Genomic DNA, 113,481 nt, shown 5'->3' with positions numbered 1-113,481 from the left:
CGCTTGCCGCCGATGGCCTCAGCGCCAATCTCAAACTTACGCCCGAGGAGCAGGAATTCAAATGCCTGGTGGCCCCGGAGCTGTTTCAGCGCATCGATAATGGCTGGGGGCGGCAGGGCTGGACGACAATGGTTCTGGCAAGGGCGACGGAAGAGGATATCGCGGCGGCGCTGGCAATGGCGCATGTGCATGCGGTAGCGAAGAAGCGCTAGGGGGATTTGGCCAATCGTGCCGAAGCCCTCCCACACCCGGCCCTGCGGTCCGACCTAGGGTCAATTCCGGGGCAGCGCTTTCCCCATAGGGACAGGTAAGGATCAGCGGTTCCAGTAGGCCTGCAGGGTCTGGTTGCCAAGACCCCAGAGCAGCAGTGCGGTGAGTGCAGCGGCAAGCGCAGTGGTGACCAGCGCCTTGGTAATCAGGCGTGGCGCAATGGGAGCACCCGGGTCAGAGCCGGCGACGATTTCGGCGCCGGTTTCGTGGTGGCTGTGGCTGCCGATGGGCAGCACGGCCACGAAGGTGAGCCACCAGACCACGAAATAGACGGCAATGATTGAACCGATCTGCATGGGGTATCTCTAGCTTGTGCGCGACACTGGGGGAAGGGTCGGGATTGTCGCGGCTGTTTCCCATTCCCACCGGATGTCACCCCGGGCTTGACCTGGGGCCCATCCTGAAATCTCGAGATGGGTTCGGCCCTCGCCGGGGTGACAGCTGGTGGGTGGAAAGAATTTCAGTCCCGCATCACACCCGATGCACGAACACGCTGACATTGGGCTTGCGGCCCCAGAAGGCGTTGACCTCGTTGCGGATGGCCTTAAACAGGGCAGAGTTCAGCACTTCGGTATCGCTGCGGCGCTTGGCCGGCATGGACTTGATGACGCCGGTGATGGTGTCCTCGATCAGGTCGGTGACCGATTCATCGTCAGTCTCGGGCAGTCCCTCGATCACCAGGTCCGGCCCGGACACCACCTGGCCGCCGCCATTGACGCAGAGGCTGACAATGACCATGCCGCCGAAGGAGAGACGACGGCGTCCCTTGACACCGCTTTCCTCAGGCGTGCAGAGCACCAGCCCGTCGAGATAGAGCTCGCCGGTGCGCACTTCAGCCGGGAAGGTCATGGGCTCGGGGATGAGGCGCACCATGTCGCCATTGCGGGCCTCGCAGACATTGGGAATGCCTTCTTCGCGGCCGAGCTTGGCATGGGCCGTCAGATGCACGGCCTCGCCGTGTACGGGCACCAGGACATTCGGCTTGACCCAGGAATAAAGTTTCCTCAGTTCGCCACGGCGCGGGTGGCCAGTGACATGGACCATGGCATCGGCGGCGGTGATGACTTCGACGCCCTTGTCGATGAGGAGGTTCTGGATGTCGATGACTTCACGTTCATTGCCGGGGATAGCCCAGGACGAGAAGATCATGCGGTCGCCGGCATTGAGATCGATAACGGGGTGATCGCCCCGCGCGATGCGGGCAATGGCGGCACGCGCCTCGCCCTGGCTGCCGGTGCAGATCAGCACGCATTTGCTGCGGGCGATGGAGCGGTAGCCGTCCTGATCGTGCCAGGCCGGGATGCCTTCAAGCATGCCCAATTCCTTGGCGATGCCCATGATGCGGTGCAGCGAGCGACCGGAAAGGACAACTTCGCGGCCCGCCTTGTGGGCAGCGCGGACGATCGAGACCACGCGCCCCACATTGGAGGCAAAGGTGGTGACCGCAACGCGGTGCGGCGCGTCGGCAATGAGCTTTGCGAGATTGTCGCCGACTTCCTGCTCGCTCGGGCTCTCGCCTTCCTTCGTGGCATTGGTCGAGTCACAGATCAGGGCCATGGGCGTGGATGTGTCCTCGCCAATCTCCTGGAGACGCGCAAAATCAGTCGGCGCGTTGACGACCGGAGTGGGGTCGAGCTTCCAGTCGCCGGTGTGCAGGGCCCGCCCAATAGGGGTTGTGATCAGCAGCCCGTTCGATTCCGGGATCGAGTGGGCGACATTGATGGGCTCGATGGTGAAGGGCCCGACAGTGAAGGCCTTGCCCGGGCGCATGATCTTGATGTCGACATTTTCGACAATGCCGTCCCCTGCCCGCTTGGCCGCCAGCATGGCAGCGGTAAATGGGGTGGCATAGACGGGCTTGTCGAAAACCGGCCAGAGGTCGAGCACGGCGCCGTAATGGTCTTCGTGAGAATGGGTGAGGATCAGCGCCAGCACATCGTCGGCATTTTCCTCGAGAAATTCGGGATTGGCCATGATCAGCTCGATCCCCGGCAGGTCGGGCCCGCCGAAACTGACGCCGCAATCGACCACGATCCACTTGCGCTTGTTGGCCGGGCCGAAGCCATAGGCCGCCATATTCATGCCGATTTCGCCAACGCCGCCAAGCGGCAGAAAGACGAGTTCATCCCTTTGGTTCTTAGCCATGGGCATTCTATTCCTTTGTCTGGGCGGACGCCGGGCGATCTCTTGGTCGCCGGTCACCCTGCCCTTTTGTTGTGGTCAGCTTCGGGCGCTGGCCGTTGCCCCAAAATGCACGTCGCCGGCCGTAATCGGGATCCTGGTCCCATCGTCATCACGAATGATCAGCCGGCCGGCAGCATCTATCGTTTCGAAAATTCCGCGGCGCACGATGCCGTCTTGAGAGACGGCAACCGGCGCGCCGATGCCGGCGGCAGAGCCGCGCCAGCGATCGAGCACGGCGCTGATGCCACGTCCATCATCCCAGAGGCCGAAGGCATCGACCCATGCGTCGCTGAGCGCCTCGAATACATCCTCGGCGCTCCGCTCGATGCCCAGAGCCTTGAGCGAGGTTGCCGGATAGGGCACGCCCTCGGGCGCCGCAATGACATTGACGCCAATGCCGACAATGATGGCCGTGCGGCCATCGGGCGTCTTGCTGGTCTCGAGCAGTATGCCCGCGAGCTTGGCTCCATCCGCCAATACGTCATTGGGCCATTTGAGCGCAATGCGCGAGCGCCCATCGGCGCCGTCGGCCCCATCGATACCAATGCGGACCATGCCGCCGGGCAGGATGGCGGATAGACCGGAATTGAGGGCAACACCAGCCACAAAACCGAGAGTAGCGATGATGTCGGGCTTCGCATCAGGCACAACGAGCAAGCTGGCGGCCAGATTGCCCGGTGGGCTGTGCCACTCCCTGCCCCGCCGCCCACGGCCGGAGGTCTGTTGCAGCGCCGCAAACCAGATGCCGCCCGGATCACCGGCAGATGCTGCCGCGAGCGCCTCGCTATTGGTCGAACCGACGGTCTCGAACCCCGCCACCCGGTAGCCAGCTGACAGGGCCTTTGGACCAAGCAGAAAACTGGCCACCTAGAACAGGCTTCCGGCGGCGGTATGCGCCAGATTAGCGAGCGGGTTGCCGACAGTGAAGTAGTAGGTCACCACCAGGAATCCGGAAACGCCCATGATGATATTGAGTTCGCCGGGAACGGCGACAAACTGCTTGATCGGCGCATCGAAGAACATGACCTTGACCACGCGCAGATAATAGAAAGCGCTGACGGCCGAGGCGAGCACACCGATTACCGAGAGCACGTAGAGATTGGCCTCGATTGCAGCCAGGAATACATGCCACTTGGCAAAGAATCCGGCGAGCGGCGGAAGGCCGATCAGCGAGAACATGATGATCGCCATGATCGCGGCCACGAGGGGCCGGGTCTGGGCCGCACCAGCCAGTTCGTCGATGGTCTCGACATAACCGGTATCGGTGCGCAGCGACAACACGCAGGCAAACAAGCCGGCGGTCATGGCAACATAGATAGCCATGTAGATGGCGACGCCTTCGACCCCGACCTGCGTGCCCGAGGACAGGCCGACAAGGGCAAAGCCCACATGGCCGATGGAGGAATAGGCGATCAGGCGCTTGATCGAGCGCTGGCCGATGGCGGCAAAGGCTGCCAGCACCATCGAGGCGATGGAGAGGAAGATGACGATCTGCTGCCAATCCTGGGTGATGGGCGCGAACGTGTCCATGACCAGGCGGATCATTAGCGACATGGCCGCGACCTTGGGGGCCATGGCGAAGAAAGCGGTGACCGGGGTCGGCGCGCCCTCATAGACGTCGGGTGTCCACATGTGGAACGGCACGGCGGAAATCTTGAAGGCAACGCCGGCCAGCAGGAAAACGAGGCCGAAGATCAGGCCGATGGAGCGGCCTTCATTGGAAATGGCGACGACGATCTCTGCCAGATTGGTTTGGCCGGTGAAGCCATAGATCAGCGAGGCGCCATAGAGCAGCATGCCCGATGAGAGGGCGCCGAGGACGAAATATTTGAGACCCGCCTCAGCGGCGCGGGAGTCATCACGCTTGATGGCGGCCATGACATAGAGCGAGAGCGACTGCAGTTCGAGCCCGATATAGAGGCTCATCAGGTCATTGGCGGAGACCATGACCATCATGCCCAGGGTCGCTAGCAGCGCGAGCACCGAATACTCGTATTTGTGGACGCCGTTTTCCTCGGCATTGGACATGGCGAGGATCATTGCGAGGCCCGCGCCGCCGATGACCAGCACCTTCATGAAGCGGCCAAAGCTGTCGGCGATGAAGAGGCCATTGAAGACCACGCCGTCGACCGGCTGCAGCATTACGAGGAGGCCTGTGGCCACAAGCAGGCCAACGGACAACCAGGCCACCAGGGCGGAGCGTTCCTTGTTGATCACCACCCCGACCAGGAGCAGGATCAGAATGCCCAATGCCATGAGCATTTCGGGATAAGCGGGAGCCAGGCTCGCGAAATCGGTAACGTCAGAGTTCACGTCAGTCTCCTAATGCGCAGCAGGCTCGGCCGCATGGTCATCGGCCGGCTGGGCCGCGCCTTCGGCAGGCGCGACATATTCAAGGGGAGCGCGGGCATCGGCCTGTGCAATGGCGGGATCGAGGCCGTTTGCAGCCGCATATTGCGCCACCAGATTGTCGACCGCAGCGGCGGTCGTGTCGAGGATGGGGGCCGGATAGAAGCCGAACACCACGGTCAGCACGATCAGGGGATAGAGCACCACCTTCTCGCGCAGGTTAAGATCGAGAATGCCCTTGAGGCTATCCTTGGTGAGCGCACCAAAGACCACCCGGCGGTAAAGCCACAGCGCGTAGCCGGCCGAAAAGATCACGCCGAAGGCCGCGCCGAACGCCACCCAGGTATTAACCTGGAACACGCCGAGCATGGTCAGGAACTCACCCACAAAGCCCGAGGTGCCCGGCAGGCCGACATTGGCCATGGTGAAGATCATGAAGGCGAAGGCATATTGCGGCATGCGCTCGACCAGGCCGCCATAGGCAGAGATCTCGCGGGTGTGCATGCGGTCATAAATGACGCCGACGCAGAGGAAGAGCGCGCCAGAGACCAAGCCATGGCTGAGCATCTGGAACATGGCGCCCTGGATGCCCAGCGCATTGCCCGCAAAGATGCCCATGGTCACGAAACCCATATGGGCGACGGAAGAATAGGCGATCAGCTTCTTGATATCGGTCTGCACCAAAGCGACCAGCGAGGTCAAGATGATGGCCGCAACCGAAAGCAGGAAGACGAAATTGGCAAACTGGGCCGAAGCTTCGGGGAACATCGGCAGGCTGAAGCGCAGAAAGCCGTAACCGCCAAGCTTGAGGAGGATCGCCGCCAGAATCACCGAGCCGGCCGTCGGGGCCTGAACGTGGGCTTCGGGCAGCCAGCGGTGGAAGGGCCACATGGGCATTTTCACGGCCAGCGAGGCGAAGAAGGCCAGCCAGAGCCAGGTCTGCATGCCAAGGGGGAAGTCATGAGAGAGCAGGCGCGTGATGTCGGTGGTGCCGGCATCCCAATACATGCCCATCATGGCCAGCAGCATCAGCACCGAGCCGATGAAGGTGTAGAAAAAGAACTTGTAGGCCGCCTGGATGCGGGCCGAGCCGCCCCAGATACCGATGATGAGGAACATCGGCAGCAAGGTGCCTTCGAAGAAGACATAAAACATGGCCAGATCGAGCGTGGTAAAGACGCCGATCATCAACGTTTCAAGCACCAGGAACACGATCATGTATTCCTTGACGCGTGTTTCCACATCCCAGCTGGCCAGAACGGCGGCGGGCATGAGCAGCGCAGTCAGCACTACAAAGAGCACGGAAATGCCGTCGACGCCGACGCGGTAGCCGATGGAGTCGCCGATCCAAGGCATGTTCACGACGAACTGGAAGCCTGGATTGGACGGATCAAACGTCTGCCAGAGAGCGAGAGAGAGGACGAAGACGATAAGGGTGACGATCAGCGACATCCAGCGGATGGCTTTGACCGAGCCCTTGGGCGTCAGCATGAGGATGGCAGCGCCGAAGGCTGGCAGCCAGGTGAGGATCGTGAGGATCGTATTGTCGAAGGTCATCAGATCAGTCCCCCGGCCGCAATGGCCCAGGTGAGCAGCGCCGCGATGCCGATGAGCATGGCGAAGGCATAGTGGTAGAGATAGCCGGACTGGAGCTTGACGACCCAGCTGGTGACGTTCTGCACGCGACGGCCGAGACCCTCGGTGATCCTGCCGTCGACCAGCCAGTCATCGAAGCCCTTCCAAACGGCATTGCCGATCCAGAGCGCGGGCTTGACGAAGATGAAATTGTAGAGCTCGTCGAAGTACCACTTGTTGAGCAGGAATTTGTAGAGCCCCGGATTGGTGGCTGCGAGGCGGCCGGGCATTTCCGGGCGGCGGATATACATGAGCCAGGCGGCGACGAAGCCGATGATCATCGCCGCGGTGGCGCTCCACTTCACCCAGGTCGGCACATGATGCGCGTCCTCGATGATCTGATGGTCGACATAGATCGAGCCGGCGAAGAAGTGCTCGATATGCTCCACATCGTGGAAGAACATGCCGTAGAACACCACGCCCGCGAGGACCGCGCCAACGGCCAGCACATAAAGCGGCACCAGCATGACATTGGGCGATTCATGGGCATGGTCGTAGGCGGAGCCGTGATGGCCATGGTCGCCATGATCATCAGCATTGCTGTCATCGATCGGTTCGTCATGGCTTTCCAGCGCTGAATGGGCCGGATCAGGGTGCGGCCCCTCGCCAGCATGCTGTGCATCACGCGGCGAGCCGTGGAAGGTCAGGTGAACCAGGCGCCAGGAATAGAAGCTGGTGAAGAGCGCCGCGATAACCAGCAGCCAGAAGGCCAGCGAGCCGACATTGCCGCCATAGGCATAAGCGCTTTCGATGATGGCATCCTTGGAGAAGAAGCCTGCGAATCCGAAATTGGTACCCGGGATGCCGACACCGGTCAGCGCCAGCGTGCCGATCATCATCATGGCATAGGTGATGGGGATCTTCTTGCGCAGGCCGCCCATGTTCCGCATGTCCTGCTCATGGTGCATGGCATGGATCACCGCGCCGGCGCCGAGAAACAGCAGGGCCTTGAAGAAGGCGTGAGTGAACAGGTGGAAGACGCCGGCCGAATAGGCACCAACGCCGAGCGCCACGAACATGTAACCGAGCTGGGAACAGGTCGAATAGGCGATGACGCGCTTGATGTCGTTCTGAACGAGGCCAACGGTCGCCGCAAAGAAGGCGGTGATGGCGCCGATGACGATGACGACGGTGAGCGCGAAGGGCGACGTTTCAAACAGCGGCGAGAGGCGGGCGACCATGAAGACGCCGGCCGTCACCATCGTGGCGGCATGGATCAGCGCCGACACCGGGGTCGGGCCCTCCATGGCGTCCGGCAGCCAGGTGTGGAGCAGGAACTGCGCCGACTTGCCCATGGCACCCATGAACAGCAGCAGGCAGATGACGGTCATCGCGTCGAGTTCCCATGACAGGAACTGGATGACCGGCAGGCCGGTGGCAGCGAACTCGTCTGCGGCATGGAAGGCGCCGTCGAAGTCGATATGGCCCAGCACCAGGAAGGCACCGAAAATACCCAGGGCAAAACCGAAGTCACCGACGCGGTTGACGATGAAGGCTTTCATTGCGGCCGCGGTGGCCGAGGGCTTGGTGTACCAGAAACCGATCAGGAGGTACGAGGCCAGACCCACACCTTCCCAACCGAAGAACATCTGCAGGAAGTTGTCGGCTGTCACCAGCATGAGCATGGCGAAGGTGAAGAGCGAGAGATAGGCGAAGAATCGCGAGCGGTGCGGATCCTCTTCCATGTAGCCGATGGAATAGAGGTGCACGAGCGCCGACACGGTGTTGACCACGACCAGCATGATCGCAGTCAGCGTATCGACGCGCAGAATCCAGCGCAGGTCCATGTCGCCGACCTGGATCCAGCGCATGATTTCGACCTTGACCACGGCCGCATGGCCATCGCCCACGGCGCCGACCAGACCATCGCCAAAGGCCACGGGGATGAACACAACCCAGCTCAGCACTGCCGCGATCAGCAGGAGGCCCGTGGTGATGAACTCGGATGGCCTATGGCCAATGGAGCGGCCGAGCAGCCCGGCCACAAGCGCCCCGATCAGGGGCAGGAAAACAATCGCCTGAATGATCATAGCGGTGCTCTTAGCCCTTCATCATATTGACGTCTTCAACCGCGATTGAGCCGCGGTTGCGGTAGAAGATAACGAGTATGGCGAGGCCAATGGCGGCCTCGGCGGCAGCCACGGTGAGGATCATCAGCGCGAAAACCTGACCCTGAAGGTCATTGAGATGGGCGCTGAACGCCACAAGATTGAGGTTCACCGCCAGCAGGATCAGTTCCACCGACATGAGGATGACGATGACATTCTTGCGGTTGATGAAAATGCCGAACACGCCGAGCGTGAACAGAATTGCCGCTACGGTCAGGTAATGACCGAGCCCGATTTCCAGACCCATGATAACCCCCTATAGCCCCTGACCGCTCTTGACCTTGACGTTCCTGACCGTCTCGCTGGGTTTGCGACCCAGCTGTGCCGCCGTGCTCTGCCGCTTGATGCCCGGCCGGTGCCGCAGCGTCAGCACGATGGCGCCAATCATGGCCACCAGCAGTACAGCCGCTGCGCCCTGGAACAGGAAAACGTAGCGCGTGTAGAGCACCAGTCCCAGTGCCCGCGTATTGTCCACGGCCGCGTCAATGGGCAGGCCACCTGCGCTGACGACATCTGGCGCGACGACGAAGCTTCCCGCCACGAGCAGCAGCTCGAGGAAAAGAATTGCACCAACCAGTATGCCTACAGGCGCATATTGCAGCAGCCCGGATTTGAGCTCGGCAAAATCAACGTCGATCATCATGACGACGAAGAGGAACAGCACCGCGACGGCGCCGACATAGACCACGATGAGGATCAGCGCGAGGAACTCGGCCCCGGCGAGCATGAACAGACCCGCCGCATTGACGAAGGCCAGGATCAGGAACAACACCGCATGCACGGGATTGCGCGCGGAAATGACCATGAAGGCCGACGCCACGGTGATGGCGGCAAAGACGTAGAAGAAGAACAGCGGAAGGGTCATGCTCTTCCCTCTCAGCGATATGGCGCGTCGGCAGCCAGGTTGGCGGCGATTTCACGCTCCCACCTGTCGCCATTGCTGAGGAGCTTCTCTTTAGAGAAATAGAGCTCCTCGCGCGTTTCCGTTGCGAATTCGAAGTTCGGGCCTTCGACGATGGCATCGACCGGACAGGCTTCCTGGCAGAAGCCGCAATAGATGCACTTCACCATGTCGATGTCATACCGCACGGTACGGCGGGTGCCGTCATTCTGGCGCGGACCAGCTTCGATGGTGATGGCCTGGGCCGGGCAGATGGCTTCGCACAACTTACAGGCAATGCAGCGCTCTTCGCCGTTGGGATAGCGGCGCAGCGCATGCTCACCACGGAAGCGCGGCGACACCGGGCCTTTTTCGAAGGGATAGTTCACTGTCGGCTTGGGCGAGAAGAAGTAGCGCATGGCCAGGAAGAAGGCCGAAACGAACTCGCGCAGCAGCAGCGTATTGACGATCTGTCCGACGCGCATCAGGCAATACCCCCGTGCCAGCCCCAGCCCGTGAGCTGGAGAACAAAAGCGACGATCACGACCATAATCAGCGAAAGCGGCAGGAACAGCTTCCAGCCGATCCGCATGAGCTGGTCGTAGCGATAGCGGGGCACGATGGCCTTTGCCATGGCGAACATGAAGAAGACGAGACTTACCTTGATGAAGAACCAGACCAGGCCGGGGATCCAGGTAAAGGGCGGCAGGTCGATCGGCGCGGCCCAGCCTCCCAGGAACAAGACGGTGGTCATGGCGCACATGAGCAGGATGGCGATGTATTCACCCAGCATGAACAGCAGATAGGGTGTGGACGAGTATTCGGTCATGAAGCCGGCAACCAGCTCGGATTCGCCTTCCACCATATCGAAGGGCGGACGGTTGGTTTCGGCCAGAGCCGAAATATAGAAGACCACGAACATCGGGAAGAGCGGCAGCCAGAACCAGTTGAGGAAGCTCAGCCACGGTACGCCCAGGGCATGGGCGAGTCCCATTTCGCTCTGGGCTATGACAATATCGTTGAGGTTCAGCGAGCCGACGCAGAGCAGCACGGTGATGATGACCAGGCCGATCGAGACTTCATAGCTGACCATCTGCGCGGCAGCGCGAAGGGCGCCGAAAAAGGGGTATTTCGAATTGGAGGCCCAGCCGCCGATGATGACGCCATAGACGCCCAGCGAGGAAATGCCGAGCAGGTAGAGAATGCCGACATTGATATTGGCCATGGCCCAGCCATCGGACACTGGCACCACCACCCAGCCGGCCAGGGCCAGCGTGGCGGTGATCAGCGGCGCAAGAAGGAACAGCACCTTGTCGGCGCCGGCGGGAATAACTGCTTCCTTGACGCCGAATTTGATCAGATCGGCGAAAGACTGCAGCAGACCGAAGGGGCCGACAACGTTGGGACCGCGACGCATCTGAACAGCCGCCCAGACCTTGCGGTCACCCAGGAGGATGAAGGCGGTGAAGATCAGGAGACCGACAAGCAAAGCTAGGGCCTTGTAAACAAAGCCAATATGCTCGCCCCATCCCAATGCAGGGATACCGAGTAGATAGTCGAGGGCGGAGAGAGTAAAGTCCATAATGCTCCCCTACTCCGCAGCCTGCCGCAAGCCTGCGGCCATGGCGGCGCATTCGGCCATGGTGGCCGAGGCGCGCGCTATCGGATTGCTGAGATAGAAATCGGTCACCAATGACGCATAGGGCGCCGACTTGGTCTTGATGGCGGCCTTGCCCAGCTTGGCCACGTCAGAGGCCGAACCTGGGGCGATCTGGTCGATGCGGGCCAGATGCGGGAATTCGGCATAGAGCGTTGCGCGCAGCTGGGTCAGGGAATTATAGGGCAAGGGCTTGCCGATAACGCCGGACAGGGCACGGATGATGGCCCAGTCTTCCTTCGCATCCCCGGGCGGGAACACAGCGCGGGTGGTGACCTGCACGCGACCCTCGGTGTTCACATAAGTGCCCGACTTTTCGGTATAAGTCGCGCCGGGCAGGATGACATCGGCGCGGTTTGCGCCCTTGTCACCATGGCTGCCGATATAGACCACGAAAGCCTTGCCCATGGCGGTCGTGTCGTATTCGTCGGCCCCGAGCAGGAAGAGAACATCCAGCTCACCCTTGCCGGCGAGCGCAATCTGGTCAGCCGAGCAGACGCCGCCGTCATGCGGCACGAAGCCAATGTCGAGGCCGCCGACGCGGCTGGCGGCGTTGTGCAGCAGCGCAAAGCCGTTCCAACCTTCAGCAACATTGGCGCCGGTGGCGAGCTTTGCTGCCAGGGCGATGGTGTCACGTCCGGCCTGCTTGCCGAGTGAAGCGTGCGAAACAGCACCCTCGCCCACGATGATCAGTGGACGCTGCGCGTTCTTGAGGGTTTCGACAAAGGCACCCTTGCCGGCGGCCAGGTTGGCCAGCGTCTCAAAGCCATTGCCCAGATGCTCATAGCCGTAGGTGAGTTCTGCCTGCTCGCCGATGACGGCGATAGGCAGGTTGGTAGCGCGCCAGGTCTTGCGGATGCGAGCGTTGATCAACGCCGCTTCCTTGCGCGGATTGGTGCCGATGATGAGAATTGCATCGGCCTGCTCTATCCCGGCAATGGTCGGGTTGAAGAGATAAGCGGAGCGCGGCATGGAGGGGTCGATGCCCGACATGGCGGGGCGCACGTCGGTCATGCCCGAGCCGAGTGATGCGAGAAGCCCCTTGAGGGCATACATTTCCTCGACGGCGGCGAGATCACCGGCAATTGCGCCAACCTTGCTGCCGGCCTTCTTGATGCGGGCGGAAACGGCGGCCAAGGCCTCGTCCCAGCTGGCGGCCTGCAGCTTTCCTGACTTGCGGACATAGGGGCGATCCAGGCGCTGGCTCTTGAGGCCGTCCCAGATGAAGCGGGTCTTGTCGGAAATCCACTCTTCATTGATCGCCTCGTTGATCCGCGGCAGGACGCGCATGACTTCGCGGCCACGCGCATCTACGCGGATGGCCGAACCAACGGCGTCCATTACGTCGATGGACTCGGTCTTGCTCAGCTCCCAGGGTCGTGCATGGAAGGCATAGGGCTTGGAGGTCAACGCACCGACCGGGCAAAGGTCGATGACATTGCCCTGCAATTCGCTGGTCAGAGCGCGTTCGAGATAGGGGGTGATCTCGGCATCTTCACCGCGACCCAGCAGGCCGAGTTCGGAGATGCCGGCAACTTCGGTGGTGAAGCGGACGCAGCGCGTGCAGTGAATGCAGCGGTTCATCGCGGTCTTGATCAGCGGGCCCATATATTTGTCTTCGACGGCGCGCTTGTTTTCGGCAAAGCGGTTCTTGTCGACGCCATAGGCCATGGCCTGGTCCTGCAGGTCGCACTCGCCGCCCTGATCGCAGATCGGGCAATCGAGCGGATGGTTGATCAGCAGGAATTCCATCACGCCTTCGCGGGCCTTCTTGACCATCGGCGTGTTGGTGAACATTTCGGGCGCTTCACCGTTCGGGCCGGGACGTAAATCCTTCACCGACATGGCGCAGCTGGCCTGGGGCTTTGGCGGACCGCCCTTCACCTCGACCAGGCACATGCGGCAATTGCCAGCGACCGAAAGTCGCTCATGATAGCAGAAGCGCGGGATTTCCGCGCCGGCAGCCTCGGCAGCCTGCATCAGGGTGTAGTGATCGGGGACTTCGACGAGCTGGCCGTCGACTTTCAATTGAGCCATCGGCTTACTCCGCAGCGATGGACGGAACGGCGCCGTCGCTGGTGGATGAATAGGTATATTGCTCGATCCGCGCCTCGATGGTGGGGCGGAAATTGCGGATCAGGCCCTGTATCGGCCAGGCGGCCGCGTCGCCCAGGGCGCAGATGGTGTGGCCTTCGATCTGCTTGGTCACTTCGAACAGCATGTCGATCTCGCGCTTCTGGGCACGACCTTCGACCATGCGCGCCATCACGCGCATCATCCAGCCGGTGCCTTCGCGGCAAGGCGTGCACTGGCCACAGCTCTCATGCTTGAAGAAGGCCGAGATGCGCCAGATGGCCTTGATGATATCGGTGGACTTGTCCATGACGATCATGCCGCCGGTGCCGAAAGACGATTTCTTTTCGCGCATGCCGTCAAAGTCCATGATGGCATCCATCATGTCCTCACCACGCACGACTGGGCAGGATGCGCCGCCGGGGATGACAGCCAGCAAATTGTCCCAACCGCCGCGAATGCCGCCGCAATGCTTTTCGATAATGTCCTTAAAGCTTTCGCCCAGGGCTTCCTCGAAAGTCGCCGGCTTATTCACATGGCCCGAGACCATGAACAGCTTGGTACCAACATTGTTGGGGCGACCGACGGAGGAGAACCAGGCGCCGGAGCGGCGCAGAATCTCCGGTACAACGGCGATAGATTCGACATTGTTGACGGTCGTCGGGTTTCCGTAGACACCCATGCCGGCCGGAAATGGTGGCTTGAGGCGCGGCTGGCCCTTCTTGCCTTCAAGCGATTCCATCAGCGCGGTTTCTTCGCCGCAGATATAGGCGCCAGCACCGTGGTGGACTATGATGTCCAGGTCCCAGCCATGGACATTGTCCTTACCGATCAGCTTGGCGTCATAGGCTTCCTGAACCGCCTGTTCCAGGTTCTGGCGCTCGCGGACGAACTCGCCGCGCACATAGATGAAGGCCAGATGCGCATCCATGGCGCGACAAGCCAGGAGGCACCCTTCGATCAGGTGGTGCGGATCATGACGCAGGATCTCGCGGTCTTTGCAGGTGCCCGGCTCGGATTCGTCGGCATTGACCAGGAGATAGTGTGGACGACCGTCGCTCTGCTTGGGCATGAACGACCATTTGAGGCCCGTCGGGAAGCCGGCGCCGCCGCGGCCACGCAATCCGGAACCCTTGACCTCATTGGTGATCCAGTCGCGACCGGAGTCGATGAATTCCTTGGTTCCAACCCAGGAGCCGCGCTCGCGCGCGCCCTCCAGCCGCCAGTCATGTTGGCCATAGAGATTGGTGAAAATGCGATCCTTGTCAGCGAGCATGATCAGCTTTTCCGCTTCAACAAAAAGGTAAACCAGGCAGCAATTCCGATTGCCGCCCCGACTGCCGCAGCCACGAAACCGGGCAGCGAAATATTGAGGGCCATTTCAAAGCCGGTGACGATAAAGGTGCCGAGCACCGCATAGACCACGCCAACGGCGTAGTCCGCGAGGGTCAGGCTCCGAAAATCGATCCGTCCAATGGCCATTTAGCGCGGGTCCTTCCCGAAGACCTTGCGATATTCCTCGGCCCCGCCCCTGGCGAGCGCCTCGGCCTGCTTCTGCCAGTCGTCGCGCGCGATGCGACCCTTGAAGTTCAACGCTGCATCGACACGGTCGATATCAGCCTTTTCGAACCGGGCGATCTGGTCATAACGGGTAATCCCCAGCGCATTGAGCTTGCGCTCGATGACCGGGCCGACGCCGGAGATCATTTTGAGATTGTCCGCTGCACCGTCAGGGCGCTCAAACAGCGGCTGCAAATCGCCGCCTTTTTCGGCCGTCGGGACAACTTCATTGGGATTGGCGGCCGGTGCGTTGATAACGGGCTTGTCTTCAACAATCTGTGCCGACGTGCCCCCGATCCCCGGCGGAGTGACGTGGACTTTGCCGACAGCCTTGCCATCGTCGATGCCTTCGGCGTGCGATTCCGCGCCAGTGGCCGTTTCGCGCATGGCCTTGTTGGGTTCGCCCGTTGCCTTGGCCGCGGCATCAGCTGCCATGCGCTCGCCTTCGGCCTTGGCTTGGCTGACCTTGGCTCTCTTGGGCGTACCCTTGATGGCCGGCGCGTTCTCCACCGTGACATCCTTGGGACGGGCGGCGGTGTCAGGTTCAGTCTTGGCAGCCGGGGCTGAGGCCGGAGCCGCCGGCTTCTGCTCCGCCGGTGCTTCAGCTGCCGGAGGTGGTACGAATTTTTCGCGCTTGGCGGTCGGCTTTTCGAGCAATGTGGTCTGGCCGCCAATGGCAGCCGCGTTCAGGCGCTCGATCTGCGGGCCGGGCTTGATAGCGTCGCCATTGCCCGCAGCAAAGGCATCGACGATCTCTTCCATGCGCTCAGGCGTAAGGTCCTCATAGACGTCATGGTAAATCATGACCATAGGTGCGTTGACGCAGGCGCCAAGGCACTCGACCTCTTCCCAGCTCATGGTGCCATCGGCGTTGAGGTGGTGCGGCTCGGGGTGGATCTTCGTCTTGCAGACCTCGATCAGCCCTTCGGCGCCGCGCAGCATGCAGGGCGTGGTGCCGCAGACCTGGATATGGGCATTGGCGCCCACCGGCTGAAGCTGGAACTGGGTGTAGAACGTCGCCACTTCGAGGACGCGAATATAGGGCATATCCAGCATCTCGGCGACCTTTTCGATGGTCGCGCGGGTGACCCAGCCGTCCTGATCCTGCGCCCGCATGAGCAGGGGAATGACGGCTGACTGCTGACGGCCAGCGGGGTAAAGCGCGATGCGCTTTTCGGCCCAGGCCTGGTTGTCATTGTTGAAAGCGAAACTTGCCGGCTGCACCGACTCGTCTGCAAGGCGTCGCGTAGACATCAGCGATCAACCTCTCCGAACACAATATCAATCGAACCCAGGATCGCCGTCACGTCTGCCAGCATGTGGCCGCGGCAGAGGTGGTCCATGGCGCTCAGATGGGCAAAGCCCGGCGCCCGGATATGACAGCGATAGGGCTTGTTGGTGCCATCGGACACCAAATAGACGCCGAACTCGCCCTTGGGGGCTTCAACGGCAGCGTAAATCTCGCCTGCGGGGACCTTGTAGCCCTCGGTATAGAGCTTGAAGTGGTGGATGAGCGCCTCCATGGACTGCTTCATCTCGCCACGCGACGGCGGCACGACCTTGCCGTCGGTCGAGGACACCGGGCCCTTGCCATCCGGCGCATTGAGCTTGGCCACGCACTGCTTCATGATCTCGTTGGCCTGGCGCATTTCTTCCATGCGGATCAGGTAGCGATCGTAGCAGTCGCCATTGGAGCCGACTGGAATATCGAATTCCATTTCGGCATAGGCGTCATAGGGCTGGCTCTTGCGCAGATCCCAGGCCGCGCCGGAGGCGCGCACCATGACACCGGAAAAGCCGCGGCCCCAGACTTCTTCGAGCGGCACGATGCCGATATCGACATTGCGCTGCTTAAAGATGCGGTTGCCCGTGAGCAGCGTATCGATGTCCTTGAGCGCCGCAGGAAATTCGTCGCAGAACACGGCGATATCGTCGATCAGCGCCTGCGGCAGGTCCTGGTGGACGCCGCCGGGACGGAAATAGGCGGCATGCATGCGGGCGCCCGAAGCACGCTCGTAAAAGACCATCAGCTTTTCGCGCTGCTCAAAGCCCCAAAGCGGCGGGGTCAGGGCGCCGATGTCCATGGCCTGGGTGGTCACGTTCATCAGGTGGGCCAGTAGGCGACCGATCTCGGCATAAAGCACACGGATCAGCTGGCCACGGCGCGGCACCTCGATTTCGAGCATGCGCTCCACGGCCAGGGCAAAGGCGTGCTCCTGATTCATCGGGGCCACATAGTCGAGGCGGTCGAAATAGGGCACGGCCTGGAGATAGGTCTTGTACTCGATCAGCTTTTCGGTGCCGCGATGCAGCAAACCGATATGCGGATCGACGCGCTCGACCAGTTCGCCGTCAAGTTCGAGAATCATGCGGAGCACACCATGCGCCGAGGGGTGCACGGGGCCGAAATTCAGGGTGAAATTGCGGACGTCGACTTCTGACATCAGTTCTTCGCCTTCTCGTCACCGGGCAGCACGTAGTCGGTCCCTTCCCAGGGTGACAGGTAATCGAACGAGCGGAATTCCTGGGCCAGGGTCACCGGCTCATAGACCACGCGCTTGCGCTCTTCGTCGTAGCGAACCTCGACAAAGCCGGTCAGCGGGAAGTCCTTGCGCAGGGGATGACCATCAAAGCCGTAATCGGTGAGGATGCGGCGCAGGTCCGGATGGCCAGAGAACAGCACGCCATAAAGGTCATAAACCTCGCGCTCGAACCAGTTGGCGCCGACAAAGACGTCGCAGATGGACGGCACCGGCGTGACGTCGTCGGCTTCGAGCTTGATGCGGATGCGCTGGTTCAGATGCGGGCTGAGGAAGTGATAGACCACGTCGAAGCGGAATTCGCGGGCCGGATAATCGGCGCCACAAACGTCAACAAAGGCAATGAACCGGCATTTCGGATCATCGCGCAGGAAGGTCACCACGGAGACGATGGAATCGCGCGCAACCGTGACCGAGAGATCGCCGAACGCCACCTCGAAGCCCAGCACGGCATCGCCCAGGGACGCAGCGACATGCTCGCCAAGCGCTACCAGCGGGTCGACGGTGATCGGCTCGACAACAACAGTTTCGTCCATGCCCATGCCCTATCGTTCGATCGTGCCGTCGCGACGGATCTTCTTCTGCAGCAACAGGATGCCATAGAGAAGCGCCTCGGCGGTCGGAGGGCAGCCGGGAACATAGACGTCCACCGGCAGCACCCGGTCACAGCCGCGCACCACGGAATAGGAATAGTGATAGTAGCCGCCGCCATTGGCGCACGACCCCATTGAGATGACGTAGCGTGGCTCCGGCATCTGGTCATAGACCTTGCGCAGGGCCGGAGCCATCTTGTTGGTCAGCGTGCCGGCAACGATGAGCACGTCGGACTGCCGCGGCGAGGCGCGCGGGGCGGTGCCGAAGCGCTCGATGTCGTAGCGCGGCATCGACATCTGCATCATTTCCACGGCGCAGCAGGCCAGGCCCGTCTGCATCCACATCAATGAGCCGGTGCGGGCCCAGGTGATGAGTTGCGACACCGTCGTGACCAGAAAGCCCTTGTCGGCCAACTCATTGTTGACGCCGGCAAAGAATGGATCATCGGCGCCATAGGGCTTGCCGGTTGCCGGATCAATCGCGCCCGTGGGCTGCGGGGTAACCAGTGTCGAAATGGACGGGCTCAATCCCATTCCAGGGCTCCCTTACGCCATTCATAAATAAAGCCGATGGTCAGCACGCCGAGGAAGATCATCATCGACCAGAAGCCGAACCAACCCACGTCCCTAAACGCCACGGCCCAGGGAAAGAGGAACGCCACTTCAAGGTCGAAAATGATGAACAGAATCGCCACCAGGTAAAAGCGGACATCCACCTTCATGCGGGCATCGCTGAAGGCGTCGAAACCAGCCTCGAATGCCGAAACCTTTTCCGGATCCGGACGCTTCACCGCCACCAGGAACGGCGCCACAAGGAGCGCGACCCCAATCAGGGCAGACAATGCAATGAAGATGACGATGGGCAGATAATTGCTGAGCAATTCAGTCATGCGGCAGCCTAGTCTCTTGCCGGCCAGGGCGGCCGAGAAGCGCATGGGCCGCGATGCAATTGGGGCAGCCGGGCCGATGCGCCAGTGATGCGGAACGGCTTAGACGTTCCCCCCCAACGTTTCAAGGGAAAGAAAATATGACCTGCATCATCATATAAAAGAAACGATACTCCATCGGCAGACCGGGCAGCGGAATGCTCTAACGTCAGGAAGGAAGCCGGATTTCAGCGGCGTCCATGCACATCCAACTGCCTAATACTAGGGCAAACGGATAACGCGCTGGAATAAGCAGCAGTCCGTCATGCGGACTTCACCCCATGAATCCAAAACGGCGGACCGATAGAATCGGTCCGCCGAGATGGGTTGCAAGATTGCCGTCAACGAGGCAGAGACCGCCCCGCCGCTTAACAAACTTAGAAGTGGTAGAATACGCCGACGGTGGCCTTGGTCGATTCGAAGAACGAGTCAGCGCCAACAGCCGAAAAGTCACCCTGGCCGACAACTTCACCGCGAACGGTGATGGCATCGGTCACGGCGAATTCAACACCGCCACCGATCTGGTAAACGGCTTCCGAACCACCAGCGTTAGTATTGCTGAAGCCAACACCGCCGAGTGCGTAGATCATGGCGTTGTCGGTGACGATGGCACCGGCGCGCAGGTTGGCGAAGAATTCGCCCGAAGCAGTCACGGCAGCGGCGGAGTTCCACATGTAGTCAGCGGTGACTTCGACGCCGAGCAGGATCGGGTCCATCGGGATGAAGTTCACGCCGACAGCGGCACCGATCACACCATAGGTGGTGCTGGGCGTGACGCCAGCATATGCGTTAGCGCCGACGAACTGGCCGCCGAGACGGGCACCAACGTAGAGGCCTTCCCAGTCAAAACCGGCAGGAGCGTAGATCGGCTCCGGCGTGGTCGGGATGATGAGGTCAGCGGCCTGAGCACCACCAACCATGAGAGCCGCGGCAGAAACGCCAATGGCCAGAGAACGTACAAACATGTCTTGCACTCCCAATAGAGTTAACCGTAGTCGGCCGATAGATGCCTCACAGGCGCGAAAGTGGCAAGGGCGCGCAGAGCCAAATTTGGCAGTGCAGATAAGATTTGGTGACCATTTCCGGGCAGGTGTTGCAGGAACACCGCGCAATTGGTTCAATTTGATACAATTGCCACCAAAAAGCCCGCAAGCTTGCGTTTTCGTGTCGAAATTGTGGCGGGAGAATGCCCTGTCGCTTCTGATTGCCACAATTCGGGCAAACGCGAAATCGCCCTCACGTCTTGGAACGCGAGGGCGAGAGAATCGGTATCGGGCGAACCGCAATCAATCGGCGGCCGGTTAGAAGTGGTAGCTGGCGCCCACTGTAAACTGGTCCTTGGCATTGCCTCCCTGGACGGGGAAGCCGTGCAGGTACTGAGCTCGAACAGAGATATCATCGGTAACGGCGAGTTCGACGCCACCGCCAGCGAGCACATCTTCTTCGGCAGGGACGCCCAGGTCGATTCCGTAACCGCCAGCGGCATAGACCATGACATTGTCGGATACGACGAGACCGGCCCGGCCCAGGATCTGGCCATAGGTAGTTTCGCCCACCGTGCCATTCTCGGTCAGGCCGGTCACCGCCACTTCGGCGCCCAGCAGGTAGAAGTCAAATTGGGCATTCACGCCAACCTGTGCGCCTAGACCATATTGCAGGCCACTGACGGAGCCGTTTTGTGCGCCACCATGAACGCCGGCATAAAAGCCGCTCCAGTCGAAGCCTACATTTTCCACAATGGGTAATTCGGCCTCGGTGGAAGTCGGGACGGTGATGAGGTCGGCGGCCATTGCGGCGCCAATCGGCGCCGTGCTGACCAGGGTGGCAAAAGCGATAGTTTGTGCAATGCGCATCGCTGTTTTCCTTGTTCTGAACCATCGATGAAATGGAAACGTCGCCTTCAGGGTGCGGTTCCGGGACGGTCTTCGGCGGCGGAGGGCATCAATCCGGTCAGAATTTCGACTCGGAGCCGGACCGCCGCTGGCCCGGTTTTGCTGGGTCTAGCGGGCGAAAACCCGACCCCGAGACGGCCGCAATGAGGCGCGTCCGGAGTGTGGCGCGAGGGCCACACTCTGGCACTAGCTGACCGGCAACATGCCAACCAGGACCGGTTCAGCACGGAAGTGGTCCGGGAAAATCGTCTCCAACGCCGCGATCTTGGGCAGGTCATGTACCACGATATAAGGCCAATCCGGATTGAGCGTCAGGAAATCCTGATGATACTGCTCCGCCGGATAGAAGGCTTCGAAGGACTCAAGTGTGGTGACAACAGGACCTTCGAAAAGGCCAGTAGCGTCGAGCTGGGCGATATAGGCCTGGGCGACCGATTCCTCCTCGCGCGTACGAACGAAGATCGTGGACCGGTATTGCGTGCCCCTGTCCGGTCCCTGGTAATTGAGCTGGGTCGGGTTGTGCGCAACCGAGAAATAGATGTGCAGCAATTCGCCGTAGCTGACCTGGGACGGATCATAGGTAATCTCGACCGCCTCGGCGTGGCCGGTATCGCCCCGCGTGGTCAGATCATAGGTTGCAGTCTCGGCGGCGCCGCCGGAATAGCCAGATACGGCATTGCTGACCCCTTTCACGCGCTGGAACACGCCCTGCACGCCCCAGAAACAACCCCCGGCAAAAATGGCTGTAGCAGTTGTGCCGGTCTCTTTCAGATCGATCGCGGGAGATGGAATGACCACAGGGGCTTCCTGGGCTGCGGCCGGGCGTGGCAGGAAAGGCAGCGACAGGATCGGCAAGGCGGCGAGGCCCAAGAGGAGGCTGCGGCGATGAAGCGTTGCTGGGGCGGCGGGTCGCGTGGTGGGCATCTGAGAACCTCATGCTGATCAACTGATAGCATATACGGTCATGATCCGCCGGAAGTTACGCAGGGCCGCCTCGCTCACGGTGATATGAATAGTCGCTGTCACCCGGCAGGACCGCGCCTACCCTTTCACAGAACAGCAATGGGTGAAAAGGTGGCGCGAGAGACGGGGCTCGAACCCGCGACCTCCGGCGTGACAGGCCGGCGCTCTAACCAACTGAGCTACTCCCGCAGCGCTTGCGAACATGTCGTTCGCGCAACGTGGCGTCCATGTACTGGGCGCCTATAGTGAAGTCAAGCGCCCTGCCCGCATTCTGTCGCAGAATTTGAGAATTTCGCGCCGACGACTGTGGAAAACTTTTCTAGCTCAATGAGAAGGCCGGACAAGCTCATGCGACTGATCAAGCAATCGAGCTGCATGGACTGCTGGTCGTCGCGGACGGAGGCCGGATTGTCCGCGTTAAGGCAGGAAATACAGAGCAGATGGAGACGGGAGAGGAAAATGGTGGGCGATGACGGACTCGAACCGCCGACATCCTCGGTGTAAACGAGGCGCTCTACCAACTGAGCTAATCGCCCCGGGGCCGAAGCCACGAGTGAACGGCGCCCTGATTAGGGTGCCCGCCCCTGCCCGTCAACTGACAATTGCAGATACAGAAACGGCCCCGGCGAAAACGCGCGGGGCCGATTGCCGATCCAGGCAGGAGGCGATCTTAGTTGATCGCGTCCTTGAGGCCCTTGCCGGGCTTGAACTTTGCCTGGTTCGAAGCCGGAATCTGAATTTCGGCGCCGGTGGCCGGATTGCGGCCGGTCGAAGCCTTGCGCTGGGAAACGGCAAAAGTGCCGAAACCAACCAGACGAACCTCGTCGCCGCCCTTGAGAGCAGCAGTAATGGCTTCGAACACTGCGTCAACCGCTTCGGCGGCCTGTGCCTTGGTGATCGTAGCCTTGTCGGCAACGACGCCAACCAGATCGTTTTTGTTCATAGCGTTTCCTCACAGTGAATGCCCGCCGTCTCTGGCGAACGAAAACGCCGACAACCTTTTGCGATTCTGCGTTGAACGCAAGGAATTCCGGGGTTTTTCGGCGGCCCGACGGTGCAAAGTTGTTAATGGACTGGAAATTTCGCCCCTGCAAGCCCGGATAAGCGCAAAAGCCCGGCTTTTGGGGACTTTTCTCCGCCTCGCCTACACGGTCCCCGCAGTGTGGGCCCGAGGCCCCCGTCCAAGTCGGCCATATGCGGTAAGGCCAGAAGATAAATGCCCATGGCGACTAGCCAGATTGCCCCCGGCCAGCTTCTTGGTCGCAGGTCGTGATAGACAAAACTGAAGAACAGCGGGCCAAACAACGATACCAGGCTCACAAGGCTCGCCAGAACGCACTGTAGCGGCCCCTGCCGGTCCGGACCGACTTGCCTTGTGATGAGCGATTGCAATGCCGGCATGCCGATGCCGCCCAGGGCGAAGACCGGGGCCATGAGAAATAACATCCAGCCCTGATAGCAAAGACCAATGTCAACACTGCGCCGGTCTCGAAGGCCATGCCGACGATGAGCGCCTAGCGTTGTCCGACTCGCGCAACGGCCCGCCCGGTGAGTAAGGCCTGCGCCCGGGTATGGTCGTATGACCAACCTCGCGCAACAAGGCGGGCAATATCGGGAAATCACGCCGATGCCAACGGCATCGAGCATCACGGCGGCGAGGATGACGACCAACGCCTTGTTTATGTTCAGGATCCGTAAGGGGCGCTGGTGCAGAACAGGCTTGCGCCCCTTCCGCCTCCGGGGCGCGGGACCAGACCAGTCAAGGACCTGGACATCAGCCGAATGGCAGTGACCGTTCCAGGATGCCGCGCCGGATACGACCTCAACCGCAGTTGAGAGCAAGTCCCTCGAAGGCAGTGTAATGTAGGATGGGAATTTCTATCGGCACGCGTCGTTCCGGCTTTTCCGCCATGGCTGCGTCATCCGGTGGCAGGATGCTGACCTGCCGGTTCCATAAGCTGGGCCAGCACGCCGGGAATGAGGCCGGGGAGGTCCTCACTGAGCATCCCGGGACCGCCGAACCGGTTTGCTGCCTCGGAATGCAGCCAGACGGCGGCGCAGACGGCTTCGAAACCGGGCATGCCTTGCCCCAAGAGACCAGCAGTGATTCCGGCCAGAACATCGCCGGCGCCCGCCGTGCCCAGCCAGGTTGGCGCATTGTCATTGATGGCGGCCCGCCCGTTCGGCGAGGCTATGACAGTGTCGCTGCCCTTGAGCACGATGAGGGCGCCTGATCGGGCGGCAGCGGCACGGGCGCGCGCCACCCTGTCCCCTTCAAGGTCGGCAAACAGGCGCGCAAACTCACCTTCATGCGGCGTCAGCACGGCCGGAGCCTTCCGATCCCTTATGGCGGACCACAAGACTTCGGGGTGATCGGCAAAGCTGGTGAGGGCATCGGCGTCGAGCACCAGGGAGGCGGATGACCCCAGCAATGACAGGACATTGTCGCGAGTGTCTTCGCCGATGCCGGCGGCCGGGCCGATGATAGCGGCATTGATTCTGGTGTCCGAGAGCATTTCCCTCAGGTCCGCGGTCGAAGAAGCGGGCCGCAGCATGATGGCTGTCACATGAGCAGCGTGCACGTTGAGAGCGGCTTCTGACCCGACAAGGCTGACAAGCCCTGCCCCGGCGCGAAAGGCACCCAATGCCGCCAGCCGCGCCGCGCCTGTCTGCAGAGGCCCGCCGGAGACCACCACGACATGACCGCGATCAAATTTGTGCTGGTTGGCGCCAGGGTTGGGGATTTCCCAGAGGCCCGGTCGGTTGCGCCATGTGCGGATGGGCATCGCGTCGAGGACTGCCGGTGGAATGCCGATATCGGCAATGGATAGGTCGCCGCAATGAGTGCGCCCGGGCAAAAGGAAATGCCCGGGCTTGAACCGGAAGAATGTGACGGTGTAGCGCGCTGTAACCGCCACGCCTCGTATTGCGCCGCTGGTGCCGTCAATGCCGCTGGGAATGTCGATGCTGACCACTGGGATGCGGGAGGCGTTTACCGCCTCGATCAGAGCTGCCAATGCGCCTGTTACATCCCGATCCAGACCGGCACCGAGAAGTGCGTCGACAATCAATCGCACCCCCTCAATGGACGGTAGTGGATGACCTTCCATCTCACCGGTCCACCGGGCCGCCATGGATGCCGCGTCGCCCTTGAGAGTGCCCCTGTCGGTCGAAAGCCACAAGCGAACGGGCCATCCCGCCTCGCGCAGATGACGCGCCACCACGAAGCCGTCACCGCCATTATTGCCCGGCCCGCACAGGACCAGCACAGGACCGAGCCGGTAATCGCGCAATATCCTGTCGGCAACGGCACGTCCGGCCGCCGCCATCAGGGTCAGCGACGACATGCCAGAGGCAGCCGCCAGGCGGTCTGCTTCTGCCATCTCAGCGGGGGTCAGAATGGCGAAATCGGCGATATTGGCCATGGAAATTCGATTCAAATGCGAGGTGCGTGGGTTTCTATAGTTCGGATTAGGAACAAATTTACGTCGGAAGGTCCAGTTGAACATCCCTTGGGAAAATTCCTTAAGGACTCACCCATAGAATTTTCTTCGGTAATGGCAATTGGGAGGGAAGCCCCACATGTCGTTGACCGCCGCATACGACGACGAGAGTCTGCGCGCGTCCACAAAATGGAATGATGTTCGTTTTATCGGTGCGTTGGCCGGGCGCTATGCGCTGCCTGATCGCCGCCGCACGCCCGAAGACAAAATTCCCGTTTACGCCTGCCGCCTCTGTTCCATTTCCACTCGCATGCTGGTTGCGGTGGGGCCCGTGGTGGGCAAGGAAGGCGAAGTCGTCTCGTCGCATTTCAACGAGTTCGGCATCCTGCGCGGGCGCATCACCCGACGCCTGGCTTCGGGCTTCGTAACGGACTTGCAACTCACTGACACCGAACGCGACAAGCTGGGGGCCAAGATCGACTGGCACAAGAAGCATGTTCACGCCCAGGTGCCCGACAAGCGCGAGCATCGGCGTATCCTGCCGCGTGACCCGCGCAGCACCATCGTGCTGGCCGACGGCCAGAAAGTATCGTGTTTCGTGATCGACGTGTCGCGGTCGGGCGCCGCGATATCCGCACATTACTGGCCTGATCTGGGCACACCGATGGCGCTGGGTCGCGTGGTGGCCCGCGTGGTGCGGCACCTTGAAGTCGGATTTGCAGTGCAATTCATCCAGCCCCAGGAGTTCGATGAGTTGGAAGTGCTGATCAAGCCGCCAGTCGAGTGAGGCTTTTCCGGTCACTATTCCATATGCCGCGCTACTCTTCGGAATGCGGCCAAGGTAGGCGTTTGTCCTGTGGCAGGGCGGCGGCGGGCACGCCCCACAACTCAATCTCTAAATTGCAATCGAATGGCGCAAGGGCGCCTTGACGCGGCATTGGCATCCTCTTCTTATCAGAGAGGGAGGTCGGCGGTGTCCGAAGGTCTGGAACGTCCTACAATCGCGCTGCACGGCATCGCCACGGTAGCTGGCCGTTATGTCATCGGTGCACAACCGACCCATCCAGGCATCAACCTGTTTGCCTGCCGGCTCCGCATGATCGGGAGCGACGGGCTGCGCATGATAGCGCCGGTCATCCCGCAGGTCGGGGAAACCGTGTCGGCCAGTTTCACGTCATTCGGCACGCTGACGGGCCATGTCACGCGCCAGCATGACGACGGCTTCGAGATGACGTTCGTTCAAAGCGAGGCGGAGCGCGAGGCCCTCAATGGCCGGATCACCAGTTTCAGCGAAAAGCTCTGGACGACCAATATTGACCGGCGCGTGGCCCAGCGCACCATGCCCAGCAATCCGCGCACGGTGATCGCACGCCCCGATAACTGGTCGCAGCCCTGCCTGATCGTGGACTACTCGATTTCCGGCGCGGCCGTGTCAGCGGCATTCCAGCCTGCGGTGGGCGAGATCGTCACGGTCGGGCGGGTGACCGGAGAAGTGGTGCGCCTGTTCGATTTCGGCTTCGCCGTGCGCTTCTTCGAGCCGCAGAGCGCCGACAATATCGAAGGTCTGCTTGAAGCACCCGAGGAATGGCGCGACGTGATGCGCAGGACCTTCCGAGCGGTCTGACATGGAGCCAGGAGGCGCTTCATGAACGAGAACAGCGACAAAAAAGGGGCCCCGAAAGGCCCCTTTTCCATGCAGCGCAGATCCGCTCAGGCGGAGTAGTACATTTCGTACTCGACCGGGTGCGGGGTGTGCTCGAACTTGACCACTTCCTGCATCTTGAGGTCGATATAGCTGTCGATGAAATCGTCATCCATCACGCCACCAACCTTGAGGAAGTCACGGTCAGCCGCGAGGCAATCCAGAGCTTCACGCAGCGAGGCCGCAACGGTCGGGATTTCCTTGAGCTCTTCCTTGGGCAGCTCGTAGAGATCCTTGTCCATCGGGTCGCCGGGGTGGATCTTGTTCTTGATACCGTCGAGGCCGGCCATCAGCAGCGCGGTAAACGCGAGGTATGGGTTGGCCAGCGGATCGGGGAAACGGACTTCAACACGCTTGGACTTCGGCGACTGGCCGAAGGGGATGCGGCAGGACGCCGAACGGTTGCGGGCCGAATAGGCCAGCAGCACGGGGGCTTCGAAGCCCGGCACCAGACGCTTGTACGAATTGGTGGTCGGGTTGGTGAAGGCGTTGATGGCCTTGGCATGCTTGATGACGCCGCCGATGTAGTAGAGGCACTCCATCGAGAGACCGGCATACTGGTCACCGGCAAAGAGCGGCTTGCCGTCCTTCCAGATCGACTGGTGGCAATGCATGCCCGAGCCGTTATCCCCATAGACGGGCTTGGGCATGAAGGTCGCGGTCTTGCCATAGGCATTGGCGACCTGCTGGACGGCGTATTTGTAGATCAGCACGTCGTCGGCCGACTGGATCATCGGCTTGAACTTGAGGCCAAGCTCATGCTGGGCCGAGGCCACTTCGTGGTGGTGCTTTTCGATGATGACGCCCATCGAGCCCATGGCTTCGAGCATTTCACCACGGATGTCCTGAGCGCTGTCCAGCGGCGGAACCGGGAAATAGCCCTTCTTGAGGCCGATGTGATGGCCGTTGTTGCCGCCCTCGTACTCAGCGTTGTTGTTGGTGGGCAGTTCGCTCGAGTCGATCTTGAAACCAACATCATAGGTCGTGTTGGAGTACTTCACGTCGTCAAAGAGGAAGAATTCGGGCTCGGGGCCGAACACTACCGAGTCGCCAACACCGCTGGACTTGACCAGGGCTTCGGCCTTCTTGGCGATGGAGCGCGGATCGCGATTGTACGGCTGGTAGGTCGCCGGCTCGAGAATGTCGCAGTTGATGGCGAGGGTCGAGGCCGCGAAGAACGGGTCCATATAGGCCGAATCCGGATCGGGCATCAGCACCATGTCGGATTCATTGATTGCCTTCCAGCCGGCAATCGAGGAACCGTCAAACATGACGCCCTCCTCGAACATGTCGGCATCAACCACGGAGGCGTCCATGGTGACATGCTGCAGCTTGCCGCGCAGGTCGGTAAAGCGCACGTCGAGATACTTGATGTTCTCGTCCTTGATACGCTGAACGATATCGCTTCCGGTCGTCATTAGGTCTTCCCCTGTCAAATGCGGAATGCTTGTTGCTGTTGGTGGCGCGATGCGTCTGAGAGGGAGGGTCTCAGAGAGCGTCGTCGCCGAATTCGCCGGTACGGATACGGATGGCCTGCTCGATCGAGTAGACGAAAATCTTCCCGTCACCAATGCGACCCGTCTGCGCCGCAACGCGGATCGCTTCGATGGCCTTTTCGGCGAGATCGTCGGGGCAAACCACTTCGACCTTCACCTTGGGCAGGAAATCCACCACATATTCTGCGCCACGATAGAGCTCGGTATGGCCCTTCTGGCGGCCGAAACCCTTGGCCTCGGTCACGGTGATGCCCTGCAGGCCAACTTCCTGCAGCGCTTCTTTGACTTCGTCGAGCTTGAACGGCTTTACGATAGCCTCGATTTTTTTCACTGGAGCCTCCACTGGCCGATTTCGGCAGATACCGCGTGTCGGTATGCATGGGGTGTGCCAGCTCTCTTCGGGAGCAAAAAGACGTGATAGTACAGCGACTTGTGATATATCGAGCCGCTCTATGGAGAGCCCTGTGATTACCCACTTGGCGTAGAAATAGGCATTTCGCCTATTTGATGGGCAAATTCCCCCGCAATTGACGGCGCCACAATTCGGTAATGACCAAAATTACGCCACTCGCCAGCGTTCAAGCGCGGGTAGCAGGCTGTTCGTCTGCATGATTTGGCGCTCCTGCCCGATAGCAAGACCGCGCTTGGTGAATGTGACGCACCATCGTCGAGCATGGAAGGTTGCACTTATGGCGTCGGGCTGGCCAATCGAAGTCGCGGCCATCTTTGAAGTCGCGGGCGACCTTAGAGGAAAGGTCTCCTTCATTCATGCCAAATCGCCAAGCTAGGCTTTGACTGGCTCCCGCACTTCATATAGATGCAACGCCAACCCGGCCGACGGGGACCCTTGCGGGTGTGGCGGAATTGGTAGACGCACTGGATTTAGGTTCCAGCGCCGCAAGGCGTGGAGGTTCGAGTCCTCTCACCCGCACCATAGCGGCCTCGGCCGAACGTGAATGAATCAAAACGGGATCAACCCCAATGCAGGTAACCGAAACCCTCAATGAAGGCCTGAAGCGCAAGCTCAGCGTCACCATTCCGGCAGCGGATCTCAATTCGCGCCTTGACGCAAAGCTCCAGGAGCTCAAGGGCCAGGCCAATATCAAGGGCTTTCGCCCTGGCAAGGTGCCGACAGCGCATCTGAAAAAGGTCTATGGCCGCTCGGCGATGTCCGAAGTGATGACCGACGCCATCAACGCGACCGTCTCGGACACGCTGGACAAGCGCGAAGAGCGCGCCGCCGCCCAGCCCAAGGTCGACCTGCCGCAGGACCAGACCGTGATCAACGAAGTACTGGACGGCAAGGCCGATCTGGCCTTCGACGTCGAGTACGAAATCCTGCCGGCCGTCGCGCTGATGGACATCAAGGGCATCAAGCTCAACAAGCCGGTGGTCGAGGTTTCCGATGAGGAAGTCGAGACCGAGGTGAAGCGCGTGTTCGCGCAGAACCGTGGTTATACCGACAAGGGTGACGACGGTGTTGTCGAAGACGGCGACCGCCTGGGTCTGTCGTTTGTCGGCAAGATCGACGGCAAGGAATTCGAGGGCGGCTCATCTGAACATGCCCACCTGACCGTTGGGTCGGGCGAGTTCATCCCGGGCTTCGAAGAGCAACTGGTCGGCGTCAAGAAGGGCGGAACCAAAGAGGTCAAGGTGACCTTCCCCGAGGATTATCAGAACGCAGACCTGGCCGGCAAGAAGGCGGTTTTTGACGTCACTGTCCTGCATGTCGACGGCCCCAATGCCGGCGAAATGGATGACGAGTTCGCCAAGAAGCTCGGCCTCGAAGACGTTGCGGCCCTCCGCAAGGCCGTTCGCGAGCAGATGGAGAACGCCCTCGCCTCGATGGGTCGCCAGCACATGAAGCGCCAGGTTCTGGACGCGCTGGACGACGGCCACAAGTTCGACGTCCCCGCGCAGTTGGTTGAAGCCGAATTCAACACCATCTGGCAGCGCGTCGTGCACGAGATCGAGCATCATGGCCGGTCCTTCGAAGACGAAGGCACGACCGAGGACGCCGCCAAGGAACAGTATCAGCGCATTGCCGAACGCCGCGTGCGCCTCGGTCTGGTCGTTGCTGAAATCGGCAACAAGAGCGAAGTCCAGGTGACCGACGAGGAGCACCAGCAGGCGCTCATCGCCGAAGTTCGCCGCTTCCCCGGCCAGGAGCAGCAGGTTTACGACTATTACCGCAAGAACCCTCAGGCCCTTGCCAGCCTCCGCGCCCCGATTTTCGAGAACAAGGTCGTCGACCACATCATCGAACAGGGTGAGGTCAGCGACAAGACGATGACCCGCCAGGAACTCGCCAAGCTGATCGAAGCCGACGAGGACGAGGTTCCCGAAGAGCACCACCACTAAGGTGCCCTGAACCAGACAATGAAAAGGCCGCCTTCGGGCGGTCTTTTTGTTGGTGCGCCGTCGAATTGATCAGCGCGGTTCCAATGACGATGAACCAATCGGCAGCCAAGTCCCTTCTTGTCCCAGAAGGAGACTTGCCATGACCCAATACACATCGGATGCGCAGCACCAGCCCAAGGGCGCCCATAACAGGCGACTGTCGCTTGGGTTCGACCCCGACAGGTTTGCTGCCGAAGCCGGTATCACTACCGAGCAATTGCGCGACTATGAGCGCACCAGTCCAGACCATGACTTCGACGCGGATGTTGCCCAACGTGTCGCCGCCACGCTGGATCGGCTGGAACGCCACAACCCCAACCTGCAGACCGGTCGAAGCGATGAACCCGGCCACAATGCACCGGTGCTCGAGCATTCCGGATCAATGGACCATTCGCAGCATCCGCGCCTGATGGAGCACGAACTGGTCCCGGAAGTGCTGGAGGGCGCAACGATCTACGGCGCGGAAGACCATAGCATAGGCAAGGTGTCGCACCTGCATGGCACTGGGCCCAGCGCGCAGGTCATCATAGATGTCGGCGGCTTTCTGGGCCTGGGGGCGAAGCCCGTTTCAGTCAATATGGCCGAGCTCGATTTCATGCGGGACGAAAACGGCCATGTCCACGCGGTGACGGCCTGGACCAAGCACGACCTGGAGCACATGCCGGAGCATCACCACAATCATTGACCCGTATTGGGGCGCCTAAGGCGCCCCAAACGTTTGTCACCCAGCCATCTCCGCCAGGAAGCCCTCTGGCCCATCCACTTCCACCAGTCTCCCGCGCTCGATCAGCAGGAACCGCGTGCCAACAGCCTTGAGAAAGGCGCGGTCGTGAGTGACGAGGATGGTGGTAGCGCCCTGCTCTCTAATGTCGGCTTCAAGCTGCTCCTGGCCCGGTATATCGAGATGATTGGTGGGCTCATCGAGCAGGTAGAAGTTAGGCTGTTCCAGCCGCAGCGCCAGGAGGGCCAGGCGTGCCCGCTGCCCCAGCGACATGGCACGGATAGGCTTGCCCTGCCGGTCTGGTGGGAAACCTGCCCCGGCCAGGAGCGCCATGGTGCGGCGGTCGCCTTCATCGAAGCGATGCAAAAGGTAATCGAGCGGTGACGGATCCAGCGGCAGCCAAGCCAGGGCCTGGTCGAGATAGCCCGGCGCCAGTTGCGGGCTGATCCGCAGGCCTGAGGGAACCGAACCGGCAAGCGCTTCGGTGACGACACGCATGAATTGCGACTTGCCGGTGCCATTGCGCCCCAGCATCACGATGCGGTCGCCCTGGAAGATGTGGAGCTTGTCGATGGTAAAGAGCGGCGTACCGTCCGGGCTGGCGATGGGCACATTCTCGAAGGCCATCATCACCCTGGCGTCGGCGCCGCTGTTGCCCAGCTTAACGAGCCCGGTGCGCTCCTTGTGGGCCTCGTGCACCTGGGTCTCGATCTTTTCGGCGCGGTTCCGCAATTGCTTGGATTTGACCACCAGAAGGTCGCTGCCCGAATTGATGCCGATATTGGTGAGCTTGGCAGCCTGTTTGCGCAATTGCGATGCCTGCTTGAGGTCGCGCTCGCGCCGGGCCGCGATGGCGGCGTCAATCTGGTCGAGTTCGGCCCGTGCCGCGGAATAAGCCAAGGGCAGATAGACCTGTTCGCTGGGCCTGAGGAACAGGGTGCGATTGGTGGTGGCATCGAGAAAGGCGCGGTCATGGCTGGCGATCACCACCGGCAACGACTTGGCAGCGTAGGACAACCATTCCTCGAGCATCAGGATGCGCCCGAGATCGAGATGGTTGGTCGGCTCGTCCATCAGCAGCGCATCGGGCTGGGTCACCCAGCAGCGGGCGAGCAGCGCCATGCGCTGCCAACCGCCGCTGAGTTCGCCCAGCGGCCGGTCGCGGAACTCGGGTGGGATGGACATTTCATCGAGCACCACATCGACACGCCAGCTCTCGGTGTCCAGCGTTGCAGCATCAAGCGCCGAAGCGACGAAACTGGTCAATGTCTGCGGAAGTGCCGCCAAGGGCACTTCCTGGGGCACAAAGCCGATGGAGAGACCGCGTGAGCGCGTGATCTCTCCTTCGCTGAGGTCTGCCTGCCCCGCCATGGCGCGCAACAGGGTGGTCTTGCCCCGGCCGTTGGGGGCCACGAGACCGACACGGTCGTCATCGGCAATGACGAGATTAAGATTGGAGAACAGGGGGTCGCCCGCGCGGTGGCCGGCATTTCGGAGGCTGATCGTGCCCATGATATTCACTCACTGGATCGGCGCCGTCTGGTGCGAGGCGCCATTGCCATCAAGAAGGCGCCTGGTCTGTGCCAGGTCGCCATGAAGGGCAAACCAGAGGATGGAGAACGGGAAAGAGCGTCCGGACCAGCCTGGTCAGCCCTGCAGCTCGTGCCGCAGGGCGTAAACGGGGCCACGCGTGCGATGCGTCTGATATGAAGTCATGCAGCCCTCCCCGTTTGATGTGAAAGTCGTTTGCCGCGCGTATGGACATGCGCAACAGCAGAACCCATACCCGCGCTGCCTAAACAGAGCAAGCAAGGTTTACGCAATGTAGAAGAAAAGGCTGGCGCCCAACAGGGCACCAAGGCGCGACACGCGGAAACTGGCCAGCCGGTACGCAATACCAACAAGTCCGGCTATTGGCCAATATCCGAGAGACGCAGGACCGATCTTGACCGATTGATACGCAATACCCGGTGTTTCGGTTCGCATACGGCAACTCCAGACAAAAACCGTATGTCCATCTGTCTATCAGGACGCACTTAAAAAAGTGCTCCCAAGAAGGAAACGAGGGGTAAATCCGGCGGCCTATCTTGGGACGAAACTGTCTCTTCATGGGCGGCGACGGGACAGGCGATAATTGCGCTGCCAATCCGCTTGACGCCCATCTCACGACCTTCCTTGTGGGAATTGGCCAGAGGGCGAGTCCCGCGGAAATGCTTGCTGTATGTTACCTGTTGGACCTGCCCGATTCGGGCCGAACCCATGGAAAGTGCATGTCAGATCTCTTCGAAAGCGCCGCCCCGGACCCCAAAAAGCCGGCAAAGGCAGAGCCGGTTGTGGCCAAGAGCGCCGCAGGCGTGCCCACGGCACAGGCTTATGGTGCGGCGGAAATCGAGATCCTGGAAGGGCTGGAACCGGTCCGGCGCCGTCCCGGCATGTATATCGGTGGCACCGACATCAATGCCTATCACCACCTGTTTGCCGAGGTGATCGACAATTCAATGGATGAGGCCATTGCCGGCCACGCCACGCGCATCGAAGTGCATCTGGGCGCTGACGGATACATAACGGTTACCGATAATGGCCGCGGCATTCCCGTCGAAAAGCACCCGAAATTTCCCACGCGCTCGACGCTGGAGATCGTTCATACGGTACTTCATGCTGGTGGCAAATTCGATAGCAAGGCCTATGAGACCTCCGGCGGGTTGCATGGCGTGGGCGTCTCGGTGGTCAATGCCCTGTCCGACGACCTGGTCGTCGAGGTGGCCCGCGACCAGCAGCTCTATCGCATTCAGTTCTCACGCGGCCTGGTGGTCGAGGACGTGGTCAATGTAGGCCGGGTGCAGAACCGGCGCGGCACCACCACGCGTTTCCACCCCGATCCGCAGATCTTTGGCGCGGCTGCGCATTTCTCGCCAGGGCGCATCTTCCGCATGACGCGGGCCAAAGCCTATCTCTTTGGGGGCGTGGAACTACGCTGGAGTTGCGACGAGGGCCTCGCCAGCGACGAAGTCCCGGCCAAGGCGGTGTTCCATTATCCCAACGGGTTGAAGGACTACATGACCGCCCGGATCGAGGGCGAGGCTCGGATCACTGACGACATCTTTGCGGGCAGAAGCGGGCGTCCCGGCAGCCATGGCTCAGTGGAATGGGCCATTGCCTGGACGCTGGGCGATGGCGGCGTGCAATCCTACTGCAATACCGTACCGACGCCCGATGGCGGCACGCATGAGGCCGGATTGCGCATGGCGCTGCTGCGGGGCCTCAAGAATTATGCCGAGCTGACCAAGAACAAGGGTGCCGCGAACCTGACGGCCGAGGACGTACTCACCTCCTGCGCAGCCATGCTGTCAGTGTTCGTGCGCGAACCTGAATTTGTCGGCCAGACCAAGGACAAGCTGGCTTCGGGCGAAGCCACCCGCATTGTCGATACTGCACTGCGCGACGCGTTCGATCATTGGTTGGCCGCCTCGCCACAGCAGGCTGGCAAGTTGCTGGACTGGGCGGTGGACCGCGCCGAGGAACGGCTGCGCCGGCGCAAGGAGAAGGAAATCGACCGGGCCAGCGCCACGCGCAGGCTACGCCTGCCGGGCAAGCTGGCCGATTGTACTCAGAACGCCGCACAGGGTGCCGAGCTGTTCATTGTCGAAGGCGATTCGGCAGGCGGTTCGGCCAAGCAGGCCCGCAGCCGCGCCAACCAGGCGGTATTGCCGCTGCGTGGGAAGATTCTCAACGTGGCCGGCGCCAGCCGCGACAAGCTAGCGGCCAACCAGTTGATCGCCGATCTGGTCCAGGCGCTCGGATGCGGCACGCGGGATCGCTATACCGAAGACGATCTGCGCTATGACAAGATCATCATCATGACTGATGCTGACGTGGACGGCGCCCATATTGCTTCGCTCTTGATCACCTTCTTCTACCAGGAGATGCCGCGGCTGATCGAGAATGGCCACCTCTATCTGGCCCTGCCCCCGCTCTATCGCATCAGCCAGGGTGGCAAAACCTTCTATGCCCGCGATGAAGCGCACAAGACCGAGCTGATGCAGACCGAGTTCACCGGCAAGGGCAAGGTCGACATCACCCGTTTCAAGGGTCTAGGCGAAATGCCTTTTGCGCACCTTCGCGAAACCACCATGTCCCCGAAGTCGCGGACCCTGTTGCAGGTGAAAATTCTCGATGATCGCGACGCCACGCGACACACGGTGGACCGCCTGATGGGCAACAAGCCGGAAGCGCGCTTCGAGTTCATTCAGGAGAATGCGGCCTTCGTGACCGATCTAGACGTCTGAGCGTCCTTAACCGCGTTGAGCGTGCAAATGCCCAACATTGTTGACAGTCAAGGGGTTTGCGCTATGGTCCGCGCCGCTGGACCTTTCCCGGCGGCGGGCGAACATAAATTTGCCCATGCCGTTTTCGGGGCCCAGCGGGGCATTGGCACAAGGCCAGTTTTTGGCAGGTGTTCCGGTGTCCATCTGCGGATGCTTGCAGTATCTCCTTTTCCATCCGCAGCCAGGCAAGGGCCGCGCGCCCCATAGGCGGAACTTGCACAACTCCAATGACCGGCGCACCGGCCCGAGTTCTTCGGCCCGGCCAGGCATCGGCCAGCACTGTTGAGTGGAACAACCGACTTGACCGACGACTTTTCCGGACTGGGACTCTCCACCAAAGTTACCGAAGCGGTGACCTCGGCGGGCTACACCAAGCCAACTGAAATCCAGGCCCAGGCCATTCCGCACCTTCTGCAAAAGAAGGATCTGATTGGTATCGCGCAGACGGGCACCGGCAAGACGGCCTCGTTCGTGCTGCCTATGCTGACGCTGCTTGAAAATGGCCGCGCCCGTGCCCGCATGCCGCGCACCCTTATTCTGGAACCGACGCGCGAACTGGCGGCGCAGGTTTCTGAAAATTTCGAAAAGTATGGCAAGAACCACAAGTTGACGATGGCACTGATCATCGGCGGCGTGTCGTTCGAGGACCAGAACAAGAAGCTGGACCGCGGTGTCGACGTATTGATCGCCACGCCGGGCCGCCTGCTCGACCAGATTGAGCGCGGCAAGATCATGCTCAATGGCGTGGAAATCCTCGTGATCGACGAGGCCGACCGCATGCTGGATATGGGCTTCATCGACGACATCGAAAAGATCGTGAATCGCCTGCCGCCGCGTCGGCAGACCATGCTGTTTTCTGCCACCATGGATGCGCAGATCGAACGGCTGACCAAGAAATTTCTCAAGGACCCTGTCCACGTACAGGTGTCTCGCGCCGCATCGACTGCCGATACCATCGACCAGAAGCTGGTCAAGGTTTCTTCCAAGCCCGACGAGAAGCGCGAGGCGCTGCGCGCCCGCATCGACGCCTCGGAAGGGCTGACCAACGCCATTATCTTCTGCAATCGCAAGCGTGACGTGGCCACCCTTGCCCGCTCGCTGGAGCGCCATGGTTACTCTGCCGGCGCATTGCATGGCGATATGGACCAGAAGAGCCGGATGGAAACGCTGGATGCGTTCAAGACCGACAGGCTCACCCTGCTGGTCGCCAGTGATGTCGCTGCGCGCGGACTCGATATCCCGGCGGTGAGCCATGTGTTCAACTTCGACGTGCCGGTGCATGCCGAAGACTACGTCCATCGCATCGGCCGCACCGGGCGAGCCGGCCGGTCGGGCGTTGCCTATACACTCGTGGCGCCGTCCGATGGCAAGCATCTCGACGCCATTCTCAAGTTGATTCAGAAACCCATCGATTGGTTGGATGACGACAGGGTCGCCAAGACTGCCCCCCGTGAAGAAGCAGAAGACGGCGCAGAAGCACGGCCAAGCCGCGGCCGCCGGGGACGGGCAACCCGGCCGCAATCGTCGCGACCCATCAAGGCAGCGGACGCCGACACGCAACGGGAAGTTCCAGTCGAAACACCGGCAGAGAGTGTAGAATCCACCGCTTCCGCCAAGAGCACCGGACGCCAGCGGAATGCCCGCAGGCCCGCTTCGACCGAAGCAGCAGCCTCGACGCAGCCGGAAAAGACGACTTCTGCGGAAAGGCCCGCTGCGAAAAGCAGTGGTCGCCAGAGGAACGCCAGAAAGCCCGAGACCAGTGCGGAGGATACGCCGTTCGGCGATGCTGGCCCTATTCCGGCTTTCCTGCTGCGTTCAGCTCGTATTTCCTAGTAAAACGGCAGCACTATTGGCCGAAACCGGACCGAATCTTGTTAAGTCGAGGTTGTGTTTGGGAGGGTCGGGGCTGTATCTAATAGCCACGACTCGTTTAACGTAATTCGATCCGGTCAGGGCGCAACGAGGCGCGGGGTGGGCAGTGTCGGACCAAGAATTCACGCGTACCCTTGGATACGCAAATGCGGCGTTCGACCTGCTCAAGCGCAGCGGGATTCCGCCCTATCCGCAATTCTATGAACTGCTCTATACTTACGCGACTGGTGTAAACCCTTCGCTGAACAATCGCATCAATGCCATTTTCCGCAGTGGAACGGTTCCCACATCCGATCTGGCAGAGACGCTTTACAACGAATTCCTCAAATCTGACCTCAATGACCGCATGTCGAGCGTGTCGGCGCGCATGCATGCGCGCATTGAGGCGGTGCACGAGGCCATCGACAGCGCCATGACTACGGCCAATGCCTATTCAGGGTCGCTGCAATCCGCCAGCGGTGATCTCGAGCGGGAATTGTCGGGCGACGACATGAAACTTCTGGCGACGCGCCTGCTGGCAGAGACGCGCCGGATGCAGGACACCAATCGGCAGCTCGAGTCCAAGCTCGACGCATCGCGCGAAGACATTGCGGCGCTGCAACGGGACCTGGACGACGTGCGACGCGAGTCCATGCTCGACCCACTGACCAAGATCGCCAATCGCAAGAGCTTTGACGAGGGTCTGGAAGACGCCATCCGCGAAGCCAGCATGACCGACCAGCACTTGTGCCTGATGCTGCTCGACATCGATTATTTCAAGAACTTCAACGACACCTATGGGCACCAGACGGGTGACCAGGTGTTGCGGCTGGTGGCGATGACGCTGAAGTCCAATATCAAGGGCAAGGATCTAGCGGCGCGCTATGGCGGCGAAGAATTCGTGGCCATCCTGCCCTCCACCGACCTCGAAGGGGCGGTAATCGTGGCGGAGAATATCCGCAAGGCCATCCAAGCCAAAGAATTGCTCAAGCGGTCCACAAACGAAAAACTGGGCCGGATCACCGCTTCTTTCGGCGTGGCCGCGTTCCGCCCGGACGACACGGCAATGTCACTGATCGAGCGCGCCGACCGGTGCCTCTATGCCGCCAAGCATGCCGGGCGCAATCGCGTGGTCAGCGAGACCGAACTTGTCGAAATCGACGAAGCCCCGACCAAGGACGCCTCTGCGGCCTGATCAGGCAGCAGGCGTCAGTTCCACGCCCAGCCCTGCCAGCATGTCCCAGTAGTCCGGATAGGTCTTGCCGGTACAGGCTGGATCGAGAATGACAATATTGGGCACAAGCAGGCCGGCCAGGGCAAAGCTCATGGCAATGCGGTGATCGTGGTAGGTCTCGATCTTGATCCGCGCGTTTCGACCCTTGAGCTTTGACGCCAGGTTCGGATCAGAGGCGACGACGAGATCATCGCCCTCTTCGGTCGACAGGCCCGGCTGAATGCGATTGAGCTCATTGGCGACGGCGCGGATGCGATCGGTTTCCTTGACGCGCAGATTGGCAATGCCGACAAAGCGCACGGGGCGGTTGTTGAAGGCGGCAAGGACGGCAAGAGTGGGCACCGCGTCCTGCATCTGGGAGCCGTCGATGACTTCCGGCATGTTTGGAAATTGCGCAATGATGGCCTGGGCGGCGGCATCCGGCTGAGTGAAGGCATCGGCGTCAACGCCGAGATCGATTCTGCCACCGGTGAGCGCTTCGATGCCCCAGAGATAGGTGGCGGCAGAGGCGTCGGGTTCAATGTGGAAGTCGGTCGCACTGTAACCAGTCGGCTGCACCAACCACGAGCCATCCTCGCGCGCCTCGACTTCAGCACCAAAGGCGCGCATGGCGGCGAGCGTCAGGTCGACATAGCCGCGAGCGCCGATATCCTTGCCGGCAAGAGCCACCTCAATAGGCCCGTCGCCGAAGGGCGCGGCCATCAGCAGGGCCGAGACGTACTGGCTGGACAGCGACGCGTCGATCTCTACCCGGCCCGAACCGAAACGGCCTGTGCCGTGAACGGTCACCGGCGGGCAATTGGTGGGGCTTTGGGCATCGATACCAAGAGCATTGAGCGCGTCGACCAGCGGACGGATCGGTCGCACCCGCATTTCCTCATCGCCGTCAACGACCGTGGTCCCTTCGATGGTCGCCACTGCGGCGGTCAGGAAGCGCGTCGCGGTGCCCGCATTGCCCAGGAACAACGGCTCGGCGGGGCTCCGCAAACGGCCGGTGCTGGTGACGAGGAAGCTCGTCGCGTCCGGCTCTTCGACGGTCACGCCCATCTCGCGCAGGGCGCGGGCCATGAGCACGGTGTCCTTGCTCTTGAGCGCGCCGGTCAGGCGGCTGGTGCCCTCGGCCATGGCCGCCAGCAGCAGGGCCCTATTGGTGATCGACTTGCTGCCCGGTGGCGAAACGCGGCCGGAAAGGGGGCGATCGGGAGGGGTAATAGCGAGGGCGGGGGCGAGAGCGTCGGTCATGATGGCGGATCAATGCACCAGCGGGGTTATTTCCGCAACGGGAAGATACCCCTTATCCGCCCTTCGGGCACCTTCTCCCACAAGGGAGAAGGCAGGCGCAGCGGCTCATGCTTCTGCGCGCGCCTCGGCGATGGCCTTGAGGTCTGCGGGGGCGAGAGTGACGCTTTCGCCGCAGCCGCAGGCGCCGGTCTGGTTGGGGTTCTTGAAGGTGAAGCTGGAGCCCATCTTGCCGGCCTCGAAATCCATGATCGTGCCGAGGAGATACATGGTGGCCTTGGGATCGACCCAGACATCCACGCCCTTGTCATTGACATGGTCATCGCCGGCCAGCGGTTCGCCCACATAGTCCATGGTGTAGGACACACCGGCGCAGCCGGCATTCTTGATGCCCACCCGCAGGCCGACCACCGGCTTGTCGGAATCCTCGATGATCTCGTTGATGCGCTCGGCGGCGGCATCAGTCAGCGACATGATCTTGAAAGGCATAGGCCATTCACCTTTGATCGGCGTTTCACGATATATAGGACGAAACGCGCGAAATTACCACCAGTTCAATGCGACCTGGGCTTCTTCGCTCATGCGCGAGGCATCCCAGGGCGGATCAAAGACCATATTGACGGTGACGTCCTGGATGCCTTCGACGCCGCGGGCGGCATTCTCTACCCAGCCTGGCATTTCGCCAGCCACCGGGCAGCCCGGAGCGGTCAGGGTCATGTCGATGACCAGGTTCCGGTCGTCGTCCAGGTCAACGCGGTAGATCAGGCCCAGTTCGTAGATGTCGACCGGGATTTCCGGGTCATAGACGGTCTTGAGGGCGCCGATCAGATCCGTTGTGATGCGCTCCACCTCGCCTTCGGGAAGCGTGGTGGGCATGGTGGGGGCAATGCGGGTGTCGAGGTCGGCCAGGGACTCGGGGGTGTTCTCGTCGCTCATAGCGGTGTTCCTCAGGCGAAAAATTTCTGGGCACGCTCGATGCCGTCCACCAGCGCGTCAACGTCGTCCTTGCCGTTATATAGGGCGAAGGAGGCGCGACATGTAGAGGTGACACCGAAACGTTTGAGCAAGGGCTGGGCGCAATGGGTGCCGGCGCGCACGGCGATACCGTAGCGATCGAGGATCGTTGAGACATCATGGGCGTGGGCACCGGCAATCTCGAAGGAGAAAATGCCGCCCTTGCCAGGTGCCGTGCCAATCAGGCGCAGAGAATTGATGCGCGAGAGGCGCTCATGGGCGTATTCGGCCACCGCATGCTCGTGAGCGGCAATGGCGTCGCGACCGATGGCTTCCATATAGTCGAGCGCCGCGCCCAGGCCCATGGCCTGAACGATGGCCGGGGTTCCGGCCTCGAAGCGATGTGGTGGTTCGTTATAGGTGGCGCCTTCGAGGGTGACGGTCTCGATCATTTCGCCACCGCCCTGATAGGGCTGCATGTCGGCGAGTAGATCGTATTTGCCGTAGAGCACGCCAATCCCGGTGGGGCCGTAGAGCTTGTGGCCCGTCATGATGTAGAAGTCGGCATCGAGGTCCTGCACGTCGACCTTTGTATGCACGGCCCCCTGCGAACCATCGACCAGAACCGGAATGCCGCGGGCATGGGCGATTTCGATCATCTGCTTGATCGGGTTCACTGTGCCCAGCACGTTGGACATATGGGTAACGGCAACGATACGGGTCTTGTCACTGAGGGAGGCCTCGAAGGCCGCCAGATCGAGGACGCCCTCGTCGGTCACGTCGACCCATTTGATCACCGCGCCCTGGCGTTCGCGATGAAAGTGCCAGGGCACGATATTGGAGTGGTGCTCCATGATCGTGGTGACGATCTCGTCCCCTGCCCCGATGCGCGGACCAACGAAGGAGGAGGCAACCAGGTTGATGGCCTCGGTGGCGGACTTGGTGAAGATGATTTCTTCCACCCGCCCGGCATTGAGGAAACGGCGGACACTTTCGCGGCCGGCCTCATAGCCTTCGGTGGCGCGATTGGCGAGGGTGTGCAATCCCCTGTGAACATTGGCATATTCATGCCGAAAGGCATGGTCCATGCGGTCGAGCACTTGAACCGGCTTCTGCGCCGAGGCGCCGCTGTCGAGATAGACCAAGCGATTTCCGTGGATCTGTTCGGACAGGATCGGGAAATCAGCGCGGATTTTTTCGAGGTCGAAGGTCATAAATTTGTCCCACCGCCCCCGTGGTTCGAGGGTCGCTGCGCTCCCACCTCACCATGAGGGCTAGTTCGGGAGCCGAGGAGAAATCCTCATGGCTATGAACCACGAGGATTTCGGGGTTATTTGCCGCCCAACAGCCAGCCGTCGACGACGCCCTGGAGCGCCTCGTTGAGTTCTTCGTCCTCGACCGGATCGAGCAGTTCGGCGATGAAGCCGCGCACCAGCATGGTCTCGGCCTCGGGCTTGGGTATGCCACGACTGAGCAGGTAGAAAAGGCTGTCCTCGTCGAGCTTGCCGCAGGTGGAGCCGTGGCCGCAGACCACGTCGTCGGCGTAGATTTCCAGCTCCGGCTTGGAGAGGATTTCCGCTTCGTCCGACAGCATCAGGCCCTGATGCATGAACTTGGCGTCGGTCTTCTGGGCGTCGCGTGCGACTACCAGCTTGCCCTGCACCACCGCCTTGGAGCGGCCCCGGCTGATCGACTTGAACAGCGGCTGGGACGAGGTGTGCGGCACGGCATGGAGGGTTTCCATGGTGATGTCGGCATGCTGGCCATCAGCGACGAGGTTGAGGCCGGTGATATCGGCATGGGCCCCTGCCCCGCCCATAGTCGGCAGGACATTGGTGCGCGACAGGCCGGCGCCGAGATGGATGATCAACGTGCGCAGCTTTGCGCCGTCAGCGAGGTGGTATTCGTTGGTGGCGAAATGCGTGGTGGCGCGAGCAGAAAGGTCGACGGTGATGTGGGTCACCACGGCATTCTTGCCAAGAGCGAGATAGGTGCCGTGATTGCCCACATGGGCCGCGTCCGAACCCGAGAAGGTCTCGATAATGGTGGCCGAGGCGCCGTCAGCGACGAAAATCTTCAGCGCGTCGGCCACATGGGCAGCCTCGCCCTCGATGCGGCGTTCGACCTGGATGACCGGGTCGACGCTACTTTCAAGCGTCAGGGTCAGGGCGGTCGTGGTCAAGGCGTTGTTGACATGGACCAGCAGATCGTCGCGGGTGGTGAGAACGCCGCCCTCGGCCTTACCGACGATGACGCCAGCGGGCGCGGTCGAGGCGTTCTGGATGACGCCATTGGCGATCATCAGCGAATAGGCGCCCGGAATGCGCAGTGCGGGTGCGCTGGCCTCGTTGGCGGCCGTTGCCAGCGGCGGGATCGCCCGCAGCAGGGTCTTCAGATCGGTATAGTGATAGGCCTCGACGCGGCGGGTCGGCAGGCCGGCCATGGTGACGCGCTCGGCGGCCTGGTCGGCGCCGGCAGCCTTGAGCTGGGCGATGAGGGCTTCCTCGGCAGGACCGAGGCGGACTGGGAAATTGGCGCGCATGGCTCAGGCCGCCTGACCGTCAAAATCGGCATAGCCCTTGGCTTCGAGCTGCAGCGCCAGGTCCTTGTCACCGCTTTCGACGATCCGGCCATCGGAGAACACATGCACCACGTCGGGCACGATGTGGTTCAGGAGGCGCTGGTAGTGGGTGATGACGAGCATGGCGCGCTGGCCGTCGCGGAGCGCATTGACGCCCTTGGACACAACCTGAAGCGCATCGATGTCGAGGCCGGAATCGGTTTCGTCCAGCACGGCGAGGGAGGGCTTCAGGAGCGCCATCTGCATGATTTCAGCGCGCTTCTTCTCGCCGCCGGAGAAGCCGACATTGAGCGGACGCTTGAGCATGTCGTTGTCGATATTGAGCTGGGCGCCGGCTTCCTTGACCGCGCGCATGAAGTCCGGCGTGGTCAATTCGGCCTCGCCGCGCGCCTTGCGCTGGGCGTTAAGTGCCGCCTTGAGGAAGGTCATGGTCGCGACGCCCGGAATCTCGATCGGATACTGAAAAGCAAGGAACAGGCCCGCAGCGGCGCGCTCGTTCGGCTCCATCTCGAGAATATTCTCGCCATTGAGCAGGATTTCACCCTCGGTGACCTCGTAGTCTTCCTTGCCGGCCAGCACATAGCTCAGCGTCGACTTGCCAGAGCCATTGCGGCCCATGATGGCGTGAACTTCGCCGGGCGGGATGATGAGGTTCACACCCTTGAGGATTTCGCGTTCCTCGATACGGGCATGCAGGTTGCGGATTTCAAGCACTGGGGTGGTCATTTGCATTTTCTCCAAGTCCGAGGTCGCCTCTGGCGCCGCCCGGTCATTCATTCGTTATAGGTTAGCCGACGCTGCCTTCGAGGCTGATGGCGATCAGCTTCTGGGTTTCGACCATGAATTCCATGGGCAGGTGCTGCAGCACGTCGCGGACGAAGCCATTGACGATCAGGGCCACAGCGTCTTCCTCGGAGAGGCCGCGCTGCTGGCAATAGAACATCTGGTTGTCGGAAATCTTGGAGGTGGTGGCCTCGTGCTCGAACACTGCCGTGCCGTTGCGGCTCTCGATGTAAGGCACGGTGTGGGCGCCGCACTTGTCACCGATCAGCAGCGAGTCGCACTGGGTGAAGTTACGGGCGTTTTTCGCCTTGGCATGCGCCGAGACCTGACCGCGATAGGTGTTGTCCGAGAAGCCGGCGGCAATACCCTTGGAGATTATGCGGCTGGACGTGTTCTTGCCCAGATGCAGCATCTTCGTGCCGCTATCAACCTGCTGGTAGCCGTTAGAAATGGCGATGGAATAGAACTCACCGCGCGATCCGTCGCCGCGCAGGATGCAGCTGGGATATTTCCAGGTGATGGCCGAGCCGGTTTCCACCTGGGTCCAGGAGATGTGCGAGTTCACACCACGGCAATCGCCACGCTTGGTGACGAAATTGTAGATGCCGCCTTTGCCGTTCTTGTCGCCCGGATACCAGTTCTGGACGGTCGAGTATTTAATTTCGGCATTGTCCAGGGCAACCAGCTCGACCACTGCGGCGTGCAACTGGTGCTCGTCACGCATCGGGGCGGTGCAGCCTTCGAGATAGGACACGTAGCTGTCGTCATCGGCGATGATCAGCGTGCGCTCGAACTGGCCGGTCTTCTTCTCGTTGATGCGGAAATAGGTCGACAATTCCATCGGGCAGCGGACGCCCTTGGGGATGTAAACAAAGGACCCATCGGTGAAGACGGCGCAATTGAGCGTGGCATAGTAGTTATCGGAAACCGGAACCACCGAGCCCAGATACTGCTTCACCAAGTCCGGATATTCGCGGATGGCTTCGGAGATCGAGCAGAAAATGATGCCTTTCTTGGCCAGTTCGGCCCGGAAGGTGGTGACCACGGAAACGGAGTCGAAGACAGCATCCACGGCGACATTGGCACCAAAGGGCGTGCCGACAGATTCGGCCGCGCCTTCGACGCCGGCCAGGATGGCCTGTTCCTTCAAAGGGATGCCGAGCTTGGCGTAGGTCGCGAGCAATTCGGGATCGACTTCATCGAGGCTTTTGGGACCCGTGAAGGATTTTGGCGCCGCGTAGTAGCTGATGCTCTGGAAGTCGATCTTGGGATAATGGACCTTGGCCCAATTGGGCTCGTCCATGGTCTGCCAGCGGCGGAAGGCTTCCAAGCGCCATTCCAGCATCCATTCCGGCTCGTCCTTCTTGGCCGAGATGAAACGAATGGTATCCTCGCTGAGGCCTACTGCGGCGACGTCGGATTCGATGTCGGTCTCAAAGCCGTATTTGTACTTGTCGACGTCGAGCGCCAGCACCTGATCGACGGTTTCCCGGTCGATTTCTTCCTTCAGGGTCGGAATATCGTAACCCGCCATGCGGCTTCTCCTTTATGTCCCTCGGCGGTTCAAGGCCGCCGCGAACGCATATATTCTGGCAGCTAGGCTGCCTTTCCTGCCCGCGTGTGGCGGGCGAGGAGTGTTTCAAATCCAGCGAGAAATGCCTGCGCATCCGCCATGGTCGAATTCCAGCCGAAGCTGACGCGCAGCGCGCAATTGGCCAGTTCCCGCGATACGCCCATGGCCGCCAGGACATGACTGGCACCGACCTTGCCCGACGAACAGGCCGAGCCGGACGACACCGACAGGCCCATCAGGTCCAGCGCCATCATCGCCGTGGCATTGCCGATACCGGGCACGGCAAAATTGCTGACATTGCCAATGCGCTCGGTGTTCCCGCCGAAAACGATGGTTTCGGGCGCCAGACGCCTGAGGCCGTTTTCAACGCAATCAGTGAGGGCCTTCATGGCCGTTGCGTCGTATCGGGTAACTTCGGCGGCCGCGCCGAAGGCGGCGATCAGGGCCGCAGATTCGGTGCCACCACGACGTCCCTGTTCCTGGCCGCCGCCGGGAATGAGGCGGACTGTGTCAGCATGGGCCTTGACCAGCAGGGCGCCAATGCCGGCGGGTGCGCCGATCTTGTGGCCACTTACAGCCACCATGTCGGGTGCCGAAGCGGCAAAGCCGAGGGGCAGCTTGCCGAAGGCCTGGACCCCGTCGATGAACAATGCGTGACGCGTCGGGCCGACCAGGGCGCTGATCTGCGCGATGGGCTGAACCACGCCAGTTTCATTGTTCACCCAGTGCAGCGCGACCAGCAGCGTGATGTCTTCGCTGCCGGCCCGGCGCAAAATCGCCGCCAGTTGATCGAGGTCAATCCGGCCATCGGCATCGAGTGCAATAGTCCATAGCGGCAGGCCCGTGGCCTCCGCGGCTCTTAATGTGGCGGCGTGCTCCCCCGCGCTCAGGGCAATGGCGCCTGCCGAAAAGCTTTTGGCGCCCCCAACGATGGCCTGGGTGATGGCCTCGGTGGCCGAGGCGGTAAAGACCACCTGCTTTGGTTCCGCGCCGGCAAGGAGGGCCACCTGCTGGCGGCCGGTCTCGATCAGATCGCGGAGAACACGGCCATGGCCGTGAACGGAGGACGGGTTGCCGGTCAGGTCGAGCGCAGCAGACAACGCTGCCCGCGCTTCGAGACGAAGCGGGGAGGCTGCATTGTGGTCGAGATAGACACTCGCTTTGGTCATTCCGCCTACCGAGCGCAGCGCGCTCATCATAGCTGCCATGCCTGCCACAGGACGCTTCCGCGACCCCGCAACCAAACACTTCTTGAATTTTTACGCCCAACCTCATTACAAGGGGCGCTCGAATGGGCCGTATCCCGGCCTAAGACCAAGTTTCGAATAATTCTAAACTGGTGTTTCGGACCCATGTTTTAGGGAGCGGACCGCGCTTAGTCAAGCCGTGCGCGCGCCCGGACGGGGTCCAGGAACCCCCAAATGAACGAAGCCAGAAAAGGCCGGAAAAAACTCATGCCAGAAGTGATCTTCAACGGCCCGGAAGGGCGTCTGGAAGGCCGGTACCAGCCAGGCAAGGAGCCCAATGCTCCGATTGCCATCGTGCTGCACCCGCACCCGCAGTTCGGCGGGACGATGAATAACCAGATCGTCTATAATCTCTTCTACATGTTCGCCGAACGCGGCTTTTCCGTGCTGCGCTTCAATTCGCGCGGTGTCGGGCGGAGCCAGGGCGTTTTCGACCATGGTATCGGCGAACTCAGCGACGCTGCCGCGGCGCTCGACTGGCTGCAGATCATCAACCGTGAGTCGCGCGGCTGCTGGATCGCCGGCTTTTCGTTCGGCGCCTGGATCGGCATGCAATTGCTGATGCGGCGGCCCGAGGTTGAAGGCTTCATCTCGGTGTCGCCGCCGGAAAACCTCTACGACTTCTCGTTCCTGGCCCCCTGCCCGTCCTCGGGCCTGATCATCCATGGCGATAAGGACCGCGTGGCGCCGCCAACGTCGGTGCAGAAGCTGGTGGACAAACTCAAGACCCAGAAGGGCATCACAATCGAGCAGCAGATTGTGGACGGGGCCAACCACTTCTATGAAGGCAAGATCGATGAGTTGACGACCGCGTGTGCCGAATATCTCGACCGTCGCCGTCAGGAGATCGCGGACGGCGGCGGGCGCTGACAGGGCGCAAAACTGCGATTGAAACCACCACGGTGCCTGCCCGCGCAAGCGGGAGGCGCCGTTTCAGTACCGACAGACCAACAAGGTATTCCCGGTTTCGCGGCAATGACCTGATGGTTTGAATGGATCGCAAAATGACAAAATTCAAATCCGACTTCCTGCGCACCCTTTCCGAGCGTGGCTTCATCCACCAGACATCGGACGACGACGGGCTGGACAAGCTCTTCGCCACCGAAACGGTCACGGCCTATATCGGCTTTGACCCCACGGCCTCCTCGCTGCATGTGGGAAGCCTCATCCAGATCATGATGCTGCACTGGCTGGAAAAGACCGGCCACCGCGCCGTGGCCCTGATGGGCGGCGGCACCGGCATGGTGGGCGACCCGTCCTTCAAGGACGAGGCGCGCAAGCTGATGACGCCCGACATGATCCAGTCGAATATCGACGGCATCAAGCAGGTGTTCTCCAATTACCTGGACTTCAGCGACGGCAAGTCGCTGATGGTCAACAATGCCGAGTGGCTGATGCCGCTCAACTATCTCGAGTTCCTGCGCGATGTGGGCCAGCATTTCTCGGTTAACCGCATGCTGAGCTTCGACTCGGTCAAGCAGCGGCTGGACCGCGAGCAGTCGCTGAGTTTTCTCGAATTCAACTATATGATCCTGCAAGCCTATGACTTCGTCGAGCTGAACCAGCGCTATGACGTGCGCCTGCAGATGGGCGGCTCGGACCAGTGGGGCAATATCGTCAACGGCATCGACCTCGGCCACCGGCTGGGGACCCCGCAGCTCTATGCGCTGACCTCGCCGCTCCTGACGACCGCCTCAGGCGCCAAGATGGGCAAGTCGCTCAATGGCGCCATCTGGCTCAATGCCGACCTGCTCTCGGCCTATGACTTCTGGCAATATTGGCGCAATACCGAGGACGCGGACGTGGAGCGGTTCCTCAAGCTCTACACGACCCTGCCGCTCGACGAGATCGCGCGGGTTGTCAGCGGAGACATCAACGAGGCCAAGAAGCGCCTTGCCACCGAAGTGACCGCAATGATCCGTGGGCATGAGGCGGCGGAAGCGGCAGCGGAAACGGCGCGGGCGACGTTCGAGACAGGCAGGCTCGATCTTTCCCTGCCAACGGCTGAGGTCACCCATGCCGAACTCGCCACCGGTATCGGCGTGCTCAATGCGCTGGTGAAAGCGGGACTGGCTGCCTCCAATGGCGAAGCGCGGCGGCATGTGGCGTCCGGGGCCGTGCGGGTCAATGATGCGCTTATCGACGACGAGAAGCTGATGCTGGGTGACAATGTCCTGCTCGAAGAGGGCGTGATCAAGCTATCGGTGGGCAAGAAGCGGCATGCGCTGATCAAGCCGGTATAATCCCTGGCAGGAACTGATTGTGGGGCATCGCCAGACGGGCGGTGCCCCCTTTTATTGCGCAGGGGCCGGCTTATTGCGCGGGCGCTGGTGGCAGTTCGCGGGCGCGGAATTCGAACATTTCGCGGAAGATGCCTGGGGCCAGGATGGACAGCGGATTGACCAGAAATTGCGGCTGGTCGAGCGGACCGCGCACCGCAAAGGTGACACCGACGAGCCCCTCGCCATCGCGGCCGCCCAGTAATGGTCCTAGAATGGGCAATTGCTGGAAGATGTTGTTAAGCCCGAACAGCGGTACGTAGGTGCCGGTCAGGTCGTAGCGACGCTGATCGGTATAGATGAAGCCACGCATGGTGCCGCCGACAGTGTCGCCGGCAAGTACAGCGTCCGTCACCTCGACGCGGTCGCTGCGGCGGACGAAGTCGACCTGGCCGGCGCGGAAATCAAGACGGTTTCCAGAGGCAATGGCCGCGCGGGAGTCCGAGTGATTGCCGAGAATCTCAACGACATTGTCCTCATCGACAATCGCAAAATTGCGCAGGATGAGCTGGCCGGATTCGGCGTCGATATTGCGGTTCGTGGTCATGACGAGGCTGCCCGAGCCGCCTGCCAGCTGCGAATAGATGCCCAGCAGGCGCAGCACGGTGCCCGCATCGTTGAATGCCATTGAAAGGGTCCGCCCGTTCGGCGCCGGGTTGGTGGTGATGGAAATGGCGTTGCCTTCATCGAACTGGGCGGCCAGCGCGACGCGGGTCAGGTTCATGCCGCGCAGGGCCATGTCGAGATCGAGGTTGAAGGCGGTGGTGGCGTAGTAACCGATGGCACGGTCGAGCTCGACATCGAGGGCCAGGGTCTGGTCGAACTGGGTCGACTGCACGCCACCGCTGCCCTGCTCAAGGCCGAAGAAGCGACTGAGAACCGGCTTGAGATCGAGCTGGGCGCCGCGAATGCGCACGGCAAAACCGCCATCGGTGGGGGCCAGGTCAACTGTTGCGCTGTCCCCTTCGCTGAGGGCGAAATTGGTGAAGTTCGCGGCCACGAGCCCTTCGGTCGCGTGGTAGTCGATAAGGCCATTGAGACGAACGCTACCAAAGGAAAGGGCGATGTCCTCGAGGTGCGTGACATCCTCATCGGGGCGAACAGTGGCTGTCAGGTGGCCGGGCGTTCCGACCGGCTTGGAAATGCCAAGGTCGCGGATATCGAGCGCGGCGCCTTCGAGATCGACGGACATGTGCAGGGCGCCTTCGGCCAGGGGCTGGGCAACGAACTGCACCTGGCCGCTGAGGAATTCCGAAGCGTCAAAGCCCATGGCGGCCAGATCGTCCACGGCAATGGTGGAGGCGATCCGGAAGACCGGGTCGGCGTCTACCTCGCCCTCGACGGACACTTCCGCCTCCATGCCGTCGATGCTGGCGGTGCCGCCCAGTTGGTAGCCGTCCTGCGAGGCCGAGAATGAGAGTTGCCCGTCGCTAATGTTGCGCCCCTCGATGGGATCTGAACTGGCAAAGTCACCAACTGTGCCATTGACGACATAGTCGATATCCATTTCGCGGCCGGTGTCCTCGTCCCCCAGGGCGATGGTCGCGACGAGGCCGAGGTCGACGGTGCCGGTCAGGGTGCCCAGATCAAGCGGCAGGTCGGCATCCGACAGTGCATCGGGCTGCTGCTGTTCGAGCAGGGCGAGCAAGGCGGGAATTGGAGCGTTCAGATCGCCCGATATTTCTACAATGCTTTCGCCGGGGACCGAATTGTCCATCACCAGGGCCGGGCTGGTCACGCGAATAGTGCCGCCCTCAGTATCGAGCGTTCCGCCACCGCCGGAAATCGCAACATTCTCATCGTCGACGCGCAGCCGGGTATCCCCCGAGATGACAATGGCGGACATTTCGGGCGTTGGCTTGACGCCAACACCTTCCCCGACAATTTCGATCTGCATGCTGTCCTGGGGGATTGGCACGGCCTCGTCACCGATGGCCAGCGTGCCGACTGGAAAGTTGAAGCGCATGCGGGCGCTCTTGACCCGCCCGTCGGTGACATTGGCAACGAACCAGTCCCGGCTTTCGCCACCCATGATATAGGGCCAGAGGCGCTTGAAATCGTCGGCGGAGACGCCCTGACCGGCAATGGTCATGTCTAGACCAACGCCCGTCTGCAACAGGTCGACGCGCCCGGCGGTTTCCACGACTGCTTCGCCACGCCGCGCCGTCAAGCGATCAATCCCCAGCGCGCCATAGAGCGGGGTGGACCAGCCAGAAAACTCCACAGTGTCGAAGGGCTCCCCCGGGGCATCCATGTCATTGGGGTGGATGGCGACGTCGCGCGCGGTCAGGGACATGCCAATGGTGGGACCAAAGGTCGGGTCGAGCCCGAGGACGAAGACGCCCGCTACCTGGGCGCTGCTCTGCCCGATCCGCAGTGCCCCTTCGGCCATGGTGAACTGGCCAAGCTCGGGCTGCCAGGTCACGTCGAGGATGGAGCTCGCCACCGGGAAGTAATCATCGTCGAGGCGCAGGTCCAGACCGGTGAGGTCGAGCTTGAAGCCCCCCCCGGTGAGCTTTCCAGCCGCGGCGTCAAAGGTGACATCGATGGAGATGGCGCCGGCGCCGCGCATAGCGGCCAGACTATCCCGATCATCAATAAAGGGCAGGAAGGCGGAAAAATCGAGATTGGTCACATCGGACTGCAAGCGGCGCGTACCATCCTCATCGATCGAGCGCTCCAGAGTGCCGAATATAGTCTGCCCGCCGATGCGGGCGCTGAACTCGCCGGTTACCCTCTCTTCGCCGGGCACCGGGCCGATTTCCAGGGAAACCGCCTCGAATTGCCGGAACAGGCCATAGATGGGGTCGGCCATGGCGACGCGCCCCTCCCGGACCACGAGGCGTGAGAAACGTCCCTGTGCGGTCTGTTCCACCAGGTCAGAAATGGCCAGTTGGGTGGCCTCTAGATTGTAGATCAGCCAGTCGTTGTCCGAGCGCATGGGCGGAGCCGTGCCGGCCTCGAAGGATATGCCCTCCGAGGAAATGGCAACCGCCGGAAAGGCATCGGCGCCTTCCAGCACCCGCACGGTGGCTGGGCCACCATCGGGACTATCCACGATCTCCAGCTGACCGGGACGGGGGCCATAGAGATCCTGGACGATCTGCACCTGCGGCCCGACAATTGTAATCGTGGTCCCCGGCTGTCCGAAGAGCGCCCTGGCCGGCGAAAACCCCACCTCAAGGGCCTCCATCCTGATCCGGGCGCCGGACTTGCTGTCGGCGAAGGTCACTGGCGAAAACTGGAGCACGGGCCAGACACCGTTTTCCAGCGCCAGCGCCATGTCGCCCATTTGCAGGTCGGCCGTCTCCGGCACGAAATTCTGCACAAAACTGCGGATGGCCTGACCGCTGAATGGAATACGAATGGGCGTGAACAGCATGATCGCATAGAGGATCAGCAGGAGCAGGCTCGGCACGCCCAATACCCAGATGGCGACGCGGCGAAACCGTCGCGCCCGGGACTGGCGGGGCGGCGGGGGCTCGGTCTGCGAATGGTTTGCTGGACTTGTCGCTTCGCTCACTGCCGCCACGTCAGGACCGGCAGCGGACCAAAGCCCCTGCCACACTCAGAATCATCCGCCCAGGGCGGTGCATTGGAGGATGATACCGGCTGGAATGTGACGCCGACACCCTCTATTCAGTACGCCAACCAGGAACGGCCATGACCCATCTCAAACAGGGCGACCTTGCGCCCGACTTTTCGCTGCTACGAGACGATGGCTCGGTTGTCACCGCCAGCATGCTTAGGGGCAATCCGGTTGTTCTCTTCTTCTACCCTGAGGACGATTCGGGTGGGTGCGTTGACGAGAACCAGGAATTTTCCGCTCTCTCGGACGCCTTCAGCGCCAGGGAGGCATTCCTTGTCGGCGTCTCGCCCGACACGCTGGACAGCCACAGGAAGTTCCGGGCCAAGTATGGGCTCAAGGTGCCGCTGGCCGCCGATCCGGAGCGGACGGTCATCAAGGCATTCGGGCTGTGGCAGCTCAAAAAGCTCTATGGCCGGGAATTCATGGGGCTGATCCGGACCAGCTTCATCCTGGACGCGGATGGTCAGGTTGCCCGTATCATCCGGGCCACGCGCATCAAGGGCCATGCCGCAAAAGTACTGGGCGCATTGGACGAGGTGATCGCAGGCGGCTGATGTTTCCCGCTTCTTAACCAAGCTCGTCCACACTCCGATAACCATAGTTTGCGTGTTGCGGGGTCATGGCGGTGCGTCAGTCAGCCAAATCGGGAGCCGAGGGCCGGAAGGCCAATCGTCGTGACGTCCACCCTGCCCTGTTCTATTCCATGTTCGTCCTGCTGCTCGGCGCCAATGCCGTAACGGCCACCGCCCTGCTCATGGCCCCTGACATAGCGCGGTTGCTCGGCGGGCAGAATGAAATGGTGCTGTCGGCCTATGAGGACCGATTGGCGCAGATGCGGGTCGAGATCGATCGCCTGCATTCGCGCAATTATGCGCAGGCAGGTGACATCAATCTGCAACTCCAGGAATTGTCGGCGCAGCAGGAAGTCCTGCTGGAGCAGCACCAATTGGTGCGGGCGCTGGTGACCAAGGCCGACCAGCTCGGCATTGCCGCTGTCGCCCCTTCCGCAGCGCCGAGCACGGACCTGTCGCTGGTCACGACACTTTCGGGCAATCCCGATGTGGCGGCGACGTCGGCCAGCGTAAACCAGATGATGGATGAGACTCATCAGGCCATGACTGGAATCGCCGTCGCGGCAGCGCAGCGCACCCAAGGTATTGTCAGCGAACTGGGCAAGCTCGGCATTGCCCTCGACCTGCCCGCGACGCAGTTCGACGGGATCGGCGGGCCGCTGCTGGCGGCCAGCGATGGGACCAACACCCCCTCGCCCATGATTGAGGACGCCAATGCGGTGATGGACGCGCTGCTGCTCTATAAAGCGGCGCGGGACAGCCTGGCCTTGGTGCCGGTGCACATGCCGATCACCGGCAATTTTCGCCAGAGCTCGGGCTATGGCAACCGCAAGGACCCGTTTACCGGCGGCCGGGCATTTCATTCCGGCCTCGACTTTGCCGCACCCAGCGGGACATCGGTGCTCAGCGCAGCCGATGGCGTCGTGCGGTTTGTTGGCGAGCGGTCCGGCTATGGCAAAGTGGTCGAGATCGACCACGGCAACGGGTTGCTAACCCGATACGCCCATCTCAGCGCCTATCTCGCCCGGGAAGGCCAGCATGTGCAGACCGGCACGCCGATCGCGAAGGTCGGCTCGACCGGAAGATCAACCGGGCCGCACCTGCATTTCGAGGTGCACCGGGCCGAGCAGAGCCTCGATCCCAAGCCGTTCCTCGACACGGGCAAGCGCATTCTGGCGCTGCTGGGATAAGAAACACCCCCGGACCGGGGTCCGAGGGTGCGATAGGTCCGGCAATGCTTTGAACAGTTGTCAGTCCTCGGAGACCACGTCGGTAGCCACGCCCACGCGCTGGGCCAGGGCGGCTTCCATGAACTCGTCAAGATCGCCGTCCAGCACCACCGAGGGCTGGCCGCTTTCGACGCCAGTGCGCAAGTCCTTGACCATCTGGTAGGGCTGCAGGACGTAGGAGCGGATCTGGTGGCCCCAGCCGATATCGGTCTTGTTGGCCGCCTGGGCGTTGGTCGCTTCCTCGCGCTTCTGCAATTCCATCTCGTAGAGACGGGATTTCAGCATGGCCATGGCCGTGGCGCGGTTCTTGTGCTGGCTGCGTTCCTGCTGGCAGGCTACGATGATGCCCGAGGGCACGTGGGTAATGCGGATGGCCGAGTCCGTGGTGTTGACGTGCTGACCGCCCGCGCCCGAGGCGCGATAGGTATCAACCTTGAGGTCGGCTTCACGGATATCGATCTCGATGGAATCATCGATCACCGGATAGACCCAGCAGCTGGAAAAGCTGGTGTGGCGCCGCGCCGCTGAATCATAGGGGCTGATGCGCACCAGACGATGCACGCCGCTTTCGGTCTTGAGCCAGCCATAGGCATTGTGCCCCTTGACCTGGATGGTCGCCGATTTGATGCCGGCTTCTTCGCCGTCATGCATTTCGAGCACTTCCACCTTCATCTTCCGGCGTTCAGCCCAGCGGGTATACATGCGCAGCAGCATGTTGGCCCAGTCCTGGCTCTCGGTGCCGCCGGCGCCGGAGTGGATTTCGACGTAGCAGTCATTGCTGTCGACTTCGCCGGACAGGAGGGTTTCGATCTGGGTGCGACGGGCGGTCTGCTTGAGCTCGAGCAGCGCCTTTTCGGCATCGCGCACGATCTCTTCGTCGCCCTCGGCTTCCCCGAGTTCGATCAATTCGACATTGTCGCTGATGCCCGTTTCGAGCTCCCGAACCGTCTTGACGGCCACGTCCAACTCGTCGCGCTCGCGCATGGCGGCGCGGGCCTTGTCGGGATCATTCCAAAAATCGGGGGATTCGGTTTGCGCGTTCAGCGCGTCGAGGCGGAGTTGGGCTGTATCCCAGTCAAAGATGCCTCCTCAGCAGGGTCAGAACCTGCTCGATTTCGGCAACGGTCTTCTCAATTTCCGTGCGCATTGGACTTCCTTTTGTATCGGTGTCCGTTTAGCGAAGCCCTGCGTCGGGATCAACCCATGCCTCGATCCGGAGAGTCGATAATGGCAGCTGTGCTATCGCCCATGCTGTCCTTTGCTTTCGTCCATCTTGCAAGTCCTGCCCCCGGCTGGTAGGTCGATCTCGGCTGGTCTCGTAGCTCAGCAGGATAGAGCACAGGATTCCTAATCCTGGGGTCGTGGGTTCGAATCCCGCCGAGATCACCAGTTTTTCAGCCCCGTCATGACGAATTCTACTGCCTCCGCGGTCAACGGACCATTCATCCCGACCTTGTGGCGCGCCAGGGCAAAGCCGCGTTCGGCGGCCTTGAGCGGCTGTGCCGGGTTTTGTGCATAGGACCAGAGAAACGCTCCGCAGAACGTGTCGCCGGCGCCGGTTGCGTCGATGACGGCGCCAGGATCGAGCAATGGATGCGGCGGCAGCCGCGACTCCCGCAATTGTCCGTCTTCGGTCCGCGACCAGATCGTCGCGCCCTCATGGGTGCGGGCGATGATGGACCATTCGGGGGCCAGTCGGGCGCCGATATCGGCCATGCCGGATGCGCCCCGCAACATGGTCAGTTCCTCGCTGTTCAGGTGGAGGAGCTGGGCCTGCCGCAACAGGCGATCAAGGCCGGCACCACCGGGGCCAATCCATGCCATGCCCGGATCGAGGGACACCACCAGGCGTGGGTTGTGCGTGCGCGCCGCTTCGAGCAGTTCCGCGATAAGCCCGGGCGCAGCGGGATCGAGATAAGAGGTGATATGGATGAGGTCGCAAGCGGCTATTGCCTTGGCGCGGTCGGCACTGTTGCGGCGCAGCCAGTCGGCGATGCCCGCATTGGCGCCCGAATCGGTCAGCAGGGTGCGGCCTGCCGGCTCGACCATGGCGAGACAGGTGGCCGGCGGCAGCGGACTGTTGGTGACCCCGTGGGTGGCAATGCCCCAATTGTCCAGCGCCAGGCGATGCGGGACCGAACCATCCACGGTTCCGGCAATTCCGAAAAAGGCGAGATCGAGCGCCTTATCCCGATTGAGCAGAGCGACAATGCGGGCGGCATTGAAGGCCGAGCCGCCGAGATAGACTTCGCCAGCCAAGTGCAGAAGACGTTCGGCGCCGCGCTGGGCCACAGCGTCGGAAACGGCGGTTTCGATCAACGTATGGGCGTCAATTCCGAGGCTTTGCAGCATAGGCGTGGCAGGGCTCTGCACGACAACGTCGCGGTTCATTGCTCCCAAAAAGCCAAGCCGTTTCATGCCTCTGGTGGTAGCGTTCCGCAGTGCCGCGCACAAGCGGGTCGCGGGCCTTGCTGCTAGAGGCCGAACTTTTCCAGCGTCGCCTCGTATTCATCGCGGATTTGTTCAGGATCGCCGCCAGATGACCAGCCCGCTTCGATGGCCGCCTTCACCTCGGCAGGCAGGGATTCCCATTTGGCGTCCCAGCGTTCGCCATCGTGGATCCAATAGCCGACCAGTTCATAGCGCTCGGCAGGCAGCTTCAGATCCTGGCGGATATATTTGCGGATGGCCCGCGCCACCTTCTGCTCGCCAGCGACCCAGATATAGCCCGGTGTCAGCGGCAGAGGCACGGCCCGCACCACGTGGTCAAGGCGGCTGGCGGCGATGCCATTGCCGCTGCGGTGCAGCCAGGTGATCGTGGCATTCGGGTGTGCCGGCAAGGATTGTTCATGCTCGGGCGAGGCGATCTCAGCGAAGACGCGTGACTGCACCTGCTCCGGCGTGGATTCGAGGATGCGCGAGAGGGCCGGCAGGCCGGTCGCGTCGCAGATCAGCAATTGCCAGGCGATGTCGGCGGGAGGATTGTAGAGGCCACGGGGGCGGTTGATTGTGATCACATCGCCGGGCTGCGCCTTCCTGGCCCATTCGCTGGCCAAGCCCCCGTCATGAACGACGAAGTCGATGTCGATTTCGCCGGTCTCGGGGCGGTGGTAGCGCACCGTATAGGTCGAGCAGCGAATGGCGTCCTGGCCGCCATCGGGATAGGTCCAGCGGCCCTGCTCATCGATATGGGGCAGGTGCAGGCGGCCCGTTTTCTCATTGGGGAAGAACAGCCGCAGATATTCATCCGGCGTGCCGGTGCCGTGGAAGTGCCTGACGCCGTCGCCGCCGAACGTCAGGCGCATCATGCCGGGGGTGAGATAGCGGGTGGCCAGAACCCGGGCGTCAAAGAAGCTCGCGGTCATGCGCGGACCTTCGGATTTGCCAGCAGCCCGAACTGGGCTGCATGCAGGTGGGCATAGGCCCCATGGCGCGCCAGGAGGTCCTGGTGGGCGCCTTCTTCGACAATGCCCGTTTCATCGACAACGATGATGCGGTCGGCGTGCTGGACGGTCGCGAGGCGATGGGCAATGACCAGCGTGGTGCGGCCACGCGAGAGGTCGGTGAGAGATTGCTGGATGGCCAGCTCGGTGGCGCTGTCGAGCGCCGAGGTCGCCTCGTCGAGCACCAGGATCGGCGGGTTCTTGAGGAAGATGCGAGCGATGGCGACGCGCTGCTTCTGGCCGCCGGACAGCTTGACACCGCGCTCACCCACCATGGTGTCGAGCCCATGGGGCAGCCGGGCCACAACGCTTTCGAGGCGGGCCTGGCGGACAGCATCGAGAATGTCGGAATCGCTGGCGCCCAGCCGCCCATAAGCGATGTTCTCGCGCAGGGAACCGCCGAACAGGAATACGTCCTGCTGCACGATGCCAATCTGGCTGCGCAGGCTGCACTGGGTCATGTCGCGAATATCGATGCCATCAATGCTGATCGCGCCGTCATCGATCTCGTAGAGGCGCGGCAGCAGGGCGCAAAGGGTGGTCTTTCCGGCGCCGGAGGGCCCGACAATGGCGACGGTTTCGCCTGCCCGCACCGACAGGTTGAGGCTGTCGATAATCCTGCGGCCGCGCTGGTCGTAGGAAAAGCTCACATTGCTGAAGACGATATCGCCGCGCAGGTGCTCGACGACCTTCGCATCCGGCCTATCGGCAATATCGGGCGCGGTATCGAGCAATTGGGTGAAGCGGGTAAAGCCGGCAATGCCCTTGGGGTACATTTCGAGCACAGCGGTGATCTGATCGATGGGCTTCATGAACACGTTGACCAGCAGCAGGAAGCTGACAAAGCCGCCATAGGACAAGTCGCCGGAGGTGACGAGCCAGGCGCCGAACAGCATGACGGCCAGTTGCACCAGACGGGTCGAGAGGAAGGTGACGACATTGCTCGCCGTCATCAAGGCGTAGGCGCGTAGCTTGGTGACGCGATAGGCCTCGTTATTGCCGGCAAAGAGCCTTTCCTCATGCTCTTCATTGGCAAAGGCCTTCACGACGCGGACGCCACCGATGGAATCCTCGACGCGGGTGTTGAAGTCCCCCACCCGGCCATAGAGTTCGCGCCAGTTGCGGTTCATCCGGGCGCCATAGGTGCTGACCAGCCAGGTCATGACCGGAACGAGAACGACGGTGATCGTGGCAAGCTGCCAATTGATGAGGAACATCAGCACGAAGGCGCCGAGAAAGGTCATGACGGCAAGGAACAGGTCCTCGGGGCCGTGATGGGCCACTTCACCGATGTCTTCGAGGCCCTTCGTCACATGGGTGATCAGATGCCCGGTCTTCTGGTTGTCGAAGAAGCGGAAGCTGAGCTTTTGCAGATGGGCGAAGACCTGCTGGCGCATATCGGTTTCGATATGGATGCCGAGCATGTGGCCGAAATAGTTGACGACCCCGCGCAGGACGGCTGTCAGCACGTAGATGATCAGAAGCACAATGCCGGTGAGGACAATGAGGCCGAAATTGTTCTGCGGCAGCAGTGTGTCGATGAAGTAGGCAACCGCGAGCGGAAAGGCCAGTTCCAGAAGGCCCGCAAGGACGGCACTGCCGAAATCGAGCGCGAAGAGACCCTTATAGGGCGCGTAATAGGAGAAAAACCGCTTGAGCATGATAAGTTGACTTTGAACATCCGCTTACCCAATGCCCGATCCGTGGCGTGGTCACAAGCGCAAAAGTGATACGCCGGTTCCGGCCCTATTGCCGGCTCGAATGTCCGGCGACCGCCAAGGCAAGCTCGGCTTCGAAGCGGGTGCCCTGGTCTGTGACGAAATGATAGGATCCGCCCATCTGGGACACGACACCACGGACGAGACGCAGCCCCATGCTGGTGGGCCTCTCCGGAACTTCGCCGATGCCGATCCCGTTATCGGCAACGACCAAGCTGCATCGACCGCCGCCCAGGTCGCGCAGGGTCACGGCGATCATGCCTTCACGACCATCCTTGAACGCATATTTCAAGGCATTGGTCACCAGTTCGCTCAACAATAGCGAGAGCGGAGTGGCATGGTCACGGTCCACCGCGACGTGATCCAGATCGTAATCGACCCGGGCGTCGGCGCCATAGGCCTGCACCACTTCGCCCACTACAACCGGGACCAGATCATGCGCGTCGATGTCCTCGTAGCGGTCATGCTTGTAAATGTGCTCGTGCATTGCGGCCATAGCGCTGAGACGGCTTTGCAGATCGATCTTGGCGCCGGCGGGCATATCCTGCATTCGCACCAACGACTGGACTGATTGCAGGTTGTTCTTCACGCGATGATGGATTTCACGGAACAGCAGGATAGTGGTCTCATTGGCCGCTTCCAAATCGGTGCGCCGGCTGGCATCGCGTCGCAGCAGCCTGACAATCCAGACGCCGCCGCCCACAAGGCCGAGGAGAATCGGGGCGGCGATAATCATCACGGCTACGATACCGTTGCGCAGGCCATCCCAGGTGCGGTTGGTTGCGATGGAGGCGAGTGCGAGAATATCGGTGCCTGGGACCGCACGATAGCTGACGACACGGGAAATTCCGTCAACCGGCGAAGCTTCGGAGAAGTAGGTCCCGGCTTCGGCCTCCGGCAGGTATTCGGAGATGAGGACATGATTCGAGAGATCAAGGGCTTCGCTAATGCCCGGATAGCGCGCCATCAACATCCCGTCGCGCCGGATGAGGCTGACGGTCGAGCCGGGATCGAGATCGAGATAGGACCAGAAGTTCTGCATCAGCACATCGCTGAACGAGACCATGATCGCCCCGGCAAAGACACCGTCGCGGGTCACCCGCTTGGAACGGACGAATATGTTCTCTCCTGTCAGTCGGCTGACGAGCAGCCCTGACGTGTAGAATTCAGCACCCTCGTTCAGGGCGATGAAATAGTCACGGTCCGCTACGCTGATTGCCTCCGCACCAGGAACGGTCGAGAAGATCGTGTTTGCCCCGGCATCGATAACATAAACGTCAATTTCCGCAGGCAAACCTTCGACAGCCGCCTGAAGAACCTGGCGGTCCGTGTTCAGGTCGGGTCCGAGGACGGCGTCAAGGCGCCGCAAGGTCTGGTCCGCTACCTGAGCCACCCAACCGGCATTGGTCGCCACCACCTGCGCGGCAGCCTGAGATCGCTCCTCGAGCCTAATGCGGGTCTGATCCACGCCCTGGATGACGAAGTAGGCGAAAACGGCCGCGAATATGCCCACACAAAGCGACAAAAAAGCCAAGGCGACCGTGGTGGCACGTACTTCCCCCAGCCGAAACAATTTCCTCCCCGTCAGCGCCACCTCCCACAATGCTGCCCTTTTTTGCAGGCTTTCGTTTCCGTGCACAGGCACCGAGACACACCACGCAGCACGCTTCTAACGCAAAACCGGCAATTTGGCTGCACCGCCTGGTCCCATGGTTGTGCAGTACGCATTAAGAGGGCGGAAGGCGCGGCGTGATATGGGCAGGCGCTCCAGCCACCCGAAAGGAACGACATGACCAAACTCCCCGCAATCCTGGCCGCCGGCACATTGGCCATTGCCCTTGCCGGATGCTCGTCCTTTGGTGGCGGAGCCACATCGCCGGCGGCACTGACGCCGGGGCTTTCTGCCCGCATGGACCAGCCCAATGCCAGGCTCGACAGCCAGCAGGCCATCGGGCTCGTCAATGCCTATCGGGCCACGCGCAATATGCCGCCCCTGATGGTCGATTCCGGGCTCAATGGCACTGCACAGGCGCTGGCCAGCCAATATGCGCAGACGGGAACGGCGCCGACCAAGCCGCAGGCGCTGGTGCAGATGAAGCTGAGCGCCGGCTATGCAACCTTTGCCGAAACCTTCTCCGGCTGGCGCAATAACGCAGCCGACGCCGTGGGACTGGCAGCACCAGCCAGCAAGGCCGGGATAGCTGTCGCCTACAATCCCACGTCAAGCTATGGCGTCCATTGGGTGCTCGTCCTTGGCAATTGACGACGGGATCATCGACGCAAGGGGGCTCAAATGCCCCCTGCCCGTGCTCAAGCTGGAAAAGCACCTCGCCAGCGCCGAAGCGGGAGCGGTCATCACCGTACTCGCGACCGACCCGATGGCCCGGATCGACATTCCGCTGCACTGCCGGCAAAACGGCCATGGCTGCACGCAAATCGATGCCGACGGAGTCATGCGTTTTGTGGTGACGAAATCGGTGGCGAAATCGGGCTAGAGGTCGGCCGGACGGGGCCGCGGCAGGGCGATGTCCAGGCCGCCTGCCGGGATGCCCGGGCGCAGCACGTCCTTGATGGCAGCACTCTCGAGTGCTGGCGCCGCCCTGAACACGGGCACATGCGCCGGCCTTGGGCGCGGCAAGGCGATGCCGGTGCGAATGCGTCCCAGATCCACTGCGGTATATTCGCTGACTACCAGTTTCTCGGTCAGATAGGTGGGCTGATCCTCAAGCCCCATCGGAAATGCAGCCTCCTGCGCGGCTACATATGCCTTGGCATCCTTGCCGCAGATGAGCGGACGCATGTCCACCGGCTGGACCCCGGCAGCATTGGCGAGCGAGAGCACGGATTGACCCGTCGGGCGCAGGCGACCGGACAGCGCCTCCAGAAACAGTTCGGCGGCCCGTTCATTGCGCTCGCGGCCAGAGGAGCCACCCAGCACCACGGCCAGCAGACGGCGGCCGTTGCGGTCGACCGTCGCCACGATGTTGAGCCCGGAGGCGCAGACATAGCCGGTCTTCATGCCCGTAGTACCGACAAAGCCCTCGAGCAGGCCGTTATTGGATTCCAGCCGCGCCTTGCCCAGATTGACCACGCCGGTGGAGAACATGGGCATGTATTGGGGAAAAGACTGCTCGATATAGAGGGCGATGATGGCCAAGTCCCGGGCGCTCGTCACCTGCGCCGGATCGTGCAGGCCGTGCGGGTTGACGAAATGGGTCGCGGTCAGCCCCATCCGCTGCGCCGTCCCGTTCATCATGGAGATGAAATTTTCTTCGCTGCCGCCCACGGTCTCGGCAATGGCGACGGCGATGTCATTGGCCGACTTGACCACCAGGATGTAGAGCGCGTCCTTGAGGCTGACGGCGCTGTCGACCGGAAGGCCTGACTTGCTCGGCGCCTGGTTGAAGGCGTTGCGGGAGATGGTGACCGACGTGTCGAGCGTGACACTACCCTTGGCCAGTTCCTCGAACACGACATAGGCCGTCATCAGCTTGGTCAATGATGCCGGATGCCAGGGCTTTCCAGCGTCTTCGGCATAAAGCACCTCCAGCGTCGCGCGATCGACAACCAACTGCGGATTGGCCCAGACCTGGAACAGACCGGCAAGCGAGAACAGCAGGACGAGGGCAAGGCGACGAACGAACGGCAAGACGAGGCGACTCCGGGTGGTTCGGTAGGAAATGGGCCTCTCTTAGCAGCCGGACTACCCAACCTCAAGAAAGGCCGGCCGCCCTGACGACCATTTGAAGGTCCTGACATAGGCTGTCAGCCGACCGATGCATGGTCCGGCCAGACACAAGGAGAATTCCGATGACAACGATCATGACCATCCTGACACCCGGCTTCGCCGACTGGGAAACTGCGCTGCTGAATGCCGGCGCGCGCGACTACTACCGTCTCGACACCCGCTTTGCGACGCCTGGCGGGCAGCAGGTCACTTCGGCCGGCGGGCTAAAAGTGGTTCCGGACCTGGCGGTCGAAGAGATCGACATCGGCACGGTGGATGCCCTGCTGGTCAATGGCGGTCGCATCTGGACGACGCCGGATGCGCCGGACCTGTCTGAACTGCTCAATGCTGCCCATGGCGCCGGCAAGACCGTCGGCGGCATCTGCGACGGTGTCATGGCGCTGGCCCGGGCTGGACTGCTCGACAGCGTCCGCCATACCGCGAACGGGCCGGAGAGCCTGCCCGACACGGGCTATGGCGGGTCGGCCCATTATGTCGGCTCGCCCCGCGCTGTCCTTGACCGGCGCATCGTCACCGCGCCGGGAACAGCGCCCGTCAGCTTCATGGGCGCTGTCCTTGAATCGCTCGGCCTGAGGACCGGCGATCTCGACTTCTACCTGGGGCTCTACGCAGCGGAACACCAGGCGGCCTGAGCCAAGGGGCAAACCGGCAGCAATTGATCGACGCGATCGCCTACAGGTGCTTCCTCCGGCGAAATCTTGCCGGAGGAACACAGCGCTGCCTTCAGGCTGCCAAGTGTTCCAAAAAGTCGCTTCCTTCAGCGCGGTGAAATCGGCGCTTTCCGGCTCCTGCCCCAGACCACGAACAGCGACAGCGCCAGGAGCACCGCGTTGACCGGCAGCATGCTGTATTCGCCCCGCATGGTGTGGAGGCCTATGGCCAGGATCTGGATTACCGAGAAGCCAAGTGCTGCCAAAGGTGTAAGTCCCGGCAGGATGCGGGTTGCCGCGGGGAGAATGATTCCGATGAGCCCCAGGATTTCCATGGTGCCGACAAAGCGGGTCAGTAGTTCCGGGTAGTCCCCGGCATAAGTCATCCCCGAGGCGACCAGTGCCTCGATGGGCTGGGCCAGTTTCATGACGCCGGCCATTCCGTAGATTCCGGCCAACACGACCTGCACAATCCACAGGCCGATAATCCAGCCCTTTGCTTCATTCGCCAGTGTCATGGCACCTCTTCCCCTTGTGATTGCCTACCACCCTGGTCACAACTAGTAACTGTGTTTATATTTGTGCCTCAGTTACGAAAGCAAGGAGGCACTTGGATGTCACTGACCGATACATCGCAGCACGCAAACTGCTCGGCCATGTCCGATGTGCTCAATCGCATTGGAGACAAGTGGAGCGTCATGGTTGTGGGCATGCTGGGCCGCAATGGCACGCTGCGCTTCAACGAGCTCAAACGCCTGATTAACGGCGTGAGCCAGCGGATGCTGACGCTGACTCTGCGCAACCTGGAACGCGACGGCCTCGTCACGCGGACCATCTATCCCGAGGTGCCGCCACGGGTCGAATATCGGCTGACCGAGCTGGGCAAAACATTGCAGGTGCCGATCAGCGCCCTGTGGGACTGGTCTGCCGAGAATCACGATGCCATTGTCGAAGCTCGGAGCATTTATGACGCGCGCGAGCATGCGTTGGCCGCGGAAGCCGGGCGTAAGATCGCCTATGCGCGGGACTGACCGGCCGATCAGGAATCGTTGTTTGCCATATGGGCGAACCGATTGACGTCATTGGACGGGCTGGCCAGCACCTCACGGCGCGCCTCGGCGCGCTGGCTGGCCGGCAGGTTCAGCGCATTGACCAGGGCACGATATTCCTGGCGGGCGCTCATATGCGACATGGACGGGACGCCGCCCAGAAGATCGTCATCAAGCGGATCGAAAACGGTCATGCCGGTGGCAAAGAGCGAGCGGAAGATCACGCGTTCAGCGATTCCGTCGGCTACACGGCATCCCAGGCGCATGGCTATGCGCTCCAGCATGGTCTGAACCTGGCGCATATTGCGCGAGGACAGCATCGAGATGCGGTTGCGCACCAGCACCCAGTCGATATTCCGGCCATCGATGGAGAGGCGCTCGGAGCGGGCACGCTGCACGAGGCGGGCATAATGGCTAAGCTCGCGCGGCTCGCCGGTGACCGGGTCCACCTGGGCCATGACGCTGAGATCGATCAGACTGTCATTGACCGGGGTCACCAAGGTGTCGGCCAGCGAGTGGGCCAGGCGCGCCAGATTTGTATCGAAGCCCGGCGTATCGATGACGATGAAATCGGAGCGCGCTTCCACCTCGCCAACGGCTTGGCGAAACAGGTCAAACTCGATGCGGTGATTCTCCCGGGCGGAATCGCCGCGCGCCAATGGCAGGTGGTAATGTGTGGTGTGCGGCAAGCTCAGGCCCCTCGACCGCGCCCAGTCGCGCCGGTTGCGCACATAATGGGTGAGTGTCTGCTGGCGGCTGTCGACATCGATCGAGGCCACCTTATGCCCCTGATAGAGCAGGTAAATAGCCAGATGGAAGGCAGTGGTCGACTTACCCGAACCACCCTTCTCATTGCCGACAACGATGACATGCGCGCCTTGCCGCACGGTCGACTCCCCAAATCAGTTGCCGGAGTGTGTTGATTTGGCACGCGTCGCACAAGGAAAAACATGGTGACCAAACCGTTGAGGCGGGCAGGTTTGGTGTTGCCATGTTCAAGAATGCAGGCGCACGAGGCTGAATTGAGTCATTTCGATGAATTATCCATGCACGCAGCGCATGCGCCGCCTCCTGTATGAATAATAGTCGAGGGATGCAAATCAGCGCATAGTTTGCCGGTAAAAGACCAATGCAAGGGACAAAGCCCATGTTTGTTCGTGCCGTCTGGCGCCTGAGGCGCCTGGTCGACATCAAGCAGACGTTGCGGGAAATGGACGTTCCCTCGACGCGTGATGCCGACATTCTCGGGATTTCCGGGCCGGATTTCTCGAAGATGACGCAGTCGCTGTTCGACCGCTGACTGCCCACCAAGTCCAGTAGTACATGCGTGGCCGCCCGGAGGACACCGGGTGGCCATTTTGCTGCCCTCGACATGAATGATGAATGAATAGGCACAGCCTAAGCCTTGCACAAAATGCATAGCAAGTTTGACTATTCTCTATCTGCTCGCTGGGGTTAGACCGGACTATATCTATCCTTGCAAACGACAGGAGACTTCCAATGGACATTCGCAAGACTTTCAAGAAATGGGCCGCTTACCAGCAGACCGTCCGTGAGCTCGCTGCTCTCGACAACCGTCAGCTCAACGACCTGGGCATTTCGCGCACCGATATCAGCCGCGTTGCTCGCAATCATGCCGACGCTTTGTAATTTCGACGGCACATCGCAGGTAAACAGAACACCCGCTTCTCTCTGAGATGCGGGTGTTTTCGTATCTGGAACAAGCCTGAAGTGATCAGGCGTCCAAGGAACAATCGCGACACCCTTTCGTTGCCCGAGCAGACGCAACGACAAGGAGCAGATCAATGTCTGATCTCAACGGAAAATCCATCGCAATCGTGGCGACCAATGGATTCGAGCAATCCGAGCTGGAGGTTCCCCTGACCAAGCTGCGCGATGCCGGCGCCGATGTTCACGTGGTTTCTCTCGAAGCAGGGGAGATCAAGGGGTGGGACAAGAAGGACTGGGGCAAATCGGTGCCTGTGGACAAGCTCGTGGGCGAGGTGTCAGCCGACGACTACGATGCAATTGTCCTTCCTGGGGGACAGATCAATCCCGACCTGCTGCGCGTCGAGCAGAAGGTGCTGGACCTGATCAAGGCATTCTGGACCCAGAAGAAGGTGGTGGCGGCCGTCTGCCATGCGCCGTGGCTACTGATCGAGGCCGGCATTGTCCGGGATCGCAAGGTCACGTCCTATCCATCCATCAAGACCGATGTCATCAACGCCGGCGGCAAATGGGAAGATAGTCCGGTTGTCGCCGACCAGGGTCTGGTTACCAGCCGCAAGCCTGATGATCTCGATGCGTTCTGTGCAAAGATCGTCGAAGAGATCAATGAAGGGCGTCACGAACGCCGCGCGGCATAAACTCTGATTGCCCGGACATGGCGGGCTTGGTATCTGGCTCGCCATGTCAAACGAACCTATTCATATCATCGGCGGGGGCCTGGCTGGCTCCGAGGCCGCCTGGCAAGCCGCCGAAGCCGGTGTCCGCGTCATTTTGCACGAAATGCGCGGCGTCAAAGGCACGGACGCGCATGAGACGGACAGTTTTGCCGAACTGGTCTGTTCCAACAGTTTCCGCTCTGACGATCACGAACAGAACGCGGTCGGGCTGTTGCATGAGGAAATGCGGCGCTGCAATTCCCTGATAATGCGGGCGGCCGACCAACACAAACTTCCCGCTGGCGGCGCGCTAGCGGTGGACCGGCACGCATTTTCCGGCGCCGTCACCAAGGCGATCAGCAATCACCCCAATATCAGCATCGTGCGCGAGGAGATCGCGGGTTGGCCGCCGGCCGAGTGGAAGCATGTCATCATCGCCACCGGCCCACTGACCTCGCCGGCGCTGGCCGAAGCGGTGCTGGAACAGACGGGCGAGGATTCGCTGGCCTTTTTCGACGCCATTGCACCGATCGTCCACTATGACAGCATCAATCACGACATTGCCTGGAAGCAGTCGCGCTATGACAAGGCCGGGCCCGGCGGCACCGGGGCGGACTATCTCAACCTGCCCATGGACAAGGATCAGTATTTTGTCTTTGTGGAAGCGCTGAAGACCGCGCCGCTGCACGAATTCAAGGACTGGGAAAAAGTCCCCTATTTCGACGGCTGCCTGCCCATCGAGGTGATGGCCGAGCGGGGCGCGGAAACCCTGCGACACGGGCCGATGAAGCCGGTGGGCCTGACCAATCCGCGCAATCCGACCGTAAAACCCTATGCCATCGTGCAGTTGCGCCAGGACAATGCTCTGGGCACGCTGTGGAATATGGTCGGGTTCCAGACCAAGATGCGCTATGGCATCCAGACCGAAATCTTTCGCATGATCCCCGGGCTGGAAAACGCCCAGTTCGCCCGGCTGGGCGGTCTGCATCGCAATACGTTCATCAATTCGCCCAGAGTATTGTCGGCAGACCTCAAACTGAAGGTTGATCCACGCATTCGCTTTGCCGGACAGGTGACGGGGGTGGAAGGCTATGTGGAAAGCGCCGCGGTGGGCCTCATCACCGGCCGCATGACGGCGGCCGAGGTCAAGGGTGGCGCGCTGGCAACGCCACCGGTGACGACGGCGCTTGGCGCGCTGATCGGACATATCACCGGCGGGCATGTCGAAGCCGAGAGCTATAGCGGCGCGCGTAGCTTCCAGCCGATGAACGTCAATTTCGGCCTCTTTCCTGAAGTGACCATCACCAAGCCCGAAGGTGCTACTCGCTGGCGCGGGCCGGAGAAGACGATGGCCAAGCGCCGGGCCATTACGAGTCGGGCACTCGAAGACCTCAAGGCCTGGGCATGAGCCCGGGGGCTCTGGCGGAATACCTGCATGACCATATCCCGCTGTCGCGGGCGATGGGTGCGACGGTTATCAGCGCCAATGCGGATGAGGTAGTGCTGCAGGCGCCGCTTGACCCCAATATCAATGTGCACGGCACCATGTTCGGCGGGAGCGCAGCAACGCTCGGGCTGCTGGCGGCCTGGTCGGTGCTGCATCTTCGGCTGGAGGCCGAGGGGATCGCCAACCAATTGGTCATTCATCGCACGGAGATGGACTATCTCAGGCCTATCGCCGGCGCCGCGGAGGCCGTGGCGCGGCTGGATGGGGCCGGTTGGAATGGGTTCGTCCATATGCTGGAGCGGCGTGGGCGGGCGCGGCTCAACGTGGCGGCAGAATTGACGTTTGAGGGGCAGATCGCGGCACGGCTGACGGGTGAGTTCGTGGCGCTCGTCGAGCGGTAGCAGCCGTTTTCCTGCCTTGCAGTCAGCGCGTGGACGGTATCGCCCTCGGGTCAGGCCCGAGGGCTCGTGTTTCGAATAGGTTAGCGGCTCCGAAGTGACCACCAGGTCAGCCGCGCGATCTTGCGCCAGTCGGGGTCATCGGCGGGCGGAGCAAAGGGGTTGGCAGGGTCGCGCTGCCAGGCCGCAAGCTGGGCTTCGAGCAAGGCTATCACGGCAAAAGCCGGCCTCAAGGGCGCTGGCAGCTTGGCGATGGCCGTCCGGGCCTTTTGCAGATGACCAGCCGCCAACTCGGCCATTTGGCTCAGGGCCGCGTGCAGACCCTCGCTGTTCTGGCCGGCGAAGATTTCGCTTTCGCGCACGCCATTGGCCTCAAGGATTGTGAGGGGCAGCATGATGCGTCCCTTGGCCGAGACGTATCCGAAGGCCCGCAGGTGGCCGATCATGGCCTGCGCCACGCCCAGATGCCCTGCCGCATCGCCCGGTTCAACCGGGTCGCCGCCATTGAGGATCATGGCGGAAAGCTGGATCAGGGTCGACGCGGTTTCCCCGGCATAGCCCTCGAAGGTTTCGAGGTCGGGCATAGGATCGTCATAGAGGTCGAAGCGCCGGGCGCCGATCAAGCGTTGCAGTGTGCCGACAGGCAAGCCATATCGCTCGACGGTATCCAGCAGCGCATCGGCCAGCGGGTTCTGGCGCACAGCACCATGGCCGGCGCCGGTGAGTGCGTCGTTCCACCATTGCAGGCGGATTTCGCCCGGCTGGGGGCCTGAGACGCGGTCACGGATGCCGGCTACATCGGCGTTGAAGGCATAGAGCGCAGTGATGGCCGGGCGAACTGCTGCCGGCAGAACGAGGGTCGCCAGGTAGCGATCGCGGTCAGTGGAGCGCAGGGATTCGGCGGCGAAAGAGAATCTGTCCGCGGGCATTAGCGGGCGTTCTCGACGGCGATCAAAGCAGCGGCGACGGCCCGTTCTTCGGCCAGCAGCACATTGTAAGTGCGTATCGCGCCGCCAGTCTGGGTGGCTTCGAGGATAATCCCCTTGTCCCGCAGGGCCTGACGAATGGCGGGATCGATGGCGACGATGGTGCTGCCAAGGCCGACAAGCAGCACATCGATTCGGTCGGACTGGTCCAGAACCGGTTGAAGGCTCTCTAAAGTCAGATCGGCTGCCGATGCCATGTCCCACCCGGCCATGCCGTCTGGCAGGCAGAGCAGCGAACCCTTGTGGGACATGTCGGCGAAGCGGAAGCCGCCATTGCCATAGGCATCGATGCCGACCTGGCGCGGGAAGCGTCCTCCCGCCCCGGTCACCGGATCAGACGGCAGCGCCATCGACAGACTTTTCCTTGCCATCCGCCTCTGGCTCCGGACGGTCCTTGAGGCCCAGATTGACCAGGATCGGCGCAGCAATGAAGATCGACGAATAGGTGCCAATCAGCACGCCGAAGATCATTGAGAGCACAAAGCTCTGGATCACTTCGCCGCCAAAGACAGCCAGGGCCAGAAGGGCGAAGAGGGTCGTGGGGCCGGTCAGCACGGTGCGCGACAGAGTCGAGTTGATAGCCCTGTCGAGCAGGTCGACCAGCGGGATTTTGCGGTACTTTCGCTGGAATTCGCGCACGCGATCATAGACCACCACCGTATCGTTGAGTGAGTAACCCACAATGGTCAGGATCGCCGCGATACTGGACTGGTTGAACTCGATGCCGGTGAGCGAGAAGAATCCCAGTGTCAGCACAACGTCGTGTAAGGTCGAAACGATGGCGCCGACGGCGAACTGCCATTCGAAGCGGAACCACAGGTAAATCAAGATGCCGAGCACGGCGAGCGACAGGCCAATCGTGCTCGAAATTGCCAGCTCGCTGGAAACCGTGCCGCTGACGGCCTCGGTGCGGCGCAGTTCGTAATTTTCAGCAGCCAGTGTCGTTACCACCGCATCAACAGCGGCCTGCTGCGCTTCGGGGCCGCCATCCTGCAATTCGACGCGGATCAGCACGTCCTCGGGCGTGCCGAAACCTTGTACCTGGACGTCGCCCAGATCGAGCGCGCCAAGCAGTTCGCGGATACGGCCGACATCGGCCGGACCATCCTGATGCTGGACTTCAACGGATGTGCCGCCCTTGAAGTCGATACCCAGGTTCATCCCATGGATGAAGAAGAGGCCGACGGATCCCAAGGTCAGCACCATGGAGATGATGATGGCGATGCGCCGCCAGCTCATGAACGGCACGGTCGTATTATCCGGGATCAGGCGCAGCAGCTGGATCTTGAGCTTCTTGGGCCGGCGCCACGAGTACCAGCGACCAATGATCAGCATGGTGATGAAGTAGGCCGTGAACAGCGTGGTGATAATGCCGATGGCCAGCGTTACGGCAAAGCCCTGGACGGGACCGGAGCCGAGGAAGAACAGGACCACGGCGGCAATGAAGGTGGTAACGTTGGAGTCCAGGATGGCGCTCATGGCGTTCCGGAAACCAGCCTGGATAGACTGCACAACGCCCCTGCCCGCTGCCTGCTCCTCGCGCATGCGCTCGAAAATCAGCACGTTGGCGTCGACGGCCATGCCCATGGTCAGGACGATGCCGGCAATGCCGGGCAGAGTCAGCGTTGCGCCCAGGGCAGACAACGCGCCGATGACGAGGCTGATATTGAGGATGAGCGCAATGTTGGCGAAGGCGCCAAAGGTGCCATAGGCGATGAGCATGAAGAGGACGGTGGAGATACCACCAATGATGCCGGCAATGACGCCGCCGCGCACCGAGTCGGCGCCGAGGCTGGGACCAACCGAACGTTCTTCGACCACATCCAGGCTGGCCGGCAGCGCGCCGGCGCGCAGCAGGACGGCCAAGTCATTGGCCGAAGCCGTGGTGAAGCTGCCGCTGATCTGGCCCGAGCCGCCGGTGATCGGCTGCTGGATGACTGGCGCGGTGATGACGGTATTGTCCAGAACAATGGCAAAGCGCTGGCCGACATTCTGCGAGGTGATTTCGCCAAAGGTGATGGCGCCGCGCGTGTCGAAACGGAAGGTCACGACCGGTATGCCGCGCTGCTGGTCGAAGCTGGGCTGCGCGTCGCTCAGGGATTCGCCGCCAATGGCGATTTCCTCGTAGAGCAGTTCGCGCGTGCCGTCCTGACTGGGCAGGATCATGGTGCCCGGCGGCAGGCCCTGTGCCTCGGCCTGGTCTGGTGACATGCCAGGATAGACCATGTGGAAGGTCAGGCGCGCGGTCTGTGAGATGATGTTCTTGAGGCGCTCGCTGTCGCCGAAGCCTGGAACCTGCACCAGAAGGCGCGTATCGCCCTGGCGCTGGATAGTGGGCTCGGTGGTCCCCAGTTCGTCGATACGGCTGCGGATGACTTCGACGGACTGTGCCACAAGGGCGCTCATGCGCTGGGCGATGCCATCGGCGGTCAGGCCTATGGTGAGATTGCCATTTGCGGTTTCGCCAAAAGTCAGCTCGTTGGTGCCGGTCCCCGCAAAGAGGGCATTGCTCAGCGTGTTCTGCAGACCCTCGATGGCCGTCCGCGCCGCATCCTTCTGAGTCGGGTCAGTCAGCTCGATGGCGATGGTGTTGGAGGCAACATCGTTGGTGATGATGTTGCCGATGCCGTTTTCATTGGCCAGCACATTGCGGGCGTCGCGGCGCAGATCCGCCAACCGCTCGGTGACGATGCTCTCGCGATTGACCTCAAGCAGCAGGTGCGAACCGCCCTGGAGATCAAGACCTAGGACCATGGACTGCTTGGGAAGCCAACCCGGCAAGGCGTCAACAAAGTCCTTGGACAGGAAATTGGGCACTGCAAAGAGCAGGCCAATGATCGCTGCAAACAGGATGACGGCTGTGCGGATAGGCGAAGACTGCATCTAGAAAGGTCCTGGAAACACGACCGGAGCCCGTGGGCTCCGGTGGGCAAGCGGTAAGTGGCTCAAGCCGGCTTGTTGTCGTTGACCGGTTCGGACTTGGAGCGCACATCGGCAACCATGCCGCGCACGAGCTTGACCTTGACGCCAGTGGCGATCTCGACTTCGAGGTCCTCTCCATCGACGGCCTTGGTGACCTTGCCGACAATGCCGCCGGTGGTGACGACGGTGTCGCCGCGACGAATGGCAGAGAGCATGGCCTGCTGGGCCTTGAGGCGCTTCTGCTGCGGGCGGAAGATGAGGAGCCAGAAAATCACCACCAGCAGGGCGATCGGCATCAGTTGGACGAAGATGTCGGTCATGCCGCCACCAGGGGCCCCAACCGCATCCTGCGCATAGGCGGGCGTTACAAACATCAAGCGAACTCCTTATCGATTCTTTTTCTACGTATTGGAGGATGGGGCGGCCCGGACCTGAACCAACAGGAATGTGGACGCTATCGGGCATGCCTGCACTTGCGCCCCGGCCAAAATCGCGCGGACTATACATTTGGGGTTGGCTTAATGCAAAGCCAATAAGGGCGCGCAGATTGCCGCGCCAAAGCCGAAGGACGCTGTCGTGAAAACCAGGGAGTATCTGGGCAGAATTGCCGAAGCGCTCGAAACCATTGCTCGGGCGATGGCCGAGGATGATGCGGCCGGCCGCTTCGCGCTCGGGCCGGAAAATGCCTATCACTGGCAGGGTGAAAGCGGAACCATGCTGGCCGTGCCCAGGGTCAGCCGGGTGCCGCTCGACATGCTCAGGGGCATCGACCAGGTGCGCGATATCCTCCTGGCCAATAGTGAGCAGTTTGCGCGGGGCCACGGGGCCAATAATGCCCTGCTGTGGGGCGCGCGTGGCATGGGCAAGAGCTCGCTGGTCAAGGCAATCCACGCCGATATCGAAGCACGGAAGGGGTTCGAGCGGCTGGTGCTGGTGGAGATTGCGCGGGAAGACTTGGAGACGCTGCCGCAATTGATGCGGGCGATATCGGGGCAGCCGGCACGGTTCATCGTCTTCTGCGACGATCTCAGCTTTGACAGTGGCGAGACCAGTTACAAGTCTCTCAAGACCATCCTTGATGGCGGGCTAGAGGGGCGGCCAGACAATGTCCTGTTCTATGCCACCTCGAACCGCCGCCACCTGATGCCGCGCGACATGATCGAGAACGAACGCTCGACTGCGATCAATCCCAGCGAGGCGGTGGAGGAAAAGGTGTCGCTCTCGGACCGATTCGGGCTGTGGCTGGGCTTTCACAATTCGGACCAGGACACCTACCTGGCCATGGTCTCGGGCTATGCCGCCTATTATGGCCTCGACATCGATGCGGAAAGTTTGAGGGCGCGGGCGATCGAATGGTCGGCGACGCGCGGGGCTCGGTCGGGTCGCGTGGCGATCCAACTGGTGCGCACGCTGGCAGGCGAGGAAGGCAAGAGCGTCTAGGTGGCGAATAGGCCGACAAAATGAAAGGGCCGGTGCACCACGCCCGGCCCTTCTCATTGGAGGTCGTTAGTCGGTCAGCTTGCCAGCAGCGGCACCGGATCGACGGGAGTAGCGCCCTTGCGCAGTTCGAAGTGAAGCTGCGGACGGGACACCGAACCGGTCTGACCCACGGCGCCGATGGCGTCACCGCGATTGACCACGGCGCCCTTGGCCACGCTCATCGAGGCGAGGTGCGCATAGGCCGATACATAGCCATTGGGGTGGCGGATCAGGACGAGATTGCCATAGCCCTCGACGCCCGAGCCGACATAGATGACGGTGCCGTTCTCGGCGGCCTTGACGCTGGAGCCTTCGGGCACATCGATATTAATACCGGTGCCGCGCGAGGCGGCGAAATCGGTGATGACACGACCCGAAACCGGCCAGCCGAACTTGTCGCTGCCGGAGGCAACGGGTTCTGGCGCAGGCGGAGCGATGGCCACCTGGGTGGGCGCGGCCTGGGCTGGAGCCGCTGCGGGCGTAGTTGCCGCAGTAGCAGGTGCTGTCGCCGCCTGGAGCACGTTGGTGCTGGCCAGATTGGTCGGGCGGGCGGCCGGAAGCGTCGTCGCGGTGGTCTGCGGGCTGGCGCTGGCGACCTGTACGGGCGCAGTATTCACCAGATCGGAGCGACCCGGGATGATGACCTTCTGGCCCACGATGATCTTGTCGGGAGAGCCGAGATTGTTGGCATGAACGATGGCCTGGGTGGTCACATCATACTTGCGGGCGATGGTGTAGAGCGACTCGCCGCTGGCAATGGTGTGGGTATAGCCATTGGCATTGGCGGCAGCGGTCTGCACCGGCACGCTGGAATTGACCGGAAGGGCGGCGCTGGAAGGATTGGTGCCCATGGCGACGGCAGCAGGAGCGGCCGGCGGAGGGGCAAAGCTTTGCTGAGCTGGCATGGCTTGCGTGGTTCCCATAGATGACGACGAACTCAATGCAGGAAGGGCCTGGGTCTGCACCGCAGAGGCAGAGCCCCCGATCGGCGAAGTGATACCGGATGGCTGCATGAAGCCATTGCCGACACGCGCCGGAGGCAAGGTAGCGCCCCCGTTCCAGGATGCGCCGACATTGGCCGGCGGCAAGAATTCCATGCTGGCGACCTGCACGCTCTGGGGCGCGCCAAGGGTCGGGGGCATGGGCTGACTGAGATTTGTGGGCGCGGGCTGCGCGACTGAACCCGTCACTGTGGAGTCGCTGAAACTGCGACCTCCCAGGCTCGAACAGCCGGTCAATCCAATTGCCGCGATCATGACACCGGCAACGGCGACCGCACTTCTATGGGTTCGCGGAAAAACGCGATTACGCATCGGCTTACTCGTACGCAGGTACACAACAACTAGGCTTGACGCTACGCCGGCAAGGTAAAGACGAGTTTAAAGCCGATGCGATTTGAGAGAAATCGTCACCGGGTGATTCAGGGGTGGGTAAGGTTAAGGAGAAAAGGGGCGCGGCCGCGGTCAACGAAGCGGGCTGAGCAAAGGCAGGAGGTGCTGCTTCTCGCTTGATGCTGCTCATACCCACCGGGCCGCCCTCGGGCATGACCCGAGGCCAGCCTAAACATTTGCGGTATGGCCAGAGGCCCTTGGATCAGGTCCGAGGGCGGAACAGCGTAGGCTAGTGTTATGAGCGCCCCTTGAGCGCGAGGTTCCCCAGCCGATCGAGCGCGACCTGATGCGTCTGCTGGAGCGCGAAGGGCGTGACGGTGATGGCGTTGCCGCGGCGCAGGACTTCAAAGTCGGCCTTCGGGTCGAGCGGCAGCGGGGTCTCAGGGATGGCCATGAAGAACTGGCCTTCATTGTCGCTCGGATAATATCGGACGGGCGAGCGGGAGAAGCGCTGATGGGCGACGGCGGCGATGCCGGTGACCTCACTCATGCCACAGAAGGGAAAGTTCACGTTATAGAAAACGTCATCGCCGCCATGGGCCGCGAGGATGACCGAGACCACTTCGGCGCCGAAGCGGGTGGCATTGGTCCAGTCGGGCTTGTGGGAGACCTCGTAGTCCATGGACTGGCTCATGGCGATGCCGATGGCGCCCTGCAACACGCCTTCGCGGGCGCCGGCGGCGGTGCCGGAGCAATTGACGATATCGCCCAGGTTCTGCCCGGCATTGACGCCGGAGAGGACGAGGTCTGCGGGCCTGTCGCCCAGGATGTGGGTCATGCCGGCCACGACGCAGTCGGCGGGCGAGCCGCCCTTGACCGAAAAGCGCTGCGAACCGAGATCGTCAAAGCTCAGTTCGCGGCCAAAGGTGAAGCGGTGCCCTGCCCCGGACTGGTTGCCATCGGGCGCGACGATCCAGACATCGTCGGAGATGGCGCGCGCAATCTCGGCCATCACGGCGATGCCCGGCGCATCCACTCCATCGTCATTGGTGATAAGGATGCGCAGACCCATCAGCGGCCGCCGATGGAGGTCAGCCCGCCCATATAAGGTTGCAGCGCCTCGGGGATGAGCACCGAGCCATCTTCCTGCTGGTAGTTTTCAAGGACGGCGATCAGGCAGCGACCGACGGCCGTGCCGGAACCGTTGAGGGTATGGACATAGCGCGGCGCCTGCTTTTCGCCGCTGGGGCGATAGCGGGCCTCCATGCGGCGGGCCTGGAAATCGCCACAGACCGAGACCGAGGAAATTTCCCGGTAGGTATCCTGGCCGGGGAGCCAGACCTCCATGTCATAGGTGCGGCGGGCGCCAAAGCCCATGTCGCCGGTGCACAGCTTCATGACCCGATAGTGGAGGCCGAGCTTTTGCAGCACGCTCTCGGCAGCGACCAGCATGCGCTCATGCTCGTTTTCGGCTTCTTCGGGCGTGGTGATGGCGACCAGTTCCACCTTGTTGAACTGGTGCTGGCGCAGCATGCCGCGCGTGTCGCGGCCCGACGAACCGGCTTCCGAGCGGAAGCAGGGCGTCAGCGCGGTGAAGCGCAGGGGGAGTTCTTCTTCGGCGAGGATGGATTCGCGGACGAAATTAGTCATCGGCACTTCGGCTGTGGGGATCAAGGCCAGCCGGCTCTCTCCATGCGGGGTAAAGAACAGGTCTTCCTCGAACTTGGGCAATTGCCCCGTCCCGAACAGCGCATCGTCGCGCACCAGCACCGGCGGCTGCACTTCAAGATATCCGTGTTCTGTCGTGTGCACGTCGAGCATGAACTGGCCAAGGGCACGTTCGAGGCGGGCAATCTGGCCCTTGAGGACGACGAAGCGGCTGCCCGAGAGCTTTGCCGCAATCTCGAAATCCATGTCCTTTTCGGCGACGCCGATTTCGAAGTGTTCTTTCGGCGCGAAGGTGAAGCTCGGCTTGGCCGGGCGGGCCCTGGCAGCGGTCTCAGACGAACCGTTGAGGCCGAAATATTCGACATTGTCGCTCTCGTCCTCGCCATAAGGTACGTCGTCGAGCGCCATATTGGGGATGGAGGACAGCGCGTCGCGCAGTTCCTTTTCGACGGCGCGTTCCTCGGATTCCGCGCCGGGGATGAATTCCTTGAGGCGCGCCACCTCGGCCATGAGTTCGGCGGCTTTCGCTTTGTCCTTCTGGGCTTTGGCCTGGCCGATTTGTTTTGAAATGCTGTTGCGCTTTTCCTGCGCCTCGTTGAGGCGGAGGATGATCTGGCGGCGGCGCTCGTCAATGGCGATGAGATCGGCGGAGCGGACGGACACGTTCTTGCGCTGGCCCATGGCCGCGTCGAAGGCGTCAGGATTATCCCGGATCCACTTGATATCGAACATCGCTTTTACGGGCCCCTGCCCGCCTCTATTGCTACAAAAGGGTTTGCGCCACGCCTCTGGCCAGGCGCGGCATCAGAGGCATAAGCGAATTCGGTGTCAGGATTCGGCGGAGGATTCAGCCGCCGCCTCGGCAGTGGCTTCCGCTGCTTTGGCCCTGGCCCGCCGCCGCTCGATCATGCGAACCGACAGAATAGCCAGTTCGTAAAGGCCGTACATCGGCAGGGCAAGACCGATCTGCGAGACCGGATCGGGCGGCGTGATGAAGGCGGCTGCGGCGATAATGCCGACAATGGCGTAGCGGCGACCCTTCTTGAGCTGCTCGACATTGATCAGGTCGATCTGGGCCAAGAGGGTCAGCACCACCGGAAGCTGGAAGCAGACTCCGAAGGCGAGGATCAGAGTCATGGCAAGGCCGAGATATTCGGACACCTTGGCCAGGAGCTTGATTTCCTCGGTCTGCATGCCGGCGAAGAAATTGAGCGCCATGGGCAGAACGATGAAATAGACCATGGCCGCACCCAGAAGGAAGAAGACCGGCGTGGCCACCAGATAGGGCACGAGCATCTTGCGCTCGTGCTTGTAGAGGCCAGGCGCAACAAAGCCGTAAATCTGCGTGGCGAGGAACGGGAAACCCAGGAAGATCGAGCCGAAAAAGGCCAGATTAAGCTGGGTGAAGAAGAATTCCTGCGGCGCGGTGTAAATCAGCTCCATCTCGCCCGGATCGGAATAGAGCGAGCGGTAGGGGTTGAGCAGGATATCGAAAATCTGTCCTGCAAAGAGGAAGCAGACGATCAACAGCACGACGATGACAATGGCGCTGCGAATGAGCCGCTTGCGCAGTTCGGTCAGATGCTCGAGCAGCGGCGCTTCGCTGCCCGCCAGTTCGTCCTCGACCTCCGCCTTGGTCTTGTCTTCGAGCTGCGAAAGCTTGGTATCGGCCATTATTCGCTCTTTCCGGCCGTTTCAGCCGGCTTCTTGCGCGGGGCGCGTGGTTTGGCGGCAGGTTTTGATGCTGGTTTGGCGGCTTCTGCAGCGGGGGCCGGTGAGGATACCGCCTTGATCGCTGGCGGTTTGCGTGCCGGCTTGGCCGCGCCTGATTTGGTCGCAGCGGCATTGGCGGTCGCGGGCCTTGCGGCCTTGGCTGGTGCTGCGGCGACCGCCTTTTTGGCTGCGGCCTTTTTAGGCTTCGCACTTTCTGCCTTTGCAGCCGCGGCCTTTTCCGCTTCGGCCTTGGCCGCGGCTGCCTTGGCGGTCTCAGTATCGGCGTAGGTCGGGGGCTTGGTCGATTTGCGCTCAGCTTTCACCGGTTCCGACTTGTTGGCGCCAAAGCCGTACTCGGTGGCCAGTTCGGTGCTGCTCTTCCTGGCGGGCGCCATGCCGGCCTGCTGCTCGATGGCTTCGACGACGCTTTCGGTATTAGGGTCGGTGGGCTTGAGGACACCGCTGGGTTTGGCCTGGCCATCGGTACCAATAGAGTTGAATTCCTTACGGATCTCGTCGGCGGTCTTTTTCAGTGGCGAGGTGATGGAGGTGCGCAGGTTGCGCACTTCGTCAAGACCGGTGGTCCTGTTGATCTCCCGCTGGAAATCGCGCCCCATGCGCTGCACCTGCCCGATAACCTTGCCAATCCTGCCCATGACCACGGGCAGGTCCTTTGGGCCGATGAAAATCAGCGCAACAACGCCAATCACCAGCATCTCTGTCCAGCCTAGGCCGAGCATGGAATTATTCTCCGAACGGCGGCGAGCCGCATGTCGTGGTCAGGGCTCTGGGATGCGCTCAGGCGTCCTTGCTCTTGTCCACTTCGCGAGCTTCAACTTCGGCAGAAGTGTTGATGCGCTCAGCCGGCTTGTCGTCGTCCTTCATGCCCTTCTGGAAGGCTTTGATGCCGGAGGCCACTTCACCCATCATGCCGGAAATCTTCCCGCGACCGAAGAGCAGGATAACGACAACGGCAACCACGAGGATGCCCCAGATAGACGGCGCGTGCATAATAGTCTCCCTAAAACTCAGATACGCTTTACGCGCTATAGATAGACCGAGAAATAGGTTTAATCGCGCCCAAACACAAGAACGTGTTCCTTCCTTAGCGGCAAAATGGCTGCGGAAACATCAGGTTTCCTCATCTTCCGGCTCGGCGTCGCCAGCATCGGACGGATCGAGCGGGTCTTCGTCGTCCCGCAGGGCGCCGTCAAAGGGCAGTGGAATCTGCAGATCCGGCGGCAGGCGTCCGGACAGGAGACCCGCCCCTTTCAGCTCATCAAGACCCGGCAGGTCGGTGAGTGCCTCGAGCCCGAAATGATCGAGGAAGGCGTCGGTGGTGCCATAGGTCACGGGACGACCCGGGGTGCGGCGACGGCCGCGCATGCGCACCCAGCCGGCCTCCATCAGCAGGTCCAGCGTGCCCTTGCCAGTGGCAACGCCGCGCACCTCCTCGATCTCGGCGCGGGTTGCCGGCTGGTGATAGGCAATGATGGAGAGGGTTTCGAGCGCCGCGCGCGACAGCGGACGGGTCTCATGCTCTTCGCGCCGCAATAGGAAGCCGAGATCCTCGGCGGTGCGAAAAGCCCAGCCCTCGCCGCGCTGCACCAAATTGACCCCGCGGCTGGCATACTGGCCCTGCAAGGTCGCGAGAAGGCCCGCGAGATCGACCCCTTCGCCCAGATAGGGGGCCATGTCGGCTGCCCGCAGCGGTTGAGACGAGGCGAAGAGGAGCGCTTCAAGGATGCGCAGATGGCGGCGCAGGACGTCGCCGGTCTCGTCTTCGACCTCGTTGTCAGTCACGGATTGTCACCCCGGCGGCGGCGCATGAACAGGGGGCCGAAAGTTTCTGTCTGGCGAATATCGATCTCTCCCTGCCGCACCAGTTCGAGGCTGGAGGCAAAGCTCGAGGCTCGTATGGTGGCGCGTTCGGCGGGCTTGGCGAGATAGTCGACCAGATAGGCGTCGAGGGACATCCACTCCTGGCTCTCGCCGATCAGGCGCTGGAGAATTTCGCGCGCATCCTGCAGTGACCAGACGCTGCGCAGGCGTGGCGCGTAATCGGTGGTGATGCCGCGTTCGCGCTGAGTCGAATAGGCCTTGAGCAGGTCGTAAAGACTAGCTTCCCATACGGCGCGACGGGCAATCTCCATGGGCTCGGGGGCGCCCCTTGCATAGATCTGGAAGCCCAGGCGCGGGCGGTTCATCAGCCGGCTGGCAGCAGTGCGCATGGATTCGAGGCGCTTCAGGCGGAATTGCAGCATGGCGGCGAGCATTTCGCCGCTCGGCTCGTCATCGCCGGGCGCCTGCGGCACCATAAGCCGGCTCTTGAGATAGGCCAACCACGCCGCCATCACGAGATAGTCCGCGGCAATCTCGATGCGGCGCTCGCGAAGGGTTTCGATGAAGGCAAGATATTGCTCGGCAAGCGCCAGAACGGAAATGGCCGACAGATCGACCTTCTGGCGCCGCACCAGGTCGAGCAGCAAGTCGAGCGGGCCTTCATAGCCGCCAACATCGACGCGCAGAACCTCATCGGCCGGCGGCGGCGCCGGCGTGTCAAACCAATTGGTTTCTGCGCTTGTCATCTGCCGTCTGTCAGAATGGCCGTCATGTCCCATCCTTGGCCGCTGGCGACGCCAGCGTCAAGGATCGGGAAGGGCACGGCTAGAGCAGCAGGCAGTCGCCACCGGCCGCCTTGACGTTGACGCAGATATTGGCCGCGCCGTCGCGGGAGGTGGCCGGGACTACGACGCGGTAATAGACACCGCGCTCACCCAGATCGACGCGCCGGATTTCCGGGCTGGCGCCGCTGAACAGCAGACCATAGCGCGTTGAGATGGCCTGAGCCGATTGCCGCGCGGCCTCCTCGCTGCGCTGGGACGCCAGTTGGACATAGGCAGGGGTGGTGCCTGTGGATGTCGTGGTCACGGCCTGCTGCGCGGGCGCAACGGCCGCCGGTGCCGTTGCTGTGGGTGCTATAGGTGCCGATGCGGCGGGGGCAGTTGCAGCGGCAGTAGCCGAAGCGGCGATTGTGGAGAAATCGGACGGCCGCTGCATCGGCATGGTGACGGTGCGACCCGCGAGCGGCGCCCCGGTGCTGTCAACGACTGCGATCGTGGCGCCTGGCTCGGCCGGCGGCACGGCGGGTGTCGCCGTGGTTTCAGGTGTCGCGGCAATGGCCGCAGCATCAGTGTCCGGCGTTGCGCTGGCAATTAAGTCCGGGGTGGAGAAGTCCGCGCCGGGCACCTCAGGCACATTGGGGCGGTCCACCGGCAGGATGGCGGAACCGGCCAGGCTGTCTTCACCACTGACAATGGTGCCATCGGGACGCACTGTCACCGTGCGCACCTTGCGATTGACCAGACCATCCTGATTGGGATCGACATCGCCGCCAGCGACATCGGCGACAACGCCGGAGCCTGACATGGCGCTGTTGGCAGCCACGACAGCTTCGGTATCAGCCTGGTCACGCGAGACGATCTGCTCTTCGGCAGCGACATCGGCGCCGGAAATCTCGTTGAAGACCACCGATTGCGGCGCCGTGGATGCGGCGTCGACTTCGGGTACTTCCTTGGTGGGGGCGGTGTCCGCGACCAGCAGCGGCGCCGGTCCGGCGGTGCCACCACCTTGCCCCAGGGCCCAATAGAGTCCGAGGCCGGCAACTGCCAGCAGTCCAACCGCGACCAGCGGGCCGACAATGGCGCGGTTCATCGCAAAGCCAGCGGAACGCGCCGTCGGCATCGCCGTTTCCAGATCGTCGACGTCTGTCGCCGTTGCATCGGTGCCGGCATTGACCCATTCCACATGGGCGCCAGTTGCCGCAGCAGCGGCAAGAATGGCTTCATCCACTGAATTGACGTTGACCTCCGGATGCTGGGGCGCAGGCGGGAGGGTTGCCGGATGATCTACTTGAGCGACCACAGGTTCCGACACCACCGGCGTTGCGAGGCTCCGCAGCGCAGAAATTGGCGAGGCATTGTCGACATTCATGCGCACAGCAGGGCCAACGAGCCGCTCGATCTCTTCGAGTGGGTCAAGCGATCCGGTATCAAGATGCGTGGCGTGGTCAGGCGCCGGTGCCTCCTTTGCCGTCGCGGAGGCGGACTCCGGCTCAGGCTGGGGGACAATGGCTTCCCGCGATACGTGAGGTGATCCCAGTCCAAACACCGGCGGCACACCGAACCTGTCGGGTTTGGCGGCAGGCTCGACCGGATCGGCAGCCGGAACGGGCGGCTCTGCCGATGCGCGATCCTGGCCCAGGTCGGTGGCGAGTTCAGCAGCAATCAGATCGGCCAGGCTGTCGTGATCCAGGGCGGGTTCATTTTCCGGATTTGGTTCAACCCGGACGCTCGCCGCGGGAAGCGGCACGCTGGTCACCGGCGCGCTGGCGACAGGCGTGGATGGCAGTTCGGGCTGCGCCGAAGGCGCAATATCGAACTTGAATGCGAATGGCTCGGCGGTTTTGGCGGACGAGTCCCCCTCACCCGGTATGCGCACCGGGGAAGCGGGCACCTTGCCCGATGCCAGATTGGCGGATGCCGAAAAGTCGAAACGGGGTCCAGGCATGGTGGCCGCGTCGCCCGGGATTCTGACGGGCGACCGCTGTTCATTCGCCGCTGACGGCACTGCCCGGGCGTCATCCGCCATCAGGCGCGCCAATTCGGAAATGAGATCGTCCGGTGCTTCGGTCTGTGCGGCCATCGCTTGCGGTTTCGCTGACGTCATGTCGCAGCGCCCCTGAGAATGCGGATAGTCCATTCAAGGACTTGGCCGCGAGTGTTCACACTATTGCGCCCGAATTATGAAAGCTCTTCGGGTGCCGAGACCCCTAAAATCCCCAGGCCGTTGCGAATTACCTGACGAACGGCATCGACGAGTGCGAGTCGCGCTAACGTCAACTTCGGGTCCGAAAGGTTAACAAATCGTAACTGCGGGTCATCCTTGCCCTTTGCCCAGAAGCCATGCAAGGCCCCGGAAAGCTCATGCACATAGAAGGCAATGCGATGCGGCTCATGGGCTAGCGCCGCGGCAGCGACTGTCCGGGGCCAGGCACCCAACATCCGGATCAGCTCGATATCTGCCGCACTCCCTAGGCTTTCAACCTCGGCGGCGGCGAGCGCGGCGGGTGAAATATCGAGGTCCGGCAGGTCGCGCCGCGCGGTACGGAAGATCGAGCAGGCGCGGGCATGCGCATACTGAACATAGAAGACGGGATTATCGCGGGTCTGCTCCTTGACCAGCGCAAAATCGAAATCCATCGATGCGTCATTGCGCCGGAACAGCAGCATGAAGCGCGTGGCATCGGCTCCAACCTCGTCGACGACATCGGCAAGGGTCACAAGATCCCCGGAGCGCTTGGACATCTTGAACGGTTCGCCGTTCTTGAGCAGACGAACAAGCTGGCAGATGCGCACATCGATGTCGGCTTCTCCATGCGAGACGGCCTTTACGGCCGCCTGCAGGCGCTTGACATAGCCCGAATGGTCGGCGCCGAGCACATTGACCATGTGCTTGAAGCCACGCAGATATTTGTTGCGGTGATAGGCAATGTCGGCGGCGAAATAGGTGTAGGACCCGTCGGACTTGATAAGCGCCCGGTCGGTATCGTCGCCATAGTCCTTGGCGCGGAACAGGGTCTGTTCGCGGTCTTCCCACTCCTCGGGCGCCTTGCCCTTGGGCGCTTCAAGCCGGCCCTCATAGACCATGCCTTCCTCGCGCAGCCAGGCAAGGGTGGACTGGATGTCGCCATCGGCGCCGTGCAACGTGCGCTCGGAAAAGAAGACGTCGTGATGGATATTGAGCTGGGCCAGATCAGCCTTGATCAGTTCCATCATGGCGGACAGCGCCTTTTCACGGGCGATGAGGACGGCCTCTTCTTCAGGCATATCGAGCAGCGTCCTGCCATATTCGGCGACCAACTCTTCGCCCACCGGGACAAGGTAGTCGCCGGGATAGAAGCCGGAGGGGATCTCGATGGTTTCGCCCAGCGCCTCGCGATAGCGGAGCATGGCGGACTGACCGAGGATGATGGTCTGACCGCCAGTGTCGTTGATGTAATATTCGCGTGTTACCTCATAGCCCGACCAGGCCATGAGGGAGGCCAGCGCGTCCCCGAATACAGCGCCGCGCGTGTGTCCGACATGCATGGGGCCGGTCGGATTGGCCGATACATATTCGACATTGACCCGCTCGCCCTTGCCAAGGTCGGCCCGGCCGTAATTGGCGCCCTGCGCGCCGACTGCCTTGAGAACCTGGTGCCAGATGGCATCGGAGAGGCGGAAATTGATGAAGCCGGGGCCGGCAATTTCGACCGCGACCACGTCCGGCGCCGATTTGAAGCGCTCCACAAGGCCCGCAGCGACCTCGCGCGGGTTCTTGCCCAGCGGCTTGGCGACAACCATTGCAGCATTGGTGCTGAGGTCGCCATGGGCGGCATCTCGCGGCGGTTCCACCACGACGCGTGCAAGCAGCTCGGTGTCGAGCTGGGGATAGTCGGCACGCAGGGCCTCGATGACCCTTGTGGTGAAAAGAGCGAAAATATCCATGGCCTACAACCAATGTGTCCTGTTTGGAGGGATACTCGGTACAGCCACAACCACCATTCCGCCCTCGGGCCTGACCCGAGGGCCACCAGCTACCTGCGCAAGTCGCGAGAGGTCCTCGGGTCAAGCCCGAGGACGGACCGAAGGAGATGGATGTGGCCCACGTTTAGCCTCACCGATATCCGGTCCGGTTAACGGAAATCCGGTCTAGCGTCAAACAGGCGCTGGTATTCGTCGACCGCATAGATATCGGTCATGCCGGCAATAAAGTCGGCCACGATGCGGGCCCGGTCCGATGCCGAGCAGCCACGCCCCGCTTCGCCCCAGCGCCCCGGCATGTCAGCATCGGCCATATAGGCGGCAAAGAGACGCTCGATCACCGCTTCGCTTTCGCGCACCGGGACCATGACGGCCTCGTGGCGATAGACCCGGGCGAACAGGAAGGCCTTGAGGCCCTTTTCGATCGCGGTGGTCGCTGGAGAAAAGCCGACCAGCGTCTGGCCGGCCAGGCGCACCTCTTCGGCGGAAGTGACACCGGCGGTGGCGATATTGGCGGCGCTGGTGGCAATGACGTCTTCCACGGCCCGGGTAATCATGCGCCGCTGCACCTCATGCGCCTGTCGCTTGGGTGCGATGGTCGGAAAGCGGTGGAGCACCTCGGACACGATGGGCCCGGCCATGGGCACATCCAGGAAATCGTCAAGCGACACCAGTCCGGCGCGCAGCGCATCATCAATGTCGTGGGCATTATAGGCGATGTCATCCGCGACTGCGGCGACCTGCGCTTCCAGACTGGCATGCGTGTCGGGCCGCAGGTCAGCGGGCGCCGGAATAGCGTCGAGCCCGTTCGGCAATCCCTCGTCGGCATAACGTCCATGAGGCCTGCCAGCAGCATCGAGCAGCGGGCCATTGTGCTTGAGAATGCCTTCGAGCGTCTCCCAGGTGAGGTTGAGCCCGTCGTGCTCGGCATAGCGGTTTTCGAGAAGGGTCACGACCCGCAATGCCTGCACATTGTGGTCGAAGCCGCCATATGGGGTCATGGCGCGGTGCAGCGCCCGCTCGCCCGCATGACCAAAGGGCGTGTGCCCCAGATCGTGGCTCAGGGCGACCGCTTCGGCCAGGTCCTCATCAAGGTGCAGGGCCCGGGCAATGGAGCGGGCGATCTGGCTGACTTCGAGCGTATGGGTGAGGCGGTTGCGAAAATGCCTGCCTTCGTGGGACAGGAAGACCTGGGTCTTGTGCTGCAGTCTGCGGAAGGCGGTGGAATGGATGATGCGGTCACGATCGCGCTGAAAATCGGAGCGGGTGGGACTCGGCCCGGTGCCATAAAGCCGGCCGCGGGACCGGTCGGGCTTGCTGGCATAGGAGGCGGTGTCACTCATGTGTGCTGTCCGGGTCTTTGCAACGACGCTCGGAGCGCCTATCTTAGCGGGAGCGTTATGACATTACGACCGATCCGGGATATTCCATGACCGCCGCCGCTCTTGCCGACACACCTGCCGTAACCCTTTCGGACCGCGCCGCCAAGCGCGTGTCGCGCATTCTGGGTAAGGAAGCGCCGGGCACGGTACTTCGCATCTCAGTGGCAGGTGGTGGCTGCTCTGGGTTCCAGTACGAATATAATCTCGTGCAGGAGACGCCGAATGACGACGACCTGGTGCTGCAGAAGGGCGACGCAACCGTACTGATCGATTCGCTCAGCCTGGAATTCATGGGCGGCGCCGAGATCGACTTTGTCGACGACCTCATCGGGCAGGCCTTCCAGATCAAGAACCCGAACGCAGTTGCCTCCTGTGGCTGCGGTACGAGTTTTGCGGTCTAGAGCCTTCGTGACGTCGCGCGACGAACCGCAAAAGTCTGAACTTTTGCCGATCACGCTCTAGCGACAGTTTTACTCAGACATTTTGGGGGAGCGCATGGGTGCGCATGTTGACGCGGTCATGGACGAGGCCATCGCCGTGCAGAAGATCGTTGGCGCGGAACTGATTGCTTACCGGCATGGGCAGATTGCCCTGCGTCGCGTCGTGGGGCACTTCGACCGGGAAGCCGGGGTGCCGATGATGGAGAATGCCATTTATCGCCTGGCCTCGGTGACCAAGCCCATCGTGGCGGCAACGGCACTGGCCATGGCCGACAAGGGCCTCCTCCGGTTCGACGACCGGGTTTCCGACCACCTGCCCTATTTCACGCCAGACCTTGCGGACGGCAGCCCGGCACCGATCGCCATCCATCACCTGCTGACGCATACGGCGGGCCTGGCCTATGCCTATCCCAACGACCCTACGATCTCGACAGGCCTGGGGCCTTCCAACAAGGGATTTGCGGAGAATTTCGCGCGGGTTGCCAAACAGAAGCTGCTGTTTGCGCCGGGCACGGCCTGGTCCTATTCAGTGGCCATCGACGTGCTGGGGGCAGCCCTCTCCGCCATCCATGGCGGGAGCCTCGAAGACGCGGTCCGCACTCATGTCACCGGCCCCCTGGGCCTGAGGGAAACCGGCTTCTTCGTTGCCGACCTGGCGCGGCTGGCAAAACCCTATGCTGATGGAACGCCGCCGATGCCGATGGCAGACCCGCATGTGGTGATCAATGATCGCAATGAGCCGGCGACGTTTTCGCCTTCGCGCATCTTCAGCGACAAGGCCTTCCAATCGGGTGGGGCGGGCATGGCCGGCACGCCCGAGGATATTGCGCGGTTTCTTGAGGCCATGCGCACCGGGGGCGGCGGGGCCGTCAAACCGGAAACACTGGCTTTGGCCTTTTCCAATCGCATCGGCAATGTGCATCGCGACGATGCCGGGCAGCGGTTCGGCTATCTGGGGGCCGTTCTGGAGGACCCGCAGGCGGCCAATTCGGCGTCGGCGGCGGGGACGATCAATTGGGGTGGGGTCTATGGCCATTCCTGGCTTGTCGATCCTGCCAACGCGCTTACGATAGTGTCGATGAGCAATACGGCGCTCGAAGGATGTACGGGACGCTATCCCAAGGACCTGATCCGCGCCGTTTATGCCGATCTGAACTGAGGACATTATCATGGCCCTGCGCATCGCCACCTGGAACATCAATGGCATCAAGGCCCGGCTGGAACTGCTGGTGCGCTGGCTCGACGAGGAGAAGCCCGACATTGTCGGCCTCCAGGAAATCAAGACCGTCGACGAAGGCTTTCCACGCGCCGAAATCGAGGCGCTGGGCTATAATGTCGAGACCCATGGGCAGAAAAGCTGGAACGGCGTCGCCCTGCTCTCGAAACTCCCGTTCGACGAGGTGCATCGCGGCCTGCCCGGCAATGCGGAGGACGAACAGGCCCGGCTGATCGAGGGCGTGTTTTCGGTCGAGGGCGGCATTGTCCGCGTCTGCAATATCTACCTGCCGAACGGTAACCCGGTGGATACGGAAAAATTTCCCTACAAGCTGGGCTGGATGGACCGCCTCAATCGCTTCGTCGAGGACCGCCTGGCGCTGGAAGAGCCTTTCATCCTGATGGGCGATTTCAACCTGATCCCGGCGCCCGAGGATGCACATGATCCCAAAGCCTGGTGGGGCGATGCGCTCTACCGCCCGGAGAGCCTCGAGAAATTCCGCATCCTTCGGAACATGGGCATGACCGATGCGCTGCGCGCCATCACGGCCGAGGAAGCCTATACATTCTGGGATTTCCAGGCCGGTGCCTGGCGCCGCAATGCCGGCATCCGCATCGACCATTTGATGCTGTCGCCGCAGGCGGCGGACCGGCTCGACGATGTGGTGATCCACAAGGATGTGCGCGGCTGGGACAAGCCGAGCGACCACGTGCCGGTGGAAGGCGCGTTCAGCTTCTAGGAGAGGCTAGAATTCGGCGCTGACGACAACGCCGGAATTGGCCATTTCAACAGCGGCCGCCTGAACTTCGGGAGTCGCGGTGGACATGGCCCGATTGAGCAGTTCCCCGGCCGCGGTCATGTCGCTGGTGCCGAGGCACGTGCCCTGCGCCAGATTGAGCCACATCAGTCCCTCTGCAGGCCGCGGGTTATAGGCATCCATGCCGTTGAACAGCAGATTGCCCAGTTCGGCTTGAGCCAGACAGTGGCCCTTGTGGGCAGCCGATTGCAGCCAGCGGGCGGAGAGCATTGGGCTGAGGCCCAGCCCATCTTCCCGCTGATAGAGCATGCCGATGCGGTACTGCGCTTCGGCGTCGCCGAAATAGGTAGCCGCGTGCATCAGCATGCGGTGGTATTCGGCGGGATTCTGGGTGACCCCGGCCTCGGGAACGCCGAGGCGGAAATAATCGCCCAGCTTGACGAATGAACTGGCGACAATGTCGGCTTCCAGCCCGCGCGGCGCGGTATCGGCGTGCTGATTGGCGATCTGGGCGAAATAGCCGAAGGCCTTGACGGGGTCCTTGTCCACGCCTTCGCCATTTTCGTACATGGTGCCGAGCTGCCACAGCGCCAGCGGCCGGCCGGCGGCCGCGTCGCTTTCAAGGGCGGAGAGATAGGTGTCGCTGGACACGATGGAACCCGTGCCATCGAGAGTCCGGGCGAAATCAAACGCGGCTTCGGCGGCCGTCTGAGCGTGAGCCGAGGCCGTCGCCAGCAGGGCTATCAACAATCCTGACGCAGCGCAGGCAAGGGAGATGCCCCTGGAAGTGCGCATGATACTCCTTTCGCCCATGGGGCCATGGGCGGCTACTGCGGACGACACCGGAAGTTCCGGCCCCGTCCCGGCGACCTGGCGGCCGCTCTGGTTCGATGATGATCTTGCCCGGATGACTCGGCCGGACAAAGCAATGTCTGAAGACTTCGTAAACGCGCTTTGTGACCGCATTCAGCCCAATCCATCACAACGAGGTTCCCGCCCCAGGCTGCGCACGGCAGACGGAACCGGATCCAGAGCAATCGCAATCAGCAATTGAGCGCTCATCATCACCATTTCAGGCGGGTTTGGTCCGCCAGACAGTCTCAAAATCGGGAAACGGATCGCACCGATCCGGCCGCAATCAGCGTGACCCGGGCCAGTGCCAGCATCCGCCCCCGAATGCCATGCGACCTGCTTTAGGGTCAGATTGTGGCGGGAAACGTCGCCAAAGGGTTGATGCCGTCAGCGGGCGCATTGAATCGATGCTGTTGTTGCGGAATCGTCACAGAACCCCGGCCTCGTCCTTCTCGGCATTGCCACGGCGCCGGGGCTTCAGCATAGTCCGCGCATCGACCAACCCCCGTCCGTCCGGGAGACCGAGATGAAAACGATCCTGTCCGCTGTAGCCAACCTGCACATCCATCAGGACAGAATTGATCATGTCATCTCCAACATCCCCAGGGGAACAGCGCGCGTCCAAACGCCCTAGCCTCTTCTCCCGGCTTTTTGCTCCCGTTACCGGGGCCGACCCGGCCGCGCAGTCCATGACGCATGCCCGCGTCGGGCGGTTCCTATCCTATTATCGGCCGCATCTGGCGCTGCTGGCCGCGGTATTGGCCTGCGCCGTACTTGTGGCGGGCACGGCCATCACCTTGCCGCTGCTCGCGAACCTGATCGTCGGGCGCCTCACTGAACTTCGCGCTGCGCCCGATGCCATGGGGCAGTTGCTGGTGCTTGGCGGCATCATGGTCGTGGTGTTTCTCATCCAGGCCCTCGCGACCTACTTCGTCGACTACCAGGGCCACGCCATGGGCGCCAGGATCGAGGCGCAAGTGCGCGAGGAATTGTTCGCGCATTGCCAGAAACTCAGCTTCAGCTTCTATGACCGACAGCGCACCGGGCAATTGATGAGCCGGATCAGCCATGACTCGCTGTGGCTCGGCGAACTGTTCCACCATGGCCCCGAAGACCTGGCGATTAGCCTTCTCAAGTTTGCCGGAGCCATGGCGGTGATCGCCTGGATCGATCCCGTCATCGCAATGTGTGTCCTGCTTCTTATCCCGTTTGCAATCGGTTACGCGATGTACTTCAACCGCCGCATGAATGTGGCCCTGCGCACCAGCAAGGAGCGGATCGCTGGCGTCAACGAGCGCGTCGAGGATGCTCTGGGCGGCATTCGGGTGGTGCAGTCCTTTGCCAATGAGACCCATGAAATGGCCCGCTTCGGGGTCGAGAACCGCAGGTTCCTCCAAGCCCGAAAGGACGGCTATCGCAGCGAGGCGCTGCTGTGGAGCGGCATGGAGGGGTTTGGGCAGTTGATTACCATCGTGGTGATCGTGGGTGGCGCCATGCGCATCCTGAGCACGGGCCTCACCGCGGCAGACATGCTGACCCTGCTGCTTTGCGTGGGCGTATTGCTCGACCCGATCAAGCGCTTCGACAATTTCATCCGTCTCTGGCAGGATGGCTATACCGGTTTCGTGCGGGCCATGGAACTGCTCGAAGTCGCACCGGACATTGTCGACGCCCCCGGCGCAAAGCCTCTGGCGTCCGTCCGGGGCGCGATTGCGTTCCGCGATGTCAGTTTCCGATATGAAGCCGATGGACCGAGGGTTCTGGACACGGTGTCACTCGATATCGCGCCCGGCGAGTTCGTGGCGCTGGTTGGGCCATCTGGCGTGGGTAAGAGCACCTTGTGCAGCCTCATCCCCCGCTTCTATGAGGTGATTGGCGGCAGTGTCAGCATCGACGGACAGGATGTACGCGACATCACCCTGGCATCGTTGCGGCGCAGCATCGGTGTGGTGCAGCAGGACGTCTATCTGTTCAGTGGGACGGTGCGGGAGAACCTGCTCTATGGCCGGCCGGATGCTTCGGAGGAGGAGGTGATGGGCGCGGCAAAGGCCGCCAATGCGCATGCGTTCATCAAGGCACTCTCGGAGGGCTATGACACTGATATCGGTCAGCGCGGCGTCAAGCTGTCGGGCGGTCAGAAGCAGCGCCTAACCATCGCGCGAGCCTTTCTCAAGAACCCGCCAATCCTGATCTTTGACGAGGCGACAAGCGCCCTCGACAATGAGAGCGAACGCGCAGTGCAGCAGGCGCTGCTGACCCTGTCGCGGGGGCGCACGACCCTGGTCATCGCCCATCGGCTCTCCACCGTACGACATGCCGACCGGATATTGGTGCTCACACGGGAAGGCATCGTCGAAGAAGGCACCCATGACGCACTGATGGCCGCTGGAGGGGTCTATGCGGGTCTGCATTCGGTGCAGGCGCGCATTTAGGGGGCGCAGAAGCAACAAGGCCCGGCATCGCTGCCGGGCCTTGTTATGGGTCAGCTCAACCGGGTGAGCGCCTCGCGAATTTTCTCTCGCCGGTCGATGGCGGAGTCGCGGCGGGCTCTTTGCTCCTCGATCACCTCTTCGGGTGCCTTGGTGACGAATTGCTCATTGCCCAGCTTCTTGTCGACCTGGGCGACCTCGCCATCGAGCTTGGTCACTTCCTTTTCGAGGCGGGCCTTTTCGACAGCGATGTCGATAACGCCTGCCAATGGGAGGGCAAAGGTGGCCTCGCCGACGACGAACTGGGCAGATTCGCCGGGAATTTCATTGCGTGGCGAGATTTCCTCCAGGCGGGCCAGACGTGAAATCAGCGAGGTGCCGGCGACGAGGCGGCGCAAGGTTTCATCCCCTGCCCCGATGACCACCATTTGCAGCTTGGCGCTGGCCGGCACGTTCATTTCGGCCCGCACGGAGCGGATGTTTGAGATGACGTCCACCAGCCAGGCCAGTTCTGCATCGGCAGCAGCGTCTTCCAGACCGGACAGGTCCGGCCATTCGGTCAGGATCAGCATGCCCTGGCGAGCCGGACCGAATTTGCCGGTTTCGGCCCAGAGCTCTTCTGTCACGAAGGGCATCATGGGATGGAGCATGATGAGAATCTGGTCGAGCGCCCAGGCAGCCGTGGCGCGAGTCTCGGCCTTGGCGGCTTCGTCCTCGCCCATGAAGACGGGCTTGGCGAATTCGACATACCAGTCGCAGAAGGTGCCCCAGACGAAATCGTAGGCGCTGTTGGCAGCTTCGTTGAACTTGTAGTCTTCGATGCCCGCGCGGACGGACGCCAGCCCGCGTGCCGTGGCGCCGACGATCCAGCGGTTGAGCGGCAACGTGTTCGCCCTGGGGTCATAATTCTCGACGCGACGGCACTCGTTCATCTCGAGGAAGCGCGCGGCGTTCCAGAGCTTGGTGACGAAATTGCGGTAGCCCTCGACGCGGCTGATCGCGAGCTTGAGGTCACGGCCCTGCGCGGCCATCGCGGCCAGAGTGAAGCGAGTGGCGTCGGCACCGTATTGGTCGACGAGCTTGAGGGGATCGATGACGTTTCCCTTGGTCTTGCTCATCTTCTGGCCCTTTTCATCGCGGACCAGGGCATGCATGTAAACGGTGTGGAAGGGCTCCTGTTCAAGGAATTCGAGGCCCATCATCATCATGCGGGCAACCCAGAAGAAGATGATGTCAAAGCCGGTGACCAGCACCTGCGTCGGGTAATAACGCTTGAGTTCGGGCGTCTCGTCGGGCCAGCCCAGGGTCGAGAACGGCCAGAGGGCGGAGGAGAACCAGGTGTCGAGCACATCGGGGTCGCGGGACAGTTCGACCGGCTTGCCATAGTGCTTTTCGGCGAGCGCCTGCGCCTCGGCCTCGTCATAGGCCACGAAAGCCTCGTTATCCGGGCCGTACCAGGCCGGGATCTGGTGGCCCCACCAGAGCTGGCGAGAAATGCACCAGGGCTTGATGTTTTCGAGCCAGGCGAAATAGGTGTTCTCGTATTGCTGCGGCACGAATTTGGTGCGGCCTTCGCGCACCGAGGCCAGCGCCGGCTGGGCCAGCACATCGGCCTTGACCCACCATTGATCGGTCAGGAAAGGCTCGATGACGACGAGCTTACTCTTCTCGTCATGGGGAACCATAATCTTCTTGTCTTCGATATGGTCGAGGCCGCGCGTGGGATTGTCCTCGGCCATGGCGGTGAGATCGGCCACGATGGCCTTGCGGGCCTCGAAGCGATCCATGCCACGATATTTTGCCGGGATGAAATCGGCATCGGTGATGGCGCCGCCTGTGGTGAAGACATTGATCGGCTCGATGCCGGCACGGGCGCCGACCTCGAAATCGTTGAAGTCATGCGCCGGGGTGATCTTGACCGCGCCGGTACCCAGGGCCGGATCGGCATATTCATCGGCGACCACCGGAATGCGGCGGCCAACCAGCGGCAGCTCGATGAACTTGCCGACAAGGCCGGCATAGCGCTCATCTTCCGGGTGCACGGCAACGGCCACGTCGCCCAGCATGGTTTCGGGGCGGGTGGTGGCGAGGATGATGTAGTCGCGCGTTTCGGTGCCCGTGACGTTGCCATCTTCGTCGGTGACCGGAAACTGATAGGTTACGCCGTCGGCCAGCGGATAGCGCAGGTGCCACATATGACCCTTGACCTCGATATTCTCGACTTCGAGGTCGGAAATCGCGGTTTCAAGGCTCGGATGCCAGTTCACCAGACGCTTGGCGCGGTAAATGAGGCCGCGCTTGTGCAGTTCGACAAAGACCTTGGTGACGGCGCGCACCATCTGGTCGTCCGCCTCGCCGCGCTCGCCCATGGTGAACTTTTCGCGGCTGAAATCGGCCGAAGCGCCGAGGCGCTTCAATTGATTCATGATGGTGCCGCCGCTCTCGGTTTTCCATTCCCAGACCCGGTCGATAAAGGCGTCACGGCCCATGGTGCGGCGGTCGAGCTGCTTTTCGGCCAGCTGGCGTTCGACGATCATCTGGGTGGCGATGCCGGCATGGTCGGTGCCGGGCTGCCAGAGCACGTCCTTTTTCAGCATGCGATTGAAACGAACCAGGATGTCCTGAACAGTATTGTTCAGCGCATGGCCGATATGGAGCGAGCCGGTCACATTGGGCGGCGGAATGACGATGGTGAAGGTTTCGGCGCCAGGCTTTGCCCCTGCCCCGGCCGCGAAGGCATTGGCGTCGAGCCAGGCATCATAGATGCGGCTCTCGACGGCGGCGGGCTCATAGGTCTTTTCTAGCATCACGTCACTCGCAACAGCAGCGACCCGCCAGGCGAGACCTTGGCGGGCCGGAAAGAGGTTGGCAGACTTCAAGCAAATGCAGGGTGCGGGGTCAACAGCCCATCGACGGGCCGAACGACCCCCGCAGGGTCATTCTCCGCGCGAAACGCGGGAGATTTCCTTTTCCACCATGCGTTCGACCACGGATGGCAGGTTCTCGTCGAGCCATTCCTTGAGCATGGGACGCAGCAGGTCGCGCATCATGGCCTCGATGGTGAGGCTTGGATTGCCGATGCCGAGCGCGGATAGTTTGCCGATGGAGCCGCGTACAGCCGCGCGGGTCGCCGGTTCGAGCAGCTGATCGGCCATCTCGGCGGTCAGGGTCGGGTCAGGCAATGACGCCGCGCCGGCGGCACTCATGCCAGGCGCCGGCTCAGGCTCGGGCTCCGCCATGGCCATGAACATCGGATCTGATTCCGGCTCCGGCTCCGGCCTTGCCTGCGCAACGCCTTCGCGCGCTGGAGCAGGATCGAAGTTTGGAAGATCGTCGTCGACATCAAACGTAACGTCTTCGGCCTCAACTAGGCCGGGACCATCGGCTTCGGGCGCCTCGGTATCGGCCAGGATGGAGTCGAAGCTGAAGCCCTCGACATCGTCGCCCTCTTCGACGATCTGCGAAGGAGACAGGGCCAGAGGCTCGATATCGTCCAGCATGTCGCTGAGATCGCGATCATCCTGCTCGCCCAGCGGGCGAGCAGGCGCAGCCTGCATAGGTGCAGGAGCGGACTGGGCAGAGGGCCGGCGCGGCGCCCCGGCAGCATCATCGTCGGCGATGATCTGTCTTATGGACGAAAGAATCTCGTCCATGGACGGTTCTTTGGGTGCCGGCTTGTTCATCAGTGCCTCTTACTCATGCGCCCGATTGGGAAGGGTATCCGCAGCTACCCTGCCTGATTCGTGAGGAACAGCTTAGACGCACAGGGCGGAATTAGGAATCATCCCAAGCCCTGAACTTGAGGTCTTCCACGAAAAGTTGTGGCCGGGGCGAGCCCGGCCACAAGATTTAGGATTTTGGCGGTCACTCGACGACCGTGCGTAATTCCTGCCAGACATCTTCGACCGCCTGCGTATAGGGTACCGCTGTCTTCATCTCGACCGGAAGACCCAGATCACGGGCGGTGAGACGCCCCATCGCGCTCAGAAGCGAGAAGGTGGCGATGGTCTTGCCACTTGTGGCGTTGATCAAGGTTTCGCGGGCGCTGGTGAGGTCGGCCTGGGCATTGAGGACATCGAGCGTGGTCGCGGTGCCGAGATCGCGCTCCTGGATGACTCCGTCGAGGACAGTATTGCTGGACGACACAGCAGCCTGGGCGGCGCTGATTTGTGCGTCGGCGCTCTGGATACCTGTCCATGCCGCAATCACGGCTTCGCGGATCTGGTCATAGGCGGACATGGCGTCCACCTCGGACTTGATCTGGTTAAGATTGGCCTGGCGGACGCCCGAGCCCATGCGGCCACCTGAATAGATGGGAATGCTGATCTGGAACCCGAGCGTTCCGCTAATGCCGTCCGTGGGGCCGCCCGACGGACCGCTCCAGCGCGATGACACCTGGCCGGAGACACTGGCCGTTGCGCCAAACAGCGCTGCCTGTGCCGCGTCGCTTCCCGCCTGAGCCGCCCGGATGGACGCCTTGGAAAGCAGGATGGCCGGATGGCCCATTTCTGCTTCGGCGATGGCAGAGTCGATCGAGCCTGGAAGCAGGTTCGCATAATTGTGGCCGGTCGACAGACCTTGTGGAGCCTGGCCGACAAAACGCTGGAAGGATGCCTCGGCGGAACGCAGGCTGCCGATCGCGGCTTGCAGCGCGGACTGCCCCTGAGCGAGACGTGCCTGCGACTGGGCGACATCGATGCGCGTGCCCTCGCCCACGTCGAGCCGGTCCCGGGCTGACTGCAACTGAGCCCGGAAGAAGCTGACATTTTCCTGGCGGAGGGCGAGCAACTCGCGTCCGCTCAGGACCTGCATATAGGCCTGAACGACCTGAAGGAGCACATTCTGCTCGGCATTACGAATCTGGTATTCGGCAACTTCGGCAGCGGCGCGAGCGGCCTCGACCTGCGCGGCGGTGCGGTTGTTGTCGTAAATAGTCTGGTTGTAGGAGAGCCCGGTGGTCAGCGAGGAACTGGGGTTCCAATTGCCGCCGACAAGGCTGGAGCCCGTGCTGCCGCCAATGGAGGCGCTGATAGTGGGGAGCGCGGCGGACTTGGCCTGCACGATATTCTCCGCCGATGCCTTGGCATTCAGCAAAGCCGATTGCAGATCGGGGGCATGATTATAGGCCGCCGTCAGGGCCTGAGTAATCGACTGGGCGTAGGCTGCGCCGGCAGAGGATGCCACCAGCAGGGCAAGCGCACTTGCTCTGAGAACTCCGCGATACATCATAGACCAGCCTCCAGACCCCGGCACTCTAATGCCCGGCAGATGGGGTACACAACCGGCCCGGGCAATCCCTAACAAACTTTAATCTCATCGTCATGGTCAGACGTGACCAGAACGCAACACCTGTCTAGAACACAAAAATCTCCGGAGCCGGGGCCAGGGTGAGCGGCGGCAATGTTGCATTGAACGAAGTATGTGTGACGACACCCTCCGGCTTTCGGATATGGACAGTGGCAACGCCCACCGGTCCCCGGCGTACCAGACAGACCAGCCGCCCACCCACGGAAAGAATTTCCAGCAGTTCGGGCGGAACCTGGTCGACGGCCCCTTCGATGATAATGACATCGAATGTGTTGAGATCGCGTGTCCGGAAATCCGCGTTGACGATAGTGGCGTTGCTGATCGCTAGAGCTGCGAGGTTGGATTGCGCAAGCGCCGCCATGTCCGCGTCAGATTCAAGGCCAAGCACTTCCCGCGCCAGGCCTGCGAGAATGGCGATCGAATACCCGCTCCCAGGTGCGCATTCGAGCACCCGGTCGGTATCGGCGATCTCAGCCAGTTGCACGAGACGCCCGAAGACCGCGGGCGCAGGTAGAAACCGGCCCTTACCCAATGGGTGGGCCGCATCGCTATAGGCCAGCTCCCGCCGATCTGCCGGAACGAAGAGTTCGCGGGGAACAGTTCGGAAAACCGCGAGCAATGCCGGATCGGTTACCGAACTGGTGTGTATCTAATCGTACACCATCGCCTTGCGGGCGGACGAGTAATCGGCGATGTGCACGTGTGTAAGCCGGAAATGGGCATATGCTGGACGTGAATATGCCCAAGGGCGTATCCAAGGCAACACCCAGTCGCGAACCGCGACAATTTTACCCCGCTATCGGTTCACCGATCAGGGTTATCCTCAGTTTCGGCCGGGGCGTCGGATTTAGGGCCGGGGCTGATGGGTTGGTCCTGTTCGGTTCCGTCAGGGCGATGGCCGAATTCGTCGATATTGTCGTCCTGCTGCTCGCCATGATCGGTTTCGAGCGGTGCCGGTGTCGATTTTTGCGGCTTCATGGGGCTCTTTCTGAATTGGGCATACTCGAAAGCAACTGCAGCCAACGACGGGTTGTTCCATCACAGCACAAACAAAAGAACCCCCAAAGCTATTCGCCGTGGGAGTTCTCTTGTCGGTCTTCGATATGTTTCAATCGCGTTCCGATCATTAAATAACGGGCGAAGGCGCCGAGGGTTCCCATAAAATGGACACCACCCGAGGGGACACAATGAATAAAGAAAGGGAATGGAGGCCGCGTCCGGAATCGAACCGGAATACACGGATTTGCAATCCGCTGCGTAACCACTCCGCCACGCGGCCTCTGGGCGCCAGTTCCTATTGGACGGCAATCGCTTATGCAATAGGTTGATTGCCAGGCTGTGAATTTTCTGAAAAGCGCTTTTGGCGGTGTCGTGGGCGCGACAGGCTGACTCATATGACATGACCCACATTGCGCTCCTGAAGTACGGACCAAAAATGCAGTTCAAGGTGACCTCGGCCTATTATGACGAGGCTAGCAAGTACCTGGTCTACACCGCGACCGGCGAACGGGACGGCGCGCGTTATACCGTTTCCTCCCGGGTGAAATGCCTCAAGCCGCCCTCGACGCCCGAACGGTTGCATATGGTGGTTCTCCTGGCCCTGACGGACCAGCTCAAGCGTCCCAGCCCTTCGGGCAAGCGCGGCTAACAGCGGTGTTTCGTCCACGCAAAGTGCGGTAGCGCAGATCGACTGCAGCGACTAGCTTCCAGCAACGCTCAATCGGGAATCGCCATGTCCGCAGACGCCAGTGCCCCATTTCACCGGGATTTTATTCAACCCGTTATGGCCGGTGTGCTTGCCGCCGTGGTCGGCTCGGCCAGCACATTTACACTGGTACTGGCGGCACTAGCTGCTGCTGGCGCCACGCCGCAACAGGCCGGCTCGGGCCTGCTCTCGATCTGCCTCGCTATTGGCCTACTCAACATGGTCGTTGCCTGGCGGACCAGGACCCCGGTGAGTTTTGCCTGGACCACGCCGGGCGTTGCGTTCCTGCTCACAGTGGGGGAACCGCCGGGCGGCTTTGCAGAGGTGGCGGGCGCCTTTCTGGTCTGCGCTGGATTGATCGTTCTGACAGGGTTGATCGCCCCATTGGGCAGGGCCATATCCGCGATTCCCGCTGTCATCGCCAATGCCATGCTGGCCGGCATGCTGCTCACATTGTGCGTGGCGCCGATCACTGCCGTCGGGGAAATGCCCTGGCACACATTGCCAATCCTCTGCGTCTGGGCACTGGCGCTGCGTTTCGCCCGCCGCTATGCCGTGCCCCTGGCGGTGATGACCACCGCCGTAGTGCTGGCAACCACTACTCACCTGCCACCAAACACCTTTGACGGGGCCTGGCCGATGCTGGTCCCGGTCATGCCGAAATTCTCGCTCGACACCATAATCCGCATCGCCCTGCCGCTCTACATTGTCACCATGGCCTCGCAGAACCTGCCGGGCATCGCGGTGATGAAGAGCAATGGCTATTCATTGCGGCCGGCACCAATCTTTGTGATGACTGGCCTTGCCAGCGGCGCAAGTGCGGCCTTTGGCGGTCCGGCGAGCAATCTTGCGGCCATTACTGCGGCCATCTGCGCCGGGCCCGAGGCCCATCCCGACCGGGGCCGGCGCTGGCCGGCACCGGTCGCCGCCGGATTCACCTATATCCTATTCGGACTGACTGCGAGCCTGGCGGCGGCCTTCATTGCGGCCTCGCCGCCGCTGCTGATCCAGGCAGTCGCCGGACTGGCGCTGTTCTCAAGTCTGGCCGCGGCACTGGCCGCTGCCCTTGCTGACGAAGACACGCGCCTGCCGGCCATCCTGACCTTTGTCGCCACGGCGTCGGGCATCACCATCATCGGCGTTGGTGCGCCATTCTGGGGGCTGGTGGGGGGTATCGCACTGCTCCTCCTGCTGCGCCGGGGCAAGCGGGCGTGAAGATCGTCGGGCTGGTCCTGGCCGGCGGCTCGGGGAACCGGCTGGGGCTGGTGCGCAAGGCCGACTTGCGGGTGGGCGGAGAATCCTTGCTGGCGCGCGTGGCGGGACGGCTTGAGATGATCGCACCACCGCTGTTGATTTCGACCCGTGGCGAGAGACAAGGCATCGGCCAACATGGCGTCGCCCTCCCGGATCTGGATATAGACTTGGCCGGGCCGCTGGCCGGAATTGCGGCTGCTGCCCGCCATCTGGCTGGCAAGGCAGAGCCGGACACAGTCGTTGTGTCCGTGGCGGTGGACACACCCTTCCTGCCGCTCGATTATGTGTCGCGTCTGGTCAGCGCGATGGGTGGGGTTCACAGCGCCGCACAGGCCGGGTGGCGGGGCAATGGGTACCCGACGAATGCCGCATGGTGCCTTTCGGCCCTTGCCGACCTACCACGGCTGGCCGCGAATGGCGGCAGGCACTCCAGCCCCAAAGGCCTGTTGCGGACGCTGGGCGCACCATTGGTTGACTGGGCCGACACGCATGACGAGGACCCCTTTGCCAATCTCAATACATTGGATGACCTAGTCAGCCTCACGCGACGGGCCCGCGACGAGGCGCCGTGACAACTTATTCACATGTCGCGTCATTGGGGGCTTGGCAAACCGGATCAGTTTGGTTACACGGACCTCGCCTTCACCGAGAGGGCGCACGAAAATGTTCCGCGATAGCTCAGTTGGTAGAGCGTTCGACTGTTAATCGAATGGTCGCTGGTTCGAGTCCAGCTCGCGGAGCCATTTCCCTCCGAAATGCCTAAATATTGTGCACGAGCGATTGCTCTCGCCTTTGCCGTGGCGTAGGACGGCGTTTCTCCGTTCACCAAGCGATTTTCCATGACCACCATTGCCGCCGCCCCTGCGCCGGACGCGCAGCGCACCGCCCTGTCCATCCTCCTGGCCGTGAGCGGGGCGCATCTGCTCAATGACCTGCTGCAGTTCCTGCTGCCAGCGCTTTATCCGCTGTTCAAGGAAACCTATGGCCTGAGCTATCTGCAGATCGGCCTGCTCACTCTGGGCCAGCAGATCACGGCCTGCCTGCTGCAACCGGTATTCGGTCTTTCCGGCGATCTGCGGCCCAAGCCCTATTGGCTGGCGCTGTCGATGGCGATCGTGGCGATAGGCGTGGCGCTGCTGGCGGCGGCCAGCGGGTTCTGGATGCTGCTCCTGGCAGCCGTGGTGGTGGGTACCGGATCGGCGCTGTTTCATCCCGAGGCGTCGCGGGTGGCGCGCATGGCCTCGGGTGGCCGGTTCGGACTGGCGCAATCCTTGTTCCAGGTGGGTGGCAATGCCGGCACGGCGTTGGGCCCCCTCGCCGCGGCACTGATCCTGTTGCCCATGGGACAGACGAGCGTCTTCTGGTTTCTGATCGTGGCCGGTTTCGGCCTGGTGCTGATGACCCATGTCGGCCGCTGGTTCGTGGTCCATCAACGGCAACTGGCGGCGCGGCCGGCAGTCACAATCCGCAAGCCGACGCTGTCGCAGCGACGCCTCATCATCGCCTTTGCGGTGATCGGCGCGCTGCTGCTCAGCAAATTCATCTATATTGAAGGCCTCAAGAGCTATTACGCCTTTTTCCTGATCGAAAAATTCGGGCTTACGGCGCAGCAGGCGCAATATTATCTGTTCGCCTTCCTTGGTTCGGTTGCCGCAGGCACGTTTATCGGCGGGCCGGTGGGCGATCGCTATGGGCGCCTCGCGGTGATCTGGGTGTCGATCCTCGGCGCCCTGCCCTTCACCCTTGCCCTGCCCTATCTCGACCTGTTCTGGACCTGCGTGATGAGCATCATGGTGGGTCTGGTGCTGTCCTCCGCCTTCTCGGCCATGGTGGTCTATGCCCAGGAGCTGGTGCCTGGCAAGGTGGGCATGGTCGCTGGGTTCGTGTTCGGCTTTGCCTTTGGCATCGGCGCCCTCGGCGCCGCGGTCATGGGCGCAATGGCCGACTGGATCGGCATGATCGCTGTGTTCCAGATTTGCGCCTTTCTGCCCATTTTGGGTATTCTCACGATCTTTCTTCCCAGCACCGCAGAACTGCATCGCGAAAGGACGTTGGCATGAGCAACGGCACTGACCTCGACAATGAAAGTCAGATCACCCTGACGCGGACCATCGCCGCCCATGTGTCCGACGTATTTGCTGCCTGGACCGATCCGGCGCTAATCGAGCAGTGGGAGGCAGACGAGGCCGAGTTCGACGCCTTCGAGGGCGGTCAGTACCGGTTTGTGACCTTTGCCGAGGACGACGAGGAGAGCGACCACGAAGTCAGCGGCGAAGTGCTGACCTTCGTCGAGGACCAGAAACTGGTGCTTTCCTGGATCCACAAGGCCGAAGACGAAGCCGGCGAGCTCATCTTCGTGCTCGACATCAGCTTCAAGGCCATAGGCGATGACAGCACCAGCATCACATTGACCGAGCGTGGCCTGCCTCATGCAGACGCGCAGACCCGCATATTCTCAATGGAAGCTTGGAGCGCGGCGCTCGAGGAACTGGCCGAATTGATGGAATAGGCTGAACCATTTTCCTTGCTCTGCCGTAGTGCGAGGGCAAGAGGAGGTTCGCTTTGTCTACTACCCTGGTCTGGCTGCGCAATGACCTGCGCCTGGCCGACAATGCTGCGTTTGCTACCGCCTGCAAGGACAGCGACAGCGTTGTTGCCATCTATGTGCATGAAACCGATGAGGGATTGCGGCCCATCGGGGCGGCCGCGCGATGGTGGTTGAACCAGAGCCTGAACAGCATCGGCGCGGCTCTGGCAGCTATAGGCATCGAGTTCAGGATAGAGAACGGAGCGGCGCAAACAGTTCTTGCCGAGGCGCTGAAAGGCACCCGAGCGGACGCCCTGCATTGGAACCGCCGTTATGGGCCAGCCGAACGCGCGCTGGATGCGGATATCAAAACGCGATTTCGAGCCGAGGGTGTGGCAGTTGGCTCACATCCCGGCAATCTGCTGGTGGAGCCATGGCTGATCCAGACTGGCCAGAACAAGCCCTATTCGGTGTTCACGCCCTTCTGGAAGACTCTGCGGGACATGGAGATTGCCCGTCCGATCCCGGCGCCGGGGGGCAGGCCGATGGCGTTTCAAGCGGTGGACGCGGACTATCAGGCTCCGCAGTGGACGCAAAAGATTGCTGGACACTGGACCATTGGAGAAGACGCGGCGCGGTCAAGGCTTGACCATTTTCTTGAAGAGAGCATTGCCGACTATCCCCAGGGCCGCGATTATCCAAAGCGCGATGTAACGTCGCGTCTTTCGCCACATCTGCGCTTTGGCGAGATCAGCGCCAGACAGGTGTGGCATGCAGCCAAGGCCTTTTCATATGCCCACCCGGAGAAGGCAGGTGCCGTCAATAAATTCCTCTCCGAGCTGGCCTGGCGGGATTTCAGCTACCACCAGCTCTATCACCGCGAGGCCATCGCCAAGGTGCCAATGCAGCGCAAGTATAGGGCGTTGGCGTGGCGCCATGCTCCGGCACAATTGCGGGCGTGGCAGACCGGTCAGACCGGCATCCCAATCGTGGACGCCGGCATGCGCGAGCTGTGGGAGACTGGCTACATGCACAATCGCGTGCGCATGCTGGTGGCCTCGTTCCTGATCAAAAACCTTCTCATCGACTGGCGCGAGGGCGAGGCGTGGTTCTGGGATTGCCTAGTCGACGCCGACGAGGCCAATAATCCCGCCGGTTGGCAATGGGTGGCCGGCTGCGGCCTCGACGCCGCGCCCTATTTCCGCATCTTCAATCCGGTAACGCAAGGCGAACGGTTCGACGAGGAAGGAAACTATGTTCGCCGCTGGGTGCCGGAGCTTAGGGGCTTGCCGGACCGGTTTATCCACCAACCTGGCAAGGCACCCGAAGGCATGCTCGAAGCGGCTGGCATCAGCCTAGACGAGACCTATCCCAAGCCCATTGTCGACCTCAAGACCAGCCGCCAGCGGGCGCTGGACGTTTTTGCCGATCCTGCTGCGGCCGGAAACGCGCTCTGAGGACGCAAAACTATTCTCCTGAGCCGCGCTGGCGCGACCACCCCTTGCGCCTGCCTCGCGCGCAGGGAAAAGCGCTGCCGATCTGTGTGCTTAGCGCTTGCGGGGGCCATGCCGCCCCCCTACCATAAGTACCTGATCTTTCTGGTTTTGCACCTCTCGTCGTGGTCGAACCGCCGCGCATACCCGCGCCACAGCAACAGAAGTTTGAGCATGGCCAAGCACGAAGACCTTATCTCCGCCATCGGCAATACGCCGCTGATCCGCCTCAATCGCGTCTCGACGCTGACTGACTGCGAAATTTGGGGCAAGGCGGAGTTCCTCAATCCCGGCCAGTCGGTCAAGGATCGCGCGGCATTGTTCATCATCCATGACGCGGTCAAATCAGGCAAACTCAGGCCGGGCGGGACCATTGTCGAGGGGACTGCCGGCAATACCGGGATCGGGCTGACTCTCGTGGCCAATTCTTTGGGTTTCAAATCGGTGATCGTGATCCCCGAGACCCAGAGCCAGGAAAAGAAGGACGCATTGCGCCTATACGGCGCCGAGGTGATCGAGGTGCCGGCCAAGCCCTACAAGAACCCCAACAATTACATCAAGGTCTCCGGGCGGCTGGCGGAAAAGCTCAATGCCGAACTGCCCAATGGTGCGGTCTGGGCCAACCAGTTCGACAATGTCTCGAACCGTCGTGCGCATGTCGAAACCACCGGCCCGGAAATCTGGCAGCAGACCAATGGCCGGATCGATGGCTTCATATGTGCGGTGGGGTCGGGCGGCACGCTGGCCGGCGTTGCCGAGGCGTTGCGGTCGCGCAATGCCGACGTCAAGATTGGCCTGGCGGACCCCGAAGGCGCGGCGCTCTATGAATATTATGCCCATGGTGCGCTAAAATCCTCGGGTGACTCGATCACCGAGGGGATCGGCCAGGGGCGCATCACGGCCAATCTCGAGGGACTGTCGGTGGACATGCCCTATCGCATCTCCGATGCCGAGGCCCTGCCCTATATCTATGACCTGCTCGAGCATGAGGGGCTGTGCCTGGGCGGCTCCAGCGCCATCAACATCGCCGGCGCGGTGCGCATGGCGCGCGACCTCGGGCCCGGCAAGACCATCGTCACCGTGCTTTGCGACTATGGCAATCGCTATGCCAGCAAGATCTTCAACCCCGATTTCCTGCGCGGCAAGAGCCTGCCGGTGCCGCCCTGGATGGAGGGACGCACGCCGATCGACATTTCGAGCGTGATGGAAAAGGACGCCTGAGGCATAAGCTGCCGGGAATGCCCCGGCAGCAGAATGAGCCATGTCAGGCGCTGAAGCCCAGATTGACGAGCCCATCCATGCGGTGACGCGAACTGACACCCTGATTGTCACTGGACTCTAACCGGTTCACTGTAAAATTTCTCGCCCTTCCGGCCCCGCGGCCTTTGACCAGAAACCCGAAGACAACACTGTCGGCGGCCTCTGGCACATCCAGAGTTACGGCAAAACCCTTCCAATCTTCGGTGCCCTTCAGGACGACACCGGGACGGTTCATCAGGTTTTCAAAAGCCAGCATTTGGCCATTCGCCCCGTCGATGCGCAGCCACATTGTTGCTGCACCGTCGAGATTTTCGCTGCTCAATTCGCAACTCACTCTCACAGCGGCCCGTGCATAGGGAGTTGCGTCGATGGTCTGGGCCATGGTGCCAAACGCATCTCGCAATGCTAGGCTGGCCAGCGGTGTGCTCTCAATAATCGCACAATTGGGGTGCGCAGGATCCAGCCCCATTCTGAAGTAGTCGGCCCCCGATGGGCTCAGATCCCGCCATCCCTCGGGCATGACCAATGGCGTCATCTCGGCCGCGACGGCATCAATCCGCGCGCTGAGAATATTCCAGTTCGCGACGCCAAACTGGCGCGCCACCAGTTCGAGGCAATCGCTGTGGGACACGACGATGCTGCGCTCTGCCAGTCCCTGCCGCAGCAGCTTGGCCATGAGTTTTGCGTCCATGAAGCTATGCATGGTTTGAGCCTTTCAGGCGGACAGTCCATGGGTCAGTGCTCGCGTTGCTGACGGCCTGCCCGCGCTTGTGGGTCAAACCAATCCTATAGTCGCGCATTCACCGTCCCTTTCGGGCGCGAGCGGCAGGCTGCGCAATGCCACTACCAGGCAGAGTATTCCTCCGCTTCCGTCCGTCAAGCATTGCCGCCCTCTCATTGCCTGATAAAGTGCGGCTCCAATCGGATCAGGGCCTTACGTGTTCGGCATAGACGACATCCTGCGCGCCATAGTGGCAGACATGCACCTGGTGGCGCTGATCATGGGCGGCGTCTATCTGCTGGCGATCATCTGCGCGGTGCGGGAAATCCTCAATTCGCGGACGTCCCAGGGGTCGATCGCCTGGCTGCTCTCGCTGCTGCTGCTGCCCATCCCCACCGTGCTGCTCTACCTCATCTTCGGCTGGAAGCTGTTTGACGATTACGCCACCGACAGGATGCAGAACGGGCGCGCCGACCGACCGCTCCGCGCCCGCGACCTGGCCCTGATCGACCGCGAGACCGATGCCAAATGGCCGGTGCAAGTGCATGTCTCGGAACTGCCCTTCCTCAAGGGCAACGAGGTTGAACTGCTTATCGACGGCAAGGCGACCTTTGACTCTATCTTTGCCGGCATAGATGCGGCCGAAGAGTACCTGCTGGTCCAGTTCTACATCGTGCGCGACGACAGGCTGGGTCGGGAACTGGCCGAGCGTCTGATCGCCAAGGCCAGGGACGGGGTCTCGGTCTATCTGCTCTATGACGATGTCGGCAGCACAGGCATGCCCAAGCGCTATCGCCGCGAGTTGCGGGAGGCCGGCATCAAGGTCTCGAGCTTCAATCAACGCCACAAATTCCTGCGCTTGTTCGGCCCGACGCGCATCAATTATCGCAATCACCGCAAGATCGTGGTGGCTGACGGCAAGCATGCCTGGGTGGGCGGGCACAATGTGGGCGTGGAGTATCTCGGAGAAGACCCTAAGCTGGGCCATTGGCGGGATACGCATGTGCGGGTATCCGGGCCAGCCGCGCTGGGCTGCGCGCTGCTGTTTCGCGAGGACTGGGAATGGGCCACGGGCGAGCGCCTGCCCAATAGACCACCAGCGGATCTGGAAACCTTTGGCGACAGTTCGGTGCTCGTGATGGGCAGCGGACCGGCAGACAAGCTCGAAGAATGCGCCATTGCCTTTACCGACCTGATAGGGCGCGCTCGCGAACGGCTCTGGATTGTCAGTCCCTATTTCGTGCCCGATACCGATATCCGCACTGCCCTGTTTGCGGCGCGGCTGCGAGGCGTGGATGTGCGGCTGGTGCTGCCTGACAATCCTGACCATGCCCTTGTGTGGCTGGCGAGCATGGCGCACGCGGATGCCATGGTGCAACATGACATCGCGGTCTATCGCTATACCGACGGGTTCCTGCACCAGAAGGTGGTGCTGATGGACGACCAGATGGCGACCATTGGCAGTGTCAACTTCGACAACCGATCCTTTTCCATCAATTTCGAGATCACGATGTGGTTCACCGACGAGACGACCATCACCGACGTCGAGGCCATGTTGATCAAGGATTTTGATTCCTGCAGGCGGGTCGGATTATCAGAGGTCGAGACAAGGCGCTGGCCCCTTTACTTCGCGACCCAGGCCGCCCGACTGTTGTCCCCCGTTTTGTGAGTGACCAGATGACTGAATTCCTGTTCCGCGACGACGCCTATCTCCAGTCAACGCAAGCGAACGTCGTCTCGATCACGCCCGCGGGTGGCATCGTGCTCGACCGGACGGTGTTCTACGCCACATCGGGCGGTCAACCCGGCGATACCGGAAAGCTGGTCCTGTCCGACAATTCTTCGCTGGTGCTGCTAAGCGCCATTCATCCCGAGGGCGACAAGACGACGATCCTGCACCTTCCGGCCGAGGGCCAGTCCCTGCCCCGCCTGGGTGAAATGGTGCGGGTCGAACTCGACTGGGAGCGGCGCTACAAGTTGATGCGGATGCACACCGCCTTGCACCTGCTCTCGGTAGTCTTTCCGTTTCCGGTAACCGGCGGGTCCATTGGCGAGGCGAAGGGGCGGCTCGACTTCGACATGGCCGATATCCCTGAAAATCTCGGGACACTGGAGGCCGCGCTCAACGACTTGGTCGAAGCCGATCACGCCGTGACCAATGAATGGATCACCGACGCGGAAATGGAAGCCAAGTCGGACTTGATCAAGACCATGAAGGTCAAGCCGCCCATGGGCCAGGGCCGCGTCCGGCTGGTGCGCATCGGAGATGTGGACCTGCAACCATGTGGCGGTACCCATGTCGCCAGTACAGGTGAAGTCGGGCGGCTGGCGCTCGGCAAGATCGAGAAGAAGGGCAAGCAGAATCGCAGGGTCAGCCTGCATTTTGCCTGATCAGGGTAACCGATCTAGCGGATAGGCGGCGCGAAGAGCAGGCCGCCATTGCCCCACAGGGCATTCTGCCCGCGCAGCATCGCTGCCCCCGTCTGCGGGCCGAAATGACGGTCATATAGTTCGGAATAGTTTCCAACCGCGCGTATGGCATCTGCCAGAAAGGTTGGACGAAGCCCGAGACTCAGACCGTAATCCCCTTCGATGCCCAGGATGCGCCGCACAGCCGGCGTTCGCGCAGCGGAGAGGGAGTCGATATTCAGGCTGGTAACACCCACTTCCTCGGCATTGATCAGGGCGAAAATGGTCCAGCGGACGGTCTTGAACCATTGGTCGTCGCCGTCGCGTACCACCGGGCCGAGAACTTCCTTGGATATACGCTCGGGCAGGATGCGGTGCAGGTTGGGCTCAGGCAATTCGCGCCGAATGGCCTGCAATTGACGGCCCGAGGCCGAGATCGCCTGGCAGAGTCCGGCGCGATAGGCTGTGGCGAGGTCGGCCACATCTTCATAGACTACGCTGCGGAACCCGGTCTGGTTAGAGAAGAAGAATTCGTCCAGCCCCTCGAGTTCACCAGTACCGTCGGTAACACAGATGCTGACGTCGTCGAGTTCATAGGCCGACACAACGCCCAGCGATTGAGGCACGAGTATCGCTTGGCCATCGAAGAAGGCCGGCGTTACGAACCTGGCACCGTAGCGCGTGTCCCGGCCCATGGTCCAGGCGCCGTTGCGCACCAGCACATCGACCGCACCGGTTTCGAGCGGGGCGAAGCGGGCCTCCCCACGATAGGACCGGAACTCGATAAGGTCGGGATTGCCGAGAACCACGGCGGCAAGCGCGCGGCAAAGGTCGACATCGAAGCCGGACCAGCGACCATCGATGTCCTGGTGGGAAAAACCCGCAAGTGCGTTGCTCGAGCCGCAAATGAGGAAGCCGCGCTCGCGCATGGCTTCGATGGTCTGTGCAGCGGCGGGCGGCCCGGCCAGGGCAAACACCGCGGCGGCCACGAACAGCAATCGCTTGAGCAACTTGAACAACAATATGGCTTCCATTTTCCCCCTGACCCATATTGGCAGGCAAGACCGGGGGGTCAAGCCGCAGCCCGGCATGACCCCCATAAATTGCCTCGCACGCCCAAGAGCGCAGCGGCAGAAACTTATGCCTAGACCAACGCTACATTAGTGCAGGATCTGGCTGAGGAACAGCTTGGTGCGTTCGTGCTGCGGGTTCGAAAAGAACGCTTCGGGCTCGTTCTGCTCGATGATCTGTCCCTGGTCCATGAAGATGACGCGATTGGCGACCTGGCGGGCAAAGCCCATTTCGTGGGTCACGCAGATCATGGTCATGCCATCCTGAGCCAGGCTGATCATGACTTCGAGCACTTCCTTAACCATTTCGGGGTCGAGCGCCGATGTCGGTTCGTCGAACAACATGATGCGTGGCTGCATGCAGAGCGAGCGAGCGATGGCCACGCGCTGCTGTTGTCCCCCCGAAAGCTGGCCGGGATATTTGTTGGCCTGCTCGGGGATCTTGACCCGTTCGAGGTAGTGCATCGCCGTCGCTTCCGCCTCGGCCTGCGGAATACCCCGAACCCAGATCGGCGCCAGGGTGAGGTTCTGCAGGATGGTCAAATGCGGGAACAGGTTGAAGTGCTGAAACACCATGCCAACCTCACGGCGCACCTCATCGATGCGCTTGAGGTCGGCGGTCAATTCGGTGCCGTTGACGATGATCTGGCCCTGCTGATGCTCTTCAAGTCGGTTTACACAGCGGATTAGCGTCGACTTGCCGGAGCCCGAAGGGCCGGCAATGACGATGCGTTCGCCACGCATGACTTTGAGGTCGATATCGCGCAGCACATGAAAGTCGCCATACCACTTGTGCATGCCGATGACATCAATCGCCACGTCGGTGTCGGACACCTTCATCTGGCTCGAGGTGTTGGCGCCCTCTGCGGCGCTTGTAGAAGAAATATCGCTCATCGGCGTTACCCTTTATGCCCGGTGTCCAGTCGCCGCTCCATCCAAATGGAATAGCGGGACATGGCAAAACAGAAGACCCAGAAGACAAGACCGGCGAAGAGATAGCCGGTCATCGCCTGCGTTGGAGATGACCACTCAATGTCGGAGCTTGCCGCCTGCACCGTATTGAGCAGATCGAAAATACCCACGATGGATACCAGCGAGGTGTCCTTGAACAGTGCAATGAAGCTGTTGACGATGCCAGGAATGACATGCTTGAGCGCCTGCGGCAGGATGATGAACCACATGGATTTCCAGTAGCTCAGCCCCAGCGAGGACGCTGCTTCATACTGCCCGCGCGGAAGCGCCTGCAGCCCGCCACGCACCACTTCGGCCAGATAGGCCGACGAGAACAGCGTCACGCCCACAAGCGCCCGCAGAAGCTTGTCGACCGTCATGCCCTGCGGCATGAACAGCGGCAGCATGACCGACGCCATGAACAGCACCGTGATCAGGGGCACGGCGCGCCAGAGCTCGATGAACATGATGCACAGAGTCTTGATGATCGGCAGTTTCGACTGCCGCCCGAGGGCCAGAAGAATGCCCAGCGGGATCGAGCAGATGATGCCGACCAGCGAGATGATCAGGGTGACCAGAAGGCCGCCCCACTGTTCCGTGGGCACCGGGCGCATTCCCAAAACGCCGCCATTGAGCAGGTAGAAGCAAATAACCGGGTAGACCACGAAGAACAGGATCGCATTGGTGCGCTTGAACGGCACCTTTGGAATCAGCAGCGGGATAATCAGAACGGCGCCCAATGCGAAGACGATATTGGGACGCCAGTATTCCGCCGGCGGATAGAAGCCGTAGATGAAGAAACTCATGCGCGCCGAGATATAGGCCCAGCATGCGCCGGCGGTTTCGACCCGGCATTCTTCCACCGTGCCCCCGGGGGGCACGGCATCGCCACCCAGGAAATTGGGGGCAACGAAACTGTAGATGGGCGGGATGGCCCAGACCAGCAGCACCACGGCCAGAATGGTCAGCAGACCATCGGCAGGGGTGGAAAAAAGGTTCCGTCGTGCCCAGGCGATGGGCCCGGCCGTATTGGACGGAGCGGGACCTGCTTCGACCATCTGGTCGCGAACAAAGGAGAATGACATGTCCGGTCTCCTATCTTTCGACCAGCGCGACGCGCGCATTGTACCAATTCATGAATGCCGACGTGGTCAGCGACAGGGTCAGATAGACAAGCATGGTGATCGCAATCACCTCGATGGCCCTGCCTGTCTGGTTGAGTGTCGTGCCCATGAAGACGTTGACCAGCTCGGGATAGCCGATGGCTGCGCCCAGAGAAGAGTTCTTGGTCAAGTTCAGGTATTGGCTGGTGAGCGGGGGAATGATCACCCGCATGGCCT

106 protein-coding genes and 6 tRNA genes (2 of these 112 only partly in view) are annotated in these 113,481 nt (G+C 61.8%); 39 read left to right on the top strand and 73 right to left on the bottom strand.

The window, feature by feature from the left end:
- A protein-coding gene (locus tag ACXYMS_RS11780) for an MmcQ/YjbR family DNA-binding protein (RefSeq protein WP_458906498.1) crosses the window boundary here: on the top strand, positions 1–212 show its 3' portion. The gene continues 106 nt to the left of window position 1, outside the view; the window shows 212 of its 318 coding nt (coding positions 107–318); the start codon falls outside the window, past its left edge; the stop codon is at positions 210–212.
- A 102-nt stretch (positions 213–314) separates the two neighbouring features.
- On the opposite strand, the gene ACXYMS_RS11775 is transcribed toward ACXYMS_RS11780, so the two are convergent.
- The 25 genes from ACXYMS_RS11775 to ACXYMS_RS11655 all read right to left on the bottom strand — a co-directional run bounded on the left by ACXYMS_RS11775 (position 315) and on the right by ACXYMS_RS11655 (position 25,055).
- Positions 315–566 carry a DUF1467 family protein gene (locus tag ACXYMS_RS11775; RefSeq protein ID WP_458906497.1) on the bottom strand — a complete coding sequence of 84 codons (252 nt, stop codon included), beginning with the start codon at positions 564–566 and terminating at the stop codon, positions 315–317.
- Between the two features lie 175 nt (positions 567–741).
- Positions 742–2,415 carry a ribonuclease J gene (locus ACXYMS_RS11770; protein WP_458906495.1) on the bottom strand — a complete coding sequence of 558 codons (1,674 nt, stop codon included), beginning with the start codon at positions 2,413–2,415 and terminating at the stop codon, positions 742–744.
- 75 nt (positions 2,416–2,490) lie between these two features.
- Positions 2,491–3,321 (bottom strand): biotin--[acetyl-CoA-carboxylase] ligase, encoded by an 831-nt coding sequence (locus tag ACXYMS_RS11765; protein ID WP_458906493.1) that lies wholly within the window; start codon positions 3,319–3,321, stop codon positions 2,491–2,493.
- Positions 3,322–4,767, bottom strand: a complete 1,446-nt coding sequence (gene nuoN, locus ACXYMS_RS11760; protein ID WP_458906491.1) for an NADH-quinone oxidoreductase subunit NuoN — start codon at positions 4,765–4,767, stop codon at positions 3,322–3,324.
- Between the two features lie 9 nt (positions 4,768–4,776).
- Positions 4,777–6,360, bottom strand: coding sequence for an NADH-quinone oxidoreductase subunit M (locus ACXYMS_RS11755; protein ID WP_458906490.1), 1,584 nt, complete (start codon positions 6,358–6,360; stop codon positions 4,777–4,779).
- Complete coding sequence (nuoL, locus tag ACXYMS_RS11750; protein WP_458906488.1) at positions 6,360–8,468, bottom strand: NADH-quinone oxidoreductase subunit L; 2,109 nt, start codon at positions 8,466–8,468, stop codon at positions 6,360–6,362. Before nuoL ends, ACXYMS_RS11755 begins: the two co-directional genes overlap by 1 nt.
- Positions 8,469–8,478: 10 nt before the next feature.
- Positions 8,479–8,787: an NADH-quinone oxidoreductase subunit NuoK gene (gene nuoK, locus ACXYMS_RS11745; RefSeq protein WP_183310027.1), complete on the bottom strand. Its 309-nt coding sequence runs from the start codon at positions 8,785–8,787 to the stop codon at positions 8,479–8,481.
- Between the two features lie 15 nt (positions 8,788–8,802).
- Positions 8,803–9,411, bottom strand: coding sequence for an NADH-quinone oxidoreductase subunit J (locus ACXYMS_RS11740; protein ID WP_458906486.1), 609 nt, complete (start codon positions 9,409–9,411; stop codon positions 8,803–8,805).
- An 11-nt stretch (positions 9,412–9,422) separates the two neighbouring features.
- Positions 9,423–9,911, bottom strand: a complete 489-nt coding sequence (gene nuoI, locus ACXYMS_RS11735) for an NADH-quinone oxidoreductase subunit NuoI (RefSeq protein WP_458906484.1) — start codon at positions 9,909–9,911, stop codon at positions 9,423–9,425.
- Entirely contained in the window at positions 9,911–11,008 is a 1,098-nt protein-coding gene (nuoH, locus tag ACXYMS_RS11730) for an NADH-quinone oxidoreductase subunit NuoH (RefSeq protein ID WP_458906482.1), read from the bottom strand. Before nuoH ends, nuoI begins: the two co-directional genes overlap by 1 nt.
- A gap of 9 nt (positions 11,009–11,017) precedes the next feature.
- On the bottom strand, positions 11,018–13,120 hold the full coding sequence (nuoG, locus tag ACXYMS_RS11725; RefSeq protein ID WP_458906481.1) for an NADH-quinone oxidoreductase subunit NuoG: 2,103 nt from the start codon (positions 13,118–13,120) through the stop codon (positions 11,018–11,020).
- 4 nt (positions 13,121–13,124) lie between these two features.
- Positions 13,125–14,432 carry an NADH-quinone oxidoreductase subunit NuoF gene (gene nuoF / locus ACXYMS_RS11720; protein WP_458906480.1) on the bottom strand — a complete coding sequence of 436 codons (1,308 nt, stop codon included), beginning with the start codon at positions 14,430–14,432 and terminating at the stop codon, positions 13,125–13,127.
- A 2-nt stretch (positions 14,433–14,434) separates the two neighbouring features.
- Positions 14,435–14,638, bottom strand: coding sequence for a hypothetical protein (locus ACXYMS_RS11715; RefSeq protein ID WP_458906478.1), 204 nt, complete (start codon positions 14,636–14,638; stop codon positions 14,435–14,437).
- Positions 14,639–15,970: an NADH-quinone oxidoreductase subunit NuoE gene (gene nuoE / locus ACXYMS_RS11710; RefSeq protein WP_458906476.1), complete on the bottom strand. Its 1,332-nt coding sequence runs from the start codon at positions 15,968–15,970 to the stop codon at positions 14,639–14,641.
- Positions 15,970–17,160 carry an NADH-quinone oxidoreductase subunit D gene (locus ACXYMS_RS11705; RefSeq protein WP_458906474.1) on the bottom strand — a complete coding sequence of 397 codons (1,191 nt, stop codon included), beginning with the start codon at positions 17,158–17,160 and terminating at the stop codon, positions 15,970–15,972. Before ACXYMS_RS11705 ends, nuoE begins: the two co-directional genes overlap by 1 nt.
- Positions 17,160–17,792, bottom strand: a complete 633-nt coding sequence (locus ACXYMS_RS11700; protein ID WP_458906472.1) for an NADH-quinone oxidoreductase subunit C — start codon at positions 17,790–17,792, stop codon at positions 17,160–17,162. The genes ACXYMS_RS11705 and ACXYMS_RS11700 overlap by 1 nt, the downstream gene beginning before the upstream one ends.
- Positions 17,793–17,801: 9 nt before the next feature.
- The gene (locus ACXYMS_RS11695) at positions 17,802–18,383 is read right to left on the bottom strand and encodes a NuoB/complex I 20 kDa subunit family protein (RefSeq protein WP_458906471.1); all 582 of its coding nucleotides are present in this window, start codon (positions 18,381–18,383) and stop codon (positions 17,802–17,804) included.
- On the bottom strand, positions 18,374–18,739 hold the full coding sequence (locus ACXYMS_RS11690; RefSeq protein ID WP_458906469.1) for an NADH-quinone oxidoreductase subunit A: 366 nt from the start codon (positions 18,737–18,739) through the stop codon (positions 18,374–18,376). Before ACXYMS_RS11690 ends, ACXYMS_RS11695 begins: the two co-directional genes overlap by 10 nt.
- A gap of 413 nt (positions 18,740–19,152) precedes the next feature.
- Entirely contained in the window at positions 19,153–19,740 is a 588-nt protein-coding gene (locus ACXYMS_RS11685) for an outer membrane protein (protein WP_458906467.1), read from the bottom strand.
- 336 nt (positions 19,741–20,076) lie between these two features.
- Positions 20,077–20,628 carry an outer membrane protein gene (locus ACXYMS_RS11680; protein ID WP_458906465.1) on the bottom strand — a complete coding sequence of 184 codons (552 nt, stop codon included), beginning with the start codon at positions 20,626–20,628 and terminating at the stop codon, positions 20,077–20,079.
- Between the two features lie 225 nt (positions 20,629–20,853).
- Entirely contained in the window at positions 20,854–21,591 is a 738-nt protein-coding gene (gene msrA / locus ACXYMS_RS11675; protein WP_458906464.1) for a peptide-methionine (S)-S-oxide reductase MsrA, read from the bottom strand.
- A 151-nt stretch (positions 21,592–21,742) separates the two neighbouring features.
- Positions 21,743–21,819, bottom strand: a tRNA-Asp gene (locus ACXYMS_RS11670).
- A gap of 271 nt (positions 21,820–22,090) precedes the next feature.
- A tRNA-Val gene (locus tag ACXYMS_RS11665) sits at positions 22,091–22,166 on the bottom strand.
- 134 nt (positions 22,167–22,300) lie between these two features.
- Positions 22,301–22,573 (bottom strand): HU family DNA-binding protein, encoded by a 273-nt coding sequence (locus ACXYMS_RS11660; RefSeq protein WP_046104301.1) that lies wholly within the window; start codon positions 22,571–22,573, stop codon positions 22,301–22,303.
- Between the two features lie 976 nt (positions 22,574–23,549).
- Complete coding sequence (locus ACXYMS_RS11655) at positions 23,550–25,055, bottom strand: NAD(P)H-hydrate dehydratase (protein WP_458906462.1); 1,506 nt, start codon at positions 25,053–25,055, stop codon at positions 23,550–23,552.
- Positions 25,056–25,212: 157 nt separating this feature from the next.
- On the opposite strand from ACXYMS_RS11655, the gene ACXYMS_RS11650 reads away from it, so the two are divergent.
- Positions 25,213–25,860 (top strand): PilZ domain-containing protein, encoded by a 648-nt coding sequence (locus ACXYMS_RS11650; RefSeq protein ID WP_458906461.1) that lies wholly within the window; start codon positions 25,213–25,215, stop codon positions 25,858–25,860.
- A 186-nt stretch (positions 25,861–26,046) separates the two neighbouring features.
- Complete coding sequence (locus tag ACXYMS_RS11645; RefSeq protein WP_458906459.1) at positions 26,047–26,697, top strand: hypothetical protein; 651 nt, start codon at positions 26,047–26,049, stop codon at positions 26,695–26,697.
- An 86-nt stretch (positions 26,698–26,783) separates the two neighbouring features.
- Here ACXYMS_RS11645 and glnA read toward each other — a convergent pair whose 3' ends face one another.
- Together glnA and ACXYMS_RS11635 are read right to left on the bottom strand one after the other, a co-directional pair.
- Positions 26,784–28,193, bottom strand: a complete 1,410-nt coding sequence (gene glnA, locus ACXYMS_RS11640) for a type I glutamate--ammonia ligase (protein WP_458906457.1) — start codon at positions 28,191–28,193, stop codon at positions 26,784–26,786.
- A 70-nt stretch (positions 28,194–28,263) separates the two neighbouring features.
- Entirely contained in the window at positions 28,264–28,602 is a 339-nt protein-coding gene (locus ACXYMS_RS11635; RefSeq protein WP_067452386.1) for a P-II family nitrogen regulator, read from the bottom strand.
- Between the two features lie 518 nt (positions 28,603–29,120).
- Between ACXYMS_RS11635 and ACXYMS_RS11630 the strand changes: the two genes are divergently transcribed.
- The 3 genes from ACXYMS_RS11630 to ACXYMS_RS11620 all read left to right on the top strand — a co-directional run bounded on the left by ACXYMS_RS11630 (position 29,121) and on the right by ACXYMS_RS11620 (position 31,356).
- Positions 29,121–29,205 (top strand) — tRNA-Leu (locus ACXYMS_RS11630).
- Between the two features lie 47 nt (positions 29,206–29,252).
- Positions 29,253–30,632: a trigger factor gene (gene tig, locus ACXYMS_RS11625; RefSeq protein ID WP_458906456.1), complete on the top strand. Its 1,380-nt coding sequence runs from the start codon at positions 29,253–29,255 to the stop codon at positions 30,630–30,632.
- Between the two features lie 421 nt (positions 30,633–31,053).
- Positions 31,054–31,356 (top strand): PRC-barrel domain containing protein, encoded by a 303-nt coding sequence (locus tag ACXYMS_RS11620; RefSeq protein WP_458907011.1) that lies wholly within the window; start codon positions 31,054–31,056, stop codon positions 31,354–31,356.
- Positions 31,357–31,392: 36 nt separating this feature from the next.
- Here ACXYMS_RS11620 and ACXYMS_RS11615 read toward each other — a convergent pair whose 3' ends face one another.
- Positions 31,393–32,904 (bottom strand): ATP-binding cassette domain-containing protein, encoded by a 1,512-nt coding sequence (locus tag ACXYMS_RS11615; RefSeq protein WP_458906455.1) that lies wholly within the window; start codon positions 32,902–32,904, stop codon positions 31,393–31,395.
- Positions 32,905–33,662: 758 nt separating this feature from the next.
- Between ACXYMS_RS11615 and parE the strand changes: the two genes are divergently transcribed.
- The 3 genes from parE (at position 33,663) to ACXYMS_RS11600 (ending at position 38,763) form a co-directional block, all read left to right on the top strand.
- Positions 33,663–35,678, top strand: coding sequence for a DNA topoisomerase IV subunit B (gene parE / locus ACXYMS_RS11610; RefSeq protein ID WP_458906454.1), 2,016 nt, complete (start codon positions 33,663–33,665; stop codon positions 35,676–35,678).
- Positions 35,679–36,017: 339 nt separating this feature from the next.
- A complete protein-coding gene (locus tag ACXYMS_RS11605; RefSeq protein ID WP_458906453.1) occupies positions 36,018–37,550 on the top strand; it encodes a DEAD/DEAH box helicase in 1,533 nt (510 codons plus the stop codon).
- 145 nt (positions 37,551–37,695) lie between these two features.
- Positions 37,696–38,763, top strand: coding sequence for a GGDEF domain-containing protein (locus ACXYMS_RS11600; RefSeq protein ID WP_458906452.1), 1,068 nt, complete (start codon positions 37,696–37,698; stop codon positions 38,761–38,763).
- On the opposite strand, the gene ACXYMS_RS11595 is transcribed toward ACXYMS_RS11600, so the two are convergent.
- The 8 genes from ACXYMS_RS11595 to ACXYMS_RS11560 all read right to left on the bottom strand — a co-directional run bounded on the left by ACXYMS_RS11595 (position 38,764) and on the right by ACXYMS_RS11560 (position 47,101).
- A complete protein-coding gene (locus ACXYMS_RS11595; RefSeq protein WP_458906450.1) occupies positions 38,764–40,044 on the bottom strand; it encodes a 3-phosphoshikimate 1-carboxyvinyltransferase in 1,281 nt (426 codons plus the stop codon). It lies immediately after the preceding gene.
- 105 nt (positions 40,045–40,149) lie between these two features.
- Positions 40,150–40,530: a HesB/IscA family protein gene (locus ACXYMS_RS11590; RefSeq protein WP_458906449.1), complete on the bottom strand. Its 381-nt coding sequence runs from the start codon at positions 40,528–40,530 to the stop codon at positions 40,150–40,152.
- Between the two features lie 54 nt (positions 40,531–40,584).
- Positions 40,585–40,917 (bottom strand): SUF system Fe-S cluster assembly protein, encoded by a 333-nt coding sequence (locus tag ACXYMS_RS11585; RefSeq protein WP_458907010.1) that lies wholly within the window; start codon positions 40,915–40,917, stop codon positions 40,585–40,587.
- A 71-nt stretch (positions 40,918–40,988) separates the two neighbouring features.
- Entirely contained in the window at positions 40,989–42,209 is a 1,221-nt protein-coding gene (locus tag ACXYMS_RS11580; RefSeq protein ID WP_458906447.1) for a cysteine desulfurase, read from the bottom strand.
- Between the two features lie 116 nt (positions 42,210–42,325).
- Positions 42,326–43,537 (bottom strand): Fe-S cluster assembly protein SufD, encoded by a 1,212-nt coding sequence (gene sufD, locus ACXYMS_RS11575; protein ID WP_458906446.1) that lies wholly within the window; start codon positions 43,535–43,537, stop codon positions 42,326–42,328.
- A gap of 3 nt (positions 43,538–43,540) precedes the next feature.
- Positions 43,541–44,290: a Fe-S cluster assembly ATPase SufC gene (gene sufC, locus ACXYMS_RS11570; RefSeq protein WP_458907008.1), complete on the bottom strand. Its 750-nt coding sequence runs from the start codon at positions 44,288–44,290 to the stop codon at positions 43,541–43,543.
- A 73-nt stretch (positions 44,291–44,363) separates the two neighbouring features.
- Positions 44,364–45,893, bottom strand: a complete 1,530-nt coding sequence (gene sufB, locus ACXYMS_RS11565; protein WP_458906445.1) for a Fe-S cluster assembly protein SufB — start codon at positions 45,891–45,893, stop codon at positions 44,364–44,366.
- A gap of 62 nt (positions 45,894–45,955) precedes the next feature.
- The gene (locus tag ACXYMS_RS11560) at positions 45,956–47,101 is read right to left on the bottom strand and encodes a cysteine desulfurase family protein (protein WP_458906443.1); all 1,146 of its coding nucleotides are present in this window, start codon (positions 47,099–47,101) and stop codon (positions 45,956–45,958) included.
- 285 nt (positions 47,102–47,386) lie between these two features.
- Between ACXYMS_RS11560 and ACXYMS_RS11555 the strand changes: the two genes are divergently transcribed.
- On the top strand, positions 47,387–48,049 hold the full coding sequence (locus tag ACXYMS_RS11555; protein WP_458907007.1) for an alpha/beta hydrolase: 663 nt from the start codon (positions 47,387–47,389) through the stop codon (positions 48,047–48,049).
- Between the two features lie 134 nt (positions 48,050–48,183).
- On the top strand, positions 48,184–49,422 hold the full coding sequence (gene tyrS, locus ACXYMS_RS11550; protein ID WP_458906441.1) for a tyrosine--tRNA ligase: 1,239 nt from the start codon (positions 48,184–48,186) through the stop codon (positions 49,420–49,422).
- Positions 49,423–49,492: 70 nt separating this feature from the next.
- Here the strand turns inward: tyrS and ACXYMS_RS11545 are convergent, their stop codons facing one another.
- Positions 49,493–52,981 (bottom strand): hypothetical protein, encoded by a 3,489-nt coding sequence (locus ACXYMS_RS11545; protein ID WP_458906439.1) that lies wholly within the window; start codon positions 52,979–52,981, stop codon positions 49,493–49,495.
- A gap of 140 nt (positions 52,982–53,121) precedes the next feature.
- Here ACXYMS_RS11545 and ACXYMS_RS11540 point away from each other — a divergent pair, with 140 nt between their 5' ends.
- Both ACXYMS_RS11540 and ACXYMS_RS11535 read left to right on the top strand, forming a co-directional pair.
- The gene (locus tag ACXYMS_RS11540) at positions 53,122–53,601 is read left to right on the top strand and encodes a peroxiredoxin (protein WP_458906437.1); all 480 of its coding nucleotides are present in this window, start codon (positions 53,122–53,124) and stop codon (positions 53,599–53,601) included.
- A gap of 71 nt (positions 53,602–53,672) precedes the next feature.
- Positions 53,673–54,809, top strand: coding sequence for a M23 family metallopeptidase (locus ACXYMS_RS11535; RefSeq protein ID WP_458906436.1), 1,137 nt, complete (start codon positions 53,673–53,675; stop codon positions 54,807–54,809).
- 60 nt (positions 54,810–54,869) lie between these two features.
- On the opposite strand, the gene prfB is transcribed toward ACXYMS_RS11535, so the two are convergent.
- Positions 54,870–55,995, bottom strand: a protein-coding gene (prfB, locus tag ACXYMS_RS11530; RefSeq protein WP_458906435.1) for a peptide chain release factor 2 whose coding sequence is annotated in 2 segments (ribosomal slippage) — positions 54,870–55,925 and positions 55,927–55,995 — 1,125 coding nt in all. Because the reading frame shifts where the segments join, the coding sequence is not laid out codon by codon here.
- Between the two features lie 165 nt (positions 55,996–56,160).
- Between prfB and ACXYMS_RS11525 the strand changes: the two genes are divergently transcribed.
- Positions 56,161–56,237 (top strand) — tRNA-Arg (locus tag ACXYMS_RS11525).
- On the opposite strand, the gene ACXYMS_RS11520 is transcribed toward ACXYMS_RS11525, so the two are convergent.
- The 4 genes from ACXYMS_RS11520 to ACXYMS_RS11505 all read right to left on the bottom strand — a co-directional run bounded on the left by ACXYMS_RS11520 (position 56,232) and on the right by ACXYMS_RS11505 (position 61,654).
- Positions 56,232–57,239 carry a carbohydrate kinase family protein gene (locus tag ACXYMS_RS11520; protein ID WP_458906433.1) on the bottom strand — a complete coding sequence of 336 codons (1,008 nt, stop codon included), beginning with the start codon at positions 57,237–57,239 and terminating at the stop codon, positions 56,232–56,234. The two genes, ACXYMS_RS11525 and ACXYMS_RS11520, sit on opposite strands and share 6 nt — an antisense overlap.
- Before the next feature lie 83 nt (positions 57,240–57,322).
- Positions 57,323–58,213, bottom strand: a complete 891-nt coding sequence (locus ACXYMS_RS11515; protein ID WP_458906431.1) for a siderophore-interacting protein — start codon at positions 58,211–58,213, stop codon at positions 57,323–57,325.
- Complete coding sequence (locus tag ACXYMS_RS11510; protein WP_458906429.1) at positions 58,210–59,952, bottom strand: ABC transporter ATP-binding protein; 1,743 nt, start codon at positions 59,950–59,952, stop codon at positions 58,210–58,212. Before ACXYMS_RS11510 ends, ACXYMS_RS11515 begins: the two co-directional genes overlap by 4 nt.
- Positions 59,953–60,037: 85 nt before the next feature.
- On the bottom strand, positions 60,038–61,654 hold the full coding sequence (locus ACXYMS_RS11505; protein WP_458906427.1) for a sensor histidine kinase: 1,617 nt from the start codon (positions 61,652–61,654) through the stop codon (positions 60,038–60,040).
- A 144-nt stretch (positions 61,655–61,798) separates the two neighbouring features.
- Between ACXYMS_RS11505 and ACXYMS_RS11500 the strand changes: the two genes are divergently transcribed.
- Positions 61,799–62,272, top strand: coding sequence for a CAP domain-containing protein (locus tag ACXYMS_RS11500; protein ID WP_458906425.1), 474 nt, complete (start codon positions 61,799–61,801; stop codon positions 62,270–62,272).
- Positions 62,262–62,504: a sulfurtransferase TusA family protein gene (locus ACXYMS_RS11495; protein WP_458906423.1), complete on the top strand. Its 243-nt coding sequence runs from the start codon at positions 62,262–62,264 to the stop codon at positions 62,502–62,504. Before ACXYMS_RS11500 ends, ACXYMS_RS11495 begins: the two co-directional genes overlap by 11 nt.
- On the opposite strand, the gene ACXYMS_RS11490 is transcribed toward ACXYMS_RS11495, so the two are convergent.
- Complete coding sequence (locus ACXYMS_RS11490) at positions 62,501–63,658, bottom strand: D-alanyl-D-alanine carboxypeptidase family protein (protein ID WP_458906421.1); 1,158 nt, start codon at positions 63,656–63,658, stop codon at positions 62,501–62,503. The two genes, ACXYMS_RS11495 and ACXYMS_RS11490, sit on opposite strands and share 4 nt — an antisense overlap.
- Before the next feature lie 161 nt (positions 63,659–63,819).
- Here ACXYMS_RS11490 and ACXYMS_RS11485 point away from each other — a divergent pair, with 161 nt between their 5' ends.
- Positions 63,820–64,389: a DJ-1/PfpI family protein gene (locus ACXYMS_RS11485; protein WP_458906420.1), complete on the top strand. Its 570-nt coding sequence runs from the start codon at positions 63,820–63,822 to the stop codon at positions 64,387–64,389.
- Between the two features lie 125 nt (positions 64,390–64,514).
- Here the strand turns inward: ACXYMS_RS11485 and ACXYMS_RS11480 are convergent, their stop codons facing one another.
- Complete coding sequence (locus tag ACXYMS_RS11480; protein ID WP_458906418.1) at positions 64,515–64,925, bottom strand: DoxX family protein; 411 nt, start codon at positions 64,923–64,925, stop codon at positions 64,515–64,517.
- Between the two features lie 96 nt (positions 64,926–65,021).
- Here ACXYMS_RS11480 and ACXYMS_RS11475 point away from each other — a divergent pair, with 96 nt between their 5' ends.
- Entirely contained in the window at positions 65,022–65,438 is a 417-nt protein-coding gene (locus ACXYMS_RS11475; protein ID WP_458906416.1) for a winged helix-turn-helix transcriptional regulator, read from the top strand.
- 8 nt (positions 65,439–65,446) lie between these two features.
- Here ACXYMS_RS11475 and ACXYMS_RS11470 read toward each other — a convergent pair whose 3' ends face one another.
- Complete coding sequence (locus tag ACXYMS_RS11470) at positions 65,447–66,343, bottom strand: division plane positioning ATPase MipZ (protein WP_458906415.1); 897 nt, start codon at positions 66,341–66,343, stop codon at positions 65,447–65,449.
- A gap of 260 nt (positions 66,344–66,603) precedes the next feature.
- On the opposite strand from ACXYMS_RS11470, the gene ACXYMS_RS11465 reads away from it, so the two are divergent.
- The 5 genes from ACXYMS_RS11465 to ACXYMS_RS11445 all read left to right on the top strand — a co-directional run bounded on the left by ACXYMS_RS11465 (position 66,604) and on the right by ACXYMS_RS11445 (position 69,688).
- Entirely contained in the window at positions 66,604–66,756 is a 153-nt protein-coding gene (locus ACXYMS_RS11465) for a hypothetical protein (protein WP_458906413.1), read from the top strand.
- 200 nt (positions 66,757–66,956) lie between these two features.
- A complete protein-coding gene (locus ACXYMS_RS11460) occupies positions 66,957–67,106 on the top strand; it encodes a DUF1127 domain-containing protein (RefSeq protein ID WP_104894474.1) in 150 nt (49 codons plus the stop codon).
- 155 nt (positions 67,107–67,261) lie between these two features.
- Positions 67,262–67,822 carry a type 1 glutamine amidotransferase domain-containing protein gene (locus ACXYMS_RS11455; protein WP_458906411.1) on the top strand — a complete coding sequence of 187 codons (561 nt, stop codon included), beginning with the start codon at positions 67,262–67,264 and terminating at the stop codon, positions 67,820–67,822.
- 43 nt (positions 67,823–67,865) lie between these two features.
- Positions 67,866–69,248 carry a methylenetetrahydrofolate--tRNA-(uracil(54)-C(5))-methyltransferase (FADH(2)-oxidizing) TrmFO gene (gene trmFO / locus ACXYMS_RS11450; protein ID WP_458906409.1) on the top strand — a complete coding sequence of 461 codons (1,383 nt, stop codon included), beginning with the start codon at positions 67,866–67,868 and terminating at the stop codon, positions 69,246–69,248.
- Complete coding sequence (locus ACXYMS_RS11445; RefSeq protein ID WP_458906408.1) at positions 69,245–69,688, top strand: YiiD C-terminal domain-containing protein; 444 nt, start codon at positions 69,245–69,247, stop codon at positions 69,686–69,688. The genes trmFO and ACXYMS_RS11445 overlap by 4 nt, the downstream gene beginning before the upstream one ends.
- Positions 69,689–69,768: 80 nt before the next feature.
- On the opposite strand, the gene ACXYMS_RS11440 is transcribed toward ACXYMS_RS11445, so the two are convergent.
- The 4 genes from ACXYMS_RS11440 to yajC all read right to left on the bottom strand — a co-directional run bounded on the left by ACXYMS_RS11440 (position 69,769) and on the right by yajC (position 73,967).
- Entirely contained in the window at positions 69,769–70,614 is an 846-nt protein-coding gene (locus tag ACXYMS_RS11440) for a phytoene/squalene synthase family protein (protein WP_458906406.1), read from the bottom strand.
- Entirely contained in the window at positions 70,614–71,021 is a 408-nt protein-coding gene (locus tag ACXYMS_RS11435) for an Mth938-like domain-containing protein (protein ID WP_458906405.1), read from the bottom strand. Before ACXYMS_RS11435 ends, ACXYMS_RS11440 begins: the two co-directional genes overlap by 1 nt.
- On the bottom strand, positions 71,005–73,554 hold the full coding sequence (secD, locus tag ACXYMS_RS11430) for a protein translocase subunit SecD (RefSeq protein ID WP_458906403.1): 2,550 nt from the start codon (positions 73,552–73,554) through the stop codon (positions 71,005–71,007). Before secD ends, ACXYMS_RS11435 begins: the two co-directional genes overlap by 17 nt.
- A 62-nt stretch (positions 73,555–73,616) precedes the next feature.
- A complete protein-coding gene (gene yajC, locus ACXYMS_RS11425; RefSeq protein ID WP_458906401.1) occupies positions 73,617–73,967 on the bottom strand; it encodes a preprotein translocase subunit YajC in 351 nt (116 codons plus the stop codon).
- Positions 73,968–74,169: 202 nt separating this feature from the next.
- On the opposite strand from yajC, the gene ACXYMS_RS11420 reads away from it, so the two are divergent.
- On the top strand, positions 74,170–75,033 hold the full coding sequence (locus ACXYMS_RS11420; protein WP_458906399.1) for an ATP-binding protein: 864 nt from the start codon (positions 74,170–74,172) through the stop codon (positions 75,031–75,033).
- 74 nt (positions 75,034–75,107) lie between these two features.
- Here ACXYMS_RS11420 and ACXYMS_RS11415 read toward each other — a convergent pair whose 3' ends face one another.
- Positions 75,108–75,977 (bottom strand): peptidoglycan DD-metalloendopeptidase family protein, encoded by an 870-nt coding sequence (locus tag ACXYMS_RS11415; RefSeq protein ID WP_458906397.1) that lies wholly within the window; start codon positions 75,975–75,977, stop codon positions 75,108–75,110.
- On the opposite strand from ACXYMS_RS11415, the gene ACXYMS_RS11410 reads away from it, so the two are divergent.
- Positions 75,976–76,221, top strand: coding sequence for a hypothetical protein (locus tag ACXYMS_RS11410; protein WP_458906396.1), 246 nt, complete (start codon positions 75,976–75,978; stop codon positions 76,219–76,221). The genes ACXYMS_RS11415 and ACXYMS_RS11410 overlap by 2 nt on opposite strands.
- 477 nt (positions 76,222–76,698) lie before the next feature.
- On the opposite strand, the gene surE is transcribed toward ACXYMS_RS11410, so the two are convergent.
- The 10 genes from surE to ACXYMS_RS11360 form a co-directional block, all read right to left on the bottom strand.
- The gene (gene surE, locus ACXYMS_RS11405) at positions 76,699–77,475 is read right to left on the bottom strand and encodes a 5'/3'-nucleotidase SurE (protein WP_458906394.1); all 777 of its coding nucleotides are present in this window, start codon (positions 77,473–77,475) and stop codon (positions 76,699–76,701) included.
- Complete coding sequence (gene serS / locus ACXYMS_RS11400; RefSeq protein WP_458906392.1) at positions 77,475–78,803, bottom strand: serine--tRNA ligase; 1,329 nt, start codon at positions 78,801–78,803, stop codon at positions 77,475–77,477. The genes surE and serS overlap by 1 nt, the downstream gene beginning before the upstream one ends.
- A 96-nt stretch (positions 78,804–78,899) precedes the next feature.
- A complete protein-coding gene (gene tatC / locus ACXYMS_RS11395) occupies positions 78,900–79,745 on the bottom strand; it encodes a twin-arginine translocase subunit TatC (protein WP_458906390.1) in 846 nt (281 codons plus the stop codon).
- Positions 79,745–80,524 carry a Sec-independent protein translocase protein TatB gene (gene tatB, locus ACXYMS_RS11390; protein ID WP_458906389.1) on the bottom strand — a complete coding sequence of 260 codons (780 nt, stop codon included), beginning with the start codon at positions 80,522–80,524 and terminating at the stop codon, positions 79,745–79,747. Before tatB ends, tatC begins: the two co-directional genes overlap by 1 nt.
- A gap of 58 nt (positions 80,525–80,582) precedes the next feature.
- The gene (locus ACXYMS_RS11385; protein ID WP_458906387.1) at positions 80,583–80,795 is read right to left on the bottom strand and encodes a twin-arginine translocase TatA/TatE family subunit; all 213 of its coding nucleotides are present in this window, start codon (positions 80,793–80,795) and stop codon (positions 80,583–80,585) included.
- Positions 80,796–80,915: 120 nt separating this feature from the next.
- Complete coding sequence (gene scpB / locus ACXYMS_RS11380) at positions 80,916–81,587, bottom strand: SMC-Scp complex subunit ScpB (protein WP_458906385.1); 672 nt, start codon at positions 81,585–81,587, stop codon at positions 80,916–80,918.
- The gene (locus ACXYMS_RS11375) at positions 81,584–82,372 is read right to left on the bottom strand and encodes a segregation and condensation protein A (protein ID WP_458906384.1); all 789 of its coding nucleotides are present in this window, start codon (positions 82,370–82,372) and stop codon (positions 81,584–81,586) included. The genes scpB and ACXYMS_RS11375 overlap by 4 nt, the downstream gene beginning before the upstream one ends.
- Before the next feature lie 79 nt (positions 82,373–82,451).
- The gene (locus ACXYMS_RS11370; protein WP_458906382.1) at positions 82,452–84,512 is read right to left on the bottom strand and encodes an SPOR domain-containing protein; all 2,061 of its coding nucleotides are present in this window, start codon (positions 84,510–84,512) and stop codon (positions 82,452–82,454) included.
- A gap of 74 nt (positions 84,513–84,586) precedes the next feature.
- A complete protein-coding gene (argS, locus tag ACXYMS_RS11365; protein ID WP_458906380.1) occupies positions 84,587–86,332 on the bottom strand; it encodes an arginine--tRNA ligase in 1,746 nt (581 codons plus the stop codon).
- A 188-nt stretch (positions 86,333–86,520) separates the two neighbouring features.
- A complete protein-coding gene (locus ACXYMS_RS11360) occupies positions 86,521–87,711 on the bottom strand; it encodes a deoxyguanosinetriphosphate triphosphohydrolase (RefSeq protein ID WP_458906378.1) in 1,191 nt (396 codons plus the stop codon).
- A gap of 86 nt (positions 87,712–87,797) precedes the next feature.
- Here ACXYMS_RS11360 and ACXYMS_RS11355 point away from each other — a divergent pair, with 86 nt between their 5' ends.
- From ACXYMS_RS11355 to xth, 3 genes are all read left to right on the top strand, one after another.
- Positions 87,798–88,151: a HesB/IscA family protein gene (locus ACXYMS_RS11355; protein ID WP_458906376.1), complete on the top strand. Its 354-nt coding sequence runs from the start codon at positions 87,798–87,800 to the stop codon at positions 88,149–88,151.
- A gap of 94 nt (positions 88,152–88,245) precedes the next feature.
- Positions 88,246–89,349, top strand: a complete 1,104-nt coding sequence (locus ACXYMS_RS11350; RefSeq protein ID WP_458906374.1) for a serine hydrolase domain-containing protein — start codon at positions 88,246–88,248, stop codon at positions 89,347–89,349.
- Positions 89,350–89,365: 16 nt separating this feature from the next.
- On the top strand, positions 89,366–90,145 hold the full coding sequence (gene xth / locus ACXYMS_RS11345) for an exodeoxyribonuclease III (protein ID WP_458907005.1): 780 nt from the start codon (positions 89,366–89,368) through the stop codon (positions 90,143–90,145).
- 6 nt (positions 90,146–90,151) lie between these two features.
- Here the strand turns inward: xth and ACXYMS_RS11340 are convergent, their stop codons facing one another.
- Together ACXYMS_RS11340 and ACXYMS_RS11335 are read right to left on the bottom strand one after the other, a co-directional pair.
- The gene (locus ACXYMS_RS11340) at positions 90,152–90,958 is read right to left on the bottom strand and encodes a tetratricopeptide repeat protein (protein WP_458906372.1); all 807 of its coding nucleotides are present in this window, start codon (positions 90,956–90,958) and stop codon (positions 90,152–90,154) included.
- A gap of 484 nt (positions 90,959–91,442) precedes the next feature.
- The gene (locus tag ACXYMS_RS11335; protein WP_458906370.1) at positions 91,443–91,601 is read right to left on the bottom strand and encodes a hypothetical protein; all 159 of its coding nucleotides are present in this window, start codon (positions 91,599–91,601) and stop codon (positions 91,443–91,445) included.
- A gap of 103 nt (positions 91,602–91,704) precedes the next feature.
- On the opposite strand from ACXYMS_RS11335, the gene ACXYMS_RS11330 reads away from it, so the two are divergent.
- Positions 91,705–93,447, top strand: a complete 1,743-nt coding sequence (locus ACXYMS_RS11330) for an ABC transporter ATP-binding protein (protein WP_458906369.1) — start codon at positions 91,705–91,707, stop codon at positions 93,445–93,447.
- Positions 93,448–93,497: 50 nt separating this feature from the next.
- Here ACXYMS_RS11330 and ACXYMS_RS11325 read toward each other — a convergent pair whose 3' ends face one another.
- From ACXYMS_RS11325 to ACXYMS_RS11300, 6 genes are all read right to left on the bottom strand, one after another.
- On the bottom strand, positions 93,498–96,251 hold the full coding sequence (locus ACXYMS_RS11325) for a valine--tRNA ligase (RefSeq protein ID WP_458906368.1): 2,754 nt from the start codon (positions 96,249–96,251) through the stop codon (positions 93,498–93,500).
- A gap of 129 nt (positions 96,252–96,380) precedes the next feature.
- Positions 96,381–97,127 carry a DUF2497 domain-containing protein gene (locus ACXYMS_RS11320; protein ID WP_458906366.1) on the bottom strand — a complete coding sequence of 249 codons (747 nt, stop codon included), beginning with the start codon at positions 97,125–97,127 and terminating at the stop codon, positions 96,381–96,383.
- Positions 97,128–97,308: 181 nt separating this feature from the next.
- Positions 97,309–98,673 carry a TolC family outer membrane protein gene (locus tag ACXYMS_RS11315; protein ID WP_458906364.1) on the bottom strand — a complete coding sequence of 455 codons (1,365 nt, stop codon included), beginning with the start codon at positions 98,671–98,673 and terminating at the stop codon, positions 97,309–97,311.
- 124 nt (positions 98,674–98,797) lie between these two features.
- Positions 98,798–99,400, bottom strand: a complete 603-nt coding sequence (locus ACXYMS_RS11310; RefSeq protein WP_458907003.1) for a protein-L-isoaspartate O-methyltransferase family protein — start codon at positions 99,398–99,400, stop codon at positions 98,798–98,800.
- Between the two features lie 155 nt (positions 99,401–99,555).
- On the bottom strand, positions 99,556–99,729 hold the full coding sequence (locus ACXYMS_RS11305; RefSeq protein ID WP_458906362.1) for a hypothetical protein: 174 nt from the start codon (positions 99,727–99,729) through the stop codon (positions 99,556–99,558).
- 227 nt (positions 99,730–99,956) lie between these two features.
- Positions 99,957–100,030 (bottom strand) — tRNA-Cys (locus tag ACXYMS_RS11300).
- Positions 100,031–100,186: 156 nt separating this feature from the next.
- Between ACXYMS_RS11300 and ACXYMS_RS11295 the strand changes: the two genes are divergently transcribed.
- From ACXYMS_RS11295 to ACXYMS_RS11260, 8 genes are all read left to right on the top strand, one after another.
- On the top strand, positions 100,187–100,399 hold the full coding sequence (locus ACXYMS_RS11295; protein WP_458906360.1) for a hypothetical protein: 213 nt from the start codon (positions 100,187–100,189) through the stop codon (positions 100,397–100,399).
- Between the two features lie 84 nt (positions 100,400–100,483).
- Positions 100,484–101,671 (top strand): benzoate/H(+) symporter BenE family transporter, encoded by a 1,188-nt coding sequence (locus tag ACXYMS_RS11290; RefSeq protein WP_458906358.1) that lies wholly within the window; start codon positions 100,484–100,486, stop codon positions 101,669–101,671.
- Positions 101,668–102,282: a molybdenum cofactor guanylyltransferase gene (gene mobA, locus ACXYMS_RS11285; protein ID WP_458906357.1), complete on the top strand. Its 615-nt coding sequence runs from the start codon at positions 101,668–101,670 to the stop codon at positions 102,280–102,282. Before ACXYMS_RS11290 ends, mobA begins: the two co-directional genes overlap by 4 nt.
- Before the next feature lie 95 nt (positions 102,283–102,377).
- A tRNA-Asn gene (locus tag ACXYMS_RS11280) sits at positions 102,378–102,453 on the top strand.
- A gap of 96 nt (positions 102,454–102,549) precedes the next feature.
- Positions 102,550–103,770, top strand: a complete 1,221-nt coding sequence (locus tag ACXYMS_RS11275) for an MFS transporter (RefSeq protein WP_458906355.1) — start codon at positions 102,550–102,552, stop codon at positions 103,768–103,770.
- Positions 103,767–104,219, top strand: coding sequence for an SRPBCC family protein (locus ACXYMS_RS11270; RefSeq protein WP_458906353.1), 453 nt, complete (start codon positions 103,767–103,769; stop codon positions 104,217–104,219). The genes ACXYMS_RS11275 and ACXYMS_RS11270 overlap by 4 nt, the downstream gene beginning before the upstream one ends.
- A 53-nt stretch (positions 104,220–104,272) precedes the next feature.
- Positions 104,273–105,694 (top strand): cryptochrome/photolyase family protein, encoded by a 1,422-nt coding sequence (locus ACXYMS_RS11265; RefSeq protein WP_458906352.1) that lies wholly within the window; start codon positions 104,273–104,275, stop codon positions 105,692–105,694.
- A 210-nt stretch (positions 105,695–105,904) separates the two neighbouring features.
- On the top strand, positions 105,905–106,951 hold the full coding sequence (locus tag ACXYMS_RS11260; protein ID WP_458906351.1) for a cysteine synthase A: 1,047 nt from the start codon (positions 105,905–105,907) through the stop codon (positions 106,949–106,951).
- A gap of 43 nt (positions 106,952–106,994) precedes the next feature.
- On the opposite strand, the gene ACXYMS_RS11255 is transcribed toward ACXYMS_RS11260, so the two are convergent.
- The gene (locus tag ACXYMS_RS11255) at positions 106,995–107,666 is read right to left on the bottom strand and encodes a glyoxalase superfamily protein (RefSeq protein ID WP_458906349.1); all 672 of its coding nucleotides are present in this window, start codon (positions 107,664–107,666) and stop codon (positions 106,995–106,997) included.
- Between the two features lie 262 nt (positions 107,667–107,928).
- On the opposite strand from ACXYMS_RS11255, the gene cls reads away from it, so the two are divergent.
- Positions 107,929–109,380, top strand: a complete 1,452-nt coding sequence (cls, locus tag ACXYMS_RS11250) for a cardiolipin synthase (protein ID WP_458906348.1) — start codon at positions 107,929–107,931, stop codon at positions 109,378–109,380.
- A gap of 8 nt (positions 109,381–109,388) precedes the next feature.
- The gene (locus ACXYMS_RS11245) at positions 109,389–110,102 is read left to right on the top strand and encodes an alanyl-tRNA editing protein (protein WP_458906347.1); all 714 of its coding nucleotides are present in this window, start codon (positions 109,389–109,391) and stop codon (positions 110,100–110,102) included.
- A gap of 14 nt (positions 110,103–110,116) precedes the next feature.
- On the opposite strand, the gene ACXYMS_RS11240 is transcribed toward ACXYMS_RS11245, so the two are convergent.
- The 4 genes from ACXYMS_RS11240 to ACXYMS_RS11225 form a co-directional block, all read right to left on the bottom strand.
- The gene (locus tag ACXYMS_RS11240) at positions 110,117–111,142 is read right to left on the bottom strand and encodes a transporter substrate-binding domain-containing protein (protein ID WP_458906345.1); all 1,026 of its coding nucleotides are present in this window, start codon (positions 111,140–111,142) and stop codon (positions 110,117–110,119) included.
- 138 nt (positions 111,143–111,280) lie between these two features.
- Entirely contained in the window at positions 111,281–112,084 is an 804-nt protein-coding gene (locus ACXYMS_RS11235) for an amino acid ABC transporter ATP-binding protein (protein ID WP_458906343.1), read from the bottom strand.
- A 5-nt stretch (positions 112,085–112,089) separates the two neighbouring features.
- On the bottom strand, positions 112,090–113,226 hold the full coding sequence (locus ACXYMS_RS11230; RefSeq protein ID WP_458906341.1) for an amino acid ABC transporter permease: 1,137 nt from the start codon (positions 113,224–113,226) through the stop codon (positions 112,090–112,092).
- 10 nt (positions 113,227–113,236) lie between these two features.
- A protein-coding gene (locus ACXYMS_RS11225) for an amino acid ABC transporter permease (RefSeq protein WP_458906339.1) crosses the window boundary here: on the bottom strand, positions 113,237–113,481 show its end. 1,291 nt of this gene lie beyond the right edge of the window; 245 of the gene's 1,536 nt are visible here — the last part of the coding sequence; its start codon lies off the right edge, out of view — the gene reads right to left on this strand; the stop codon is at positions 113,237–113,239.

This window comes from Devosia sp. CAU 1758 (genome assembly GCF_054482695.1).
This window is presented reverse-complemented; position numbering and strand designations above follow the sequence as displayed.

What these genes read in the sequence shown, in the direction of transcription:
- ACXYMS_RS11775 (WP_458906497.1), bottom strand. Translation starts at nt 566, where the DNA reads ATGCAGATCGGTTCAATCATTGCCGTCTATTTCGTGGTCTGGTGGCTC.
- ACXYMS_RS11770 (WP_458906495.1), bottom strand. Translation starts at nt 2,415, where the DNA reads ATGGCTAAGAACCAAAGGGATGAACTCGTCTTTCTGCCGCTTGGCGGC.
- ACXYMS_RS11755 (WP_458906490.1), bottom strand. Translation starts at nt 6,360, where the DNA reads ATGACCTTCGACAATACGATCCTCACGATCCTCACCTGGCTGCCAGCC.
- nuoL (WP_458906488.1), bottom strand. Translation starts at nt 8,468, where the DNA reads ATGATCATTCAGGCGATTGTTTTCCTGCCCCTGATCGGGGCGCTTGTG.
- ACXYMS_RS11740 (WP_458906486.1), bottom strand. Translation starts at nt 9,411, where the DNA reads ATGACCCTTCCGCTGTTCTTCTTCTACGTCTTTGCCGCCATCACCGTG.
- nuoI (WP_458906484.1), bottom strand. Translation starts at nt 9,911, where the DNA reads ATGCGCGTCGGACAGATCGTCAATACGCTGCTGCTGCGCGAGTTCGTT.
- nuoH (WP_458906482.1), bottom strand. Translation starts at nt 11,008, where the DNA reads ATGGACTTTACTCTCTCCGCCCTCGACTATCTACTCGGTATCCCTGCA.
- nuoG (WP_458906481.1), bottom strand. Translation starts at nt 13,120, where the DNA reads ATGGCTCAATTGAAAGTCGACGGCCAGCTCGTCGAAGTCCCCGATCAC.
- nuoF (WP_458906480.1), bottom strand. Translation starts at nt 14,432, where the DNA reads ATGCTCGCTGACAAGGATCGCATTTTCACCAATCTCTATGGCCAACAT.
- ACXYMS_RS11715 (WP_458906478.1), bottom strand. Translation starts at nt 14,638, where the DNA reads ATGGCCATTGGACGGATCGATTTTCGGAGCCTGACCCTCGCGGACTAC.
- nuoE (WP_458906476.1), bottom strand. Translation starts at nt 15,970, where the DNA reads ATGTCTACGCGACGCCTTGCAGACGAGTCGGTGCAGCCGGCAAGTTTC.
- ACXYMS_RS11705 (WP_458906474.1), bottom strand. Translation starts at nt 17,160, where the DNA reads ATGTCAGAAGTCGACGTCCGCAATTTCACCCTGAATTTCGGCCCCGTG.
- ACXYMS_RS11700 (WP_458906472.1), bottom strand. Translation starts at nt 17,792, where the DNA reads ATGGACGAAACTGTTGTTGTCGAGCCGATCACCGTCGACCCGCTGGTA.
- ACXYMS_RS11695 (WP_458906471.1), bottom strand. Translation starts at nt 18,383, where the DNA reads ATGGGATTGAGCCCGTCCATTTCGACACTGGTTACCCCGCAGCCCACG.
- ACXYMS_RS11690 (WP_458906469.1), bottom strand. Translation starts at nt 18,739, where the DNA reads ATGACTGAATTGCTCAGCAATTATCTGCCCATCGTCATCTTCATTGCA.
- ACXYMS_RS11685 (WP_458906467.1), bottom strand. Translation starts at nt 19,740, where the DNA reads ATGTTTGTACGTTCTCTGGCCATTGGCGTTTCTGCCGCGGCTCTCATG.
- ACXYMS_RS11680 (WP_458906465.1), bottom strand. Translation starts at nt 20,628, where the DNA reads ATGCGCATTGCACAAACTATCGCTTTTGCCACCCTGGTCAGCACGGCG.
- msrA (WP_458906464.1), bottom strand. Translation starts at nt 21,591, where the DNA reads ATGCCCACCACGCGACCCGCCGCCCCAGCAACGCTTCATCGCCGCAGC.
- ACXYMS_RS11660 (WP_046104301.1), bottom strand. Translation starts at nt 22,573, where the DNA reads ATGAACAAAAACGATCTGGTTGGCGTCGTTGCCGACAAGGCTACGATC.
- ACXYMS_RS11655 (WP_458906462.1), bottom strand. Translation starts at nt 25,055, where the DNA reads ATGGCCAATATCGCCGATTTCGCCATTCTGACCCCCGCTGAGATGGCA.
- ACXYMS_RS11650 (WP_458906461.1), top strand. Translation starts at nt 25,213, where the DNA reads ATGTCGTTGACCGCCGCATACGACGACGAGAGTCTGCGCGCGTCCACA.
- glnA (WP_458906457.1), bottom strand. Translation starts at nt 28,193, where the DNA reads ATGACGACCGGAAGCGATATCGTTCAGCGTATCAAGGACGAGAACATC.
- tig (WP_458906456.1), top strand. Translation starts at nt 29,253, where the DNA reads ATGCAGGTAACCGAAACCCTCAATGAAGGCCTGAAGCGCAAGCTCAGC.
- ACXYMS_RS11620 (WP_458907011.1), top strand. Translation starts at nt 31,054, where the DNA reads ATGGACCATTCGCAGCATCCGCGCCTGATGGAGCACGAACTGGTCCCG.
- ACXYMS_RS11615 (WP_458906455.1), bottom strand. Translation starts at nt 32,904, where the DNA reads ATGGGCACGATCAGCCTCCGAAATGCCGGCCACCGCGCGGGCGACCCC.
- parE (WP_458906454.1), top strand. Translation starts at nt 33,663, where the DNA reads ATGTCAGATCTCTTCGAAAGCGCCGCCCCGGACCCCAAAAAGCCGGCA.
- ACXYMS_RS11595 (WP_458906450.1), bottom strand. Translation starts at nt 40,044, where the DNA reads ATGACCGACGCTCTCGCCCCCGCCCTCGCTATTACCCCTCCCGATCGC.
- ACXYMS_RS11590 (WP_458906449.1), bottom strand. Translation starts at nt 40,530, where the DNA reads ATGCCTTTCAAGATCATGTCGCTGACTGATGCCGCCGCCGAGCGCATC.
- ACXYMS_RS11585 (WP_458907010.1), bottom strand. Translation starts at nt 40,917, where the DNA reads ATGCCCACCACGCTTCCCGAAGGCGAGGTGGAGCGCATCACAACGGAT.
- ACXYMS_RS11580 (WP_458906447.1), bottom strand. Translation starts at nt 42,209, where the DNA reads ATGACCTTCGACCTCGAAAAAATCCGCGCTGATTTCCCGATCCTGTCC.
- sufD (WP_458906446.1), bottom strand. Translation starts at nt 43,537, where the DNA reads ATGCGCGCCAATTTCCCAGTCCGCCTCGGTCCTGCCGAGGAAGCCCTC.
- sufB (WP_458906445.1), bottom strand. Translation starts at nt 45,893, where the DNA reads ATGGCGGGTTACGATATTCCGACCCTGAAGGAAGAAATCGACCGGGAA.
- ACXYMS_RS11560 (WP_458906443.1), bottom strand. Translation starts at nt 47,101, where the DNA reads ATGACCAAAGCGAGTGTCTATCTCGACCACAATGCAGCCTCCCCGCTT.
- ACXYMS_RS11555 (WP_458907007.1), top strand. Translation starts at nt 47,387, where the DNA reads ATGCCAGAAGTGATCTTCAACGGCCCGGAAGGGCGTCTGGAAGGCCGG.
- tyrS (WP_458906441.1), top strand. Translation starts at nt 48,184, where the DNA reads ATGACAAAATTCAAATCCGACTTCCTGCGCACCCTTTCCGAGCGTGGC.
- ACXYMS_RS11540 (WP_458906437.1), top strand. Translation starts at nt 53,122, where the DNA reads ATGACCCATCTCAAACAGGGCGACCTTGCGCCCGACTTTTCGCTGCTA.
- ACXYMS_RS11520 (WP_458906433.1), bottom strand. Translation starts at nt 57,239, where the DNA reads ATGAACCGCGACGTTGTCGTGCAGAGCCCTGCCACGCCTATGCTGCAA.
- ACXYMS_RS11515 (WP_458906431.1), bottom strand. Translation starts at nt 58,213, where the DNA reads ATGACCGCGAGCTTCTTTGACGCCCGGGTTCTGGCCACCCGCTATCTC.
- ACXYMS_RS11510 (WP_458906429.1), bottom strand. Translation starts at nt 59,952, where the DNA reads ATGCTCAAGCGGTTTTTCTCCTATTACGCGCCCTATAAGGGTCTCTTC.
- ACXYMS_RS11500 (WP_458906425.1), top strand. Translation starts at nt 61,799, where the DNA reads ATGACCAAACTCCCCGCAATCCTGGCCGCCGGCACATTGGCCATTGCC.
- ACXYMS_RS11485 (WP_458906420.1), top strand. Translation starts at nt 63,820, where the DNA reads ATGACAACGATCATGACCATCCTGACACCCGGCTTCGCCGACTGGGAA.
- ACXYMS_RS11480 (WP_458906418.1), bottom strand. Translation starts at nt 64,925, where the DNA reads ATGACACTGGCGAATGAAGCAAAGGGCTGGATTATCGGCCTGTGGATT.
- ACXYMS_RS11475 (WP_458906416.1), top strand. Translation starts at nt 65,022, where the DNA reads ATGTCACTGACCGATACATCGCAGCACGCAAACTGCTCGGCCATGTCC.
- ACXYMS_RS11465 (WP_458906413.1), top strand. Translation starts at nt 66,604, where the DNA reads ATGTTTGTTCGTGCCGTCTGGCGCCTGAGGCGCCTGGTCGACATCAAG.
- ACXYMS_RS11460 (WP_104894474.1), top strand. Translation starts at nt 66,957, where the DNA reads ATGGACATTCGCAAGACTTTCAAGAAATGGGCCGCTTACCAGCAGACC.
- ACXYMS_RS11455 (WP_458906411.1), top strand. Translation starts at nt 67,262, where the DNA reads ATGTCTGATCTCAACGGAAAATCCATCGCAATCGTGGCGACCAATGGA.
- trmFO (WP_458906409.1), top strand. Translation starts at nt 67,866, where the DNA reads ATGTCAAACGAACCTATTCATATCATCGGCGGGGGCCTGGCTGGCTCC.
- ACXYMS_RS11445 (WP_458906408.1), top strand. Translation starts at nt 69,245, where the DNA reads ATGAGCCCGGGGGCTCTGGCGGAATACCTGCATGACCATATCCCGCTG.
- ACXYMS_RS11440 (WP_458906406.1), bottom strand. Translation starts at nt 70,614, where the DNA reads ATGCCCGCGGACAGATTCTCTTTCGCCGCCGAATCCCTGCGCTCCACT.
- ACXYMS_RS11435 (WP_458906405.1), bottom strand. Translation starts at nt 71,021, where the DNA reads ATGGCGCTGCCGTCTGATCCGGTGACCGGGGCGGGAGGACGCTTCCCG.
- secD (WP_458906403.1), bottom strand. Translation starts at nt 73,554, where the DNA reads ATGCAGTCTTCGCCTATCCGCACAGCCGTCATCCTGTTTGCAGCGATC.
- yajC (WP_458906401.1), bottom strand. Translation starts at nt 73,967, where the DNA reads ATGTTTGTAACGCCCGCCTATGCGCAGGATGCGGTTGGGGCCCCTGGT.
- ACXYMS_RS11410 (WP_458906396.1), top strand. Translation starts at nt 75,976, where the DNA reads ATGGCTTGCGTGGTTCCCATAGATGACGACGAACTCAATGCAGGAAGG.
- ACXYMS_RS11415 (WP_458906397.1), bottom strand. Translation starts at nt 75,977, where the DNA reads ATGCCAGCTCAGCAAAGCTTTGCCCCTCCGCCGGCCGCTCCTGCTGCC.
- surE (WP_458906394.1), bottom strand. Translation starts at nt 77,475, where the DNA reads ATGGGTCTGCGCATCCTTATCACCAATGACGATGGAGTGGATGCGCCG.
- serS (WP_458906392.1), bottom strand. Translation starts at nt 78,803, where the DNA reads ATGTTCGATATCAAGTGGATCCGGGATAATCCTGACGCCTTCGACGCG.
- tatC (WP_458906390.1), bottom strand. Translation starts at nt 79,745, where the DNA reads ATGGCCGATACCAAGCTTTCGCAGCTCGAAGACAAGACCAAGGCGGAG.
- tatB (WP_458906389.1), bottom strand. Translation starts at nt 80,524, where the DNA reads ATGCTCGGCCTAGGCTGGACAGAGATGCTGGTGATTGGCGTTGTTGCG.
- ACXYMS_RS11385 (WP_458906387.1), bottom strand. Translation starts at nt 80,795, where the DNA reads ATGCACGCGCCGTCTATCTGGGGCATCCTCGTGGTTGCCGTTGTCGTT.
- ACXYMS_RS11375 (WP_458906384.1), bottom strand. Translation starts at nt 82,372, where the DNA reads ATGACAAGCGCAGAAACCAATTGGTTTGACACGCCGGCGCCGCCGCCG.
- ACXYMS_RS11370 (WP_458906382.1), bottom strand. Translation starts at nt 84,512, where the DNA reads ATGACGTCAGCGAAACCGCAAGCGATGGCCGCACAGACCGAAGCACCG.
- argS (WP_458906380.1), bottom strand. Translation starts at nt 86,332, where the DNA reads ATGGATATTTTCGCTCTTTTCACCACAAGGGTCATCGAGGCCCTGCGT.
- ACXYMS_RS11360 (WP_458906378.1), bottom strand. Translation starts at nt 87,711, where the DNA reads ATGAGTGACACCGCCTCCTATGCCAGCAAGCCCGACCGGTCCCGCGGC.
- ACXYMS_RS11355 (WP_458906376.1), top strand. Translation starts at nt 87,798, where the DNA reads ATGACCGCCGCCGCTCTTGCCGACACACCTGCCGTAACCCTTTCGGAC.
- ACXYMS_RS11350 (WP_458906374.1), top strand. Translation starts at nt 88,246, where the DNA reads ATGGGTGCGCATGTTGACGCGGTCATGGACGAGGCCATCGCCGTGCAG.
- ACXYMS_RS11340 (WP_458906372.1), bottom strand. Translation starts at nt 90,958, where the DNA reads ATGCGCACTTCCAGGGGCATCTCCCTTGCCTGCGCTGCGTCAGGATTG.
- ACXYMS_RS11335 (WP_458906370.1), bottom strand. Translation starts at nt 91,601, where the DNA reads ATGATCAATTCTGTCCTGATGGATGTGCAGGTTGGCTACAGCGGACAG.
- ACXYMS_RS11330 (WP_458906369.1), top strand. Translation starts at nt 91,705, where the DNA reads ATGACGCATGCCCGCGTCGGGCGGTTCCTATCCTATTATCGGCCGCAT.
- ACXYMS_RS11325 (WP_458906368.1), bottom strand. Translation starts at nt 96,251, where the DNA reads ATGCTAGAAAAGACCTATGAGCCCGCCGCCGTCGAGAGCCGCATCTAT.
- ACXYMS_RS11320 (WP_458906366.1), bottom strand. Translation starts at nt 97,127, where the DNA reads ATGAACAAGCCGGCACCCAAAGAACCGTCCATGGACGAGATTCTTTCG.
- ACXYMS_RS11315 (WP_458906364.1), bottom strand. Translation starts at nt 98,673, where the DNA reads ATGATGTATCGCGGAGTTCTCAGAGCAAGTGCGCTTGCCCTGCTGGTG.
- ACXYMS_RS11305 (WP_458906362.1), bottom strand. Translation starts at nt 99,729, where the DNA reads ATGAAGCCGCAAAAATCGACACCGGCACCGCTCGAAACCGATCATGGC.
- ACXYMS_RS11295 (WP_458906360.1), top strand. Translation starts at nt 100,187, where the DNA reads ATGCAGTTCAAGGTGACCTCGGCCTATTATGACGAGGCTAGCAAGTAC.
- ACXYMS_RS11290 (WP_458906358.1), top strand. Translation starts at nt 100,484, where the DNA reads ATGTCCGCAGACGCCAGTGCCCCATTTCACCGGGATTTTATTCAACCC.
- ACXYMS_RS11275 (WP_458906355.1), top strand. Translation starts at nt 102,550, where the DNA reads ATGACCACCATTGCCGCCGCCCCTGCGCCGGACGCGCAGCGCACCGCC.
- ACXYMS_RS11270 (WP_458906353.1), top strand. Translation starts at nt 103,767, where the DNA reads ATGAGCAACGGCACTGACCTCGACAATGAAAGTCAGATCACCCTGACG.
- ACXYMS_RS11260 (WP_458906351.1), top strand. Translation starts at nt 105,905, where the DNA reads ATGGCCAAGCACGAAGACCTTATCTCCGCCATCGGCAATACGCCGCTG.
- ACXYMS_RS11255 (WP_458906349.1), bottom strand. Translation starts at nt 107,666, where the DNA reads ATGGCCAAGCTGCTGCGGCAGGGACTGGCAGAGCGCAGCATCGTCGTG.
- ACXYMS_RS11245 (WP_458906347.1), top strand. Translation starts at nt 109,389, where the DNA reads ATGACTGAATTCCTGTTCCGCGACGACGCCTATCTCCAGTCAACGCAA.
- ACXYMS_RS11235 (WP_458906343.1), bottom strand. Translation starts at nt 112,084, where the DNA reads ATGAGCGATATTTCTTCTACAAGCGCCGCAGAGGGCGCCAACACCTCG.
- ACXYMS_RS11230 (WP_458906341.1), bottom strand. Translation starts at nt 113,226, where the DNA reads ATGTCATTCTCCTTTGTTCGCGACCAGATGGTCGAAGCAGGTCCCGCT.